100 protein-coding genes, 1 tRNA gene and 2 pseudogenes (1 of these 103 running past the window's edge) are annotated in these 113358 nt (G+C 69.2%); 78 read left to right on the top strand and 25 right to left on the bottom strand.

From position 1 onward, the window contains the following. The first annotated feature begins 2 nt into the window (after window positions 1–2). The 3 genes from pgl to FIU88_RS03570 all read left to right on the top strand — a co-directional run bounded on the left by pgl (window position 3) and on the right by FIU88_RS03570 (window position 2080). Window positions 3–668 (top strand): 6-phosphogluconolactonase, encoded by a 666-nt coding sequence (gene pgl / locus FIU88_RS03560; protein WP_016855746.1) that lies wholly within the window; start codon window positions 3–5, stop codon window positions 666–668. Window positions 669–697: 29 nt separating this feature from the next. After that, window positions 698–1360, top strand: a complete 663-nt coding sequence (locus FIU88_RS03565) for a bifunctional 4-hydroxy-2-oxoglutarate aldolase/2-dehydro-3-deoxy-phosphogluconate aldolase (RefSeq protein ID WP_026068526.1) — start codon at window positions 698–700, stop codon at window positions 1358–1360. Window positions 1361–1636: 276 nt separating this feature from the next. Then, the gene (locus FIU88_RS03570) at window positions 1637–2080 is read left to right on the top strand and encodes a hypothetical protein (protein WP_152478218.1); all 444 of its coding nucleotides are present in this window, start codon (window positions 1637–1639) and stop codon (window positions 2078–2080) included. 94 nt (window positions 2081–2174) lie between these two features. On the opposite strand, the gene FIU88_RS03575 is transcribed toward FIU88_RS03570, so the two are convergent. The 3 genes from FIU88_RS03575 to ptsP (FIU88_RS03585) are packed head-to-tail and all read right to left on the bottom strand — an operon-like array spanning window position 2175 to window position 7788. Beyond that, window positions 2175–3926 (bottom strand): PTS fructose-like transporter subunit IIB, encoded by a 1752-nt coding sequence (locus tag FIU88_RS03575; protein ID WP_152478219.1) that lies wholly within the window; start codon window positions 3924–3926, stop codon window positions 2175–2177. Beyond that, window positions 3923–4897 carry a 1-phosphofructokinase gene (gene pfkB / locus FIU88_RS03580; RefSeq protein WP_152478220.1) on the bottom strand — a complete coding sequence of 325 codons (975 nt, stop codon included), beginning with the start codon at window positions 4895–4897 and terminating at the stop codon, window positions 3923–3925. Before pfkB ends, FIU88_RS03575 begins: the two co-directional genes overlap by 4 nt. Beyond that, window positions 4897–7788 (bottom strand): phosphoenolpyruvate--protein phosphotransferase, encoded by a 2892-nt coding sequence (gene ptsP / locus FIU88_RS03585; protein ID WP_152478221.1) that lies wholly within the window; start codon window positions 7786–7788, stop codon window positions 4897–4899. Before ptsP (FIU88_RS03585) ends, pfkB begins: the two co-directional genes overlap by 1 nt. A gap of 215 nt (window positions 7789–8003) precedes the next feature. Here ptsP (FIU88_RS03585) and cra point away from each other — a divergent pair, with 215 nt between their 5' ends. The 10 genes from cra to FIU88_RS03635 all read left to right on the top strand — a co-directional run bounded on the left by cra (window position 8004) and on the right by FIU88_RS03635 (window position 19584). Next, window positions 8004–9017, top strand: coding sequence for a catabolite repressor/activator (gene cra, locus FIU88_RS03590; RefSeq protein WP_152478222.1), 1014 nt, complete (start codon window positions 8004–8006; stop codon window positions 9015–9017). A 36-nt stretch (window positions 9018–9053) separates the two neighbouring features. After that, the gene (locus tag FIU88_RS03595; RefSeq protein ID WP_152478223.1) at window positions 9054–10010 is read left to right on the top strand and encodes a sugar-binding transcriptional regulator; all 957 of its coding nucleotides are present in this window, start codon (window positions 9054–9056) and stop codon (window positions 10008–10010) included. Window positions 10011–10168: 158 nt separating this feature from the next. Further along, a complete protein-coding gene (locus tag FIU88_RS03600; RefSeq protein ID WP_152478224.1) occupies window positions 10169–11929 on the top strand; it encodes a cytosine permease in 1761 nt (586 codons plus the stop codon). Between the two features lie 241 nt (window positions 11930–12170). Continuing rightward, the gene (locus FIU88_RS03605; RefSeq protein ID WP_152478225.1) at window positions 12171–13481 is read left to right on the top strand and encodes a sugar ABC transporter substrate-binding protein; all 1311 of its coding nucleotides are present in this window, start codon (window positions 12171–12173) and stop codon (window positions 13479–13481) included. 65 nt (window positions 13482–13546) lie between these two features. Further along, window positions 13547–14437 (top strand): carbohydrate ABC transporter permease, encoded by an 891-nt coding sequence (locus FIU88_RS03610; protein WP_026068622.1) that lies wholly within the window; start codon window positions 13547–13549, stop codon window positions 14435–14437. Window positions 14438–14500: 63 nt separating this feature from the next. Beyond that, window positions 14501–15337, top strand: coding sequence for a carbohydrate ABC transporter permease (locus FIU88_RS03615; RefSeq protein ID WP_152480115.1), 837 nt, complete (start codon window positions 14501–14503; stop codon window positions 15335–15337). A 74-nt stretch (window positions 15338–15411) separates the two neighbouring features. Beyond that, window positions 15412–16557, top strand: a complete 1146-nt coding sequence (locus tag FIU88_RS03620) for an ABC transporter ATP-binding protein (RefSeq protein WP_152478226.1) — start codon at window positions 15412–15414, stop codon at window positions 16555–16557. A gap of 10 nt (window positions 16558–16567) precedes the next feature. Next, a complete protein-coding gene (locus tag FIU88_RS03625) occupies window positions 16568–17254 on the top strand; it encodes an HAD family phosphatase (protein ID WP_152478227.1) in 687 nt (228 codons plus the stop codon). Window positions 17255–17375: 121 nt separating this feature from the next. Continuing rightward, window positions 17376–18008 (top strand): nucleoside triphosphate hydrolase, encoded by a 633-nt coding sequence (locus FIU88_RS03630; protein WP_152478228.1) that lies wholly within the window; start codon window positions 17376–17378, stop codon window positions 18006–18008. A 100-nt stretch (window positions 18009–18108) separates the two neighbouring features. Further along, window positions 18109–19584 carry a mannitol dehydrogenase family protein gene (locus FIU88_RS03635; RefSeq protein ID WP_152478229.1) on the top strand — a complete coding sequence of 492 codons (1476 nt, stop codon included), beginning with the start codon at window positions 18109–18111 and terminating at the stop codon, window positions 19582–19584. Window positions 19585–19686: 102 nt separating this feature from the next. On the opposite strand, the gene FIU88_RS03640 is transcribed toward FIU88_RS03635, so the two are convergent. The 5 genes from FIU88_RS03640 to edd all read right to left on the bottom strand — a co-directional run bounded on the left by FIU88_RS03640 (window position 19687) and on the right by edd (window position 25560). After that, entirely contained in the window at window positions 19687–20643 is a 957-nt protein-coding gene (locus FIU88_RS03640) for a carbohydrate kinase (RefSeq protein ID WP_152478230.1), read from the bottom strand. A 30-nt stretch (window positions 20644–20673) separates the two neighbouring features. Beyond that, complete coding sequence (locus FIU88_RS03645) at window positions 20674–21546, bottom strand: aldo/keto reductase (RefSeq protein WP_152478231.1); 873 nt, start codon at window positions 21544–21546, stop codon at window positions 20674–20676. Next, complete coding sequence (locus FIU88_RS03650; protein WP_152478232.1) at window positions 21543–22532, bottom strand: D-hexose-6-phosphate mutarotase; 990 nt, start codon at window positions 22530–22532, stop codon at window positions 21543–21545. The genes FIU88_RS03645 and FIU88_RS03650 overlap by 4 nt, the downstream gene beginning before the upstream one ends. A gap of 63 nt (window positions 22533–22595) precedes the next feature. Next, window positions 22596–23564 carry a glucokinase gene (glk, locus tag FIU88_RS03655; RefSeq protein WP_016856503.1) on the bottom strand — a complete coding sequence of 323 codons (969 nt, stop codon included), beginning with the start codon at window positions 23562–23564 and terminating at the stop codon, window positions 22596–22598. A 109-nt stretch (window positions 23565–23673) separates the two neighbouring features. Continuing rightward, the gene (edd, locus tag FIU88_RS03660; RefSeq protein ID WP_016856502.1) at window positions 23674–25560 is read right to left on the bottom strand and encodes a phosphogluconate dehydratase; all 1887 of its coding nucleotides are present in this window, start codon (window positions 25558–25560) and stop codon (window positions 23674–23676) included. Window positions 25561–25798: 238 nt separating this feature from the next. Here edd and FIU88_RS03665 point away from each other — a divergent pair, with 238 nt between their 5' ends. The 12 genes from FIU88_RS03665 (at window position 25799) to lpxL (ending at window position 36655) form a co-directional block, all read left to right on the top strand. Continuing rightward, window positions 25799–26944, top strand: a complete 1146-nt coding sequence (locus tag FIU88_RS03665) for a GNAT family N-acetyltransferase (protein ID WP_152478233.1) — start codon at window positions 25799–25801, stop codon at window positions 26942–26944. A gap of 91 nt (window positions 26945–27035) precedes the next feature. Next, window positions 27036–27338, top strand: a complete 303-nt coding sequence (gene ftsB / locus FIU88_RS03670) for a cell division protein FtsB (RefSeq protein WP_016856500.1) — start codon at window positions 27036–27038, stop codon at window positions 27336–27338. Then, entirely contained in the window at window positions 27335–28063 is a 729-nt protein-coding gene (ispD, locus tag FIU88_RS03675; RefSeq protein ID WP_152478234.1) for a 2-C-methyl-D-erythritol 4-phosphate cytidylyltransferase, read from the top strand. The genes ftsB and ispD overlap by 4 nt, the downstream gene beginning before the upstream one ends. Further along, window positions 28063–28548 carry a 2-C-methyl-D-erythritol 2,4-cyclodiphosphate synthase gene (gene ispF, locus FIU88_RS03680; protein WP_026068619.1) on the top strand — a complete coding sequence of 162 codons (486 nt, stop codon included), beginning with the start codon at window positions 28063–28065 and terminating at the stop codon, window positions 28546–28548. The genes ispD and ispF overlap by 1 nt, the downstream gene beginning before the upstream one ends. Continuing rightward, window positions 28541–29683, top strand: coding sequence for a tRNA pseudouridine(13) synthase TruD (gene truD / locus FIU88_RS03685; protein ID WP_152478235.1), 1143 nt, complete (start codon window positions 28541–28543; stop codon window positions 29681–29683). The genes ispF and truD overlap by 8 nt, the downstream gene beginning before the upstream one ends. Then, window positions 29658–30404 carry a 5'/3'-nucleotidase SurE gene (gene surE / locus FIU88_RS03690; RefSeq protein WP_016856496.1) on the top strand — a complete coding sequence of 249 codons (747 nt, stop codon included), beginning with the start codon at window positions 29658–29660 and terminating at the stop codon, window positions 30402–30404. The genes truD and surE overlap by 26 nt, the downstream gene beginning before the upstream one ends. After that, window positions 30391–31083: a protein-L-isoaspartate(D-aspartate) O-methyltransferase gene (locus tag FIU88_RS03695; RefSeq protein ID WP_016856495.1), complete on the top strand. Its 693-nt coding sequence runs from the start codon at window positions 30391–30393 to the stop codon at window positions 31081–31083. The genes surE and FIU88_RS03695 overlap by 14 nt, the downstream gene beginning before the upstream one ends. 114 nt (window positions 31084–31197) lie before the next feature. Continuing rightward, window positions 31198–32175 carry a DUF368 domain-containing protein gene (locus FIU88_RS03700; protein ID WP_026068618.1) on the top strand — a complete coding sequence of 326 codons (978 nt, stop codon included), beginning with the start codon at window positions 31198–31200 and terminating at the stop codon, window positions 32173–32175. After that, entirely contained in the window at window positions 32168–33289 is a 1122-nt protein-coding gene (locus FIU88_RS03705) for a peptidoglycan DD-metalloendopeptidase family protein (protein ID WP_152478236.1), read from the top strand. Before FIU88_RS03700 ends, FIU88_RS03705 begins: the two co-directional genes overlap by 8 nt. A 129-nt stretch (window positions 33290–33418) precedes the next feature. After that, the gene (gene rpoS / locus FIU88_RS03710; RefSeq protein WP_026068617.1) at window positions 33419–34402 is read left to right on the top strand and encodes an RNA polymerase sigma factor RpoS; all 984 of its coding nucleotides are present in this window, start codon (window positions 33419–33421) and stop codon (window positions 34400–34402) included. Window positions 34403–34614: 212 nt separating this feature from the next. Beyond that, a complete protein-coding gene (gene alr, locus FIU88_RS03715; RefSeq protein WP_152478237.1) occupies window positions 34615–35715 on the top strand; it encodes an alanine racemase in 1101 nt (366 codons plus the stop codon). A gap of 19 nt (window positions 35716–35734) precedes the next feature. Next, the gene (gene lpxL, locus FIU88_RS03720; protein ID WP_016856491.1) at window positions 35735–36655 is read left to right on the top strand and encodes an LpxL/LpxP family Kdo(2)-lipid IV(A) lauroyl/palmitoleoyl acyltransferase; all 921 of its coding nucleotides are present in this window, start codon (window positions 35735–35737) and stop codon (window positions 36653–36655) included. On the opposite strand, the gene FIU88_RS03725 is transcribed toward lpxL, so the two are convergent. The 5 genes from FIU88_RS03725 to FIU88_RS03745 form a co-directional block, all read right to left on the bottom strand. After that, window positions 36649–37995 (bottom strand): DUF2254 domain-containing protein, encoded by a 1347-nt coding sequence (locus FIU88_RS03725; protein ID WP_152478238.1) that lies wholly within the window; start codon window positions 37993–37995, stop codon window positions 36649–36651. The genes lpxL and FIU88_RS03725 overlap by 7 nt on opposite strands. A 166-nt stretch (window positions 37996–38161) precedes the next feature. Next, window positions 38162–39823: an energy-dependent translational throttle protein EttA gene (gene ettA / locus FIU88_RS03730; RefSeq protein ID WP_016856489.1), complete on the bottom strand. Its 1662-nt coding sequence runs from the start codon at window positions 39821–39823 to the stop codon at window positions 38162–38164. 117 nt (window positions 39824–39940) lie between these two features. Further along, window positions 39941–40153 carry a PA3496 family putative envelope integrity protein gene (locus tag FIU88_RS03735; protein WP_152478239.1) on the bottom strand — a complete coding sequence of 71 codons (213 nt, stop codon included), beginning with the start codon at window positions 40151–40153 and terminating at the stop codon, window positions 39941–39943. A 206-nt stretch (window positions 40154–40359) separates the two neighbouring features. Continuing rightward, window positions 40360–40794: a PAS domain S-box protein gene (locus FIU88_RS03740; RefSeq protein WP_016856487.1), complete on the bottom strand. Its 435-nt coding sequence runs from the start codon at window positions 40792–40794 to the stop codon at window positions 40360–40362. A 103-nt stretch (window positions 40795–40897) separates the two neighbouring features. After that, the gene (locus FIU88_RS03745; RefSeq protein WP_152478240.1) at window positions 40898–42211 is read right to left on the bottom strand and encodes an MFS transporter; all 1314 of its coding nucleotides are present in this window, start codon (window positions 42209–42211) and stop codon (window positions 40898–40900) included. A 54-nt stretch (window positions 42212–42265) separates the two neighbouring features. Here FIU88_RS03745 and FIU88_RS03750 point away from each other — a divergent pair, with 54 nt between their 5' ends. Together FIU88_RS03750 and FIU88_RS03755 are read left to right on the top strand one after the other, a co-directional pair. Further along, window positions 42266–42535, top strand: a complete 270-nt coding sequence (locus tag FIU88_RS03750; RefSeq protein ID WP_152478241.1) for a SelT/SelW/SelH family protein — start codon at window positions 42266–42268, stop codon at window positions 42533–42535. Window positions 42536–42571: 36 nt separating this feature from the next. Next, window positions 42572–43462 carry a DMT family transporter gene (locus tag FIU88_RS03755; protein ID WP_152478242.1) on the top strand — a complete coding sequence of 297 codons (891 nt, stop codon included), beginning with the start codon at window positions 42572–42574 and terminating at the stop codon, window positions 43460–43462. Window positions 43463–43512: 50 nt separating this feature from the next. On the opposite strand, the gene FIU88_RS03760 is transcribed toward FIU88_RS03755, so the two are convergent. Next, window positions 43513–44187, bottom strand: coding sequence for an arylesterase (locus tag FIU88_RS03760; protein WP_172977653.1), 675 nt, complete (start codon window positions 44185–44187; stop codon window positions 43513–43515). A 10-nt stretch (window positions 44188–44197) separates the two neighbouring features. Between FIU88_RS03760 and FIU88_RS03765 the strand changes: the two genes are divergently transcribed. The 6 genes from FIU88_RS03765 to FIU88_RS03790 all read left to right on the top strand — a co-directional run bounded on the left by FIU88_RS03765 (window position 44198) and on the right by FIU88_RS03790 (window position 52981). Next, window positions 44198–44914: an ABC transporter ATP-binding protein gene (locus tag FIU88_RS03765; RefSeq protein ID WP_172977745.1), complete on the top strand. Its 717-nt coding sequence runs from the start codon at window positions 44198–44200 to the stop codon at window positions 44912–44914. Beyond that, complete coding sequence (locus tag FIU88_RS03770) at window positions 44911–47451, top strand: ABC transporter permease (RefSeq protein ID WP_152478244.1); 2541 nt, start codon at window positions 44911–44913, stop codon at window positions 47449–47451. The genes FIU88_RS03765 and FIU88_RS03770 overlap by 4 nt, the downstream gene beginning before the upstream one ends. Before the next feature lie 10 nt (window positions 47452–47461). After that, window positions 47462–48886, top strand: a complete 1425-nt coding sequence (locus FIU88_RS03775; protein WP_152478245.1) for a polyphosphate:AMP phosphotransferase — start codon at window positions 47462–47464, stop codon at window positions 48884–48886. Between the two features lie 35 nt (window positions 48887–48921). Next, window positions 48922–50382: a hypothetical protein gene (locus FIU88_RS03780; RefSeq protein ID WP_152478246.1), complete on the top strand. Its 1461-nt coding sequence runs from the start codon at window positions 48922–48924 to the stop codon at window positions 50380–50382. Window positions 50383–50529: 147 nt separating this feature from the next. Continuing rightward, window positions 50530–51795 carry a serine hydroxymethyltransferase gene (gene glyA, locus FIU88_RS03785; protein ID WP_016856611.1) on the top strand — a complete coding sequence of 422 codons (1266 nt, stop codon included), beginning with the start codon at window positions 50530–50532 and terminating at the stop codon, window positions 51793–51795. A gap of 187 nt (window positions 51796–51982) precedes the next feature. Continuing rightward, on the top strand, window positions 51983–52981 hold the full coding sequence (locus FIU88_RS03790) for a flagellar motor protein MotB (RefSeq protein ID WP_152478247.1): 999 nt from the start codon (window positions 51983–51985) through the stop codon (window positions 52979–52981). A gap of 11 nt (window positions 52982–52992) precedes the next feature. On the opposite strand, the gene FIU88_RS03795 is transcribed toward FIU88_RS03790, so the two are convergent. Further along, on the bottom strand, window positions 52993–53547 hold the full coding sequence (locus tag FIU88_RS03795; protein WP_152478248.1) for a FlgO family outer membrane protein: 555 nt from the start codon (window positions 53545–53547) through the stop codon (window positions 52993–52995). Between the two features lie 286 nt (window positions 53548–53833). Between FIU88_RS03795 and FIU88_RS03800 the strand changes: the two genes are divergently transcribed. Genes FIU88_RS03800 through FIU88_RS03810 form a run of 3 tightly spaced genes read left to right on the top strand, consistent with a single transcriptional unit; the run spans window position 53834 to window position 57795 of the window. Beyond that, window positions 53834–54703 (top strand): MBL fold metallo-hydrolase, encoded by an 870-nt coding sequence (locus FIU88_RS03800; RefSeq protein ID WP_152478249.1) that lies wholly within the window; start codon window positions 53834–53836, stop codon window positions 54701–54703. A 39-nt stretch (window positions 54704–54742) separates the two neighbouring features. Continuing rightward, entirely contained in the window at window positions 54743–56038 is a 1296-nt protein-coding gene (locus FIU88_RS03805; RefSeq protein WP_152478250.1) for an FAD/NAD(P)-binding oxidoreductase, read from the top strand. Then, window positions 56035–57795, top strand: a complete 1761-nt coding sequence (locus FIU88_RS03810; protein ID WP_152478251.1) for a SulP family inorganic anion transporter — start codon at window positions 56035–56037, stop codon at window positions 57793–57795. The genes FIU88_RS03805 and FIU88_RS03810 overlap by 4 nt, the downstream gene beginning before the upstream one ends. Before the next feature lie 37 nt (window positions 57796–57832). Here FIU88_RS03810 and dsbG read toward each other — a convergent pair whose 3' ends face one another. Next, window positions 57833–58597, bottom strand: coding sequence for a thiol:disulfide interchange protein DsbG (gene dsbG, locus FIU88_RS03815; RefSeq protein ID WP_152478252.1), 765 nt, complete (start codon window positions 58595–58597; stop codon window positions 57833–57835). A gap of 132 nt (window positions 58598–58729) precedes the next feature. Here dsbG and nrdR point away from each other — a divergent pair, with 132 nt between their 5' ends. The 14 genes from nrdR (at window position 58730) to FIU88_RS03885 (ending at window position 74874) form a co-directional block, all read left to right on the top strand. Then, entirely contained in the window at window positions 58730–59215 is a 486-nt protein-coding gene (gene nrdR, locus FIU88_RS03820; protein WP_152478253.1) for a transcriptional regulator NrdR, read from the top strand. Beyond that, on the top strand, window positions 59212–60342 hold the full coding sequence (ribD, locus tag FIU88_RS03825) for a bifunctional diaminohydroxyphosphoribosylaminopyrimidine deaminase/5-amino-6-(5-phosphoribosylamino)uracil reductase RibD (RefSeq protein ID WP_152478254.1): 1131 nt from the start codon (window positions 59212–59214) through the stop codon (window positions 60340–60342). Before nrdR ends, ribD begins: the two co-directional genes overlap by 4 nt. 190 nt (window positions 60343–60532) lie before the next feature. After that, window positions 60533–61699: a bifunctional 3,4-dihydroxy-2-butanone-4-phosphate synthase/GTP cyclohydrolase II gene (gene ribBA / locus FIU88_RS03830; RefSeq protein WP_152478255.1), complete on the top strand. Its 1167-nt coding sequence runs from the start codon at window positions 60533–60535 to the stop codon at window positions 61697–61699. An 85-nt stretch (window positions 61700–61784) separates the two neighbouring features. After that, the gene (gene ribE / locus FIU88_RS03835) at window positions 61785–62273 is read left to right on the top strand and encodes a 6,7-dimethyl-8-ribityllumazine synthase (protein ID WP_016856622.1); all 489 of its coding nucleotides are present in this window, start codon (window positions 61785–61787) and stop codon (window positions 62271–62273) included. Next, window positions 62273–62773: a transcription antitermination factor NusB gene (nusB, locus tag FIU88_RS03840; RefSeq protein ID WP_152478256.1), complete on the top strand. Its 501-nt coding sequence runs from the start codon at window positions 62273–62275 to the stop codon at window positions 62771–62773. Before ribE ends, nusB begins: the two co-directional genes overlap by 1 nt. Window positions 62774–62786: 13 nt before the next feature. Then, complete coding sequence (thiL, locus tag FIU88_RS03845) at window positions 62787–63740, top strand: thiamine-phosphate kinase (RefSeq protein WP_152478257.1); 954 nt, start codon at window positions 62787–62789, stop codon at window positions 63738–63740. Then, entirely contained in the window at window positions 63737–64210 is a 474-nt protein-coding gene (locus FIU88_RS03850; RefSeq protein WP_016856164.1) for a phosphatidylglycerophosphatase A, read from the top strand. Before thiL ends, FIU88_RS03850 begins: the two co-directional genes overlap by 4 nt. A gap of 50 nt (window positions 64211–64260) precedes the next feature. Continuing rightward, window positions 64261–65502, top strand: coding sequence for a DUF945 family protein (locus tag FIU88_RS03855; RefSeq protein ID WP_152478258.1), 1242 nt, complete (start codon window positions 64261–64263; stop codon window positions 65500–65502). Between the two features lie 78 nt (window positions 65503–65580). Then, the gene (gene lon, locus FIU88_RS03860) at window positions 65581–68010 is read left to right on the top strand and encodes an endopeptidase La (protein ID WP_016856162.1); all 2430 of its coding nucleotides are present in this window, start codon (window positions 65581–65583) and stop codon (window positions 68008–68010) included. Window positions 68011–68335: 325 nt separating this feature from the next. Then, window positions 68336–69340 (top strand): thiamine ABC transporter substrate binding subunit, encoded by a 1005-nt coding sequence (gene thiB, locus FIU88_RS03865; protein ID WP_152478259.1) that lies wholly within the window; start codon window positions 68336–68338, stop codon window positions 69338–69340. Beyond that, window positions 69337–71037 carry a thiamine/thiamine pyrophosphate ABC transporter permease gene (gene thiP, locus FIU88_RS03870; protein ID WP_152478260.1) on the top strand — a complete coding sequence of 567 codons (1701 nt, stop codon included), beginning with the start codon at window positions 69337–69339 and terminating at the stop codon, window positions 71035–71037. The genes thiB and thiP overlap by 4 nt, the downstream gene beginning before the upstream one ends. Continuing rightward, entirely contained in the window at window positions 71021–71677 is a 657-nt protein-coding gene (locus tag FIU88_RS03875) for an ATP-binding cassette domain-containing protein (RefSeq protein WP_152478261.1), read from the top strand. Before thiP ends, FIU88_RS03875 begins: the two co-directional genes overlap by 17 nt. 170 nt (window positions 71678–71847) lie before the next feature. Further along, window positions 71848–73692, top strand: a complete 1845-nt coding sequence (gene ilvD, locus FIU88_RS03880; protein WP_152478262.1) for a dihydroxy-acid dehydratase — start codon at window positions 71848–71850, stop codon at window positions 73690–73692. A 90-nt stretch (window positions 73693–73782) separates the two neighbouring features. Beyond that, the gene (locus tag FIU88_RS03885) at window positions 73783–74874 is read left to right on the top strand and encodes an oxidoreductase (protein ID WP_152478263.1); all 1092 of its coding nucleotides are present in this window, start codon (window positions 73783–73785) and stop codon (window positions 74872–74874) included. Between the two features lie 66 nt (window positions 74875–74940). Here the strand turns inward: FIU88_RS03885 and nudE are convergent, their stop codons facing one another. Next, on the bottom strand, window positions 74941–75528 hold the full coding sequence (gene nudE, locus FIU88_RS03890) for an ADP compounds hydrolase NudE (RefSeq protein ID WP_152478264.1): 588 nt from the start codon (window positions 75526–75528) through the stop codon (window positions 74941–74943). 402 nt (window positions 75529–75930) lie between these two features. Here nudE and yrfG point away from each other — a divergent pair, with 402 nt between their 5' ends. The 10 genes from yrfG to FIU88_RS03940 all read left to right on the top strand — a co-directional run bounded on the left by yrfG (window position 75931) and on the right by FIU88_RS03940 (window position 86893). Continuing rightward, window positions 75931–76608, top strand: coding sequence for a GMP/IMP nucleotidase (gene yrfG / locus FIU88_RS03895; RefSeq protein ID WP_152478265.1), 678 nt, complete (start codon window positions 75931–75933; stop codon window positions 76606–76608). Beyond that, a complete protein-coding gene (gene hslR / locus FIU88_RS03900) occupies window positions 76605–76985 on the top strand; it encodes a ribosome-associated heat shock protein Hsp15 (RefSeq protein WP_152478266.1) in 381 nt (126 codons plus the stop codon). Before yrfG ends, hslR begins: the two co-directional genes overlap by 4 nt. 135 nt (window positions 76986–77120) lie before the next feature. After that, the gene (gene hslO / locus FIU88_RS03905) at window positions 77121–77996 is read left to right on the top strand and encodes an Hsp33 family molecular chaperone HslO (RefSeq protein ID WP_016856153.1); all 876 of its coding nucleotides are present in this window, start codon (window positions 77121–77123) and stop codon (window positions 77994–77996) included. Between the two features lie 237 nt (window positions 77997–78233). Next, entirely contained in the window at window positions 78234–79781 is a 1548-nt protein-coding gene (locus tag FIU88_RS03910; RefSeq protein WP_152478267.1) for a phosphoenolpyruvate carboxykinase, read from the top strand. A 149-nt stretch (window positions 79782–79930) separates the two neighbouring features. Continuing rightward, window positions 79931–80437, top strand: coding sequence for a peptide-methionine (R)-S-oxide reductase MsrB (gene msrB / locus FIU88_RS03915; RefSeq protein ID WP_016856151.1), 507 nt, complete (start codon window positions 79931–79933; stop codon window positions 80435–80437). Between the two features lie 86 nt (window positions 80438–80523). After that, a complete protein-coding gene (locus FIU88_RS03920) occupies window positions 80524–82896 on the top strand; it encodes a Tex family protein (RefSeq protein ID WP_152478268.1) in 2373 nt (790 codons plus the stop codon). 136 nt (window positions 82897–83032) lie between these two features. Further along, window positions 83033–84655 carry a glutamate--cysteine ligase gene (gene gshA, locus FIU88_RS03925; RefSeq protein WP_253742703.1) on the top strand — a complete coding sequence of 541 codons (1623 nt, stop codon included), beginning with the start codon at window positions 83033–83035 and terminating at the stop codon, window positions 84653–84655. After that, window positions 84652–85203 (top strand): disulfide bond formation protein B, encoded by a 552-nt coding sequence (locus tag FIU88_RS03930; protein ID WP_152478270.1) that lies wholly within the window; start codon window positions 84652–84654, stop codon window positions 85201–85203. Before gshA ends, FIU88_RS03930 begins: the two co-directional genes overlap by 4 nt. Window positions 85204–85288: 85 nt before the next feature. Then, the gene (gene rsd, locus FIU88_RS03935; RefSeq protein ID WP_016856147.1) at window positions 85289–85780 is read left to right on the top strand and encodes a sigma D regulator; all 492 of its coding nucleotides are present in this window, start codon (window positions 85289–85291) and stop codon (window positions 85778–85780) included. 138 nt (window positions 85781–85918) lie between these two features. Then, window positions 85919–86893 carry a malate dehydrogenase gene (locus tag FIU88_RS03940; protein ID WP_016856146.1) on the top strand — a complete coding sequence of 325 codons (975 nt, stop codon included), beginning with the start codon at window positions 85919–85921 and terminating at the stop codon, window positions 86891–86893. Between the two features lie 126 nt (window positions 86894–87019). On the opposite strand, the gene FIU88_RS03945 is transcribed toward FIU88_RS03940, so the two are convergent. Continuing rightward, window positions 87020–87676 carry an HAD family phosphatase gene (locus tag FIU88_RS03945; protein WP_016856145.1) on the bottom strand — a complete coding sequence of 219 codons (657 nt, stop codon included), beginning with the start codon at window positions 87674–87676 and terminating at the stop codon, window positions 87020–87022. 165 nt (window positions 87677–87841) lie between these two features. Between FIU88_RS03945 and FIU88_RS03950 the strand changes: the two genes are divergently transcribed. Together FIU88_RS03950 and ptsP (FIU88_RS03955) are read left to right on the top strand one after the other, a co-directional pair. Then, a complete protein-coding gene (locus FIU88_RS03950) occupies window positions 87842–88336 on the top strand; it encodes an RNA pyrophosphohydrolase (protein ID WP_040478547.1) in 495 nt (164 codons plus the stop codon). 75 nt (window positions 88337–88411) lie between these two features. Continuing rightward, window positions 88412–90676, top strand: coding sequence for a phosphoenolpyruvate--protein phosphotransferase (ptsP, locus tag FIU88_RS03955; RefSeq protein ID WP_152480117.1), 2265 nt, complete (start codon window positions 88412–88414; stop codon window positions 90674–90676). Between the two features lie 8 nt (window positions 90677–90684). Here ptsP (FIU88_RS03955) and FIU88_RS03960 read toward each other — a convergent pair whose 3' ends face one another. Next, window positions 90685–91479: an NRDE family protein gene (locus FIU88_RS03960; RefSeq protein ID WP_152478271.1), complete on the bottom strand. Its 795-nt coding sequence runs from the start codon at window positions 91477–91479 to the stop codon at window positions 90685–90687. Between the two features lie 108 nt (window positions 91480–91587). Here FIU88_RS03960 and FIU88_RS03965 point away from each other — a divergent pair, with 108 nt between their 5' ends. From FIU88_RS03965 to FIU88_RS04000, 8 genes are all read left to right on the top strand, one after another. Next, window positions 91588–92742, top strand: a complete 1155-nt coding sequence (locus FIU88_RS03965; protein ID WP_172977654.1) for a response regulator — start codon at window positions 91588–91590, stop codon at window positions 92740–92742. Beyond that, window positions 92739–93533 carry a sulfite exporter TauE/SafE family protein gene (locus FIU88_RS03970; protein ID WP_016856139.1) on the top strand — a complete coding sequence of 265 codons (795 nt, stop codon included), beginning with the start codon at window positions 92739–92741 and terminating at the stop codon, window positions 93531–93533. The genes FIU88_RS03965 and FIU88_RS03970 overlap by 4 nt, the downstream gene beginning before the upstream one ends. A gap of 69 nt (window positions 93534–93602) precedes the next feature. Then, complete coding sequence (gene lgt, locus FIU88_RS03975) at window positions 93603–94403, top strand: prolipoprotein diacylglyceryl transferase (protein ID WP_152478273.1); 801 nt, start codon at window positions 93603–93605, stop codon at window positions 94401–94403. Window positions 94404–94481: 78 nt separating this feature from the next. Continuing rightward, on the top strand, window positions 94482–95309 hold the full coding sequence (locus FIU88_RS03980; RefSeq protein ID WP_152478274.1) for a thymidylate synthase: 828 nt from the start codon (window positions 94482–94484) through the stop codon (window positions 95307–95309). After that, window positions 95306–95845: a dihydrofolate reductase gene (locus FIU88_RS03985; protein WP_016856136.1), complete on the top strand. Its 540-nt coding sequence runs from the start codon at window positions 95306–95308 to the stop codon at window positions 95843–95845. Before FIU88_RS03980 ends, FIU88_RS03985 begins: the two co-directional genes overlap by 4 nt. A gap of 87 nt (window positions 95846–95932) precedes the next feature. Next, window positions 95933–96958, top strand: coding sequence for a ProQ/FINO family protein (locus FIU88_RS03990; protein WP_253742704.1), 1026 nt, complete (start codon window positions 95933–95935; stop codon window positions 96956–96958). A gap of 478 nt (window positions 96959–97436) precedes the next feature. Beyond that, window positions 97437–98543: a porin gene (locus FIU88_RS03995; RefSeq protein WP_152478275.1), complete on the top strand. Its 1107-nt coding sequence runs from the start codon at window positions 97437–97439 to the stop codon at window positions 98541–98543. Between the two features lie 100 nt (window positions 98544–98643). Further along, window positions 98644–99705 carry a hypothetical protein gene (locus tag FIU88_RS04000; RefSeq protein WP_152478276.1) on the top strand — a complete coding sequence of 354 codons (1062 nt, stop codon included), beginning with the start codon at window positions 98644–98646 and terminating at the stop codon, window positions 99703–99705. Between the two features lie 52 nt (window positions 99706–99757). Here FIU88_RS04000 and FIU88_RS04005 read toward each other — a convergent pair whose 3' ends face one another. Beyond that, window positions 99758–99976, bottom strand: coding sequence for a hypothetical protein (locus FIU88_RS04005; protein WP_016856131.1), 219 nt, complete (start codon window positions 99974–99976; stop codon window positions 99758–99760). 340 nt (window positions 99977–100316) lie between these two features. Between FIU88_RS04005 and FIU88_RS04010 the strand changes: the two genes are divergently transcribed. Together FIU88_RS04010 and FIU88_RS04015 are read left to right on the top strand one after the other, a co-directional pair. Continuing rightward, the gene (locus FIU88_RS04010) at window positions 100317–102323 is read left to right on the top strand and encodes a diguanylate cyclase (RefSeq protein WP_152478277.1); all 2007 of its coding nucleotides are present in this window, start codon (window positions 100317–100319) and stop codon (window positions 102321–102323) included. A gap of 137 nt (window positions 102324–102460) precedes the next feature. After that, entirely contained in the window at window positions 102461–103588 is a 1128-nt protein-coding gene (locus FIU88_RS04015; RefSeq protein WP_152478278.1) for an alkene reductase, read from the top strand. Window positions 103589–103724: 136 nt separating this feature from the next. Here FIU88_RS04015 and FIU88_RS04020 read toward each other — a convergent pair. Next, a tRNA-Arg gene (locus FIU88_RS04020) sits at window positions 103725–103801 on the bottom strand. 112 nt (window positions 103802–103913) lie between these two features. Between FIU88_RS04020 and FIU88_RS04025 the strand changes: the two genes are divergently transcribed. Next, window positions 103914–104711, top strand: coding sequence for a methyltransferase domain-containing protein (locus tag FIU88_RS04025; RefSeq protein ID WP_152478279.1), 798 nt, complete (start codon window positions 103914–103916; stop codon window positions 104709–104711). Then, window positions 104708–105724, top strand: coding sequence for a class I SAM-dependent methyltransferase (locus FIU88_RS04030; protein WP_152478280.1), 1017 nt, complete (start codon window positions 104708–104710; stop codon window positions 105722–105724). The genes FIU88_RS04025 and FIU88_RS04030 overlap by 4 nt, the downstream gene beginning before the upstream one ends. Window positions 105725–105811: 87 nt before the next feature. Here the strand turns inward: FIU88_RS04030 and FIU88_RS04035 are convergent, their stop codons facing one another. After that, on the bottom strand, window positions 105812–106249 hold the full coding sequence (locus FIU88_RS04035; protein ID WP_172977655.1) for a hypothetical protein: 438 nt from the start codon (window positions 106247–106249) through the stop codon (window positions 105812–105814). Window positions 106250–106544: 295 nt separating this feature from the next. Next, a pseudogene (locus FIU88_RS04040) lies at window positions 106545–106880 on the bottom strand (GreA/GreB family elongation factor); the annotation flags it as partial. 102 nt (window positions 106881–106982) lie between these two features. Between FIU88_RS04040 and gmtY the strand changes: the two are divergent. From gmtY to greB, 4 genes are read left to right on the top strand one after another with little or no spacing between them, the layout of a single operon-like run. After that, window positions 106983–108311: a gamma-mobile-trio recombinase GmtY gene (gene gmtY, locus FIU88_RS04045; protein ID WP_152478282.1), complete on the top strand. Its 1329-nt coding sequence runs from the start codon at window positions 106983–106985 to the stop codon at window positions 108309–108311. Continuing rightward, a complete protein-coding gene (locus FIU88_RS04050) occupies window positions 108298–111054 on the top strand; it encodes a VPA1269 family protein (protein ID WP_216647298.1) in 2757 nt (918 codons plus the stop codon). The genes gmtY and FIU88_RS04050 overlap by 14 nt, the downstream gene beginning before the upstream one ends. A gap of 1 nt (window position 111055) precedes the next feature. Next, window positions 111056–111658, top strand: coding sequence for a gamma-mobile-trio protein GmtX (gmtX, locus tag FIU88_RS04055; RefSeq protein ID WP_152478283.1), 603 nt, complete (start codon window positions 111056–111058; stop codon window positions 111656–111658). 7 nt (window positions 111659–111665) lie between these two features. Continuing rightward, entirely contained in the window at window positions 111666–112139 is a 474-nt protein-coding gene (gene greB, locus FIU88_RS04060; protein ID WP_152478284.1) for a transcription elongation factor GreB, read from the top strand. Window positions 112140–112287: 148 nt separating this feature from the next. Here greB and FIU88_RS04065 read toward each other — a convergent pair. Together FIU88_RS04065 and FIU88_RS04070 are read right to left on the bottom strand one after the other, a co-directional pair. Next, a pseudogene (locus FIU88_RS04065) lies at window positions 112288–112571 on the bottom strand (integrase core domain-containing protein); the annotation flags it as partial. A 16-nt stretch (window positions 112572–112587) separates the two neighbouring features. Next, a protein-coding gene (locus FIU88_RS04070; protein WP_152478285.1) for an IS110 family transposase crosses the window boundary here: on the bottom strand, window positions 112588–113358 show its 3' portion. It continues 309 nt past the right edge of the window; only the last 771 of its 1080 coding nucleotides appear in the window; its start codon lies off the right edge, out of view; the stop codon is at window positions 112588–112590.

Consider the following 113358-nt stretch of genomic DNA (forward strand, 5'->3'; position numbering starts at 1 on the left):
AGATGAGCCAATCCCGTGAGCAACTGGCCCGGCAGCTCGCCGAGGCCGTGGCCGAGGCCCTTCGGGCCGACCTGGCCGAGCGCGAGCGCGCCCTGCTGGTGGTGTCCGGCGGTTCCACCCCGGTGCCGTTCTTCGAGGCCCTGGCCGCCATGGACCTGCCCTGGTCCCGGGTCGACGTGACCCTGGCCGACGAGCGCTGGGTCGCGGAAGACGCCGACGACAGCAACGCCCGCCTGGTGCGGGCCCACCTGATGCAGGGGCCGGCCGCCGCGGCCACCTTCGTGCCGCTGACCAGCGCCGCCGCCACCCCCGAGGAGGGCGTGGCCGAGGTCGGCGAGCGCCTCGCGGCGCTGTCCTGGCCGGCCAGCGTGGTGATCCTGGGCATGGGCGGCGACGGCCACACCGCCTCGCTGTTCCCGGACAGCCAGGAGCTTGGCCTGGCGCTGTCCACCGCCGATTCGGTGGTGGCGGTGCGCACGCCGAGCCAGCCCCAGCCGCGCATCACCCTGAGCGCCGACCGGCTGCACCGCTGCCCGCGTCACTTCCTGCACATCACCGGCGAGGAGAAGCGCACGGTGCTGGGCCGTGCGCTGGCCGGCGACGACACCCGGGCGCTGCCGATCCGCGCCTTCCTGGCCGGCCCGCTCGGCATCTACTGGGCGCCCTGAGCCCCGGACCCCTTTCTGGAGCCATGACCATGACCATCGACAAGCAGCTGCCTTCCACCCGCACCACCGAGATCGACAGCATCTGCCTCAAGGCCGAGGTGATCCCGGTGCTCGCCATCCAGCGCGTGGAAGATGCCGTGCCGCTGGCCACCGCCCTGGTCGAAGGCGGCCTCAGCGTGCTCGAGGTGACCCTGCGCACCGACTGCGCGCTGGAGGCCACCCGCCGCATCAAGGAGGCGCTGCCCCAGGCCAGCGTCGGCATCGGCACCGTGCTGACCCCGGCGCAGTATCGCCAGGCCGAGCAGGTCGGCGCCGACTTCGTGGTGACCCCGGGCACCACCGAGGCGCTCTATCGCTACGGCGTGGAAAGCCCGGTGCCGATGCTGCCCGGCGTGGCCACCGTCTCCGAGCTGATGATCGGCTGGCAGTACGGCTATCGCCGCTTCAAGTTCTTCCCCGCCGAGGCCAGCGGCGGCGTCAAGGCGCTCAAGGCCTTCGCCGGCCCGATCCCCGAGGCGCGATTCTGCCCGACCGGTGGCATCAGCCTGGACAACGCCGGCGACTACCTGTCCCAGCCCAACGTGATGTGCGTGGGCGGCTCCTGGCTGACGCCGAAGTCGCTGGTCGAGGCCGAGGACTGGAACGCCATCCGCCGGCTGGCCCAGGAGGCCGCGGAGCGTTTCCACCACTGAGTCTTTCGGTCGACCCTATCGGGTTCTCTCTCGACAGCCACTGGCTGTCCTTGCGCCCCGGCCATCATGGCCGGGGCTTTTTTCGTGCACCACGGGCGATCAGGGCGGGGCGTGTCGCGTCCACGGCGGTGCGCGGCCCGCGCTCTCGGGGCATAGACGTTAGTCTAATGCGTGTGAAATCAGCGTGATGGAGAAGTTGGCCCGCCCCTTGCTTTGTCTGGGTGACGTCGCCCGCGTCGCGGCGCCCGTCCCTTCGACAACACGAGGAAGCGACCCATGAACGATATCGCCCCGCTTACCCTGCTCGCCCAGGATCGGCTGACGCTGGCCAGTGGCCTCGAGAGTCGGGACCTGCAGCGCTACCGCCGGCTCGCCCAGGCGCTGGCCAAGCGCCACGCCGACATCAGCCGCGTGGTGGCCGGCCTCGGCGCCGAGTGCGAGCAGCAGCTCGAGGCCCTGACCGAGGCCGCCGAGCGCATGGAGCTGACCGCCTGCGTCAGCCGCGACGAGGCGTCCGCGATTCCCGCGGTCGAGGCCATGGGCGTCGACCAGGCGCTGAAGGAGGCGCTGGACGCCGCCGACGAGGCCAGCCGCCTGTCGCGCCTGCTGCTGGACACCAACGCCACGCCGGAGCTCGAGACGGCCCTGCTGGCCTTCGCCCGCCACAAGCAGCAGGAATGCAGCCAGCTGCGCGAGTGCCTGGCGGTGCACGTGAAATAGCCCCCACACGACGCTCGCCCGAAGACGACAACGCCCCGGCAGGCCGTCATGGCCTGCCGGGGCGTTGTCGTGTCGGCCGTCGTCAGGCGAGGCGTCAGGCGCCGGCCTCGACCGCCACCGCCTGGCCGCCGCGCTTGAGCGCCGCGTAGCCGAGGCCGGTGATCAGCGAACCGATGATGATCGCCGCCAGGTACAGCAGCACCGGGGTGATGGCGTTGGGGATCAGCAGCACGAAGATGCCGCCGTGGGGGGCCATCAGCTTGGCGCCGAACAGCATCGACAGCGCGCCGGTCACCGCGCCGCCGACCATGCTGACCGGGATCACCCGCAGCGGGTCCTTGGCGGCGAAGGGAATGGCGCCCTCGCTGATGAAGCACAAGCCCAGCACGAACGACGCCTTGCCGGCCTCGCGCTCGGGCTCGGAGAACTTCGCCTTGGCGACGAAGCTCGAGAGGCCCATGCCGATCGCCGGCACCATGCCCGCGGCCATGATCGCCGCCATGGGCGCGTAGGTCTCGGAGGCCAGCAGGCCGACGCCGAAGGTGTAGGCGGCCTTGTTCACCGGTCCGCCCATGTCGAAGCACATCATGGCGCCCAAAAGCCCGCCCAGCAGCAGGGCATTGGTGGAGCCCATGTTCTCGAGGAAGGCGGTCAGCCCGGAGAGGATCGCCGCCACCGGCTCGCCGACGATGTAGATCATGGTCAGGCCGGTCACCAGGCTCGCCACCAGCGGGATGATCAGGATCGGCTTGAGCGACTCGACGCTGGCCGGCAGCCTGACGTAGCGGGTCACCGCCTTGGCCACGTAGCCGGCGAGGAAGCCGGCCAGGATGCCGCCGATGAAGCCGGCGCCGATCTCGGAGGCCAGCATGCCGCCGATCATGCCCGGGGCGATGCCGGGGCGGTCGGCGATGGAATAGGCGATATAGCCGGCCAGCACCGGCACCATCAGCGCGAAGGCCGTGCCGCCGCCGATCTGCATCAGCGCCGCGGGCAGGGTGCCTTCCTCCTGGAAGGCCTCGATGCCGAACACGAACGACAGCGCGATCAAGAGGCCGCCGGCGACCACCATCGGCAGCATGAAGGACACCCCGGTCAGCAGGTGCTTGTAGACGCCGCGCTCCTTGAGGCTCTTCCTGGCCTCGCCGCCTGCCGCCGGGGCGCTGCCGTCTTCCACCGCGGCCTCGGCCAGCGCCGCCTCGAGGGTCGGCTTCGGCTGCTTCAGCGCGCTGCCGGTGGAGGTGCGATAGATCCGCTTGCCGGCGAAGCGGGTCGGATCGACCTCGATGTCGCAGGCCAGGATCACCACCTCGGCGTCACGGATCTCCGCCTCGGTCAGCTGGTCCTGGGCGCCCACCGAGCCCTGGGTCTCGACGCGGATGGGATGGCCCAGCGCCCTGCCGGCCTCGGCCAGGGCCTCCGCCGCCATGAAGGTATGCGCGACCCCGGTGGGGCAGGCGGTGACGGCGACGATGGACCGACCGCCGGGCGCGCCGGCCTCGGGCGCCGGCGTGGCATGGGTCTCGGCGCCGGGCACGAAGGCCTCGGCCTCGCGCCGGGCGCGCTCGAGGAAGCCGCCCGGGTCGGGCAGCGCCTGGTCGATGGTGGCGCGGAACAGCGGCCTGCCCTTGAAGCGCTGCGGGTCCGGCACGTGGTCGGCGGCGACGATGACCAGGTCGGCGGCCGCGATGGCCTCGGCGGAGACCGGCCGGACCGGTTCAAGCTCGCCGTGCATCTCCACGGTGGTCTGCCAGCCCAGCCGCTCGGCGGCCTGCTCGAGGCGCCGGGCGGCGAGGAAGGTGGTGGCCATGCCGCTGGGGCAGGCGGTGATGAGGATAACGTTCATGCGAGGGCTCCCCCGGCGTCGTCGCCGCCAAGGCGGTGGACGCGCGTCTGTTGTTGGAGTGACGGGAAATCGGTGGCGCGGGCGTCGCCCACGCCGACATGGCGGACCGCCTCGGCGGACAGCGCGGTGGCCAGGCGCAGCGCCTCGTCGGGCGCGTGGCCCTCGAGCACGCCGTGCAGCAGCGCGGCCAGCAGGGTGTCGCCGGCGCACACGGTGCTGGCCACGGTCATGGCCGGCGGCAGCGCCTGCCAGGCGCCGCGGCGGCTGACCCACAGCACGCCCTCGGCGCCGGCGGAGAGCACCGCCTCCTCGATGCCGGCCTCGTGCAGGCGGCGGGCGGCCGCCAGGCGGGCGGCCTCGCTATCGAGGGGCATGCCGGCCCAGGCGGCGAGCTCCTGCTCGTTGGGCTTGACCGCGGTGGGACCGGCGGCGATGGCGGCCTCGAGGGCCGGGCCGCTGGTATCGACCCACACCGGCAGCCCGGCGCCGCGCAGCCGCGCGATCAGCTCGGCCAGCGCCTCGGGCGTGACGCCGGGCGGCAGGCTGCCGGCGATCACCACCGCCTCGGGGCGGCGGGCGTCATCGGCGGCCAGCGCCTCGAGCCGCTCGAGCAGCGCCTGCCAGGCCTCGGCGTCGATGGCCGGGCCCGGGCCGTTGACGTCGGTGACCCGGCCGTCGGCCTCGGCCAGCTTGGCGTTGATGCGGGTCTCGCCGGGCACGCGCAGGAAGGCGTCCTCGAGCCCCGCGGCCTCGAAGGCGCGCAGGAAGGGGCCGTCGTTGTCGGCGCCGAGGAAGCCCGAGACGCAGACGTCATGGCCGAGTGCCGCCAGCACCCGGGCCACGTTGACGCCCTTGCCGGCGGCCGCGAGATGGGTGGCGCTGGTGCGGTTGACCTCGCCGGGCGCCAGGCGCGCAAGCGATATCGACAGGTCCAGGGCCGGATTCAGGGTCAGGGTCAGCAGGCGAGCCATCAGCGGGCCTCCAGGGCGTCGCGGACCGCCTCGCCGGTGGCCTGAGCGAGCGCCAGCGCGGCCTGGGCGCGGGCCTCCTCGAGGTCGAACTCGCGCAGCCGCGCCTTGACCAGCGGCACCTGGCGGGCGCTGACCGAGAGCTCGTCGACGCCCAGGCCGACCAGCACCGGCACCGCGGTGGCATCACTGGCCAGCTCGCCGCACACCCCGACCCACTTGCCTTCGGCGTGGGCCGCGGCCACGGTCATCTCGATCAGCCTGAGCACCGACGGGTGCAGGCCGTCGGCCTGGGCCGAGAGCTCGGGATGGTCGCGGTCGATGGCCAGGGTGTACTGGGTCAGGTCGTTGGTGCCGACCGAGAAGAAGTCGACCTCGGCGGCGAGCGTCGGCGCCAGCAGGGCGCTGGAGGGCACCTCGATCATCACCCCGAGCTGGACGTCGTCGCTGCGCTCGCCGACCGGCAGCTCCTCGAGCAGCCGGTCGAGGATGGCGCGGGCGGCGCGGAACTCGGCCACGTCCTTGACCATCGGCAGCATGATGCGCAGCGGCCGGGCGTCGCGCTTCGGCTCGGCCGAGGGGGCGGCGGCCATCAGCAGCGCGCGGAGCTGGGTCTCGAGCACCTCGGGCCGGGTCAGCGCCAGGCGGATGCCGCGCAGGCCGAGGAAGGGGTTGCTCTCCTGGGGCACCGGCCAGTAGGGCAGCGGCTTGTCGCCGCCCACGTCCAGGGTGCGCGCCACCAGCGGGCGGCCGTCGAGGGCGTCGAGGGCCTCGCGGTATTCGCCGATCTGGGTCGCGAGGTCCGGCAGCGAGGCGTGGGCCATGAACACGAACTCGGTGCGCAGCAGGCCGACGCCCTCGGCGCCGCGCTCCACGGCATCGGCGGCGTGGGCGGTGTTGCCGAGGTTGGAGGCCACCTCGACGCGATGGCCGTCGCGGGTGCGGGCCGGCTCGAAGCGGGCCTCCCAGGCCTCGGCCTCGCGGCGGCGGCGCTCGGCCAGGCGCTGTTCGGCGGCCCGGCGGCGCTCGGCGGCGGGCGCCGGGGTCACCCGGCCGCGCTCGCCGTCGAGGATCAGCTCGGTACCGTTGGAAAGCGACAGGATGCGCTCGCCGGCGCCGACCACGGCGGGGATGCCCAGCGCCCGGGCCAGGATGGCGCTGTGGGCGGTGGCGCCGCCGCGGGCGGTCAGCAGGCCGCGCACGCGGCTGGTGTCGAGGCGCGCCACGTCGGACGGGCCGATGTCGTCGGTGACCAGGATGTAGGGATGATCCGGCGGCTCGGGCAGCTCGACCCGGCACAGGATGCCCAGCACCCGGCGGCCGACGTCGCGCAGGTCGGCGGCGCGTTCGGCGAGCAGCTTGTCGGCCAGGCGCTCCTGGGCCTGGGCGGCGGTGTCGATCGCCTCCCACCAGGCGGCCTCGGCGGAGGCGCCCTCGTCGATGCCCTCGCGGGCGGCCTGATGGAGTTCCGGGTCGCCGAGCATCTCCTCGTGCATCGACAGGATCTGCGAGACCTCGCCGCCGCGGGCGTGCTGGATCAGCGCCTCGAGCTGCTCGCCGCCCTCGCGGAGGGCCTCATTCAGCCGGCGGCGCTCGGCGGCCGGGTCGGCGGCGCGGGCCGGGTAGTCGAAGCTCGGCGTGGTCAGCACGAAGGCCGGGGCGATGGCGAGCCCCGGCGAGGCGGCCACCGCCGGGTGGGCGACGTCGTCGGCCAGCGGCGCCAGCGCCGGGGCGTTCTCCGGCGCCGTGGTCACCGGCTCGCGGTAGGCATCGAAGGGCTCGACGTGCTCGCCGAGGCCGTCCTCCACGGCCCGGCAGACCGCGTCCAGCGCGGCCTCGGCGGTGTCGCCCTCGGCGGTGAAGATCAGCTGCTGGCCGCGGCGGGCGCCGAGGTTGATGACCTTGGTCAGGCTGGCGGCCGAGACGGCCTCGCTGCCGCCCTCGGCCAGGCGCACGCGCACCGTGGTGCCCTGGGCGCGGGCGACCTGGACCAGCTGCTTGGCCGGGCGGGCGTGCAGGCCGTGGGCGTTGAGCACCGTGGCCAGGCGCTGGCGGGCGGCGGCGGACTCGCCGGCCAGCCGCGCCAGCAGGGCGTCGGCGTCGAGCCGGTGCAGGGTCTCGGGGGCATCGCTCTCGAGCAGCGCCAGGATGCGCTCGAGCAGGCCGCGGTGGGCCTGGCCCTGGGCCGCCAGGCAGAACACGCCCTGCACCGGGGCGCCGTCGGCCGTGAGCGGCTCGGCCGGGGTGGCCAGCGCCAGCGCCGGCACGCCGACGCCGCGGTCGCTGGCCACCAGCCACAGGCCGCGGCCCAGGGCGCGCGGGGCGGCCTCGGCCACGGCGGCGACGAAGGCGGCGTCGACGCACTCGGCCTGGCGCAGCCGGGCGGCGCCGGCCAGTGCCAGCTCGCGATGGTCGCGGGCGGGGAAGCCCAGGCACAGGGTGTCGGCGTCGAGCCGGGCCTCGACCACCGCCTTCGACAGCAGCTCGGCGATCTCGGCGGCCCGTTCGGCGCCGGCCAGGCGCTCGGCGATGCCGTCCTGGTCGAGCACGTGGGTCAGCTGGCGCAGGATGTCGAGGTGCTCGTCGCTCTGGGCGGCGATGGTCACCAGCACGTGGACGCGCTGGCCGTCGTGCCACTCGATGCCCTCGGGGAACTGCAGCACGCGCACGCCGGTGGCGCGCACGTGCTCGCGGCTCTCCGGGGTGCCGTGGGGAATGGCGATGGCGTTGCCGAGGAAGGTCGAGGACTGGGCCTCCCGGGCGTGGAGGCCGTCGCGATACGCGGGGGCGACCAGCCCGGCGGCGTGCAGCGATTCGGCGGCCTGATCCAGCGCGTCGCGCCAGTGCTCGGCCCGGCAGCCGAGCAGGACGTCATCCTGGCGTAGGGTCAACATCGATGTCTCCGGTGGTCGGGGGCGACGCCGGGCCATTCCATGGCTCCCGGGGCGCAGCGGTGGCTTGTGCGGGGAAGGTGAATCGTGTCACCTTCGATAGGGCGAATGCTGGAATGCTTGCTCCGGCTTGGCAAGTCTTAATGTCTACGACTTTGGCAGGGGATGGTGGCGCGGCGCTCCCGCGTAGAATGCCACGTCCAGTTCAGGGGGGATCCATGACGCTCGCGGAAATCGCTCGACTGGCCGGGGTGTCGCGCACCACGGCCAGCTATGTCATCAACGGCCAGGCCGAGAAGCGACGCATCAGCCAGGACACCGTCGATCGGGTGATGGCGGTGGTCGAACACCATCGCTACCGGGTCGATCCCCAGGCGGCGGCACTGCGCCGTGGCTCCAGCCGGACCCTGGGGCTGATCGTGCCCGACCTGGAGAACGTGACCTACGCGCGGCTGGCCAAGCGGCTGGAGCGCGGCGCCCGGGAGGCGGGCTACCAGCTGCTGATCGCCGGCTCCGACGATCGGCCGGAGGTCGAGCGCGACCTGGCGCTGGCGCTGCGGGCGCGGCGCTGCGAGGTGCTGATCACCGCCAGCAGCCTGCCCATGGACGATCCCTTCTACGCCGAGCTGCAGGCCGAGGGGCTGCCGGTGGTGGCCGTCGACCGCGGCTTCGATGCCGCGCGCTTCCCAAGCGTGGTCAGCAACGACGCCGAGGCCGCCGGGCGGCTCGCCGCCTCGGTGCTGTCGCCCGGGAGGTCGCGGGTGGTGTGGCTGGACGCGGTGCCCTGGCTGTCGATCACCGAGGAGCGGCGCAGCGGCTTCGAGCGGGCGCTGGCCGGGCGCGAGGCGATGGCCCTGATGCTGTCCGGCGAGCGCTACGATCGCGCCGAGGGCGCGCGGCTGATGCGTCGAGTCATCGACGAGCACGGGCTGCCGGACGCGCTGGTCACGGCGTCCTATTCGCTGTTCGACGGCGTGCTCGATACCCTGCTCGAGGCCGGCGGGCTGCCGGCCTCGCTGCGGCTGGCGACCTTCGGCGACAGCCGGCTGCTGGAGTTCCTGCCGGTGGCGGTCAATTCCGCCGAGCAGGATCACGACCGCATGGCCGAGACGACGCTGGAGTGTGCGCTGGCCGCGGCCCGGGGCGAGGGCGCCCCGGGGCGGCGGGCGGTGCCGCGGCGGATGCGCTGGCGGGCGGGGCACGATTGTGCCGACGCGCCAGGCTTGCGATGATTTGCCGCATCGCAGTCATCTGAGCAGAGCCCGCACGTGGACAAGTTCGAACAACGCCTGGACCAGGCCGCCCGTGCGGCCTGGCTCTCCTATGTCGGCGGACGCACCCAGGACGAGATCGCCGGCCAGCTCGGCGTGTCGCGTCCCGGCGTGCAGCGCCTGCTGGCCCTGGCGCGCCAGGAAGGGCTGATCAAGGTGCATGTCGACCACCCCATCGCCGGCTGCATGGCGCTCTCCGAGGCCCTGTGCGAGCGCTACGGGCTCGACTTCTGCGATGTGGTGCCCACCGCGACGGACACCGATGCCGACGCCAGCCCCCCCTACCTGGCGGTGGCGGCGGCCGACCGGCTGGCCAAGTACCTGGAGCGCAGCGATCCCCTGACCCTGTCGCTGGGCACCGGCCGTGCGGTGCGCGCCATGGTCGAGGCGCTCAGTCGCATCGACCGGCCCCAGCACCGCTTCGTGTCGCTGGTCGGCAACGTGGCCCGGGACGGCTCCTCCAACCGCTACGATGGCGTGATGGTGCTGGCGGACAAGACCGGCGGCGGCCGCTTCCTGCTGCCGGCGCCGGTGGTGGCCGACAGCGTGGAAGAGAAGCGGGCACTCTGCGGTCAGCGGCTCTATCAGTCGGTGGAGCGGGTCGCCCGGGAAGCCGAGGCGGCCTTCGTCGGCGTCGGGCGCATCGATCGCCGCGCCAACCTCTTCCAGGATCACTTCATCAGCGAGGCCGAGCTCGAAGAGCTGCTGGCCGGCGAGGCGGTGGGGGAGCTCCTGGGCTGGCCGCTGAGCCGCGACGGCCGGGTCATCGACTGCTCCATCACTCGCCGCATGACCAGCCTGCCCCTCGAGATCCTGCGCGACCGGCCGCTGGTGGCGGTGGCGGGGGGGCGCGCCAAGGGCACGGCGATCCTGGCCGCCCTGCGTGGCAGCTGGCTCCAGGGCCTGATCACCGACGAAGGCGCGGCGCGGGCCATCATCGAGGCGGGGCCGTAAGCGCCGCCTTCGGCCTCGATCCTCCCCGCTACGGCTAAAGTCTAAGGTCGCAATTTTGCGTTTTTGGTGCGCACAAATGATCATTTGCTTTTTGTATGATCAAATGTTCGCTGTTAGGGGCGCGTCTACGTGGCCCGAGTCATCATGAGGAGTTTTCTATGGCCACCACCGGGCCAGGCCTGGACCGGCACATCGCCCAGATGGACGATGAACAGCTGCCGGTTCCGCCGCACAAACTGCATCGTTGGCCGCACTTCGCCGGCCTTTACGCCGCCGAGCACGTCGCCGCCACCGAGTTCGTGATCGGTGCCACCTTCGTCGCCCTCGGCGCGGGCATCTGGGACATCCTGATCGGCCTGCTGGTCGGCAATGCCCTGGCCGTGCTCAGCTTCTGGCTGATCACCACCCCGATCGCCATCGAGACCCGCCTGAGCCTCTTCACCTACCTGCACCGCATCGCCGGCGACTCGATGGCCTGGCTCTACAACTGGGCCAACGTCATCATCTTCAGCGTCATCTCCGCGGCGATGATCACGGTCTCGGCCACGGCGGTACGCATCCTGTTCGACATTCCGGCCCAGGCGCAGCCCTATCCGACCGACCCCGCCTTCGTGGTGCTGGCGCTGGCGGTCGCCGCCATCGTGGTGCTGATCGCGGTCTACGGCTTCAATGCGCTGACCGAGTTCGCCAGCATCTGTGCGCCCTGGCTGATGGTGATGTTCACCGCCGGGGGCATGGTGCTGCTGCCGGAACTGGCCGAATCGGTCACCGGAACCACCACCCTGGGCGACTTCTCCACCTTCATCGAGGTCGCCGGCAGCACCGTCTTCACCGGCACCGATGTCGACGGCGAGCCGGGCATCGGCATCTGGGAGGTGATCGGTTTCGCCTGGGCGGCCAATACGTTCTCGCATTTCGGCCTGATCGACATGGCGCTGCTGCGCTATGCCAAGCGCAAGCGCTCCGGCCTCGCCACCAGCACCGGCATGATGTTCGGCCACTACGTCGCCTGGATCTCGGCCGGCCTGATGGGCGCGGCGACCGCGGCGGTGACCCAGACCAGCATCGCCGTGCTGGAGCCCGGCGAAGTCGCCTGGCATGCGCTGGGTGCCTCCGGCTTCGTGATCGTGGTGGTCGCCGGCTGGACCACGGCCAACTCCAACCTCTACCGGGCGGGCCTCGCGGCCCAGGCGGTGATGCCCCGCTTCTCGCGCAACAAGGCCACGCTGCTGGTGGGGCTCGGGGTCGCCGTGATCAGCTGCTTCCCGTTCATCTATCGCAGCATGCTGCCGCTCTTGACCTATGCGGGCCTGCTGCTGGTGCCGATCGGCGGCATCATCTTCGCCGAGCACCACCTCTTCCCCCGACTCGGCTTCAGCCGCTTCTGGGCGCGCTACAAGGGGCTCGCCCACAACGTGCCGGCGCTGGCGACCTGGGCGCTGTCACTGGCGTTCGCCTGCGTCCTGAACCTGAGCGACGTGATGCCCTTCTACTACCTGTTCGTGCCTACCTGGTGCGTGTCGATCGCCGCCTATACCCTGCTGGCCAAGCGCTTCGGTGCCGCCGAGGCCTATCCCGAGGCGGAGGCGAGCGAGCGTGACTTCCAGGCGCGGGTGGAGGCCTTCCATGCCCAGCAGGGGGCGCAGGAGCCCGCGGGCCCGACCCGGGACACCAGCACGCTCAGCCGGGTCATCAAGGCCGTCTGGATCCTGGGCCTGGTGGTGCCGAGCCTGCTGGCCGTCAAGGTGCTCTTCTTCAGCGCCGACCTGGCCGGCTACCAGGCGAACCGCGAGCTGTTCTACGACATCACCATCTGGTGCACCCTGGCCTATTTCGTGTTCGCCTACTGGGGGCTGAAGCGGGCCAAGGCCGTGCAGGAGGGGAGGGCCGCCTTCGTCACGCAGACCTCGAGCCGCTGAGCCGGCTCTGGCATGTCCCGCGGGCATCGCCCGGAGGATCCGAACGTCGCTGGCGCGGATGCCGAGATCGGCATCCGCGCCACTCTTTTCTCCCCGAGGTCCCATCTTGCCCCTAAAGTATAAGCATCATGGCTTTGCCTTTTCGGGGTTGCTATCCGATCATTTGATCGTCAGTTGATTGAAATGATCGATTCCTCGTGTGACCCGATAACAACACAACAACCTTTCCAAGGAGCAAGCCATGACGCTTACACGCGCACTCCCCCTGGCCGGCCTCACGGTCCTGGGCGCCACCGCCGCCCAGGCGGAGACCCTCACCGTGGCCACCGTCAACAACAACGACATGGTGATCATGCAGGGCCTCACCGAGGCCTTCGAGCAGGCGCATCCGGACATCGAGCTCGACTGGGTGGTCCTCGAGGAGAACGTGCTGCGCCAGCGCCTGACCACCGACATCGCCACCGGCGGCGGCCAGTTCGATGTCATGACCATCGGCACCTACGAGGTGCCGATCTGGGCCGAGCGTGGCTGGCTGGCGCCGCTCGACGACCTGCCCGCCGACTACCGGGTCGACGACCTGCTGCAGTCGGTGCGCGACGGCCTGAGCCAGGACGGCACCCTGCAGGCGCTGCCGTTCTACGCCGAGAGCTCGATGATGTACTACCGCAAGGACCTGTTCGAGGAGGCCGGCATCGAGATGCCCGAGCAGCCGACCTGGCCGCAGGTGCGCGAATGGGCCGGTCAGCTGCACGATGCCGACCAGGAGCGCTACGGCATCTGCCTGCGCGGCAAGCCGGGCTGGGGCGAGAACATGGCGCTGGCCACCACCATGGTCAACAGCTTCGGCGGGCGCTGGTTCGACATGGACTGGAACCCGCAGATCGACTCCCCGGCCTGGCAGGAAGCGATCGGCTTCTATGTCGACCTGCTCAACGACTTCGGCCCCCCGGGCGCCAGCTCCAACGGCTTCAACGAGAACCTGGCGCTGTTCTCCCGCGGCAACTGCGCGATGTGGGTCGACGCCACCTCGGCGGCGGGCAAGCTGTTCGACACCGACGAGTCCCAGGTCGCCGACGCGCTGGGCTTCGCCCCGGCGCCGGTCGCGAAGACGGAGAAGGGCTCGCACTGGCTGTGGTCCTGGGCCCTGGCGATCCCGGCCTCGTCCGAGTCCAAGGACGCGGCGCGGGAGTTCATCACCTGGGCGACCTCCGAGGCGTACGTGAACCTGGTCGGCGAGCGGGAGGGCTGGACCAGCGTGCCCCCGGGCACCCGCAAGTCCACCTACGAGAACCCGAACTACCAGGAGGCCGCGCCCTTCGCCGGCTTCGTGCTGGACGCCATCCAGGGCGCCGATCCCACCGACGCGACCCTGGAGTCGAGCCCCTACATCGGCGTGCAGTTCGTCGGCATTCCGGAGTTCCAGTCCATCGGTACCCAGGTCGGCCAGATGGTGGCCTCGGCCCTGACCGGCGAGACCTCCGTCGAGCAGGCCCTGCAGGCGGCGCAACGCGCCACCGAGCGCACCATGAAGCGCGCCGGCTACCTGGATTGATCCGTGTGCGCCGACCGGGAAGCCCCGGCCGGCGCCTTCTTCGCGACCCCTCACGGTGACCGAGTATGAACAAGACCAGAACGTCCGGGCGCACCATCGGCGGATTGAGAACCCTCTCGCTGCAGGCGCCCGCCGTCTCCCTGCTCTTCCTGTGGATGATCGTGCCGCTGGCGATGACCGTCTGGTTCTCGCTGCAGCGCTACAACCTGCTGATGCCGGGCATGACCGGCTTCGCCGGCCTCGAGAACTACGAGTACCTGTTCACCGATCCCGCCCTGTGGTCGGCGATGGGCACCACCCTGCTGATGGTGGGCTGGGTGCTGGTGATCACCGTGGTCGGCGGCACCCTGCTGGCGGTGCTCTTCCAGCAGGAGTTCTTCGGCCAGGGCATCGCCCGGGTGCTCGCCATCTCGCCCTTCTTCGTCATGCCCACGGTCAGCGCCCTGGTATGGAAGAACATGATGATGCACCCGGCCAACGGGGTGCTGTCCTGGGTGGCCGAGCTGTTCGGCCTGCCGGCGGTGGACTGGTTCTCGTCGCTGCCGCTGACCTCGATCATCATCATCGTGGCCTGGCAGTGGCTGCCGTTCGCGCTGCTGATCCTGCTCACCGCCATGCAGTCGCTGGACGAGGACCAGGTCGAGGCCGCCCGCATGGACGGCGCCGGGCCGATCGCGATCTTCTTCTTCATCACCCTGCCGCACCTCAAGCGGGCGATCAGCGTGGTGATCATGATCGAGATGATCTTCCTGCTGACCATCTTCGCCGAGATCTTCGTCACCACCTCCGGCGGCCCTGGGCTTGCCACCACCAACCTGGCCTACCTGATCTACATCCGCGCCCTGCTCGACTTCGACGTCGGCATGGCCTCCGCCGGTGGGGTGGTCGCGATCATCCTCGCCAACATCGTTGCCATCTTCCTGGTCCGCATGGTGGCCAAGAACCTGGAAAGCTGACGCAGGAGCGCGCCCATGACGACTGCAAGAACCCCATCCGTGTCCGGGGCCGCCGCCCCTGGCATGCAGCGGTCTCCCCTGAGCGAGGCCCTGCTTAACCGGCGCCTGTGGCTCGGCCTGCTGGGCTGGACCGTGGCCCTGCTGATCTTCTTCCCGATCTTCTGGATGGTGCTGACCGGCTTCAAGACCGAGGCCGAGGCCATCGCCGAGCCGAGCCTGATCTTCTCGCCGACGCTCGACAGCTACGCCGAGGTCCAGAGCCGCGCCGGCTATGCCAAGTTCGCCATCAACAGCGTGGTGGTGGCCTTCGGCTCGACCCTGCTGGCGCTCGTGATCGCCATCCCGGCGGCCTACTCGATGGCCTTCCTGCCCACCAGGCGCACCAAGGGCACCCTGTTGTGGATGCTGTCCACCAAGATGCTGCCGCCGGTCGGCGTGCTGGTGCCGATCTATCTGCTGTTCCGCGATGTCGGGCTCCTGGACACCCGCACCGGCCTGATCATCGTCTACACCCTGATGAACCTGCCGATCGTGGTCTGGATGCTCTACACCTTCTTCAAGGACATGCCCAAGGACATCCTCGAGGCGGGCCGCATGGATGGCGCCGGCACCGTGCAGGAAGTGCTCTACCTGCTGCTGCCGCTGACCCTGCCGGGCATCGCCTCTACGGGCCTCTTGTCGGTGATCCTGAGCTGGAACGAGGCCTTCTGGAGTCTCAACCTGACCTCGTCCCAGGCGGCGCCGCTGACGGCCTACATCGCCTCCTTCTCGAGCCCCGAGGGACTGTTCTGGGCCAAGCTCTCCGCGGCCTCGACCATGGCCATCGCGCCGATCCTGGTGTTCGGCTGGCTCACCCAGAAACAGATGGTGCGCGGCCTGACCTTCGGTGCGGTGAAATGACCGACGCCTTTGCATAACGACAAGAAATAGCTACTTCGCGGCGCCCCGACGCCGCCGGGTAAAGGAATCTCACTATGGCAACGCTTCAACTCAAGCAGATCACCAAGAGCTTCGACGACACCCACGTCATCAAGGGCGTCGATCTCGAGGTCAACGACCGGGAATTCGTGGTCTTCGTCGGCCCTTCCGGCTGCGGCAAGTCGACCCTGATGCGCATGATCGCCGGGCTCGAGAGTGCCACCAGCGGCGACATCCTCATCGACGGCAAGCGCATGAACGAGGTGGGCCCGGCCGATCGTGGCCTGGCCATGGTCTTCCAGAGCTATGCCCTCTACCCGCACATGACGGTCGAGGACAACATGGGCTTCAGCATGCGCCTGGCCGGCGTCTCGAAGGAGAAACGCCGCGAGAAGGTGCTCGAGGCGGCCAAGATCCTGCAGCTCGAACCGCTGCTGGATCGCAAGCCCAAGGCCCTCTCCGGCGGCCAGCGCCAGCGGGTGGCGATCGGCCGCGCCATCGTGCGCAACCCGAGCATCTTCCTGTTCGACGAGCCGCTCTCCAACCTCGATGCGGCCCTGCGCGTGCAGATGCGCATCGAGCTGGCCCGCCTCCACGAGGAACTCGATGCCACCATGATCTATGTCACCCACGACCAGATCGAGGCCATGACCATGGCCGACAAGATCGTGGTGCTGCAGGGCGGCGAGATCGAGCAGGTCGGCTCGCCGATGGAGCTCTACCACCACCCGCGCAACCGCTTCGTGGCCGGCTTCATCGGCTCGCCGAAGATGAACTTCCTGCCGGTCGAGGTGGTGGAGGCCGACGCCGAGGGCGTCAGCGTCAGGCTGCCGGGCGGGGGCATCACCAAGGTGCCGGCCGAGGGCAAGGACCTGCACCCCGGGACCGCCCTGGAGCTCGGCATCCGACCCGAGCATCTGGCGTTGGACGATCAGGGCCCGCTGGAGGGGGGCATCCAGGTGCTGGAGCGCCTGGGCGGCCAGACCTCGCTGTACGTGCAGATGGGCGAGGCGATGATCACCCTCATGGCCGACGGCGACGTGGCGCATCGGGTCCACGACAAGGTGCGCTTCGGCTTCGCCCCGGGGCGGGCGCATCTCTTCGACGAGCAGGGCCTGGCGCTGCCGAGCCTGAACCAGCACCCCCTGGCCGGCCTCAAGCGCCAGGACAACCGGGCGGCCTCCGATGCCGTCGGTCAGTGAGGACACGCCCATGCATCGGTTGATCTTCGACTGCGACGGCGTGCTGGTGGACAGCGAGGCGATCGCCGAGGCCACCCTGATCGACCTGCTGGGGGCCTGGCTGCCGGACCTGGCCGCCGAGGCCGAGCTGAAGGCGGCGCTCGGCATGACCACGGCGAACATCCTCGCGCACCTGGAGGCCCGCAGCGCCCATCGCCTGCCGCCCGACGCCACGGAACGGGTCGATGAGACCATCGAGGCGCGGCTGGGCCGGGAACTGACGGCCATCGACGGCGTCGCCGAGGCCCTCGCGGGGCTCACGCTGCCGCTGGCGGTGGTCTCCAACAGCCGACGCCAGCGGGTGCTGGCGTCCCTTGCCACCACCGGGCTCGAGGCGCGGCTGGACGGGGTGCCGATCTTCACCGCCGACCAGGTGGCGGCGCCCAAGCCGGACCCGGCGCTCTATCGCCTGGCGGCGGCCGAGCTCGCCTGCGCGCCGGGCCATTGCCTGGTGGTGGAGGACAGCGTGGCCGGCGTTACCGCGGCCCGTGCGGCCGGCATGACGGTGATCGGCTTCGTCGGCGCCAGCCATGTGCCGGCGGGGCAGGCCGAGCGGCTGCGCGCGGCCGGGGCCTGGCAGGTGCTCGATCACATGCGGGGCCTTCAGGCCCTGGTGCAGCAGTGGCGGGCCGCGCGCGCCCCCGCCGTCGGTTCCTGAGGGGCGTGGGACATGTCAGGCGTGAGGGCGTTCGTGAGCCGCCGGTGGTGCCACCGGCATCAAGCGTCGATGATGAAGACTGGATGAACCGACGTGACGAGCGAAGACCCGAATGACGACCATGATTCCCCCTATCCACGACATGGCCCAGCGGCTCCTCGAGGCGGCGAGCGGCAAGGCGCGTTTCATCGTGGCCCTGGCCGGGCCACCGGCGGCGGGCAAGTCCTTCCTCTCGGGCCGGCTGTGTGGCGAGCTCAACGAGCGACGGCCCGGCATCGCCGCGGTGGTGCCCATGGACGGCTATCACTACGACAACGCGGTGCTCGCCCCCGAGGGCCTGGTGCCGGTGAAGGGCGCCCCGGAGACCTTCGATATCGACGGCCTCCGGCACGACCTGGCGCGGATCCGGCGGGCCGACCGCACCGTGGCCGTGCCGGTCTTCGACCGGCCCCTGGACCTGGCGCGGGCCGGCGGCCGACTGATCACCCCCGAGCACCGGGTGATCATCGTCGAGGGCAACTACCTGCTGCTCGATCAGGGCGACTGGCCGGGGCTGCGGTCGCTGTTCGACCTGACGCTGTTCCTCGAGGTGCCCGACGAGGTGCTCGAGGCGCGGCTGATCGAGCGCTGGCTGGGCATGGGGCAGGACCAGGCGGGTGCCATCGAGCGCACCCGTCACAAGGACATGCTCAATGCCCGCCTGATCAAGGCCGCCTCGATGCCCGCCGACCTGCACTGGCGCACGATCGTGTGAGTCGGGTCGACCCCCATTTTTTCGTTGGCCGGGAAGCTTCCCGGCGCTTTACCCACCCCGCCCGATCCCGGCGGGAATGACGCTTCTCAGGAGCACCAGCATGACCCAACTCGACAATGCCCACCTGATGGACCTGGGCCCCGATGTCGCCACACCGAGTTACGACCGGCAGGCGGTCACCGCGGGCATCGTCCATATCGGGGTCGGTGGCTTCCATCGCGCCCACCAGGCCATGTACCTGGACGAGTTGATGAACCGGGGCGAGGCGCTGGACTGGGGCATCGTCGGGGTCGGCGTGATGCCCGGCGATCGTCGCATGCAGGAGATCCTGGCCGCGCAGGATCATCTCTACACCCTGGTGGTGAAGCACCCCGACGGGCGTCGCCAGGCGCGGGTGATCGGCGCCATGATCGACTACCTGTTCGCCCCGGCGGATCCGGAGGCGGTGATCGAGAAGATGGCCGACCCGGCGATCCGCATCGTCTCCCTGACCGTCACCGAGGGCGGCTACAACTTCCACCCGATCAGCGGCGAGTTCGACCTCGACAATCCCGACGTCCAGTATGACCTGGTGCCCGGGGCCGCGCCCAGGACCTCCTTCGGCCTGGTCATCGAGGCCCTGCGCCGCCGCCGCGAGCGGGGCCTCACGCCCTTCACGGTGATGTCCTGCGACAACATCCAGGGCAACGGCGACGTCGCCCGCAGGATGTTCACCGCCTTCGCTCATGCCCGGGATGCCGAGCTCGGCGCCTGGGTCGAGGCCGAGGTGCCGTTCCCGAACTCCATGGTCGATCGCATCACGCCGGTCACCACCCCCGAGGACATCGCCGAGCTCGGCAGCCGGTTCGGCGTCGAGGATGCCTGGCCGGTGGTCTGCGAGCCCTTCACCCAGTGGGTGCTGGAGGATCACTTCGTCGCCGGTCGTCCGGCCCTCGAGCGGGTCGGGGTCCAGCTGGTCGAGGACGTGGTGCCCTATGAGCTGATGAAGCTGCGGCTGCTCAACGCCAGCCACCAGGCGCTGGCCTACTTCGGCTACCTGGCCGGCTATCGCTACGCCCACGAGGCCAGCGCCGACCCGCTGTTCGAGGCCTTCCTGCTCGACTACATGACCCACGAGGCGACCCCCACCCTGTCGCCGCTGCCGGGGGTCGACCTGGAGGCCTATCGCCGCACCCTGATCTCGCGCTTCGCCAATCCCGAGGTGCGTGACACCCTGGCCAGGCTGTGCGCCGAGAGCTCGGATCGCATCCCGAAATGGATGGTGCCGCTGATTCGCCAGCAGCTCGAGACCGGCGGCGATATCCATCGCTGCGCGGCGGTGGTGGCGAGCTGGGCGCGCTACGACGAGGGCGTGGACGAGCAGGGCGAGCCGATCACCGTGGTCGACCGCTTGAAGGACGAGCTGATGGCGATCGCGGCACGCAACCACGAGCATCCCACCGCCTTCATCGAGAACGAGGAGCTGTTCGGCGATCTGGCCGAGAATGCGCGCTTCCGCGAGGCCTATCTCCGGGCCCTGGAGAGCCTGCATCGGCGCGGCGCCCGGGCCACCCTGGAGGCGCTGGTCGCGGCCTGAGGCGGCGCCGTCGCCGGGTAGCCCTCGGCGCCAAGGCGGCTCGCATACGCGAAGACGCCCGATGATGGCCGGCATCATCGGGCGTCGTCGTGTCGGGCGGGATCAGGCCTCGACGAGATCGGCCCGGGTCGGCAGCGCGACGTAGCTGCCCGGACGGGTCACGGCGTGGGCGCCGCAGCGGCAGGCGAAGGCCAGCGCGCCTTCCAGGCGCGCGGTGTCCTGATGCCAGCCCTCGGCGAAGCCGCCCTCGGCCAGCGCCGCCAGCAGCCCGCCGATAAAGGCGTCGCCGCCGGCGGTGGTGTCCACGGCCTGCACCGGCGGCGGGGTGACCGCCAGCGTGAGCCCCGCGCCCAGGGCGCGCACCGGCTCGCCGCCGTCGGTAATCACCGCCAGCTTGACGCCGGCCGCCAGACGCTCGGCCAGCCAGTCGTCCTCGGGGTGGTCGCCGCGCAGGTCGTCCACCTCCTCGCGGGACAGCTTGAGCAGGTCGGCGCTGTCGAGCAGCCGGGTGACCAGGGCGCTGTCGGCGCGGCCTTCGGCCCAGAGGTTATGGCGCAGATTGGCGTCGACGCTGATCAAACAGCCGGCCCGGGCCGCCATCTCGGCCATCGCCAGGGTGGTCTCGGCGATCTCCGGGTCGGTCAGGCTGTTGCTGCACAGGTGCAGGATCGCCGGTTCGGCGAACACGCCGGCCGGCAGGTGCTCCAGGCGGTAGAGCAGGTCGGCGGCGGGCGGCCGGTAGAAGTCGAAGGTGCGCTCGCCCGCGGCGTCGCGGGAGACGAAGGCCAGGGCGGTGCGCGCCTCGCGGGTGCGTGTCACGCCGGAGACGTCGACGCCCTGGGCGGACAGCTCGGCGGCCAGGAAGTCGCCGAAGTGGTCGTCGCCGAGCATGCCGAGGAAGCGGCTGGGCACGCCGAGGCGAGCGCAGGCCACGGCGACGTTGGCCGGCGCGCCGCCGGCGTAAGGGGTGAAGGTCTCCGTCGCGCCCTCGTCGGCCGCGCCCAGGCGGCTGGAGAGCATGTCGACGAGGGCTTCACCGAAGGCGATAACGGGCAGCATGGTGGGGGTCCTTGTGATGAAAGGGGCGGCTCAGGCCACCTCGTGGCCGCGGGCGGCCTCGAGCAGCGCGAACCAGGCCGGGCGCGACAGCTCGAGCGAGGCGTCCCGATGCAGTGTCTCGATGCGCTCGGGCCTGAGGCTGCCGATCACCGGCAGCGGTCGCCCGGGCAGGGCGCGCAGCCAGGCCAGGGCCAGCCCGGCGGGGCTGACGCCGAGGGCCTCGGCCTGGGAGTGCAGCAGCGCTGCCGCCGGGCCGTCCAGCGCCCGTCCGCCGCCCAGCGGCGACCAGGCCATGGGGGCCTGGCCGTCGCCGATCACGGCGTCGTAGAGGCCGTCGAACAGCGGCGCGCTATGGTCGAGCGACAGCTGCAGCTGGTGCGCCGACAGGCGCGCGTGCATGCCGGCCTGCAGCCGGCGCCAGGCCTCCGGCAGGAAGTTGGAGATGCCGGCGGCGCCGATCTTGCCGGCGGCGATGGCGTCGTCCAGGGCGCGGCCGGTGGCCTCGGCGTCCATCAGCGGGTCGGGGCGATGCAGCAGGAAGTGGTCCAGCCGCTCCACGCCCAGCCGCTCGAGGGAGGCGTCGATGGCTTGGGTCACGTAGGCCGGCGAGCTGTCGTAGTGCTTGACGGCGAACGCTGAGGCATCGCGCTCGGGCGTGACGATGTCGGTCTTGGTCACCACCCGCACCCGGCGGGCGAGCCCGGGGCGGGCGCGCAGCGCGTCGCCGAACAGCCGCTCGCCGGCGCGATCGCCGTAGATGTCGGCATGGTCGAACCAGTCCAGGCCCTGATCGAGGCGCGCCTCGATCCAGTCGGCCAGCCGTTCGGCGGCGTGCAGCTCCGTCGCCTGGTGCAGGTTCATCATGCCCAGCGCGAAGGGCACATCGAAGGTGGTGCCGCTCATGCCGAGGCCTCCAATGACAGGGTGGTGCCCAGCAGGTGCTGGGCGCCGGGCACCAGCCACACCGGGTCGAGCCGGGTGTTGGCCGATTCGACGCACAGGAAGCGACGGGCCGCGGCGGCGGGGGTGTCGGCCGGGCGCGCGTCGCCGGGATGCCAGACCACCGCGGAGTCGCTGCCCTGGCGGGCGATGCGCAGCCGGCGCTGGCCGTCGTCCAGGGTCAGCTCTGCGTTGGTGTGGTAGATGCGATCGAGGCCGCCGCGCACGCCGAGCTCGCCCTGCTGCTCGCGCTCGGCGAAGTCGGCGAGCTTGTCCAGGTAGCGGGCGCCGGCCAGCCCCTCGACGCGGCAGGCCTGGGCGTCATTCACCGCCAGGTAGCTGTGCAGGGCGCCGGTGATCTTCACCGGGGTCTCGCCGCGGTGTTCGGTGATCAGCTCGACGTGCAGGCGGTTGGCGTTGGCCTGGATGACCGCCCGCGGCACCAGCTGGGAGTGCAGGCGCTCCAGTGGCGAGAGGTGCAGCTCGACGCCTTCCTCGTGCTCGTCCACGGCGTCGAGGCGCCAGTCGGCCTTGCGCGCCGGGCCGTGCATCGGACCGGAGCGGTCCTCGGACTCGTCGGCGGTGTGCTCGTCGGCGAACCACGGCCAGCACAGCGGAATGCCGCCGCGGATGGCGCCGGGCAGCGCCTGGGGCGTGGGCGTGACCCACAGCCAGCCGCCGGCCACCAGGGCTTCCTCGCTCTGATCCGGGCTGGGAGTGCTGGTGCGCGTTCGCGTGTCTTCGGACGCGTTAGAGAGCGGCGACGGTGAAGCGCCCGCGGCTCGCGCGGCTTCGGGCGCGGGAAAATAGTGAAGCACCTGGGCGCCCTGAAGCGACACCACGAGTTCACCCCAGGCCTCATTGGCCAGCCAGACCTCGCGGCCGGCCCATTCGGCACGGCGCTGACCGTCGGTGGCGTCCAGCAGGGCGCGCAGGGATGCGGGAATCATGCAATCTCCTCCATCGGGCCGATCGACGCGGTGGCGCCGGTTGATTCGACCTCTTCCGTCGAGTTACTCGACCTCTTCGTTGTGCAGGGCCTCGGCGGCGCCCAGCAGGCCCGTCCAGGGAGCGGTGACCACCCGGACCGGGATGTCGGCGGTATAGACGCTCATGCGGCCCTTGGTGGCGAAGGCCTCGCGGAAGCGGCTCTGCGGCAGCCAGTCGAGCAGCCGCGGGAGGATGCCGCCGCACAGGTAGACCCCGCCCCGGGCGCCGAGGGTGAGCGCGGCGTCGCCGCTGACGTCGCCGAGGATCTTCAGAAAGCGCAGCAGGGTATCACGAGCCACGGCGTCGCCGCTCGCGGCCGCCTCGGTGACCTCGGCGGGCGAGGTGCAGGCCGGATTGGCGCCCTTCAGCGAGCAGTGCGCCAGGTAGAGGTCGAGCAGCCCCTGGCCGCACAGCAGCCGCTCCACGGAGATGCGGCCGTAGCGGTTGCGGAAGTGGCGCAGCAGGTTGTGTTCCCGCTCGTCGGTGGGGGCGAAGGTCACGTGGCCGCCCTCGGTGGGCAGCGGGATCCAGGCATGGCGGCCGGGGAAGACGCCGGCCACGCCGAGCCCGGTGCCCGGGCCGATCACCAGGCGTGCGGCATGGGGCACCGCCTCGCCGGGCTGGACCTCGACCAGTTCGTCCTCGGCCACGTGGGGCACGCCCAGGGCCTGGGCGGTGAAGTCGTTGATCGCCTTGAACAGCTCGAGCCCCAGCGCCTCCTGCACCTCGGCGCGGGAGAATGACCAGGGATTGTTGGTCATCTTGATCCGGTCGCTGTTGATCGGGCAGGCGAAGGCCAGGCAGGCCTCAAGCGGGGCGGCGTCGCCCACGGCGCCGACCCGTTCCAGGTAGTCGCGTATGGCCTCGACCAGGCCGGGATAGTCGGCGCAGGGCAGGCTCAGGATGTCGTGGGGCTCGAAGGCCCCCGGGGTCACCAGGGCGAAGCGGGCGTTGGTGCCCCCGATATCGCCGATCAGTGCGGGTCGGGTCATCGTCACATTCGTCTCTTGCAAACAGTGCGGGAGCGGGGCCTGGTTCCCCGCTCCCGATCTCTAGGGCCACGATCGTCCCCGGGATGCGCAGGGCAATCCGGGGGACGACTCAGGCGTCCTCGTCGTGGATCTGGCCGGCCTGGCGGGCCAGGTCGTCGGCCTCGAAGCCGCCGAACACCCCGGCGCCTTCCTCGCCGCGCATGGCCAGGTGGCGGAAGCCACCGAACAGCTCGCGGCCGAGGCCGACGTGGTAGTGCTCCAGCTCGACCACGCGCTGTTCGCGGTCGGCCCAGGTGGCGGCGTCGACCTTGGCTTCCAGGGTGCCGGCATTGGCGTCGAGGCGCACGATATCACCATCGCGCAGTTTCGACAGCGGTCCGCCGTCCAGCGCCTCGGGACTGATGTGGATGGCGGCCGGGACCTTGCCGGAGGCGCCGGACATGCGGCCGTCGGTGACCAGTGCCACCTTGTGGCCGCGGTCCTGCAGCACGCCGAGGAAGGGCGTCAGCTTGTGCAGCTCCGGCATGCCGTTGGCCTTGGGGCCCTGGAAGCGCACCACGGCGACCACGTCGCGGTCCAGCTCGCCGGCGTCGAAGGCCGCCTTGAGCTCGTTCTGGTCCTCGAAGATCCGCGCCGGGGCCTCGACCAGGCGATGCTCTTCCTGCACCGCGGAGACTTTGATCACGCCGCGGCCCAGGTTGCCGTCGAGCACGGTGAGGCCGCCGGTGGGGGCGAAGGGCTCTTTCACGCCGCGCAGCACCTCGGTGTCGAGGCTGGCCTCGGGGCCCTCGCGCCACACCAGCTTGCCGTCCTCCAGGAAGGGCTCCTGGGTGTAGGCGGTCATGTCGGTGCCGAAGGCGGTGGGAATGTCGCTGTGGATCAGGCCGGCGCCGATCAGCTCGCGGAACAGGTAGCTCATGCCGCCGGCGGCCTGGAAGTGGTTGATGTCCGCCTGGCCGTTCGGGTAGACCTTCATCAGGCTCGGCGTCACCGCCGAGAGGTCGGTGAAGTCGTCCCAGGTCAGGGTGATGCCGGCCGCCGCGGCCATGGCCACCAGGTGCATGGTGTGGTTGGTGGAGCCGCCGGAGGCCAGCAGGCCGACCACGGCGTTGACGATGGCGCGCTCGTCGATCTGCTGGTAGAAGGGACGATAGTCGCCGCCGGGCTCGGTGTTGCGGATCGCCTGCTCGGTGGCGAAGCGGGTCAGCGCCTCGCGCATCTCGGTGCCCGGGTTGACGAAGGAGGTGCCCGGCAGGTGCAGGCCCATCATCTCCATCATCAGCTGGTTGGAGTTGGCGGTGCCGTAGAAGGTGCAGGTGCCCGGGCTGTGGTAGGACTCGGACTCCGCCTCCAGCAGGTCGTCGCGGCTGGCCTTGCCCTCGGCGAACAGCTGGCGCACGCGGGCCTTCTCCTTGTTGGGCAGGCCGCTCGGCATCGGGCCGGCGGGCACGAACATGGCCGGCAGGTGGCCGAAGCGCGCCGCGGCGATGAACAGCCCCGGCACGATCTTGTCGCACACGCCCAGGTAGAGGGCGGCGTCGAACATGTTGTGCGAGAGCCCCACGGCGGTGGCCATGGCGATCACGTCGCGGGAGAACAGCGACAGCTCCATGCCCGGCTGGCCCTGGGTGACGCCGTCGCACATGGCCGGCACGCCGCCGGCGAACTGGGCGGTGGAGCCCATGTCGCGGGCCGCGGCCTTGATGGTCTCGGGGAAGGTCTCGAACGGCTGGTGGGCCGAGAGCATGTCGTTGTAGGCCGAGATGATGCCGAGGTTCGCCGCGTTCATCAGCTTCAGCGAATTCTTGTCCTGGCTGCCGCAGGCGGCGAAGCCGTGGGCCAGGTTGCCGCAGGACAGCTCGCCGCGGTGCACGCCGCGGCGATGCTGGTCGGCCATGCGCCGCTCATAGAGGGCACGGCGCTCGGCGCTGCGCTCGCGAATGCGCTGGGTGACCTGCTGGACGGTGGCGTTGAGTGGCGTGGAAGCGTGAGCCATGGGGCACCTCGGCAACGAAAGTGAAGGAAGTGTTTTCGTAAGTTTAACAAAAGTATCGCCCGAAAACCGGGGGCGAACCGGGTTATGCGGCTATAGTTGTAATTAATTTACCATGACAGGCGCGTCAAGGCCCCTCGTCGCTCAGGGCGGAACGGGGCGGTCTCCGTGTCCCGATCATGCTGCCATCTAGGGTAGGCCCTGCGCCGGCCGCCGTCAGCCGGCCCTCTCGGGAGAGTTCATGAGTCGATTGCGTGTCGTCGAACAGTCCGCCGTGGCCGCCGTGCCGGCCGCGGCCTGGAATGCCCTGGTGGGCGACGATCATCCGTTCCTGCGCCACGAGTTCCTGCATGCCCTGGAGGCCAGCGGGGCGGCGAGCGAGGCGAGCGGCTGGACGCCGCGCCACCTGACGCTGTGGCGCGACGAGGCGCTGGTCGGGCTGCTGCCGTACTACCACAAGCATCATTCCTACGGCGAGTACGTCTTCGACTGGGCCTGGGCCGACGCCTGGGAGCGGGCCGGCGGGCGCTACTATCCCAAGGGGCTCAGCGCCATTCCCTTCACCCCGGCGCCCGGGCCGCGGCTGGCGCTGGCCGATGACGTCGACCCGCGCGAGGCGCGTCGGCTGCTGGCCGAGCGCTGGGAGGGCTCGACGCTGTCGAGCTGGCACCTGCTGTTCGCCGAGCAAGACGAGGTCGCCGCCTGGCGCGAGGCGCGGCCCGAGCTGATCGCCCGGGCCGGGGTGCAGTTCCAGTGGCAGGATCGGGGCTACGGCGACTTCGACGGCTTCCTCGCCGCGCTGACCTCCAAGCGGCGCAAGGCCATTCGCCGCGAGCGGCGCCGGGTCGCCGAGCAGGGGCTGACCCTGCAGCGGCTGGAGGGCGAGGCGATCGGCGAGGCCGACCTGGCGCACTTCTATCGCTGCTATCAGATCACCTATCTCGAGCGCGGCCAGCGGGGCTATCTCAACCGCGACTTCTTCACCCGGCTGCGCCGCGACCTGCCCGAGGCATTGGTGCTGGTCCAGGCGCGCCTCGAGGGGCGGCCGGTGGCCGCGGCGCTGTGTCTGCAGGGGAGCCGCACGCTCTACGGCCGCTACTGGGGCAGCGAGATCGAGGCCGACGGCCTGCACTTCGAGGCCTGCTACTACCAGGGCCTCGAGCACTGCCTGGCCCGAGGCCTGACCCGCTTCGATCCCGGCACCCAGGGCGAGCACAAGCTGGCCCGTGGCTTCGCGCCGCGGCGGCTGACCTCGCTGCACCATGTCGCCGATCCGCGGCTGCGCGCCGGGGTGGGGCGCTTCTGCGTCGAGGAGGCCGAGCACCTGGCGGCCTACGTCGCGGCCGCCGAGCGGGCGCTGCCGTTCCGTCTCGACGATGGCGGCTGACGCGGGTCGGATGCCGGGGCTTTGATGGATGAGGCGACCCGGGGAAGATGGCATACTACGCCCTCGAATTCCCTGGTGACGGACCCTCTTCATGCTCAAGTGGCTGGCCATCGTGCTCATCGCCCTCCAGGCGCTGTTGCAGTATCGCCTGTGGCTCGGCGAGGGCGGACTGCGCGAGCTGGCCGAGGTGCGCCAGCGAGTGGACCGCCTGGAGGCCGAGAATGCGCCGCTGCGGGCGCGCAACGAGCGCCTCGCCGCCGAGGTGGTGGACCTCAAGAACGGCCTCGACGCCATCGAGGAGCGGGCGCGCAGCGACATCGGCATGGTGCGCCGCGACGAGCAGTTCTTCTGGGTGCCCGATGCCGGCGAGAACGGCGAAGGGACGGCACGATGAGCGAGCGACTCTGGCTGGTGGTGCCCGCCGCGGGCCGCGGCCGACGCATGGGCGCCGCGCTGCCCAAGCAGTATCTGCCGCTGGCCGGGCGCACGGTGCTGGCCCGCACCCTGGCGCGGCTCCACGAGGCCTTCCCCGAGGCGCGGCTGTGCCTGTGCCTGGACCCCGACGACGAACGCTTCGACCCGGCCGCGGTGCCCTTCGCCGACTGGCGGCGGGTGCCCGGCGGCGCCGAGCGCGTCGACTCGGTGACCCACGCCCTGGCCGCCATCGCCGACGAGGCCGGCGCGGCCGACCCGGTGCTGGTGCACGACGTGGCCCGGCCCTGCGTGCGGGTCGACGACCTGCGCCGGCTGGCGGCCGCGGTGGCCGAGGACGCCGTGGGCGGGCTGCTGGCCGCGCCGGTGGCCGACACCATGAAGCGCGACGACGGCGACGGCCGGGTCGGCGGCACCGAGCCCCGGGACGGCCTGTGGCACGCCCTGACGCCCCAGGGCTTCGGCTACGGGCTGCTGCGCCGGGCCTTGCAGGAGGCCGCCGACCGGGGCGTCGCCGTCACCGACGAGGCCTCGGCGGTGGAAGCGCTGGGCCTCTCGCCGCGCCTGGTGAGCGGGCGCCGCGACAATCTCAAGATCACTCATCCGGAGGATCTGGCGCTGGCCGAGGCGATCCTCGCCGCCCAGGAAGCGCCCGATCCCTCCGCCGACAGGAACGACACCGCATGATGCGAATCGGCCACGGCTTCGACGTCCACCGCTTCGGCGAGGGCGACCACCTGCGGATCGGCGGCGTCGCCATTCCCTTCGACCGCGGCTTCGTCGCCCACTCCGACGGCGACGTGCTGCTGCATGCGATCTGCGATGCCCTGCTCGGCGCCTGCGCGCTGGGCGACATCGGCCGCCACTTCCCCGACACCGATCCGGCCTGGGCCGGCGCCGACAGCCGCGAGCTGCTGCGTCGGGTGGTGGCGCAGGTGCATGCGGCGGGCTACCGGGTCGGCAACCTGGACGCCACGGTGATGGCCCAGGCGCCGAAGCTCTCGCCCCACGTCGAGGCCATGGCCGAGGCCATCGCCGCCGACCTGGCGGTGGCGCGCGGGGCGGTCAACGTCAAGGCGACCACCACCGAGCGGCTGGGCTTCACCGGCCGCGGCGAGGGCATCGCCGCCGAGGCGGTGGTGCTGCTGATGCAGGAGCGCGACGATGTCTGAGGCGACGTCCGATCGGCCGCAGGCCCCGATCGCCTGGCCGCCGAGCTGGCCGCGGGTGCTGGACGCGCGCTTCGGCGCCCCGCGCCCCGGCGGCTACCGCGCCACGCCGGAGGACTTCCGGGTCGAGGAGCAGCTCGGCTTCGAACCGGAGGGGCAGGGCGAGCACCTGTGGCTGTGGATCGAGAAGCGCGACCTGACCACCGCGATGGTCGCCCGCCGCCTGGCCAAGGCCTGCGAGGTCACCCAGCGCGACGTCGGCTACGCCGGCATGAAGGATCGTCACGCGGTGACGCGCCAGTGGTTCTCGGTGCACCTGCCCGGCCGCGAGGCGCCGGACGATCTCGGGGCGCGGCTCGCCGACCTTCCGCTGACGCTGCTCGAGGCGACCCGCCATCCGCGCAAGCTCAAGCGCGGCGTGCACGCCGCCAACCGCTTCCGGCTGCGCGTCACCGGCGAGGCGCTGGAGGACCCGCATCTCGCCGAGCGCTGGGCCTGGCTGTGCCACCACGGCGCCGCCAACTACTTCGGACCGCAGCGCTTCGGCCCCGACGGGCGCAATCTCCATCGCGCGGCCAGCGTGCTGGCCCGGGGCTGGCGCAAGCGCGACGACCGCGAGGGCATGCTGCTCTCCGCGGCGCGCAGCTACCTGTTCAACGAGCTGCTGGCCGCGCGCATCGCCGAGGGCAGCTGGGCGACGCCGCTGCCGGGCGAGGCGGTGATCCTCGACGGCACGTCGAGCCAGTTCGTGGCCGAGACGGTCGACGACTCGCTGCTCGAGCGCGCCGAGCGGCTCGACCTGCACCCGAGCGGCGTGCTCTGGGGGCAGGGCCGCTCGGTGGCCCAGGGCGAGGCCCAGTCGCGCGAGCTGGCGCTGGCCGAGGCGCATCCCGCGCTGTGCGACGGCCTGGTGCGCGCCGGGGTGAAGACCGCCCGCCGGCCGCTGCGCCTGCGCCTGGCCGCACCTCGGCTGGCGCCCGGCGAGGGCGAGGCCTGGTTCTCCTTCACGCTGCCCCGCGGCGCCTTCGCCACCGCCGTGCTGCGCGAGCTGATCGCCCACCCGACCCTGAGTTACCACACGCCCCGGCCGGGGCCCGAGCAAGGAGCCGCGGATGCGTCGACTGCTGCTGTCCAATGATGACGGGGTGCATGCCCCGGGCCTGCGCGCCCTGCATGACGCCCTGGCCCCCCATGCGCGGCTGCGCGTGGTGGCCCCCGACCGCGACAAGAGCGGTGCCAGCAATTCCCTGACCCTGACCCGCCCGCTGGCGCTGTCGACCCTCGACAACGGCTTCTACAGCGTCGATGGCACCCCGGCGGACTGCGTCTACCTGGGCGTCAACGGGGTCTGGGAGGAGCGTCCGGACCTGGTGATCTCGGGCATCAACCACGGCGGCAACCTGGGCGACGACGTGCTCTATTCGGGCACCGTGGCCGCCGCCATGGAGGGCCGCAACCTGGGCATGTCGGCGATCGCCATGTCGCTGGTCGGCCATCGCTACTTCGAGACCGCCGGCCGGGTGGCGGCGAGCCTGGTCGGCGCCGCCGACCGGCTCTCGCTGCCGCCGCGCAGCCTGCTCAACGTCAACGTGCCGGACCTGCCCTGGGAGGAGATCCGCGGCCTCAAGGTGACGCGCCAGGGCTACCGGGGGCCGGCCGCCGAGCCGCTGGAGGTGCTCGACCCGCGCGGGCGCAAGCGCTACTGGATCGCCGCCGCGGGCGAGAGCGCCGACGACGGGGAAGATACCGATTTCGCCGCCGTGGAGGCCGGCTTCGTGTCCATCACGCCGCTGCAGCTGGACCTGACCCGGCATGCGGCGCGCGACGACGTTCAGGAATGGCTGGATGCACTCACCTGATTCCCGCCGTCGGCTGCGACCGGAGCTGGTGAAGGGCGTCGGCATGACCTCCCAGCGTACCCGCGACCGCATGGTCGAGCGTCTGGCCCGGCAGGGCATCGCCGACCGGCGGGTGCTGGAGACCATGGCCGAGGAGCCGCGCCACCTGTTCCTCGACGAGGCGCTGTCCCATCGCGCCTACGAGGACACCTCGCTGCCCATCGGCCACGGCCAGACGCTGTCGCAGCCGTGGATCGTGGCGCGCATGACCGAGCTGGTGCGCGAGGAGGCGCCCGAGCGGGTGCTGGAGATCGGCACCGGCTCCGGCTACCAGACCCTGGTGCTGGCGCGGCAGGTGGCGGAACTCTGGTCGGTGGAGCGGATCAATGCCCTGCATCGTCGCGCCGGCGAGCGGCTGCGGCTGCTCGGCGTGCACAACGCGCACCTGCGCCTGGCCGACGGCGGCCACGGCTGGCCCGAGGCCGCGCCCTTCGAGGTCATCCTGCTGACCGCCTGTGCCGGCTCGCTGCCCGAGCCGCTGCTGGCCCAGCTGGCCGACGGCGGGGTGATGATCGCGCCGCTGGCCGAGCGCGACGGCCGCCAGTGGCTGGTGCGGGTGCGCCGCCAGGGCGACCGGTTCGAGAAGGAGCGCCTGGAACCGGTGCGCTTCGTGCCGCTGCTGGAGGGCGTGATCCGTTAGGCGGTCCTGGAAACCGGTGCCAGGGAGGGTGCCGCAACGGCGAAAGCGCTGATCTATGCCATGGGGCGCCCGGAGGCGTCGTCATACACCAGTGTTTTCTCAGGGAGTAAGTTCTTGAAGCGTCAACTAGGCCTCTTGCTGCGGGGCGCCGGCATGGGAGCCGCCGATGCGGTGCCCGGCGTCTCCGGCGGCACCATCGCCTTCATCACCGGCATCTACGAGGAGCTGCTGCTGACCGTGCGTCGCTTCGGGCCCAGCGCCGTCGGCGCCTGGCGCCGGGGCGGCATGGCCGGGCTGGTCACTCACCTCAATCTCGGTTTCCTGCTGCCGCTGATGGCCGGCATCGTGGCCAGCCTGATCAGCGTCGCTCACCTGGTGGTGTGGCTGATGGAGGATCATCCGCTGCCGCTCAACGGCTTCTTCTTCGGCCTGGTGGCGGCCTCCGCGCTGGTGGTCGGCCGGCATCCCGCCGACTGGCGATTCTGGCACCTGCTGCCGCTGGCCATCGGGCTGCTGCTGGCCCAGCTGCTGCCGGCGCTGATGCCGCTGATCGGGCGGCTGGGCAGCCCCGAGCTGATGCTGGTGGCCGGCGGCGCCATCGCCATCAGCGCCATGTTGCTGCCCGGGGTCTCGGGCAGTTTCCTGCTGCTGACCATGGGCCTCTATGGCAAGGTGATGGATGCGATCCGCGATTTCGACCTGGGGGCGATCCTGCTGTTCGGCGGCGGCTGCCTGATCGGGCTGTTCGCCTTCTCGCGGCTGCTGTGCTGGTTGCTGGTGCGCTTTCACACCGCCACCCTGCAGCTGCTGGTGGGGTTCATCCTCGGCTCGCTGCCGGTGCTGTGGCCCTGGCGCGAGCTGGTGAGCTACCAGCTCGGGCCGGACGGCCAGATGATCCCCCTGGACTACCGCTATCTGACGCCGTCGGCGTTCACCGAGGTCACCGGCGATCCCGCCCATCTGGCGGCGGTGGTGGCGCTGATGCTGGCCGGTGCTGCCCTGGTGTGGAGCATCGGCAGGACCCAGAATGGCGACCAGAGCGCTGCCCTGGGCGGCCGACACGAGGACAAGGAGGAAGGTTCCGATGCATAAGGTTTTGCTGATTTCAGGGCTGGCCCTGACCCTGGCGGGCTGCGCCGCCTCCCAGGAGGCCCCGTCGCCGGTGCAGGTCCAGGACCTGTCGTCCAGCCGCTCGGCCGAGCGCCCGGCCAGCTACACCGTCGAGGCCGGCGATACCCTCTACGGCATCGCCTGGCGCCACGATATGGACTACCGCGACCTGGCGCGGCTCAATCGCATCGAGCCGCCCTACAACATCCAGCCGGGCCAGCAGCTGACGCTGGGCGGCGGAGCCGGCGCCGGCTCCGATGGTCGCGGCGGCGACGCCGGCTCGGCGGTGAGCGCCGGGGCGGCCGGCGGCGCCGTGGCGACCGGTCTCGGCGGCGCGAGCCAGGATGACGGGGCGCTGGACTGGCTGCTGCCCGACGGCGGCAGCGAGCGCAGCGGCGACGAGGCGCAGGCCGAGGCCGCCTCCGACGGCGGCCAGGCGAGCGACGGCGAGGGCGCCCAGGGGCCTGGGCCGGTCTACGATCCCGAGAGCCCGGGCGCCGACGGCACCCTGAGCGAGAGCGACCAGGCCGAGCGCCGCAGCCGCGAGGAGCGCGAGCAGGCGGGGACGGAAGGCGAGGCCGCGGCCCAGACGGCTTCCGACGCCGGGTCGGGACAGGCCGCCGAGAGCGAGTCCGACGCCCAGCCGCAGGCCGATGCCGGCACCCGGGTGGCCGGCGAACCGGAGGCCGAATCCCGCGAGTCACGCAGCTATACGCCGGTGGATGACGTGCCCTGGCAGTGGCCCGCCAGCGGTGATGTGATCGGGACGTTCGGCGAGGGCGGCACCATCACCGCCGGCATTGATATCGACGGACAAAAGGGGCAACCTGTCAAGGCGGCCGGGCCGGGCATCGTGGTCTACGCGGGCAGCGGCGTACGCGGGTACGGCAACCTGATCCTGCTCAAGCACAACGATGAATTCCTGAGTGCCTACGCCCACAACGACAGCCTGAGGGTGAAGGAAAACGACGTTGTCGAGACCGGCGAGGTGATCGCCACCATGGGCGACAGCGACGCCGAGGATGTCAGGCTGCACTTCGAGGTGCGCAAGGACGGCCAGCCTCAGGATCCGCTGGAGTATCTGCCGAAGCGTTGAGCTCAAGCGTTGAAGGAAAGGGTCGGCAAGCCGCTCGAGTCAGCAAAGCAACACCATACAATGACAACCTCTGACATCGATCGTTTCGAGCATGACACGGTGCTCGATACAACCATGGGGTAACAATCGATGAGCATGCTTGAACGGGACCTGAACGAGGTGGACATGGAATCGGCCGAAGAAGCCGGTGAGCAGGAGGTCGAGCTCGAGACCGCCGCGCCCGAAGATGCGGACGCGGCCTTCGAGAAGGCGCTGAGCCGTGAGGACCGCCACTATCATCACAGCCTCGATGCCACCCAGATCTACCTCAACGAGATCGGCTTCTCGCCGCTGCTGACGCCGGAGGAGGAGGTCTTCTACGGCCGCCTCGCCCGCAAGGGCGATCCCGCCGGCCGGTCGCGGATGATCGAGTCCAACCTGCGCCTGGTGGTCAAGATCGCCAGGCGCTACCTGAACCGCGGCCTGACCCTGCTCGACCTGATCGAGGAGGGCAACCTGGGGCTGATCCGTGCGGTCGAGAAGTTCGACCCCGAGCGCGGCTTCCGTTTCTCCACCTACGCCACCTGGTGGATTCGCCAGACCATCGAGCGGGCGCTGATGAACCAGACCCGCACGATTCGCCTGCCGATCCACGTGGTCAAGGAGCTCAACATCTACCTGCGGGCGGCCCGCGAGCTGACCCAGAAGCTCGACCACGAGGCCACCGCCGAGGAGATCGCCGAGCATCTCGACAAGCCGGTGGAAACCGTCAAGAAGATGATGGGGCTCAACGAGCGGGTCTCCTCGGTCGACTACCCCGTGGGGGCGGAGAGCGACAAGCCGCTGATCGAGACCCTGACCGACGACAACGAGCTGGGGCCGGAATCGACCCTGGTGGACGGCGACGTCAAGCAGCACGTCGACGACTGGCTGGCCGAGCTCACCGACAAGCAGTGCGAGGTGGTGGTGCGCCGCTTCGGCCTGCGCGGTCACGAGGCCTCGACCCTCGAGCAGGTCGGCGAGGAGATCGGCCTGACCCGGGAGCGGGTCCGCCAGATCCAGGTCGAGGCGTTGAAGAAGCTGCGCCGCATGCTCGACAAGCAGGGGCTCGATCTCGACGCGATATTCGAGTGACGCTGCCTTCCTGAAGCGATGATTCTCCAGCGAAAGCCAGGGCCCTGCCCTGGCTTTCTGCTTTTCATCACCCGCCTGGTTGAAAAACCTGCCTCCATATGAAAAAGCAGTAATAAATATGGTGGGATAAAAATATTTTAGTCGTCAGGGCCGTGAAAATGGCGCCGGTTTGCAAAATAATGGGAGTTTTGCCCCTTCCGGAGACTCCCCGCATGGCCCGACCGCTGCGCGCCGACATCGACCTGGGCGCCCTGCGCCACAACTACCGCCTGGCCCGCGAGCTGGCGCCCCACAGCCAGGCCGTGGCGGTGCTCAAGGCCGATGCCTACGGCCACGGGGCGGTGGCCTGCGCGCGGGCCCTGGAAGGGCTGGCGCCGGCCTTCGCCGTGGCCTGCATCGAGGAAGCCGAGACCCTGCGCGAGGCCGGCATCACGGCGCCGGTGGTGCTGCTGGAGGGCATCTTCGAGGCCGGCGAGCTCGAACGCGTCGAGGCCCTGGGCCTGTGGGTGGCGGTGCACAGCGAGTGGCAGCTGGACGCGCTGCTGGCGCATCGCCCGGCGCGGCCGATTCCGGTGTGGCTGAAGGTGGACTCCGGCATGCACCGGCTGGGCTTCACCCCCGAGCGGGCCGAGGCGGCCTGGCGGCGGCTCAGCGAGGCGCCGGCGTGCGTCACCGACCTGCACCTGATGAGCCACTTCGCCACCGCCGACGCCGTCGATACCGCCTACTTCCGCCGCCAGTCGGCGCTGCTGGCCGCCCTGGCCGAGCGGCTCGGCGCGCCCACCTGCCTGGCCAATTCCCCGGCGACCCTGGCGCGCCCCGAGGTCCACGGCGCCTGGAATCGCCCCGGCGTGATGCTCTACGGCAGCGATCCGCTGGAGGCCCCCACCGAGGCCAGCCGGCGGCTCGAGGCGGTGATGACGCTGCGTTCCGAGATCATCGCCGTGCGCGAGCTGGAGGCGGGCGAGCCGGTGGGCTACGGCGGCCGCTGGACGGCGTCTCGGCCCTCGCGCATCGGGGTCGTGGCCTGCGGCTACGGCGACGGCTACGATCGCCACGCCGTGGACGGCACGCCGGTGCTGGTCGACGGGCAGCGCGCCGCCATCGCCGGCAAGGTCTCCATGGACATGCTGATCGTCGACCTGACCGCGCTGCCCGAGGCCGATATCGGCAGCGAGGTGGTGCTGTGGGGGCGGGCGTCGAACGGCGAGGTGCTGTCCGTGGACGAGGTGGCCCGCCACTGCGACACCATCAGCTATACGCTGCTCACCGGGGTGCTGCCCCGGGTGCCGAGGCGCTATCATGGGGGCTGAACCCGAGCAAGAGCGCCCCATGTCCAAGGACGAGACCGAGACACCGACCTCCTTCGCCCATCCCCGCTACTGGCCGACCTGGCTGTCCATCGGTGCCATGCGCGTCGCCGCCTGGCTGCCGTGGCGGCTCAAGCTGTGGATCGGCCGGGCCATCGGCCTGGCCGCCTGGCGCTTCGCCGGGCGGCGGCGACACATCACCGAGACCAACATCCGGCTGTGCTTCCCCGAGCTGGACGAGGAACAGCGCGCCCGGCTGGTGCGCGAGGCCTTCATCGCCAACGGCATCGGCATCCTGGAGACGGCCACCGGCTGGTGCCGCGATCCCGAGCACCTGCGCCACCGCGTGACCTTCAAGGGCCAGGAGCACATGGCGCGCGCCCAGGCCCAGGGCAAGGGCGTGCTGATCATCGGCATCCACTTCTCGACCCTGGACATGGGCGGGGCCCTGCATTCGCTGTTCTTCCCCGCGGACGTGGTCTATCGGCCCCACGACAACCCACTGTTCGAGCGCTTCATGACCCGCGCCCGCTCGCGCATCTTCGGTCGCGCCATCGACCGCCACGACCTGCGCGGCGTGGTGCGCCGGCTCAAGGCCGGCCACAACGTCTGGTACTCGCCGGACCAGGACTTCGGCCGCGACGCCAGCGTCTTCGCCCCCTTCTTCGGCGTCGAGGCGGCGACCATCAAGCTGACCGCCAAGATCGCCCGCATGACCGGGGCGCCGGTCATGCCGCTGGTGTTCCACCGCAATCCCGATGATCGCACCTATACCCTGGAGTACCTGCCGGCGCTCGACGGCTTCCCCAGCGGCGACGAGGTGGCCGATGCCACCCAGGTCAACGCCGTCATCGAGGCCGCCATCCGCCGTCATCCCGAGCAGTACCTGTGGCTGCATCGGCGCTTCAAGACCCGCCCCAAGGGCGAGCCGAAGCTCTACTGAGCCTCGCCGCCCTCCGGCGGTATCGACGGCAGCTCGCGGGGCAGCGCCAGCCGGTGCCGTCCCCGGGTCAGCCGCTCGCCGACGAAGGCCCGGTCCATGGGATGGCGGGAAACCCTATCGAGCCGCGCCACGACGCGCTCGGCCATGGCCTGCAGGGCGGTGAGCCGGGTGCCGTCGGCCTCGAGTGACAGCGCCTTCAGCGCCTTGAGCAGCCCCAGCAGCACGCTCTGATCGTCGCCGCCGTAGTGCAGCAGCGGCACGAACAGCCGATGCAGCAGGCCGTCGACGTCCTCCAGCGGCCAGCTCACCCGCAGCCGTTGCTGCGCGTCGAGCAGGGCGTTGGGCGGCTGCCAGGCCAGATGATGGCGCAGCAGATCGGTCAGGCGATGCAGGCACAGCCGTGCCGTGCCCGGATCGTTGATGCCCGGCGACAGGGCCTTGAGCGCCACCTCCATCAGCTGCGTCATGCCGTGCACGTAGTGCTCGTTCACCGACTCGCCGTCCAGCCGCACCAGGCACTCCTGCAGCGCTGCCTCCCAGGCCGCGTCCGGCGCCTCCTCGGCCTCCAGCACCGCCAGCGGGGCGCCCTCGATCAGGTAGTCGCCGAAGCGAAAGCTCAGGTGCAGCCGGCCGTTTGCCCGTGCCGCCAGATTCGCCATGGCGGCGAGATCGGCGCCCTGGACATAGCCCTCCCGGTGCATCCGGATCTCGTGGCAGGGGGCTCGCGGCAGCGGTCGCGCGTCCATGAAGCGCCAGCGCTCGCCCCGCTGACGCGCCTGCTGGCGATGCATGGCCCGCAGCGTGGCGTCGTGCAGATCGCGGATCACCGCGTCGATCTGCACCGACTGCGAGGCGTTGTGGATGAAATAGACGAACAGCCCCAGGCAATGCACGACCAGGACGCAGGCCAGATAGACGGCGGGCGCCATCCAGCCCCGGGCGTCGTCCGGCGCCATCAGCAGCAGGAGCAGCAGCAGGATGGTGCCGAGATAGTGGCCCAGCACCCGCTGATGGCGGCGTTCGCCGATCAGTCCGAACACCAGCTTGTGGGAGAAATGGCCACCGGCCTGGGACAGGATCGACATGACCATGGAGAAGCTGAACACCATCAGCGAGACCATGCCGCCGAGCAGCGCGGTCAAGAGCCCGCGGGCGCCGTCGGGCAGCGGCGGCATCCAGGCCTCGAGGCCGTCGGGAAAGCCGACGTCGAGGGTGGTGCTGAGCAGGATCGCGAGGCCCAGCAGGCCGTAGCTCGCGGCGGCCAGGGTCGGCAGGTAGGCGATGCTGCTGGCGAAGCGCCGGAACAGCTGAACGGGGTGCAGCAGAAGCCTCGGTGACATGGCCGATCCTCGCGCGGCCAGGATGACGGCATTCGCGGCGCCGCGCTCCGCCTTGTCTTCTTATGGCGGCTTCGGCCGCCGCTGTCCAGCCCCGGGGCCAACGCAAAAACCCCACGACCTCGCGGCCGTGGGGTTGTCGTCCCGCTGCCGGCGCCAGGCGGTCGGCTTAGGCATCAATCCTTTTGTACTTCATGCGATGCGGGGTCTCGTCGCCGACGCGCTTCTTGTGATCCGCCTCGTACTCGGTGTAGTTGCCCTCGAAGAACTCCACGTGCGACTCGCCCTCGAAGGCGAGGATGTGCGTGGCGATGCGGTCGAGGAACCAGCGGTCGTGGGAGATCACCAGGGCGCAGCCGGGGAAGGCCAGCAGGGCCTCTTCCAGGGCACGCAGGGTCTCGATGTCCAGGTCGTTGGACGGCTCATCGAGCAGCAGCACGTTGGCGCCCTGCTTCAGCGTCTGGGCCAGCTGCAGGCGACCGCGCTCACCGCCGGACAGGTCCGACAGGCGCTTCTGCTGGTCGTTGCCCTTGAAGTTGAAGCGGCCGACGTAGGCCCGCGAGGACACCTCGTAGCCGTTGATGTTGAGGATGTCCTGGCCGTCGGACACCGCTTCCCAGACCGTCTGCTTGTTGTCGAGGGCGTCGCGCAGCTGCTCGACGTAGGCGATGTCGACGGTCTCGCCCTTGACCACCTCGCCGGTGTCCGGCTGCTCGGTGCCGTTGATCAGCTTGAACAGGGTCGACTTGCCGGCGCCGTTGCCGCCGACGATGCCGACGATGGCGCCGGGCGGAATCGCGAAGTCCAGGTTCTCGTACAGCAGCTTGTCATCGAAGGCCTTGGACACGCCGTGGAACTCGATGACCTTGTCGCCCAGGCGCGGACCGGGCGGAATGTAGATCTCGTTGGTCTCGTTGCGCTGCTGGAAGTCGCCGGACTGCATTTCCTCGAAGCGGTTGAGACGCGCCTTGCTCTTGGCCTGGCGGCCCTTGGCGTTGGAGCGCACCCACTCGAGCTCGTGCTTGATGGCCTTCTGGCGCGAGGCTTCCTGCTTGGCTTCCTGCTCCAGGCGCTGCTCCTTGGCCTCGAGCCACTGGGAGTAGTTGCCCTCGAAGGGGATGCCCTCGCCGCGGTCGAGCTCGAGGATCCAGCCGGCCACATTGTCGAGGAAGTAGCGGTCGTGGGTGATCGCCACCACGGTGCCGCTGTAGTCGTGCAGGAAGCGCTCGAGCCAGGCCACGGACTCGGCGTCCAGGTGGTTGGTCGGCTCGTCGAGCAGCAGCATGTCGGGGCTGGAGAGCAGCAGGCGGCACAGCGCCACGCGGCGGCGCTCGCCACCGGAGAGATGGCCCACCTGGGCCTCCCAGGGCGGCAGGCGCAGGGCCTCGGCGGCCACCTCGAGCTTGCGCTCCAGGTTATGGGCGTCGGCGGCCTCGATGATGTTCTCGAGGCGGGCCTGCTCCGCGGCCAGGGCGTCGAAGTCGGCGTCCGGCTCGGCGTAGGCGGCATACACGCCGTCGAGTTTCTCCTGGGCTTCCTTGATGGCGCCCAGCGCTTCTTCCACGGTCTCGCGGACGTTCTTCTCGTCGTCGAGCTCCGGCTCCTGGGGCAGGTAGCCGACGTTGATGCCCGACATCGGGCGGGCCTCACCCTCGAATTCGGTGTCGACGCCGGCCATGATGCGCAGCAGGGTCGACTTGCCCGCGCCGTTGAGGCCGAGCACGCCGATCTTGGCGCCGGGGAAGAAGGACAGCGAGATGTCCTTGAGAATCTGTTTCTTGGGCGGAACGACCTTGCCCACCCGATTCATGGTGTAGACGTATTGCGCCATGGAATCTCACTAATGGTTGGAAAAGCGGGTTGTGGAGTGCGGGTTGGAGGTTTTGAGTGCGGACTCCGCTGGCCCACGATGATAGAGCCCGCACCCCGGAAAGGCCAGCCGGCCGCCTCACTCCTCCTCGTCGAGATCCCAGTCGTCGTCGATGCTGCGCCTCAGGCGCCGCTCCTCCAGCAGCGCCTCCAGACGGCGCCTGGCCTGCAGCTGCTCGGCGCGGCTGGCCGGCCGGGTGCGGCGGTAGTCGTCATCGTTGACGGCCTCGTCGTGGTCGTCGTCATAGGCGTCGTCGTGAAGGGGTGCTTCGTGATGGCTGTTGTGGCGCATGCGAGGTCCTCCCATGGCCGGCCGCGCGGGGCGGCGAAACGGATCCGACACCCCGCGTTGCGCGAGGCCCCAGGGCGCCGTCGTCGGGCACCTGAGGGCTGTATAAGACGGGACGGGATTCGATGCAAGCCCCCGTGCGACACGGCGTGTCGCACGGGGCGTGGCGAGGCAAGGCGGCGTTCGGCGGGGCGGCGGAGGCCGAGGGATCAGGACAGGCCGTGTTCTTCCTTGAGGCGAGCCAGCTCCTGCTGGGCCTCGACGCGCGCGGTGACGTCCTTCTGCACGCCGATGAAGTAGGTCAGCTCGTCCTGCTCGTCGAACACCGGGGTGATCGACAGCTCGTTGTGGAACAGGGTGCCGTCCTTGCGGTAGTTGCGCAGCACCTCGCGGCAGGGACGCCCCTCGGCCAGGGCCTGGCGAATCTCCGCCAGGGCCGCCTGGTCGCGATCGTCGTTCTGCAGGAAGCGGCAGTCGCGATACAGGATCTCGTCGGCGCGGTAGCCGGTCAGGCGCTCGAAGCCCTGGTTGACGTAGATCAGGATGTTCTCGTCGCCTTCCCGCTCGGCGACGACGATGCCGTCCTCGGAGGCATCGACCATGCGTTCGAGCAGGTCCGGGCTGATCAGGGAGGGGCGTTTCATCGAGGCGTTCCTGTCACGGGGTCTTGGTGGAGCATGCAGCCTGCATGCCCCTTTTGCGGAATATCATGGCCAGCCGCCGGCCGGATTTCAACGTCGGGTGCGCTCATTCGACCTCCGGCAGGCGCTGGGCACTGGCCGCGGCGGCCAGCGCCGTGGCGGCCAGCGCCAGCAGCAGGGCGCCGCTGCCCAGCCACTGGGCCAGCGCCCCGGCGAGGGCGCCGACGATCAGCATCAGCACGCCGGTCAGGGTGTTGGAGAGCGCGACATAGAGGGCGCGATCCTCGGCGCCGGCCAGGTCGACGACGTAGGTCTTGCGCCCCAGCCGGGCCCCGGCGTGGACGATCACCAGCAGTGCGTAGAGCCCGGCATAGGGCCAGACGCTGGCGGTCCAGGACAGCGGCAGCCAGGCCAGCAGCGCGCCGGCCGCGCAGCACAGGGCGGTGCCGAGGGCGGCGAGGCGCATGACCCGGCGGCTGGAGTCGTCGGCGCGCTTGCCCCACAGCGGGCTCGCCACCATGCCGGCGAGGCCGGAGACGATCACCAGCACGCCCAGGTCGCCGAGCTCGGCGCCGCTCTGGCGCTGGCCGAGCAGGGCCACGTAGGGCAGCGCCAGGGCGCTCGACAGCAGCAGCGCCCGGGACAGGTTGAAGTAACGGAAGGTGCGGTCCTGACGCAGCAGCCGCAGGCCCTCGCGCAGCGTCGAGGCGATGCTGTCGCCGCCTTCCGAGGCCCCGGGCACCTCGTGGATACGCGCGGCGCACAGCGCATTCACGCCCCAGCCCAGGGCGGCCACCCCCAGCAGCGCGGCCAGGGCGAGCTCGCCGGGGCGGTCGCTGAAGATCATCAGCACCAGGCCGGCGGCCAGGGTGGCGGCGCCGGCCAGGCTACCGCTCCAGCCCATCAGGGTGCCGCGGCGCCGCTTGGCGATGGTCTTGCCCAGCACGTCCTTGGTGGCGATCGACGACAGGCCCCTGGCCAGCGACAGCAGCACCAGCACGGCGAGCACCAGGGCGCCGCCGAGCCCGCCCTGGCCGAACAAGGCCAGCAGGGCCAGGGCGGCCGCGGCCAGCGCCTGGAGCAGGGCGCCGGCCACCCACACGCCCTTGCGCTCGGGGCGGCCGCGGATGAAGCCGGCCACGAACACCTGGGGCAGCAGGGCGCCGGCCTCCCGGATCGGCACCAGCAGCCCGACCATCCAGACCGGTGCGCCGATGGCGCCGAGCAGCCAGGGCAGCACCAGCCGGGCGCTGGCCAGCTCGTCGGCCAGCTTGTTGCCCAGCGATGCCATCAGATGAAGGAAGAAGTTGCGCGGCTGCTCCTGGCAGGCCTCGTCGGGGATGTCCTTGCACATCCGGCTGTCCTCGTCGCCGGTCAGCCGCTCGTAGAGGCGGGTCTGGCTGATCTCGGGGGCGGCCATGGGAGCTCCTCGCTGGTAGGATGAAGCGCTTATTGTTGCGACAGGAAGGGCATCGTGTCACGTATTCGCATTCACTACTGCACCCAGTGCCAATGGCTGCTGCGCAGCGCCTGGTACGCCCAGGAGCTGCTCTCCACCTTCGGCGAGGACCTCGAGGAGGTCAGCCTGGTGCCGTCCCACGGCGGCTACTTCGAGATCTTCTGCGACGACGAGAGCCTGTGGGAGCGCAAGCGCGACGGCGGCTTCCCCGACAGCAAGACGCTGAAGCAGCGCGTGCGCGACCGCCTCGATCCGACGCGGGAGCTGGGACACATCGATCGCTGAGCCGGCCGCCGGCTCGATACCTGGCAGGGAGAGCTTATGACAACGGATCGTCGCGCCATGCTCTACGGGCTGGGCGCCGTGGCGCTGTGGTCCACGGTGGCCACCGCCTTCAAGGTGGCGCTGGAGCGGATGACGCCGCTGGAGCTGATGTGGCTCGCGGCGCTGGTGTCCTGGGCGCTGATCGGCGCGCTGGTGGTGCGCCGGGGCCTGCTCGGCGAGGCGCTGAAGCGCGGCTGGCGCACCGCGGCCTGGGCGGGGCTGATGAATCCGGTGGCCTACTACCTGGTGCTGTTCGCCGCCTATGACCGCCTGCCGGGGCAGGAGGCGATGGCACTGAACTACACCTGGGCGCTGGCCATGGCGCTGCTGGCGGTGCCGATCCTCGGCCAGCGCCTGACCCTGATGGATGCGCTGTCCGGGCTGGTGGCCTACGCCGGGGTGTGGGTGATCGCCACCCGCGGCGCGGTGTTCGACGTGGCCTTCGCCGACCCGCTGGGCGTGGGCCTGGCGCTGGTCTCGACGCTGATCTGGGCGCTCTACTGGCTGCTCAACGTGCGCGACCGGCGCCCGCCGCTGGTGGCCCAGTGGCAGAACTTCAGCGTCGGGGTGCCGGTGCTGACCGGGCTGCTGCTGTTCGGGCCGGGGCTCCAGTGGCACGGCCTCGATGGGCTCGCCGCCGGGGTCTACGTGGGCCTGTTCGAGATGGGCATCGCCTTCGTGCTGTGGCAGCTGGCGGTGGGCACGGTGTCGCGCACCGCCAAGGTCTCCAACCTGATCTTCCTGTCGCCGCCGGTGTCGCTGATGCTGCTCTACCTGGTCGTCGGCGAGCCGATCCTGCCCTCGACCCTGGTCGGCCTGGTGCTGATCCTCGGCGGACTGGCCCTGCAGCAGTGGCAGAAGGCGCCGGCTGCGCCGTCAGGTGATTGACCGAACTTGCGCCGATGCGATGAGCGCCGGCGCCGGAACCGCTCATCGCTTCAATGATCGCGCGCCGCCAGCGCCACGCCTTCCTCTTCCAGCAGCGGCGCCAGCGCCGGCCAGACGTTGTCGAGCAGGGCGGGCTGGGCGTCCGCCGTGGGGTGAATGCCGTCGTCCTGCATCAGCGAGTCGTCCAGCGCCACGCCCTCCAGCAGGAAGGGGACCAGCGGCACGTCATAGCGCTCGGCGAGAGCGTCGTAGACCCCGGTGAAGGCGTCGCGATAGGCCGGCCCGTAGTTGGGCGGAATGTCGATGCCGAGCAGCAGCACCTCGGCGTCGGCGGCCCGGCTCTGCTCGATCATGCCGGCCAGGTTGGCGCGCATCTGCCGCGGCGGCAGGCCGCGCAGGCCGTCGTTGCCGCCCAGCTCCAGCACCACCAGGTCGGGGGTGTGCTCCTCGAGCAGTGCCGGCAGCCGGGTCGCGCCGCCGCCGCTGGTCTCGCCGCTGATGCTGGCGTTGATCACCCGGGCCTTTCCCTCCAGCCGCTGGGCCAGCAAACTGACCCAACCGGCCTCGCGCTCGATGCCGTAGGCGGCGCTCAGGCTGTCGCCCATCACCAGCACCCGCGGGCGCTCGGCGGCCGCCGCCGGGGCGGCCACCAGCACCAGCAGCGTCCAGAGCAGGCATGCCGTCAGGACGCCTCGGGCTCGACCAACAGGGATGCGCTTTCTCATGACCGACCTCATGTCCGACTCCTCGTCAGCAAACCTTCATCCTATGCTACGCGCCGCCCATCTGACCAAGCGGGTGGAGAGCGGCGAACGCTCGCTGACCATTCTGAGTGATCTTGCCCTCGAGGTGTTCCCCGGCGAGACGCTGGCCATCCTCGGCCAGAGCGGGGCGGGCAAGTCGACCCTGCTCGGCCTGCTGGCCGGGCTCGATGCGCCGAGCGGCGGCGAGCTCGAGCTGTTCGGCGAGCCCCTCGGCGAGCTCGACGAGGACGGCCGCGCCGGGCTCCGCGCCGGGCGGGTCGGCTTCGTGTTCCAGAACTTCCAGCTGCTGCCGACCCTGACCGCGCTGGAGAACGTGCTGCTGCCGCTGGAGCTGGCCCCGGACGGCGACGCCGAGGCCCGTGCCCGCGACTGGCTCGGCCGGGTGGGGCTCGGCGAGCGCCTCGACCACCTGCCCAAGCAGCTCTCCGGCGGCGAGCAGCAGCGCGTGGCCCTGGCCCGCGCCTTCGTCACCGGCGCCGAGCTGGTGTTCGCCGACGAGCCCACCGGCAACCTCGACCCCGCCACCGGCGAGCACATCATCGACAGCCTGTTCGCCCTCAATCGGGAGGCCGGCACCACCCTGGTGCTGGTCACCCATGATCTGGCCCTGGCGCGGCGCTGCGATCGCTGCCTCAGGCTCGCCGACGGGCGACTCGAGGCGATCGCGCGCGAGGAGGCCGAGGCATGATGCGCCACGCCATCGGCCTGTCGTGGAAGGGGCTCAGGCGCGACCTGCGCGCCGGCGACGTGCGTGCGCTGTTCCTGGCGCTGACCCTGGCGGTGGCCGCCGCCACCATGATCGGCTTCTTCCTCGACCGCCTGGAGCGCGGCCTGACCCGCCAGGCCGGCCAGCTGCTGGGCGGCGACGTGGTGCTCGAGCAGTCGCGACCCTTCGACCCCGAGCTGCGCCGCGCCTTCGAGGACGCCGGCCTCTCGCTCTCCGATCAGGTCGACATGGTGTCGATGGTCAGCGCCGGCGAGGCCTTCCAGCCGGTGGGCGTGAAGGCGGTGGACGACGCCTATCCCCACTACGGCGAGTCCGTGGTCGACCGCGGCGACGGCCCCGAGGCGCTGCCCCGCGGGCCCGAGCGCGGCGGCGCCTGGGTCGCCCCGCGCCTGGCGCAGCTGCTCGAGCTCGAGCTCGGCGACACCCTGCGCCTGGGCCAGGCCGAGCTTGCGGTGAGCGGGGTGATCGAGCGCGAGGCCGATCCCTCGGCCGGCTTCTCCAGCTTCAACCCGCGGCTGATGGTGCACGTCGACGATCTCGAGGCCACCGGGCTGATCCAGCCCGGCTCGCGCATCGAGTACGAGCTGCTGGCCGCCGGCCCGCCCGAGGCCGTGGAGGCGATCACGCCTCGGCTCGAGCGGCTGCGCGGCGAGGGCGTGGAGGTGCAGGACGTGCGTCGCGACCGGCCGCGCCTCGGCAGCGCGCTGTCCCGGGCCGACCGTTACCTGAGCCTGGCCGGGCTCGCCGCGGTGCTGCTGGCCGGCGTGGCGGTGGCCATGGCCACCCGGCGCTACGTGGAGCGCCATCTGGACACCGCGGCCCTGCTGCGCTGCTTCGGCGCCCGCCAGGCCGAGCTGGTGCGGCTGTTCGCCCTGCAGCTCTTGTGGCTGGCGCTGGCGGCCTCGGCGCTGGGCGCGCTGCTGGGGCTGGCCGGCCAGGCGCTGCTGCTGGCCCTGCTCGGCCGGCTGCTGGCGGTGGAGCTGCCGCCGCCGGGGCTGATGCCGCTGGCGCTCGGCGTGCTGACCGCGCTGGCGGTGCTGGCCGGCTTCGCCGGGCCGACCCTGTTGCGCCTGCGGCGGGTCAGCGCGCTCAAGGTGCTGCGCCGCGAGCTGGACCCGCTGCCGGCCTCCGCCTGGTGGGTGGTGGGCGCGGCGGCGCTGGTGTTCGGCGCGCTGCTGTGGCTCTACTCCGGCGATCCCGGCCTGGCGCTGGCGCTGCTGCTCGGCGGCGGCCTGGCGCTGGCGGTGCTGTGGGGCCTGGGCGGTCTGCTGCTCGGCGGCGTGCTGGCGCTGTGCTCGCGGCTGCCGGCGCGGGGCGGGGCCGGATACCTGCAGGCGCTGCGCCTGGGCGGGCGCCAGCTGGCGAGGCGCCGTGCCGCCAGCCTCGGCCAGCTGCTGGCGTTCTCGGTGGCGCTGTTCGCCATGGCGATGATCGCCCTGGTGCGCGGCGACCTGCTCGACGCCTGGCGCGAGCAGCTGCCCGAGAACACCCCCAACCAGTTCGCCATCAACATCCAGCCCGGCGAGCGCGACGCCTTCGCCGCGGCCCTGAACGAGGGCGCCGAGTCGCGCAGCGATCTCTATCCCATGGTGCGTGGCCGGCTCACGGCCATCGACGGCGCCCCGCCCCGCGAGGCGGTGCCGGCGGAGGCGCGCGGCGCCAACTCGCTGCGCCGCGAGCTCAACCTGACCTGGCGTGCCGACCCGCCGGAGGGCAACCGGCTGGTGGCGGGGGAGTGGTTCGACGCCGAGGCGGCGTCCGGCGGCGAGGACGCCTCGCCGGTGCCGATCTCGCTGGAGAGCGGGCTGGCCGGCCGGCTGGGGCTCGAGCTCGGCGACGTGCTGACCTTCACCGTCGGCAGCGCCACCATCGACGGCGAGATCACCAGCCTGCGCGACCTGGACTGGGACAGCTTCCGGCCCAACTTCTACGTGATCTTCCCGCCGGGCGTGCTCGAGCGCTTCGGCCACAGCTACATCACCGCCTTCCACCTGGCGCCCGAGGAGCGCGCGCTGCCGGGCCGGCTGGTGCGCGACTTCCCCGGCGTCACCCTGCTCGACGTGGAGGCGATCCTCGAGCGGGTCCGCGAGGTGCTGTCGCAGGTCACCCGGGCCGTGGAGCTGGTGCTGGTGCTGGTGCTGCTGGCCGGGGTCAGCGTGCTGCACGCCGCCCTGGCCGCCAGCCTGCCGGTGCGCGCCCACGAGGCCGGGCTGCTGCGGGTGTTCGGCGCCGGCGACCGGCTGCTGCGGCGGGTGCAGGGCGCCGAGTTCGCGCTGCTGGGGCTGGCCAGCGGCCTGCTGGCCGCGGCGCTGACCGAGCTGGCCGCGGCCGGGCTCTACGGCGGCTGGCTCGACCTGGCGCCGCGCTGGCATCCGGCGCTGTGGCTGGCGCTGCCGCTGGGCGGGGCGCTGCTGGTCGGCGCCATCGGCCAGTGGCTGTCGCGGGGCATCCGGCGACGGGCGCCCGCCGAGAGTCTGGGGCTGCTGGGCGAGGCATGAGGATGACGCAATGAAGGAATCGCTGCGCTATGCGCTGCTCGAGGCCCAGCTGGAGCTGGCCCGGCAGGCCTCGCGCTCGGTGGTGCTGGTGGTCACCGGCCACGCCGCCGCCGGCAAGACGGCGCTGATCAACGAGCTCAACCATCGGCTGGAGAACCGCCTGACCGAGGTGCACGCCCTGGCGCCGAGCAGCGAGGAGCGCGAGCGTCCCTACTGGTGGCGCTACTGGCGGCGCCTGCCGGCCCGCGGGCGGGTCGGCGTGTTCGTGCACGGCTGGTACGGCGATGCGCTGTTCGCCCGCACCGAGCAGCGCCTGGGCGAGGGCGCCTTCCGCGACCGGCTGGCCGAGATCCGCGCCTTCGAGGCCGAGCTGGCGGCCGAGAACGTGGCGATCGTCAAGCTGTGGCTGGACATCGACCGCGACGTCCAGGGCCGCCACCTGAGGGCGCTGTGGCACGACCCCGAGCGGGCCTGGCAGGTCAAGGATCATGACTGGCAGCGCCATCTCCAGTACGACGCCCTGGACCGGCTGGGCCATGCGATGCGCGAGGCCACCGAGGCCGATCACGCGCCCTGGCACCGCCTGGCCGGCGGCCCCGGCGAGACGCCGATCAAGGCCCTGGCCCACCGGCTGGTGGCGGCCATGGCCGGGCCGCTGCCGGAGGTCGAGCCGCCGGGCTTCCGGCCCACCAAGGGCATCGGGGCGCCGCCGCGGCTCTCGGACCTTGCCGCCGCGTCGCGGGAGGCCATCGACAAGGCCACCTACCGGGAGCGCCTCGCCGAGGCCCAGGCCCGGCTGGCCGGCAACGCCCGCGAGGTCCAGCGGCGGCGGATCCCCGTGGTGCTGGCCTTCGAGGGCCAGGACGCCGCCGGCAAGGGCGGCTGCATCCATCGCCTGACCTCGGCGCTCGACGCCCGCCAGTACCGCGTCCATCGCATCGCCGCGCCCAGCGACGAGGAGCGCGCCCATCCCTGGGCCTGGCGCTTCTGGCGCCGGCTGCCGCTGGACGGCAGGGTGGCGATCTTCGATCGCTCCTGGTACGGCCGGGTGCTGGTGGAGCGCGTCGAGGGTCTGGCCGAGCCGGCCGCCTGGCGCCGCGGCTATGACGAGATCCGCCGCTTCGAGCGTCAGCTGCTGGCCCACGGTGCGGTGCTCGGCAAGCTGTTCCTGGCGGTCGACAAGGACGAGCAGCTGCGCCGCTTCCGTTCGCGCGCCGAGACGCCCCACAAGCGCCACAAGCTCACCGAGGAGGACTGGCGCAATCGCGAGCGCTGGGACGACTACCGGCGGGCGATCGACGACATGTTTGTGCATACTCATGACGTCGACGGGGGCTGGGCCCTGATCGACGCCAATGACAAGCGCCGCGCCCGACTGGCGGTGCTGGACCACGTCAACCGCCTGCTCGAGGCGCGTCTCGCCGAACCGCGCTGACGCCCCCAGGCGCGATCACCAGGGAGGTGACCCCCATGCGCAAGCCCTTGCTACGTAACGCCTTGATGCGCAAGTCCCTGATACGTCAGGCCCCGTCGCGAGCCGCCGCGCTCGCCGCCGTGCTCGCCGCGCTGCCGTGCGGCCTGGCCCAGGCCGATGCCGAGCGCCTCGAGGCCGACCTGCAGGAGCGCTTCGCCGCCGCCGGCGAGTTCTCGGTGGGCGAGGTCTCCGACAGCCTGCTCGGCGGCGAGACCCGCGCCGAGGACCTGAGCCTCGTCGACGCCGACGGCTCGCGGCTGGACGTCGCCCGTTACGTGGTCGAGGGCGACTACGAGGCCCCCGAGGCGATCGTCATGGAGGGGCTGCGGCTCGAGCGCGGTGGCCGCGACGCGGGCGTGCTCACCGCCGACCGGCTGCGCCTCGACGGCCCCGGCGGGCCGCTGCCCTGGGCCGAGGGCCGGCTGGGCGATGCGGCCTTCGAGGCCGACGCATTGAGCGCCGAAGGGCTGCGCCTGGCGTTCGCGTCGGCGGCGATCACCTCCGCCGACGGCAAGAAGACCCTGAGCCCGCAGGCGCCGACGAGCGGCTGGCTGTCGGCGCAGCGGCTCGAGGCCGAGGGGCTCACGGCCACCGGCGTCGGCCGCCTGGAGATGAGCGGCATCGAGGGCCACGCCGAGGGGCTGGAGGATATCGGGGCGGGAGACCTCACCCTGGCCTCGCTGAGCCTCGAGGGCCTGAGCCACCCGCCGGGCGATCCCGAGGCGACGACGCTGGATCGCCTCGAGCTGAACGACCTGTCGATCGTCGCCGATCATCTGGTGGCCGATCTGGCGCGGCTGAACGTCGACGGCGACATGCACGACGGCGAGGGCAGCGCCCGGCTCGAGGCCCTCGAGCTGGACCTGGCGCGGATGATCGAGCTGGCCCCGGCCGAGGAGCGCACCCCGCTGCGCCTGGCCAGCAACGTGCTCACCGGCGGCAGCGGGCAGCTGCGCCTGGACGCCGAGTTCGACGGCGGCTGGGAGGCGCTGGGCCAGAAGAGCCTGCTCTCCGGCGACGGCACGATCACCGCCGCCGACGCCTTCCGCTGGACGTTCGACAGCGAGCTGCCGGTGCGCCTGCCCGACGGCGTGGAGCCGGCCGCCTATCTGGCCGAGATGACCGACCTGAGCGGGGTCACCCTGCTCGGCGGACGCATCGAGACTACCCTCGTCGAGCTGGGGCTGTTCGGGCGCATGCCGGCGGTGATGGCCGCCAGCCGCGGCGTCAGCGAGGCCGAGTTCCTCGAACAGGCGCGCACCCAGGCCAAGGGCTTCGGCACCATGCTCGGGCCCGAATTCGGCCGGCTGCTGGACGGCCTGGTGGACATGATGGAGGGCCGGGCCAGCGAGCTCGAGGTGGCGCTGACCCTGCCGCCGGAGAGCGACGCCGACGTGCTCGCCGCCGACCCGCTGGGCCTGCCGAGCAAGCTCTCGATGTCGGTGGAGACGCGCTGAGCCGCGCGGCGAGGGAGCCTTCAGAAATTCTGAAGCGCGCATGAGAAATCATGGGGCGCCGCATGACGGGGTTTCATGTGAAAGCCGCCATACCCTGGGGTATGATGGCGGCCTTCGATTTCCCCGTTGATGCGAGGTTTCCCGCCGATGTTCAGCCGTGACATGCAGATTGCCGGTTTCGATGATGCCCTGTTCGATGCGATGCAGAAGGAAAGCACGCGTCAGGAAGCGCACATCGAGCTGATCGCTTCCGAGAACTATGCCAGCCCCCGCGTCATGGAGGCCCAGGGCAGCCAGCTGACCAACAAGTATGCGGAAGGCTATCCCGGCAAGCGCTACTACGGCGGCTGCGAGTACGTCGACGTGGTCGAGCAGCTGGCCATCGATTACGCCAAGGAACTGTTCGGCGCCACCTACGCCAACGTCCAGCCGCACTCCGGCTCCCAGGCCAACGGCGCCGTCTTCCAGGCGCTGGTCACCCCGGGCGACACCGTGCTGGGCATGAGCCTGGACGCCGGCGGTCACCTGACCCACGGCGCCAAGCCGAACTTCTCCGGCAAGCACTACAACGCCGTGCAGTACGGCATCGACGAGAACGGCCGCATCGACTACGAGCAGGTCGCCGAGCTGGCGCGCGAGCACCAGCCGAAGATGATCATCGCCGGCTTCTCCGCCTACTCCCAGATCATCGACTGGGCCAAGTTCCGCGAGATCGCCGACGAGGTGGGCGCCTACCTGCTGGTCGACATGGCCCACATCGCCGGCCTGGTGGCCGCCGGGGTCTACCCGAGCCCGATGTCCCACGCCCACGTGGTCACCACCACCACCCACAAGACCCTGCGTGGCCCGCGTGGTGGCCTGATCCTGTCCGCCGAGGGCAACGCCGACATCGAGAAGAAGCTGCAGTCCGCGGTCTTCCCGGGCATCCAGGGCGGCCCGCTGGAGCACGTCATCGCCGCCAAGGCGATCTGCTTCAAGGAAGCCATGGCGCCCGAGTTCAAGACCTACCAGCAGCAGGTGCTGAAGAACGCCAAGGCCATGGCCGGCGTGTTCATCGAGCGCGGCTTCGACATCGTCTCCGGCGGCACCGAGGATCACCTGTTCCTGCTGTCCCTGGTCAAGCAGGGCGTGACCGGCAAGGACGCGGACGCCGCCCTGGGCCGCGCCCACATCACCGTCAACAAGAACGCCGTGCCGAACGACCCGCAGAGCCCGTTCGTGACCTCCGGCCTGCGCATCGGCACCCCGGCGGTGACCACCCGCGGCTTCGGCGAGTCCGAGTGCGGCGAGCTGGCCGGCTGGATCTGCGACATCCTCGACGTGCTGGCCAAGGGCGAGGACACCTCCGCCATCGAGGCCGAGGTCAAGGGCAAGGTCGAGGCCGTCTGCGGCCGTCTGCCGGTCTACCGCTGATCGGCGCCTGACCCAGGCCTGACGCGCAAGCGTGCGCCCCGCCCCGGTTCGTCCGGGGCGGGGCGCGCCGCTTTCTGGCTACCGTTTCACGGCAATAGGCGGCCGCGATCCCCGCCTGTTCGACGCTTCGGCGGGGCAGGGCAGGCGTTAGGCTTGGCGTTCCGCCACGTCATTGCCGAGTCGAGCCATGCAGCATCCCCGCGGCCTGTCCCGCCACGAGTCCCTCCTGCCGGATCATCACCACGACGAGAGCGGTCACGGCTGGATGGTCAGCTACATCGACGTGATGACCCTGCTGGTCGCGCTGTTCGTGCTGATGATCGCGCTGACGCATCGCTCCGACGACACCGCGCCGGACGCGGATGGCACGGTGATCGCCGAGGCGGCCTCGCCCGGCAGCCCGTCGCGTCGCCTCGGCGTGCCGCTGCCGGCGGAACTGGGCCAGGCGCTGGCGGAACCGGCGGCGCCAGCGAGGCGGATGGGCCCCGCGCCGTCGGCGGTCTCGGTGGCCCTGGGCGTGGCCGGCTTGCCGTCGCGGGTGGTCGCGTCGACACCGCCCGCGCTGCTGGCCCGTCCCCCGGTCGATGCCGTCGAGGCCGAGCCGGTGCCGACGCTGCCGATGCTGGCGTTGCCCGAGGGCCTCGACCGCGAGGCGCCGCTGGCCGACTACATGGTGATCCTCACCGACCGGCTGCCCGAGGGCGTGGCGCCGGCCCCGGAGGCCGCCGAGACCCTGACCCTCGCCGCCCGCGAGGTCGCCGAGGCGGTGGCCGCCGCGCCCTACCTGCCGGACCTCGATGGGGTGGAGGTGTCGCGGGTGCCTGAGGGCGTGCGACTGCGGGTCGAGGACCGGCTGCTGTTTCCCTCCGCCCAGGCCGAGCTCACCGACGAGGGGCGGGCGCTGGTCGCCGAGCGCCTGCGCGAGGTGGTGGCCCGCCAGCCCGGCGAGGTCGAGGTCCAGGGCCACACCGACAGCCGGCCGATCCAGACGCCGCGCTTTCCCTCCAACTGGTCGCTGTCCAGCGCCCGGGCCATCGCCATCGTCGAGGCGCTGATCGAGGACGGCGTCGATCCCTCGCGGCTGCGCGCGGTGGGGCTGGCCGACACCCGTCCGCTGGCCTCCGACGACACCGCCGAGGGCCGCGCCCGCAACCGGCGGGTCGAGGTGGTCATCCAGGCACGCTAGGGGCCGGGCCCCTACCAGCCGTCGAGCATGGCGCGCAGGTCGTTGGTCAGCGGCAGGCTGAGCTGGGTGGCGGCCAGGGCATTGCCGTCGCCGATGCGCACGATCCGCAGGGTCAGGTAGAGCCGCTCGTCGCCCACGGCATAGGTGCCCACCAGCAGCGAACGGGCGCCCTGGTCGATGCCGAGGCGCTGCGCCAGGCGCGACAGCATCAGCTCGCCGGTGTGCTCCTCGATGTAGAGCCGGCCGCGCAGGCGGACCTCGCGTACCCGCAGGCCGGACCGCGTGAGCTCGGCGGCAACGATCTCGCTGGCCAGTCGTCCCAGGGTCGAGGAGCGGTTCAGATCGTCGACGTCGACCACGGTGGTGGGAATCAGCGGGCCGTACTCGGCCAGGACCGGGGTGGCCTCGACCATGGTGTGGGTCGCCGTTTCCAGTACCTCGTCCAGCCGCTCCGGCGGCGTCGGCGGTGCCGACAGGGTGGCGCAGGCGCTGAGGGCGAGGGCCAGGCCGAGTGCGATGAGGGGACGAAACAGGGGGCGGAGCAGCGAGGTGACGGATGCGAGCATGTGGGGGCATTTCCTTGAGCGTGACCTGACGGGCCCGTGACGGGCCGGGGAGGCGTGGCCTCCTGTCCGCTATCGGCCGCACCGTCGATGACTTGAGCCAAGGCGAGGGGGCACGGCTCGGTTCGGCATCCGGCTATGGCGCAGTGCTATCTGTCGCTGCGCTATATATGAAAAATGAATATAACGTTAGAACAAAATATATTGTTATGCTGCGGCTATCGCCAACCGGCATCGGGACGCGCCGCGTCCGTCGCTCTTCACCCTCTGCTGCCAACGGAGGCACCCCATGTCCCAGCAGCCCATCGTCACGGCCTTCTTCGACGAGCCCACCAACACCTTCAGCTATGTGGTCCGCGACCCGGACTCCACGGCCTGCGCCATCCTCGATTCGGTGCTCGACTTCGACTACGCCGCCGGCCACACCGACGTGCGTTCGGCCGATGCCATCATCGACTTCATCGAGCGCGAGGGGCTGAGCGTCGAGTGGGTGCTCGAGACCCACGTCCACGCCGACCACCTCTCGGCGGCGCCCTATCTGCACCGGAAGCTCGGCGGCCGCACCGGCATCGGCGCGCGCATCGTCGAGGTGCAGGAGATCTTCGGCAAGGCCTTCAACGCCGGCACCGAGTTCGCCCGCGACGGCAGCCAGTTCGACCGCCTGTTCGAGGAGGGCGACACCTTCGCCATCGGCGGCCTCGAGAGCCGGGTGCTGCATACGCCGGGCCACACGCCGGCCTGCCTGACCTACGTGATCGGCGACGCGGCCTTCGTCGGCGATACCCTGTTCATGCCCGACTACGGCACCGCGCGCTGCGACTTCCCCGGCGGCGATGCCCGCACCCTGTATCGCTCGATCCAGAAGGTGCTGTCGCTGCCCGCCGAGACGCGGCTGTTCCTGTGCCACGACTACAAGGCGCCGGATCGCGAGGCGTTCCAGCACGAGACCAGCGTGGCCGAGCAGCGTGCGCACAATATCCACGTCCACGAGGGCGTCGGCGAGGACGACTTCGTGACCATGCGCACCGAGCGCGACGCCACCCTGGGCATGCCGCGGCTGATCATCCCCTCGGTGCAGGTCAACATGCGCGCCGGCGAGATGCCGCCGGCCGAGGACAACGGCCAGGTCTACTTCAAGGTGCCGCTCAACCGTTTCTGAGCCGCCGCCCGCCCCCGATCACGCCACCCGGAGCCCGCCATGCCTCACCCAACCCCGGAATCCCCGTCACGCCGCCACGATGTCGTCATCATCGGCGGCGGCGCGGCGGGCATCGCCGTCACCGCCAGCCTCTTGAAGCGTCGCGGTGACCTGGATATCGCCATCGTCGAACCCGCCGAGAGGCACAGCTACCAGCCCGGCTGGACGCTGGTCGGCGGCGGCGTCTTCTCCGCCGATATCACCCGCCGCCCGATGGACGACGTCATCCCGAGCAGGGCGACCCGCTACGCCACCCGGGGCGAGCGCGTCGACCCCGAAGCCGCCGAGGTCGCCCTGGCCGACGGCCGGCGGCTCGGCTATGCCCGGCTGGTGGTGGCGCCGGGGCTGGTGCTCGACTGGGGCGCCATCGAGGGCCTGGAGGAGACGCTCGGCGAGAACGGCGTGACCTCCAACTACCGCTTCGACCTGGCGCCCTACACCTGGTCGCTGGTGCAGTCGCTCGAACGTGGCCGGGCGCTGTTCACCCAGCCGCCGATGCCGATCAAGTGCGCCGGCGCGCCGCAGAAGGCGATGTATCTCGCCTGCGATCACTGGCGGCGCCAGGGGCGGCTGGACGACATCGAGGTGCGCTTCTGCAACGCCGGCGGCGTGCTGTTCGGTGTGCCCGACTACGTGCCGGCGCTTGAGCGCTACATCGCCGGCTACGGCATCGAGGCGGCCTGCGGCGAACGCCTGGTGGCGGTGGACGGCCCCTCGCGTACGGCGCGCTTCGCGGTCGGCGGCGAAGACGGCGAGCATGAGGAGGAGCGCGGCTTCGACATGCTGCACGCGGTGCCGCCGCAGAAGGCGCCGGGCTTCGTCGCCGAGTCCGGGCTCGCCAACGGCGGCGGCTGGCTGGACCTGGACGCCGAGACGCTCCAGCACGTGCGCTACCCGGCGGTGTTCGGCCTCGGTGACGTCAGCGGCACGCCCAACGCCAAGACCGCCGCGGCGGTGCGCAAGCAGGCCCCGGTGGTGGCCGAGAACCTGCTCGCCTCGCTCGACGAGACCCCGCTTACGGCGGCCTACACCGGCTACGGCTCCTGCCCGCTGACCGTGGAGCGCGGGCGCATCGTGCTGGCCGAGTTCGGCTACGGCGGCACGCTGCAGCCGACCTTCCCGCGCTGGGTCAACGACGGCACCCAGGCCACTCGCCGCGCCTGGTGGCTCAAGGCCAAACAGCTGCCCTGGCTGTACTGGAACCTGATGCTCAAGGGCCACGAATGGCTGGCGGCGCCGGCCCGGCGGGAGCCGAGGATGGAATCCGGCGACGCCCGGGGCGCCAGCGGCCGATGATCCCGTCACGCTGGATTCCGCTGCTCGGCTGGCTGCACGGCTACCGGCGCGACACCCTGGTCCGGGACCTGCTGGCGGCGGTGATCGTCACCCTGATGCTGGTGCCCCAGGCCCTGGCCTATGCGCTGCTGGCCGGCCTGCCGCCGGAGGTGGGGCTCTATGCCAGCATGCTGCCGCTGGTGCTCTACGCGATCTTCGGCACCAGCGCCACCCTGGCGGTGGGGCCGGTGGCGGTGGCCTCGCTGATGACCGCCTCGGCGCTGTCCGCCATCGCCACGCCGGGCAGCGCCGAGTACGTGGGCGCCGCCCTGGTGCTGGCGGCGCTCTCCGGGGCGATGCTGGTGGCCATGGGACTGCTGCGGCTGGGCTTTCTCGCCAACTTCCTGAGCCATCCGGTGATCTCGGGCTTCGTCACCGCCTCGGGGATCCTGATCGCCGCCAGCCAGCTGCGCCACATCCTGGGCGTGGAAGCGTCCGGCCATAACCTCGTGGCGCTGGGTTCGGCGCTGGTCGCCGCGCTGGGCGAGGTCAATCCGGCCACCCTGGCGATCGGCATCGGCGTCTGGGGCTTTCTGGTGCTGTGCCGGCGCTATCTCAAGGGCGGGCTCGCGCGCCTGGGGGTGTCGACCACCGCGGCGGAACTGGCGGCCAAGGCCGCGCCGGTCTCGGCGGTGATCGTCACCACCCTGCTGGCCTGGGCGCTGGGGCTCGGCGAGCGCGGCGTGGCGCTGGTCGGCGAGGTGCCGGGCGGGCTGCCGCCGCTGGCGCTGCCGACCCTCGAGCAGGGGCTATGGTCGAACCTGGCCCCCGCGGCGCTGCTGATCAGCCTGGTGGGCTTCGTGGAGTCGGTGTCGGTGGCGCAGACCCTGGCCGCCAAGCGCCGCCAGCGCATCGACCCGAACCGCGAGCTGATCGCCCTGGGGCTCGCCAACCTCGGCGCCGGGACCAGCGGCGGTGCGCCGGTGTCCGGCGGCTTCTCGCGCTCGGTGGTCAACTTCGAGGCCGGGGCCGCCACGCCGCTGGCCGGCGCCTTCACGGCGCTGGGCATCGCCGTGGCGACCCTGACGCTGACCGCGCCGCTGGCCTTCCTGCCCAAGGCGACGCTCGCCGCCACCATCATCGTCGCCGTGGGCACCCTGATCGATCTGCCCGCCATCCGCCGCACCTGGGCCTACTCCCGGGCCGACGGCGTGGCCATGCTGGCGACCCTGACGCTGACCCTGGTGCACGGCGTGGAGAGCGGCATCCTGGCCGGCGTGGCGCTGTCGCTGGGGCTGCATCTGTACCGCACCAGCCGCCCGCACAGCGCCGTGGTGGGGCGGGTGCCCGGCAGCGAGCACTTCCGCAACGTGCAGCGCTACGACGAGGTGGAGACCGACGAGCGCCTGGCCATCCTGCGCGTCGACGAGAGCCTCTACTTCGCCAACGCCCGCTATCTGGAGGACACGGTGATGGCGCTGGCGGCCCGCCAGCCGGGCCTCGAGCACATGGTGCTGGCCTGCCAGGCGGTCAATGGCATCGACGCCTCGGCGCTGGAGAGCCTGGAGGCGATCAACCGGCGGCTGAAGGACGCCGGGGTGGCGCTGCACCTGGCCGAGGTCAAGGGGCCGGTGATGGATCGCCTGGCGGCCACCGACTTCTGCCACGAGCTCGGCGGCCGGGTGTTCCTGAGCACCTTCGACGCCTGGCAGGCGCTGCATGAAGGCGCGGCCGCGGCGAACGCGGCGCCCGGCCGGATGACGGAAAGGGAGACATGACGGCAAGCCTTCACGGCGTGATCGGGGGCCGTCGCGATCAGGGGCGCGGACCGAGGATCTCGGCCAGCGTGTCCTCCTGCGGCATGCCCTGGGCGGTCTCCAGCCGGCCGCCGCCCTGCGGGCCGTCCTGTCGATAGACGATGCCCGGGGTGGCGACCAGGCCGAGGTCGTCCATCAGGTTGTGGTTCTCCTGCAGCGCCAGCTCCAGCCGGCGGGGCAGGGCGTCGCGGATCGCGACCGTATCGCCGCGCTGGTGGTCGGCCAGCGCCGCGGCGGGGTCGTCGGCGGCCAGCAGCGAGACCGCCTTGCGCGGGCTGTCGGCGGCGAGGATGCCGACCATCACGTGGCGCAGCTGGACCCTGCCGGCCTCCACCCAGGGGCGAGCGGCCTGCCAGAACTGGCGGCAGTAGGGGCAGTTGGGATCGGTGAACACATAGACGATGCGTTCGGCGTCGTCGCGGCCGTCGGCGATCCAGGCGCTCCGCTCGAGCTCGCCCCAGGTCTCGGCGTCCTGTGGCGCGCGCACCAGGCGGTCCAGCGGCGCCCGGGAGAGGTTCTCGCCCTCGGCGTCCACCAGGTTGCCGATCACCGCGTGCTCGCCGCCCTCGGTGACGAACACCGTCATCGGCTGGCCGCCGGCGCTGGCGGCGTAGCCGGTCAGCCCGTCGGGCGCCTCGAAGCGGCCGTGTATCGTGAGGCCCTCGGCCTCGAGGGCCTGGAGCGGGGCGGGGAGCTCGTCGGCGGACGCGACGAGGGGCAGCAGCAGGGCGACCGGCAGCAGGCGGCGGGGCAGGGCGCGCATGGCGTTCCTCCGTGTATGGGTGGCCCTCTGCTGACAGCGAGACGGCCCCGGGGTTCGCTGGGCGTCGCGGGGCCAAAACCGTTACAATGTGGCGACATCCTTCATCGTCCCCGACCTCCCGGAACCCTGCTTATGCACTGTCCCTTCTGCGGCGCCTCCGATACCCGCGTGACCGATTCCCGACTGGTCGTCGACGGCGATCAGGTGCGGCGGCGGCGCCAGTGCGCGGCCTGCGGCGAGCGCTTCACCACCTACGAGACCGCCGAGCTGGTGATGCCGCGGGTGATCAAGGGGGACGGGTCCCGGGAGCTGTTCGACGAGGTCAAGCTGCGCGCCGGGATGCTGCGCGCCCTGGAGAAGCGCCCGGTGAGCGCCGAGTCGATCGAGGCCGCGGTGGAGCGCATCCGCCAGACCCTGCGCGCCCGCGGCGAGCGCGAGATCCACGCCCGGGACGTCGGCGAGGAGGTCATGCACGCCCTGAAGCGCCTCGACCAGGTGGCCTACATCCGCTTCGCCTCGGTCTATCGCCGCTTCCAGGACATCGACGAGTTCCGCGCCGAGATCGATCGCCTGGCCCAGGAGCCGAGCTTCCAGCCCGACGGGTCCGGTGAATCATGAGCGCCGTGGCCCGTTCCCCCGAGAGCTGGATGGCCCGTGCCCTGGTGCTCGCCCGGCGCGGCCTCTATACCACCGATCCCAATCCGCGGGTGGGCTGCGTGCTGGTGAAGGACGGCCGTCGGGTCGGCGAGGGCTGGCACCAGCGCGCCGGCGAGCCCCACGCCGAGGTTCACGCCCTGCATGACGCCGGCGAGGCCGCCCGCGGCGCCACCGCCTACGTCACCCTGGAACCGTGCTCCCACCATGGCCGCACCGGGCCCTGCGCCGAGGCGCTGGTCCAGGCCGGCGTGGCGAAGGTGGTGATGGCCATGCGCGATCCCAATCCGCTGGTGGCCGGCAACGGCATCTCCATGCTGGAGGCGGCCGGCATCGAGGTCGAGGTCGGCCTGCTCGAGGCTCAGGCGCGGGCGCTCAACCCCGGCTTCGTCTCGCGGATGTCGCGGGGCCGTCCCTTCGTGCGGCTGAAGATGGCGATGAGTCTCGACGGCCGCACCGCCATGCGCTCCGGCGAGTCCCAGTGGATCACCGGGCCCCGGGCGCGCTGTCAGGTGCAACGGCTGCGGGCCCGCTCCAGCGCGGTGATCACCGGCGTCGAGTCGGTGATCTTCGACAACTCCCGGCTGACCCTGCGCGCCGAACAGCTCGAGCTGCCCGACGCCGAGGCGATCGCCGCCCGCCAGCCGCTGCGCGTGGTGGTCGATTCCCGCCTGCGCCTGCCCGAGGCGGCGGCCTGCCTGCGCGAGCCGGGCCGCACCCTGGTGGCCACCGTCGAGGACCACGACGCCGAGCGGCGGGGCCGGCTCGAGGCCGCCGGTGCCGAGGTGCTGGCGCTGCCGGCGGGGGAGGACGGGCGCGTCGATCTGGCGGCCCTGCTGGGGCATCTCGCCGAGCGCGAGGCGGTCAACGAGGCGCTGCTCGAGACCGGCGCGACCCTGGCCGGCGCCATGCTCGACGCCGGACTGGTCGACGAGATGCAGCTGTTCGTCGCCCCGACCCTGCTCGGCGGCGAGGCGCGCCCGCTGTTCGCGCTGCCGGGGCTCGAGACCATGGCCGAACAGAAGCCGCTGGAGATCCTCGACATCCGCGCCGTGGGCCGCGACTGGCGCATCACCGCGCGCCCCGCCTGAGCCCGGCGCCGCCCGCGACGTGCCGTTCCGAGTACGCCGCCCGACCGCCCGATGGGCGTCGTCGGGCGAGCCACTACTAGCGCCGGCGGTCACGCCACGGTACCCTGACGCGGTTTCGAGCGGACGACGCCCGACGGCGACTTCGGTGTCGTCGCATCGCGACGACCGCAGCAGAGTCAATGGAGATTCCATGGAGCACTCCTCCTCCGGGGGCCTGGCCCCCATCGCCGAACTGATCGAGGACATCCGCCAGGGGCGGATGGTGATCCTGATGGACGATGAGGATCGCGAGAACGAGGGCGATATCATCATGGCCGCCGAGAAGGTGGAGGCCGAGCACATCAACTTCATGGCGCGCCATGCCCGCGGGCTGATCTGCCTGCCGATGACCCGCGAGCGCTGCGAGCGCCTGCAGCTGCCGCTGATGGTGCGCGACAACGGCTCCGGCTTCGGCACCAAGTTCACGCTCTCCATCGAGGCCGCCGAGGGCGTCAGCACCGGAATCTCCGCCGCCGACCGCGCGCGCACCGTCCAGGCGGCGGTGGCCCGCGACGCCGAGCCGAACGACATCGTCCAGCCCGGCCACATCTTCCCGCTGATGGCCGAGCCCGGCGGCGTGCTGCGTCGCGCCGGCCACACCGAGGCCGCCTGCGACCTGTCGGCCCTGGCCGGGCTGGATCCCAGCGGCGTGATCTGCGAGGTGATGAGCGAGGACGGCAGCATGGCGCGCCGCCCCGAGCTCGAGACCTTCGCCCGCGAGCACGGGCTGAAGATGGGCACCATCGCCGACCTGATCCACTACCGCATCCACAACGAGCAGACCGTCGAGTCGCTGGAGTCGATGCCGGTACAGACCCCCCACGGCGAGCTGACGCTGCACGTGTTCCGCGATCGCATCCAGGGCGCCCATCACCTGGCGCTGGTCAAGGGGCGCCCGGCGCCCGAGTCGCTGACCACGGTGCGCGTGCACCTGTCCAACGTGATGCGCGACCTGCTGCTGCTGCAGAAGGGCGAGCACGACAGCTGGACCGCCCACGAGGCGATCGCCGAGGTCGCCCGCGCCGAGCACGGCGTCTTCGTGCTGCTCGACGACGGCCGCCCGCAGCAGGATCTTCACGACCTGCTCGAGGTCTTCCTGGAGCGTCGCCGGGCGCCGCGCACCACCGACTCCGACGGTGCCGGCAACTACCTTACCATCGGCACCGGGTCGCAGATCCTGCGTGAGCTGGGCGTGGGCCGCATGCGCCTGCTCAGCTCGCCGTGGAAGTTCTCGGCGCTCTCCGGCTTCGACCTGGAAGTGATCGAGCGCCTCGAGCCCGGCCAGGCGCCGACCGCCGAGGGTGACGACGGCGCCTGACGCCCTCATCCGACATCTCGCCGGGGCGCCGTTCGTCGCGCGCCCCGGCGATTCCGTTTTCATCGGGTTCAGCAGGAAAGAGACCATGCAACCGATTTCCCAAGTCGAAGGCAGCTTCGTCAACGTCGATGGCCGCTACGTGATCGTGGTGGGCCGCTTCAATCATCATGTGGTGGACAGCCTGGTCGAGGGTGCCGTCGACAGCCTGACGCGCCACGGCGTCGACGAAGAGAACATCGACATCGTCCACACCCCGGGCGCCTGGGAGCTGCCGCTGGCCATCAAGCGCGTGCTCCAGGTGGTCCGCCCCGAGGCGGTGATCGCCCTGGGCGCGGTGATCCGCGGCGGCACGCCGCACTTCGAGCACGTGGCCGGCGAGTGCAACTCGGCCATGAACCGCCTGCAGCTGGAGTTCGACACTCCGGTGGCCAACGGCGTGCTGACCGTCAACTCCATCGAGCAGGCCATCGAGCGTGCCGGCACCAAGGCCGGCAACAAGGGCACCGAGGCGGCCATGGCGGCCATGGAGATGGTCTCGCTGCTGCGCCGCTTCGGTGAAGGGGAGAACGCCTGATGAGCGAACAGCGTCGCGAGCCGTCCAAGGCACAGCTGGCCCGTCATGCGGCCCGTGAACTGGCCGTTCAGGGGCTCTACCAGTGGCAGCTGACCGAGAAGCCGATCGCCGCCGTCGAGGCCGAGTTCCGCAGCCAGATCGCCGACGAGGATCTGGAGGATCACGAGAACTGGCTCAAGGTGATGGGCATCGCCGACCTGGCGCTGTTCCACCAGCTGCTGCACGAGGTGGCGCGTAACCGCCGCGAGCTCGACGCCACCATCGCGCCGCTGCTCGACCGTCGCCTCGAGGACCTCGACCTGATCGAACTGGCGATCCTGCGCCTGGGCGCCTACGAGCTCGCCAAGCGTCCCGAGGTGCCGTACCGCGCGGTGATCAACGAGGGCGTCGAGCTGGCCAAGTCCTTCGGCGCCACCGAGGGGCACAAGTACGTCAACGGCATCCTCGACAAGCTCGCCGCCAAGCTGCGCGGCGCCGAGGTCTCCGCGCGTCGTCGCTGAAGGCCTCGATCCGATGTCCAGCGAATTCGAGCTGATCGCCCGTCATCTCGCGCCGACGCCCGCGGCCAGCGCCGCCGGCGTCAGCCTCGGGGTCGGCGACGACTGCGCGCTGCTCGCGCCCACGCCGGGCATGCGGCTGGCGGTGAGCGTCGACACCTCGGTGGCCGACGTGCACTTTCCCGCCGATGCCCCGCCCAGGGCCATCGGCCATCGGGCGCTGGCGGTCAGCCTCAGCGACCTGGCCGCCATGGGTGCCCGGGCGCGCTGGTGCCTGATGTCGCTGACCCTGCCCGAGGCCGATGACGCCTGGGTCGCGGACTTCGCGGCCGGCTTTCATGCCCTGTGCGACGCCAGCGGCGTGGCGCTGGCCGGCGGCGACGTCACCCGCGGCGAGCTGGCGGTGGGCGTGACGGTGATGGGCGAGGTGCCCGAGCGCGAGGCGTTGACCCGCGCCGGCGCCCGGCCCGGCGAGGTGGTCGCGGTGACCGGCGCCCTCGGCGCCGGCGCCGGCGGCCTGGCCCGCTGGCAGGCCGGCGAGCGCGCTTGCGACGACGCCCTGCTGCGCCGCTACCTGCGCCCGGAGCCGCGGCTCGCCGCCGGCCTGGCGCTGCGCGAGCTGGCCTCCGCCGCGATCGACGTCTCGGACGGCCTGCTGGCCGATCTCGGTCATCTGTGCGCGGCCTCCGGCGTGGGCGCCGCGCTGACGCCCGAGGCGCTGCCGCTGGCCGAGGGCCTGGCGGCGGCGCTCGGCGACGACGATGCCATGGACGCGGCCCTTCGCGGCGGCGACGACTACGAACTGCTGGTGACGCTGCCCGAGGCGCACCTCGAGCCGGCTCGGGCGCGGCTGGCGGCCGAGGGCCTGGCACTGACCGCGATCGGCCGGGTGCGCGAGGCCCCCGGCATCACCGGCGCGGCGCCGCACGGCGCCGCGGGCTGGCAGCACTTCTCAGGAGACACGCCATGAACCGCGCCCCCCAGAGCGTCTGGCACCGGCCGGTCCACTTCCTCGCCTTCGGGTTCGGCAGCGGCGCCGTGCCCTTCGCCCCGGGCACCGTCGGCACCGTGGCGGCCATTCCCTTCTACTGGCTGATGTCCGAGTTGCCGCTCGGCTGGTACCTGTTCGTGGTGGCCATCACCTTCGTGTGGGGCATCTGGCTGTGCGAGAAGACCTCCCGCGACCTCGGTGTCCACGACCACTCGGGCATCGTCTGGGACGAGTTCGTCGGCTACTGGCTGACCATGATGGCGGTGCCCTTCTCCTGGGAGGCCGCCCTGTGGGGCTTCGTGGTCTTCCGGGTGTTCGACGTCTTCAAGCCCTGGCCGATTCGCTGGGCCGACCGCCGCGTGGCCGGCGGCTTCGGCATCATGATCGACGACGTCCTCGCCAGCGCCTATGCCTGGTGTACCATGCACCTGTGGTTCTGGCTCCACTGAGGTCGACGCCTCGGCCCGGGGCAGGGCGTCTCGTCGACAAGGAGTGAGCGATGCGCAAGGAGCGCCTGATCGTGCCGGTGCTGGCGGTGCTGGCCCTGGCCTGGGCCGTGGCCCAGACCCTCGCCGGCCTGCTGTTCGAGCGCGAGCTGGCGCGGGTCGTCGCCGAGCTTCGCCAGGGCGGCGAGCTGAGCGTGCGGCGCAGCGACGTCGAGCGCGGCTGGTTGACCTCCCACGGCGTGATCCACCTGGCGCCGCTGTTCGGCAACGCCTGGCACCTCGACCTCGTCTATCGCGCCCGGCATGGCGTGCTGGAGACTCGCCTGGACGGCACCCTGCGGCCCCATGCGCCCGAGATCGAGCCCGACCACGGCGCGGTGCGCGCCACGCCGCCGCGCTGGGACGCCCACTTCCGCCCCTATTCCTCGACCCTCGATGCCACCCTGGAACTCGCCCCGGTGGTCTTCCGCCAGCAGGATCGCACCCTGACCCTGCAGGGCGGCCGGGTCGCCGTGCACGGCGACGTCGGCGACTGGCGGCTGCGCGCGCGGCTGGCGGAGCTGCACCTCGATGACGGCGAGAGCCGCCTCAGCGCCGGCCCGCTGGTGCTGGAGAGCCGCTTCTCCTACACCCGAGACGTCTTCCACTTCAACCAGCACGATCATCTGCGGATCCAGAACCTGGCCTGGCGCTCGCCGGAGCTGGCCTTCGACGCCGAGCAGCTCGGCCTGACGGCGCGCACCGTGCTGGACGCCGAGGAGCTGCGGCTCAAGGCCCGGCTCGACGTCGGCGAGGTGCTCTCCGGCGACGAGGTGCTGCTGACCGGCGAGCTGGCCGGCGAGCTGTCGCGCCTCGACGCCGACGCCCTGCGCGCGCTGGCGGCCCGGCTTCACCACGAGGCGCTCCGCGGGCACGCCGCGGCGGATGCCCCTTCCCTGAGCGAGACGCTGCCCCCGGCGCTGCGCGCGCTGCTGGCGGACTCGCCGCGGCTGGATATCCTCGAGGCCGACCTGGAGAGCCCCATGCTGGGGCTGTCGCTGGACGGCGAGGGCGTGCTGGTCTTCGATGCCCGCGATCTCGACGCCCTCGAGCCGCTGGCGCTGGACACCGAGGCGGAGCGCGCGGCCTGGCGCGAGCGGCTCGACGGCGACTTCCTGTGGCAGCCGCTGCCGCCGGTGATCGCGCTGGGGCTGGGGCTGCCGCTGGACACCCGGGAACTGCAGATCGACGTGGTCGGCGGCAAGGTGAGAATCAACGGCCGGCCGCTGCCGCCGGTGCTCGAACGTTGGCGATGACTTGAAGTTCGGCCTCGTCGCCCGCATTGCGGAAGCATCACGGGTCGAGAAGTCCCGTCCCTTCAGGATGAGGTACGCATGAGCGAAGACGATCAGCGCTACGAACAGGACGGCCTGGAATGGGTCCAGGCCGACACGGATGGCGAGCTGGACCTCGACGAGGGCGCCGGCCACGCGGTGGTGCCGGCCAGCGATACCCTGCCCGAGCGGCTCTATCTGCTGCCGATCCACAACCGCCCCTTCTTCCCCGCCCAGGTCCAGCCGCTGGTGATCAACCGCGAGCGCTGGGAGGACACCATCGGCCGGGTCGGCAACACGCCGCACCACATGGTCGGCCTGGCCTTCGTCGGCGAGGCCGGCGTCGAGGACCTGAGCCCCGGCGACTTCCCCGAGATGGGCACCGCGGTCAAGGTGCACAAGCTGCAGGGCGAGGACTCGCAGCTGCAGTTCATCGCCCAGGGCATGCGCCGCTTCCGCATCCAGCGCTGGCTGTCCAAGGAGCCGCCCTATCTGGTCGAGGTCAGCTATCCCCGCGAGCCGGTGGACGCCGAGGACGAGGAGACTCGCGCCTACGCCATGGCGCTGATCAACGGCATCAAGGAGCTGCTGCCGATCAACCCGCTCTACGGCGAGGAGCTCAAGCACTACCTCAACCGCTTCAGCCCCCACGAGCCGGGGCCGCTGACCGACTTCGCCGCCGCCATCACCTCGGCCAAGGGGCCGGAGCTGCAGGACGTGCTGGAGTCGCTGCCGGTGATGGAGCGCATGCAGAAGGTGCTGCCGCTGCTGCGCAAGGAGATCGACGTCGCCCGGCTGCAGAGCGAGATCAGCGAGCAGGTCAACGCCCAGATGCAGGAGCGTCAGCGCGAGTTCTTCCTGCGCGAGCAGCTCAAGATCATTCAGCGCGAGCTGGGCATCTCCAAGGACGACCGCGAGAACGACGTCGACACCTTCCGCGCCCGCCTCGAGGACAAGGCGGTGCCGGAGCGCGTGCAGGAGCGCATCGACGACGAGCTCGACAAGCTCTCGGTGCTGGAGACCGGCTCGCCGGAGTACGGCACCACCCGCCACTACCTGGACTGGCTGACCTCGCTGCCCTGGGGCCTGACCAGCGACGACCAGCTCGACCTGGGCCACGCCCGCGAGGTGCTGAACCGCGACCACGACGGCCTTTCGGACGTGAAGGAGCGCATCGTCGAGTTCCTCGCCGAGGGCACCTTCAAGGGTGACGTCGGCGGCTCCATCCTGCTGCTGGTGGGCCCGCCGGGTGTCGGCAAGACCTCCGTGGGGCGCTCCATCGCCGAGGCGCTGGGTCGCGAGTTCTATCGCTTCTCGGTGGGCGGCATGCGCGACGAGGCCGAGATCAAGGGCCACCGCCGCACCTACGTCGGCGCCATGCCCGGCAAGCTGGTGCAGGCGATCAAGGAGGTCGGCGTCGAGAACCCGGTGATCATGCTCGACGAGATCGACAAGCTCGGCCAGTCCTTCCAGGGCGACCCGGCCTCGGCGCTGCTCGAGGTGCTCGACCCGGAGCAGAACGTCGACTTCCTCGACCACTACCTGGACGTGCGGCTGGACCTGTCCAAGGTGCTGTTCGTGTGCACCGCCAATACCCTGGACTCGATCCCGGCGGCGCTGCTTGACCGCATGGAGCAGATTCGCCTCTCCGGCTACATCGCCCAGGAGAAGATGGCCATCGCCAAGCATCACCTGTGGCCCAAGCTGCTCGAGCGCGATCGCATCCCCAAGAAGCGCCTCAATCTCACCGACGCCGCGCTGCGCCAGGTGATCGAGGGCTACGCCCGCGAGGCCGGGGTGCGCCAGCTCGAGAAACAGCTGCACCGCATCGTGCGCAAGTCGGCGGTCAAGCTGCTCGAGGATGACCAGCAGACGGTCAAGGTCTCGGTGAAGAACCTCGAGGAGTTCCTCGGCGCGCCGACCTTCCGCAAGGAGAAGGTGATGAAGGGCGAGGGCGTGGTCACCGGCCTGGCCTGGACCGCCATGGGCGGCGCGACCCTGTCGGTGGAGGCCGGCAAGGTGCACGCCCTGGACCGCGGCTTCAAGCTCACCGGCCAGCTTGGCGACGTGATGAAGGAGTCCGCCAACATCGCCTACAGCTACGCGCTGGGCCATCTCGGCGAGTACGGCGCCGACCCGGACTTCTTCGACTCCGCCTTCGTGCACCTGCACGTGCCGGAGGGCGCCACGCCCAAGGACGGCCCCTCGGCCGGCGTGACCATGACCACCGCGCTGCTGTCGCTGGCCAAGCACCGGCCCATCGACCGGCCGCTGGCGATGACCGGCGAGCTGACCCTGACCGGCCACGTGCTGCCGGTGGGCGGCATCCGCGAGAAGGTGATCGCCGCCCGCCGCAGCGAGATCTTCGAGGTGATCCTGCCCGAGGCCAACCGCCGCGACTACGAGGAGCTGCCGGACTACCTCAAGGAGGACGTCACGGTGCACTTCGCGGGGCACTATCGGGATGTGGCCAAGGTCGTGTTCGGATAACAAGGCGCTGAGGTCGAGCCACAAGGGGCGCCGGGGACAGGTTGCAGCGGGGGTTTTTGCCATGGGTGAGGCGGATCCCGCCGAACGGGCTGGCCATGGATGGCCAGCACCGGCCCTGCAAGCGGAGCAGGATGCGAGAGCGCCGCAGGGCAAAAGTTAGCGCCCAGGGAAGGGTTCATAGCGCCCCGCGGAGACCTGTCGCCGGACAAGCCCCGGATAACCCCATCCCTCCGTAACGCGCTCGCCGATGGCATAATGGCGGGCGCGTTTTCGTGTCCGACTCCCCACTTCTCGTTTCCTCCTTCTCGAACAAACAGGAATGTCCATGGCTCCCAAGGTTCAGGCCGTCGGTGCGTCGCTGGCCGCGCTGCTGGCCGTCGGCGTCGCTCAGGCCGACGAGACCCTCACCGTCTACACCTACGACTCCTTCGTCTCCGAGTGGGGACCGGGGCCCGGCATCGAGGAGGCCTTCGAGGCCCGCTGCGGCTGCGATCTCGCGTTCGTCGCGCTGCCCGGCGGCGTCGACATCCTCCAGCGGCTGCGTCTCGAGGGGCAGGACACCGCCGCCGACGTGGTGCTGGGGCTCGACATGAACCTGATGGCCGAGGCCCGCGCGCTGGACCTGCTGGCGCCCCACGGCGTCGACGCCGGCGCCCTCGACCTGCCCCTCGACTGGAGCGACGACACCTTCCTGCCCTACGATTGGGGCCACTTCGCCTTCGTCTACGACACCGAGCAGCTCGAGACGCCGCCCGGGAGCTTCGAGGCACTGCTCGACGCCCCGGACGACGTCAAGGTGATCCTCCAGGACCCGCGCACCAGCGTCACCGGCCAGGGGCTCTTGCTGTGGATCAGGAAGGTCTACGGCGAGCGGGCGCCCGAGATCTGGGCGCGCCTCAACGAGCGCGTGCTGACCGTCACCAACGGCTGGAGCCAGGCCTACTTCTCGCTGTTCATGAACGGCGAGGCGCCGATGGTGCTGTCGTATGCCACTTCGCCGGCCTACCACATGGCCGTCGAGGGCACCGATCGCTACCAGGCCGCCGAGTTCGACGACGGCCACTACCTGCAGGTGGAGACCGCGGCCCGGTTGGCGACCAGCGAGCATCCCGCGCTCGCCCGCGAGTTCCTGGCCTTCATGCTGACGCCGGACTTCCAGCGCCATATTCCGCTGGGCAACGTCATGCATCCGGCCATCGACCTCGGCGACGAGCTGCCCGAGGTCTATGAGCGGCTGATCGCCCCCGAGAGCCTGACCTTCACGCCTGAGGCGGTGAAGGCGCATCGCCGCGAGTGGATCCGCGAGTGGCGCAACGCCGCCGCCCGATGAGCCCGACCACGCGCTGGGCCACGCATTCGCGCTGGCCCCTGGCAGCCGGCATCGCGGCGCTCGTCGCGGTGGCGGGGCTCGGGCTCGGCAGCCTCGGCGCGCTGCTGTGGCAGGCCCGGGAGCTGCATCCGGCGATGCTGTGGCAGGAGCCGTGGCTCGCCGCCGTGCTGCGCTTCACCCTGTGGCAGGCGAGCCTGTCCACGCTGCTGTCGATCGGCCTGGCGATTCCCGTGGCCCTGGCGCTGGCCCGGCGGCCGCGCTTCCTCGGCCGTCGCCTGCTGCTGCGGGCCATGGAGCTGTCGCTGGTGATCCCGAGCCTGATCGCGCTGTTCGGGCTGGTCGCCGTGCACGGCCGGCGTGGCTGGCTGGCGCCGCTGCGCGATGGGCTCGGCGGGGTGCCCGACGACTATCTCTACGGCCTCTCCGGCATCGTGCTGGCCCATGTCTTCTACAACCTGCCACTGGCCGCGCGGCTGATGCTGCAGGCCCTGGAGGAGGCGCCGGCGGCCCAGTGGCGCCTGGCCGGCCAGCTGGGGCTGTCTCGCGGCGCGCTGTGGCGGGCGCTGGAGTGGCCGCGGCTGGCGCCGCTGCTGCCGCGGCTCGCGGCGCTGGTGTTCACGCTGTGCTTCACCAGCTTCGCCATCGTCATGACCCTGGGCGGCGGGCCGGCCTCCTCGACCCTGGAAGTGGCGCTCTACCAGGCCATGAAGTTCGACCACGACCTGGCCCTGGCCGCGCTGCTGGCGCTGACTCAGCTGGCGATCTGCCTGACGCTGTGGCTGCTCGCGCTGTCCCGCGGCGGCACCCCGTCGCTGGCGGTGGGGGCGCGCCCGGGCCGGCCCGCCGGGCGCTGGTGGCGCCGCGATGCCCGGGGGCTCTCGCGGCTCACCGATGCGATGTGGCTCACCGGGCTGGCCGCGCTGCTGCTGCCGCCGCTGGCGGCGGTGCTGGTGGCCGGGGTGATCGGCCTGCCGGAGATGCCGCGCGGCGCAAGCCTGTGGCCCGCGGCGCTGCGTAGCCTCTCGATGGCGCTCGGCGCCGGGCTCGGTGCGCTGGCGCTGGCCGTGGCGCTGCTGGCCGGGCGCCAGTGGCTGCGCGACCGACAACGGCCGCTTCTCGCCGCGCTGATGGAGGGCGGCGGCCAGCTGATCCTGGTGATCCCGGCGCTGGTGTTCGGCACCGGCCTGTTCCTGCTGCTGCGCCCGCGGCTCGGCAGCGGCTGGGAGGGCTACGCCCTGGTGGTGCTGGTCAATGCCTTCATGGCGCTGCCCTTCGCCATGCAGGTGGTCCGCGGCGCGCTGCCGGGGCTCTCGGCGCCGGAGCGGCGGCTGGCCGACCAGCTCGGGGTGCGTGGCGTCGCGCGGCTGCGCTGGCTGCAGTGGCCGCGGCTGCGCCGCCCGCTGGCCCTGGCGCTGGCCTACGCGATGACGCTGTCGCTCGGCGACTTCAGCGTGATCGCGCTGTTCGGCAGCCCCGCGGCGCCGACCCTGCCGATGCTGCTGTTCCAGCAGCTGGGCGGCTACCGCTGGCAGGGCGCGGCGGCCACCGCGCTGCTGCTGCTGGCCCTGGTGGCGCTGGTGTTCGCCGCGCTCGACCGTCTGACCCGGCGCACGCCACGCTATCCCTGGCGCGATGCCCGATGCCGTCCCCCACAACAGGCCTCGCCGCAAGGAGGCGCCGATGCTCGACTGCCATGACCTGACCTTCCACTACAGGCGCTGCGATCCCGGCGAGACGCCGGACTTCCGCTTCGCCTTCCGGCTCGCGCCGGGAGAATGCCTGTCGGTGGAGGGGCCGTCGGGGGCCGGCAAGAGCACGCTGCTGGCGCTGCTGGCCGGCTTCCTCGAGCCCGGCGGCGGGCGGCTCGACTGGGCGGGGGAGGACCTGCTGGCGCGGCCGCCCTGGGAGCGCGGCATCACCACCGTCTTCCAGGAGCACAACCTGTTCGATCACCTGCCGGTGTGGCTCAACGTGGGCCTCGGCCTGGCGCCGGACATGAGGGTCACCGGCGAGCAGAAGACGCGCATCCGCGAGGGGCTGGCCGAGGTCGGGCTCGAGGGCCTCCACGACCGGCTGCCCGACGAGCTCTCCGGCGGCCAGCGCCAGCGGGTGGCGCTGCTGCGCGCGCTGCTGCGGGGCGCGCCGCTGCTGCTGCTCGACGAGCCCTTCACCGGGCTCGACGACGCCACCCGGCGCGGGCTGTGGGAGCTGGTGCGCCGCCAGAAGGCGGCCGGCGTGGCGGTGCTGCTGGTCAGCCACGACCGCGACGACATCGAGGCCCTGGCCGACCGCCGCTGCCGGCTCGAGGACGGGCGGCTGGTGGCGATCGGCGACTAGCCCTCAAGGGCCGGCAGGGAGGGGCGTGGCGCTGGCCTGTCGCCCGGGGGCATGACAGAATCGCCATACTGGACACCAAGACCGCCCGGGACCTCGCCGACGCGTCGCGCGAGCCCATCGCGCTCGTGCGCGCGAGGCCACGGACGGCAGCAGCATATCAAGAGGACACCATGCCCGAGTATCGCTCCCGCACCACCACCGCCGGCCGCAACATGGCCGGTGCCCGCGCCCTGTGGCGCGCCACCGGCATGAAGGATGACGACTTCCACAAGCCGATCATCGCGGTGGCCAACTCCTTCACCCAGTTCGTGCCCGGCCACGTCCACCTCAAGGACATGGGCCAGCTGGTGGCTCGCGAGATCGAGAAGGCCGGCGGGGTGGCCAAGGAGTTCAACACCATCGCCGTGGACGACGGCATCGCCATGGGCCACGACGGCATGCTCTATTCGCTGCCGAGCCGGGACATCATCGCCGACAGCGTCGAATACATGGTCAACGGCCACTGCGCCGACGCCCTGGTGTGCATCTCCAACTGCGACAAGATCACCCCCGGGATGCTGATGGCCGCCATGCGCCTCAACATCCCGGTGATCTTCGTCTCCGGCGGCCCCATGGAGGCCGGCAAGACCAAGCTCCTGGACCACGGCCTCGACCTGGTCGACGCCATGGTCATGGCCGCCGACGACTCGGTGGACGACGAGACCCTGAGCGAGATCGAGCGCAGCGCCTGCCCGACCTGCGGCAGCTGCTCCGGCATGTTCACCGCCAATTCCATGAACTGCCTGACCGAGGCATTGGGCCTGGCGCTGCCGGGCAACGGCACCCTGCTGGCCACCCACGGCGACCGCCGCCGGCTGTTCGAGACCGCAGGCCATCGCATCGTCGAGCTGGCCAAGCGCTACTACGAGAATGAGGAGGCGCACCTGCTGCCGCGCGCCATCGGTTCCAAGGCGGCGTTCAAGAACGCCATGACCCTGGACATCGCCATGGGCGGTTCCACCAACACCATCCTCCACCTGCTGGCCGCGGCCCAGGAGGCGGAGATCGATTTCGACATGGACGACATCGATCGTTTGTCCCGCGAGGTGCCACAGCTGTGCAAGGTGGCGCCCAACACCCAGAAGTACCACATCGAGGACGTGCACCGCGCCGGCGGCATCATGGCGATCCTCGGCGAGCTGGACCGCGCCGGCGTGCTGGATACCCGGGTGCCCACCGTCTACGGCGACAGCCTGGCCGAGGCCCTCGAGCAGTGGGACATCATGCGCTCGCCGAGCGCCGAGACGGTGGAGTTCTACAAGGCCGGCCCCGGCGGCATCCCGACCCAGACCGCGTTCTCCCAGAGCGCGCGCTGGCCGAGCCTCGACGGCGACCGCGCCACCGGTTGTATCCGCGACTACGAACACGCCTTCTCCAAGGAGGGCGGCCTGGCCGTGCTCAAGGGCAACATCGCCCTCGACGGCTGCGTGGTGAAGTCCGCCGGCGTCGACGAGTCGATCCTGGTCTTCGAGGGCCCGGCCCACGTGGTCGAATCCCAGGACCAGGCGGTGGAGCACATCCTCGACGGCAAGGTGGTCGAGGGCGAGGTGGTGGTGATCCGCTACGAGGGGCCGAAGGGCGGCCCGGGCATGCAGGAGATGCTCTACCCGACCTCGTACCTGAAGTCGAAGGGCCTGGGCAAGGGCTGCGCGCTGCTGACCGACGGCCGCTTCTCCGGTGGCACCTCGGGCCTGTCGATCGGCCATGCCTCCCCGGAGGCCGCCGCCGGCGGCGCCATCGGCCTGGTCCGGAGCGGTGACATCATCCGCATCGACATCCCCAACCGCAGCATCGACGTGAAGCTCTCCGACGAGCAGCTCGCCGAGCGTCGCCGCGCCGAGGAAGCCCGCGGCCGCGACGCCTGGAAGCCGAGCATCCAGCGCGTGCGCAAGGTCTCGGCGGCGCTCAAGGCCTATGCGCTGCTGGCCACCTCCGCCGACAAGGGCGCGGTGCGCGATCTGTCCAAGCTCGACTGAGCCTCCGGCCCCGGCAACGGCCGGGGCCTCTTTTCCTACACGCTCGACTATCGCCAAGATAACGACTCGATCCAGCAGGGAAGCCTCGCAATGAAGACCCAGACCCTCAACGTCGGCCTGATCGGTTTCGGCATGGCCGGTCGCACCTTCCACGCGCCGCTGATCCAGACCGCGCCGGGCCTCGAGCTCTCCGCCGTGGTCTCCAGCGACGCGGAGCGCGTCCAGGCGATCTATCCCGAGGTCACGGTGCACGCCAAGGCGGCGGCGCTGTTCGCCGACCCGGAGATCGATCTGGTGGTGATCGCCACGCCCAACGAGACCCACTTCCCGCTGGCCAAGGCGGCGCTGGCCAAGGGCAAGCACGTGGTGCTCGACAAGCCCTTTGCCGTGTCGCTGGCCGAGGCGCGCCAGCTCAAGACCCTGGCCGACGGCGCCGAGCGCCTGCTCAGCGTGTTCCACAACCGGCGCTGGGACAGCGACTTCCTGACCCTCAAGGGGCTGCTCGACGAGGAGCGCCTGGGCCGGGTGGTCGAGGTGGAATCGCGCTTCGACCGCTTCCGCCCGACGGTGCCCGACCGCTGGCGCGAGCAGCATCGCCCCGGCAGCGGCATCTGGTTCGACCTGGGGCCGCACCTGCTCGATCAGGTCCGGGCGCTGTTCGGCATGCCCCGCGCGATCCTGCTGGAGCTCGCCACGCTGCGTGACGGCGCCGAGATCGACGACGACTTCCAGGCGGTGCTGGAGTACGACCACCTGCGCGTCACGCTCAAGGCCAGCACCCTGGTGGCCGAGCCCACGCCGCGCTGGCGGGTCAACGGCACCCGCGGCAGCTTCGTCAAGTACGGCCTCGACCCGCAGGAGGGCTGGCTCAAGGCCGGCGAGATCCCGCAGCCGGCCTGGGGCGTCGACCCCTCGCCGGGGCGGCTGACGCTGAACGAAGGGGAGGGCGATGAGGTCGCGCTGGTGCATCACGAGGTCGAGGCCGTGCCGGGCGACTACCGCGCCTACTACGACGCCATCGCCCGCACCCTGCTGCGCGGCACGCCGCCGCCGGTGAGCGTCGACGAGGCGCTGGACGTGATGAGCCTGCTCGAGGCGGGGCTGGACAGCTATCGCCAGGGGCGCTGGGTCAAGCTCAAGGAAGGCGGCAGCCTGCCGCGCCGGCTGCACGCCAAGGGCTGAGACGCTCGCCGCTTCCTCACTCGCCGCTTCCTCGTACGCCGGGGAAGCGGCGCTTCTCTATCGGGCCTACCAGATCGAGGGGCGAGTGCTCTCGGTACGCATCCTGTCCCGGGCGATGTAGAGGGCCGCGATGGCGCGGGCCTCGTGGAAGTCCTCCCGGGCGAGCAGCGCGCCGATCTCGTCGATGGCGTGGGTCTCGACGATCAGCGGCTCCGGCTCGTCGCCGGGCAGGCGCTTCGGATAGAGATCGGTGGCCAGCATCACCTGCATGCGGTGACGCATGTAGTTCGGTGCCAGGGTCAGCTCCACCAGCGGCTCCAGGCGGTGGGCGCCGAAGCCGCATTCCTCCATCAGCTCGCGATTGGCCGCGGTGACCAGGTCCTCGCCCGGATCCACCAGCCCCTTGGGCAGGGTCAGGGCATAGTCCTCGACGCCGGCGGCGTACTCGCGGATCAGCAGCACGTGCTCGGGATCGGGCATGGCCACGATCATCACCGCGCCGACGCCGCGCCCGGTGCCGCCCAGCCGCTCGAAGGTGCGCTCGGCGCCGTTGGAAAAGCGCAGCTCCATCTCCTCGACGTTGAACAGCCGGCTGCGGGCGACGCTGCGCCGGGCCAGGACGTGCGGCTTGTGGGGGGCATGGTCGTCGGTCATGGGATCTCCGGTCGTTCGGCGGGGCCATTGCAGTGGAACATGATGAGAGACGCCGTGGACAGGTCGAAGCGAGGGTCCTACGCCAGGGGTGAGAAGCAATGCTTCGAACGGGCTGGCCATGGATGGCCAGCACCGGCCCTGCCAGCGGCGCAGGAAGCTTAAGCGCCGCAGGGCGTCGGTAGCGCCCATGGAAGGGTTTACAGCGCCCTCGCGAAGGCCTGTCGACGGACCAGCCTCATCATCCACTAAATTGATAGCGACAATCGGGGCGATAGCCCGGGTCGGTCGGGCGCTGGAATGCGTCCTCGGCATCGTTTGGGTACACTACCACGTCTTTCCCCCGGCGGACGTCACCGCGTCGTCGCCGACCCGCCCGACAGGCGTCCATCCCTAAGGAGTCCCATGATCGACTGGCGCGCCATCGATACCGTCCTTCTCGACATGGACGGCACCCTGCTGGACCTGCACTTCGACAGCCACTTCTGGCTGGAGCACCTGCCGCGCCGCTACGTGGAGCTTCACCGGCTCGACGAGGCGAGTCAGGAGGCGATCCGCGCGCGCATCCTGCGCGAGCAGGGCACGCTCAACTGGTACAGCCTGGCCTACTGGAGCCGCGAGCTGGACGTCGACATCCTGGCGCTCAAGCGCGAGGTTCAGCACCTGATCGGCCTGCGCAGCGACGCCCTGGACTTCCTGCGCTGGCTGAAGCGCGCCCATCCACGCGTGGTGCTGGCCACCAACGCCGACCGCGAGAGCCTGGCGCTGAAGCTGCCGCTGACCGGGCTGGAGGACTACCTGGACGCCATCGTCTCCTCCGCCGATCTCGGCGTGCCCAAGGAGGCCCAGGAGTTCTGGTTCTCGCTGCAGGAGGTCGAGCCCTTCGACCCGGCCCGCACGCTGTTCATCGACGACAACGCGGCGGTGCTGGAGAGCGCCCGCGAGTACGGCATCCGCCACCTGCTGGGCATCAAGCAGCCCGACAGCCGGCGGCCCGAGAAGGCACTCGAGGAGTTCATCGCCCTCGACCGCTTCGCCGCCATCCTGCCCCAGGAGCGGCCCGGCGACGAGGAGGGCGCATGAGCGGCGTGCGTCTCGACAAGTGGTTGTGGGCGGCGCGCTTCTTCAAGACCCGGGCGCTGGCCAAGAAGGCCATCGAGGGCGGCAAGGTGCATTACAACGGCGGCCGCGCCAAGACCAGCAAGGCCGTGGAAGTCGGCGCCCTGATCCGCGTGCCCCAGGGCTGGGACACCTGGGAGGTCGAGGTGATGGCGCTGTCCGAGCAGCGTCGCGGCGCCCCGGAGGCGCGCGAGCTCTATCGCGAGACCGCCGAGAGCGAGGCGCGGCGGACCAAGGAAGCCGAGAGCCGTCGCCAGGCCAACCAGGCCATGCAGCACCCGCTCAAGCGCCCCGACAAGAAGCAGCGACGCGAGATCAAGCGCTTCATGCGCGGCGACTGAGCCGAGCGGCGCCAGACACCGGTGTCGCCGGCGCGGGAAGACGCGCGGGGCGCACCTTCCGCGCCCCGGGGCCATCGTCTTCCCTATCCTATATCCATCCCGACTTCCCGATTTCATTACGATCAGGCAAGCATCATGAGTGATCAGATTCAGCGTTTCCTCTTCGAGGAGACCAATGTCCGCGGCGAGATCGTCACCCTCCAGGAGGCGCACGCCGAGGTCATGGAGCGCCACGAGTATCCCCCGGCGGTGACCCGCCAGCTGGGCGAGCTGCTGGCCGCGGTGGCCCTGCTTACCGAGACCGTCAAGCTCGACGGCACCATGAGCATCGAGGTCCGCGGCGACGGCCCGCTGTCGCTGCTGATGGCCGAGTCCAACCCCGGCGGCGAGCTGCGCGCCATCGCCCGGCTCGACGAGGACGCGGCGATCCCCGCCGAGGACGCGAGCTTCACCGAGCTGGTCGGCCAGGGCAAGGTGACCATCACCCTGGACCCGCGCGAGGGCCATCGCTATCAGGGCATCGTGGCGCTGACCCGCGACAGCCTGGCCGGCTGCCTGGAGGACTACTTCGCCCAGTCCGAGCAGCTGCCCACCCGCCTGTGGCTGGCCGACGACGGCCAGCGTGCCGCCGGCCTGCTGCTGCAGCGCCTGCCCGACGAGGCGCAGAACCAGGACGACGACGCCTGGGAGCGCACCGTGCACCTGGCCTCGACCCTGTCCGACGCCGAGCTGCTCGGGGTCGAACAGCGCGAGCTGCTGCACCGTCTCTATCACGAGGAGACCGTGCGGGTCTTCGAGCCCAAGGCGCTGCGCTTCGCCTGCACCTGCTCCCGCGAGCGCATCGCCGGCGCCCTGCTGTCGCTGGGCAGCGCCGAGCTGCGCGACATCCTCGCCGAGCAGGGCGGCATCGCCACCCAGTGCCACTTCTGCCACACCCGCTACGAGTTCACCCTCGCCGAGGTGGAGGCGATGCTCGAGGACCCCGAGGGCCCGCCCCCGACCGTCCACTGAGCCGGCGCCGGCGCGTCGCCAGGGTCGTCGGCGCGCTAGTAAAATTACGAGAAAGTCGTTGATCTGGCGGCATTTCCTGCCACTCGACTTGTTTGTCATACTCCCCGGACTCATCCGCGTTCCGGTCGTCGCCTCACAAGACGGTCAACCGCAAGCGGCCTCCGGGGATGGGACGAGACCGCATCGCGGACGCCCGGCAAACGAGAGAGAAGGGCCTCGAGGCCCAGGAATCGCCACATGACAACGACACGACACGCCACGACCCACCTCAACCTGTCCAGCGCCGAGCTGATCGAGCGGGCGCTGGCCAATGGCGAGGGCCGCCTGTCCGCCCAGGGCGCGCTGGTGGTCAATACCGGGGCGCGTACCGGCCGCTCACCCGGGGACCGCTTCATCGTCGACGAGCCCACCACCCGGGACGCCATCGACTGGGGCAGCGTCAACCGACCCTTCGACGCCGAGCGTTTCGAGGCCCTGTGGGCGCGTGTCGAGGCGTTTCTCGACGGCGACGAGCACTACGTCTCCGAGCTGCATGTGGGCAGCGATCCGGCCCACTATCAGCCGGTGCGGGTCACCACCCGGACCGCCTGGCACAACCTCTTCGGCCGCACCCTGTTCGTGCGCCCCGAGGTCTTCAATCCCTCGTCCAAGACCGAGTGGCGCATCCTCAATGCGCCGGACTTCGCGTGCGACCCGGCCCGCGACGGCACCCGTTCCGATGGCTGCGTGATTCTCGACTTCGCCGGCCGGCGGGTGCTGATCGCCGGCATGCGCTATGCCGGCGAGATGAAGAAGGCAATGTTCTCGGTGCAGAACTTCCTGCTGCCCGAGGCCGACGTGCTGCCCATGCACTGCAGCGCCAACGTCGGCGAGAACGGCGAGACCACGCTGTTCTTCGGCCTCTCCGGCACCGGCAAGACGACCCTCTCCGCCGACCCGTCGCGCTACCTGATCGGCGACGACGAGCACGGCTGGGGGCCGGGCACCGTGTTCAACATCGAGGGCGGCTGCTACGCCAAGTGCATCGACCTCTCGGCGAAGAACGAGCCGGTGATCTGGAACGCCATTCGCTTCGGCACCGTGCTGGAGAACGTGGTGCTCGACGAGCAGCGCGTGCCGGACTACACCGACGATCGCCTGACCCAGAACTCCCGCGCCGCCTATCCCCTCGAGCACATCGACAAGCGTGTCGCCGAGAACCGCGCCGGCGAGCCCAATGCCATCGTCTTTCTGACCTGCGACATGAGCGGCGTGCTGCCGCCGGTCTCGGTGCTCTCCAAGGAAGCGGCGGCCTATCACTTCCTGTCCGGCTACACCGCCAAGGTGGGCTCCACCGAGATGGGCGCCTCCGAGGGCCTGGAGGCGACCTTCTCGACCTGCTTCGGCGCGCCGTTCTTCCCGCGGCCGGCCCGGGTCTATGCCGACCTGCTGGTCAAGCGCGTGGCCGAACGGGACGCCCAGGTCTATCTGGTCAACACCGGCTGGACCGGCGGCGCCTACGGGGAAGGCGGCGAGCGCTTCTCGATTCCCACCACCCGGGCCATCGTCGAGGCGATCCAGAGCGGGGCGCTGCGCGGCGCCGAGACGCGCCGGCTCGAGGGGCTCAATCTCGAGGTGCCCACTGACGTGCCCGGCGTCGACGCCACGCTGCTCGACCCGCGCGAGACCTGGGCCGACAAGGCCGCCTACGATCGCAAGCGCGATGAACTGGCCGCCAAGTTCGTGGACAACTTCAAGAAGTTCGAGGGCGTGAGCCCGGCGATCGTCGAGGCCGGTCCGGCCTGATCGTTCGATGAACCGGCGCCTCGGCGCCGGGTCCCAGAGGGAGGCGCCATCCGGCGGCTCCCTCCTTTTTTGGCCGGGAGTCCGCCGTGAAGGTAAGGATGTGGTGGCGGGGCCGACCAAGGGCCATCTCGTATCAACGGAGGCGCATCATGAAACGACGCAATTTCCTGGGGCTGCTGGGGATCGGCGGCCTGGCCGGCGTGCTGCCTGGCCTGGCCCTGGCGCGGCCCAAGCTCGACCTCGAGCCTGCTTCCGGCCTCGAGACGCTCGAGCTCAGCGAGGCCGAATGGCGCGAGCGGCTGTCCGAGGCGCGCTTCGAGATCCTGCGCGAGGCCGGCACCGAACCAGCGTTCTCGAGCCCGCTGGACAAGGAGACCCGCGAGGGCGAGTACCGCTGTGCCGGCTGCGATCTGACGCTCTTCACCAGCGACATGAAGTACGACTCCGGCACCGGCTGGCCGAGCTTCTTCACCCACGTGGAGGGGCATCTGCTGACGGAGCTGGATCTGGTCCTGCTGATCCCGCGCACCGAATACCACTGCGCCCGCTGCGGCGGCCATCAGGGCCACGTGTTCGAGGACGGCCCCGAGCCCAGCGGGCTGCGCTGGTGCAACAACGGCCTGGCGCTGCGCTTCGTGCCCGCCTCGGGCGCCTGAGCGAAGCGCGAGCCGCTGCGCCTCCCGGCGCCGCCGGGGGTGTGGTACCTTGTCGCGATCGTCTGTCCCGGATTGCCAAGGATTACATGGACGCACAAGCCAAGATCATCGATCGTCTCGCCGAGGAGCTCGGCGTTCGCGGGCCCCAGGTGTCGGCCACCGTGGAACTGCTCGACGGCGGGGCCACCGTGCCCTTCATCGCCCGCTACCGCAAGGAAGTCACCGGCGGGCTGGATGACACCCAGCTGCGCCAGCTGCACGAGCGGCTGGGCTACCTGCGCGAGCTGGAGGAGCGCCGCGAGGCGGTGCTGGCCAGCATCGACGAGCAGGGCAAGCTGACGCCCGAGCTCTCCGCCAGCCTCCGCGCCGCCGACACCAAGCAGCGCCTGGAAGACCTCTACCTGCCGTATCGCAAGAAGCGTCGCACCAAGGCGCAGCTCGCCCGCGAGGCCGGCCTCGAGCCGCTGGCGGACGCGCTGCTGGCCGACCCCTCGCGCGACCCCGAGGCCGAGGCCGCGAACTACCTGCGTGCCGCCGACGGCGACATTCCCGCCATCGAGGACGCCAAGGCCGCCCTGGACGGCGCCAAGCAGATCCTGATGGAGCGCTTCGCCGAGGAGGCCGAGCTGGTCGGCCGGCTGCGCGAGCGGCTGTGGAGCGACGGCGAGCTCTCCTCGTGGCTGATCGCCGGCAAGGAGCAGGAGGGCGCCAAGTTCTCCGACTACTTCGAGCACGACGAGCCGCTGGCCAAGGCGCCCTCGCACCGGGCGCTGGCGATGTTCCGCGGCCGCAACGAGGGCGTGCTGGCGCTGACCCTGCGCCTGCCCGGCGAGGAGGAGGCCGCCGTGCATCCGGCCCAGGTGGCGATCGCGAAGCACTTCGAGATCGCCGATCAGGGCCGTCCCGCCGATCGCTGGCTGGCCGAGGTGGTGCGCTGGACCTGGCGGGTCAAGCTCTACACCCATCTCGAGACCGAGCTGATGGGCCGGCTGCGCGAGCGCGCCGAGCTCGAGGCCATCGAGGTGTTCGCTGCCAACCTCAAGGACCTGCTGCTGGCCGCGCCGGCGGGCCAGAAGGCCACGCTTGCCATCGACCCGGGCCTGCGCACCGGCTGCAAGGTGGCGGTGGTCGACGCCACCGGCCGCTTCCTCGAGCACGCCACGATCTTCCCCCATGCCCCGCGCAACCAGTGGGACGAGTCGCTGGCCGTGCTGGCGCGGCTGGTGAACAAGCACGACGTGGCCCTGGTGGCGGTGGGCAACGGCACCGCCAGCCGCGAGACCGACAGGCTGGCCGGCGATCTGGTCAAGGCGCTGGCCGACAAGCGGCGGCTGTCCAAGGTCATGGTCAGCGAGGCCGGCGCCTCGGTGTACTCGGCCTCGGAATACGCCGCCCGGGAGCTGCCCGAGCTCGACGTGACCATCCGCGGCGCGGTCTCCATCGCCCGCCGGCTGCAGGATCCGCTGGCCGAGCTGGTCAAGATCGAGCCCAAGTCGATCGGCGTCGGCCAGTACCAGCACGACGTCTCCCAGGTGCAGCTCTCGCGCAGCCTGGAGGCGGTGATCGAGGACTGCGTGAACGCCGTGGGCGTCGATCTGAATACCGCCTCCAGCGCGCTGCTGTCGCGGGTCGCCGGCCTCAATGCCGGGCTGGCCGAGAACATCGTCGCCCGCCGCGACGCCGAGGGCGCCTTCGCCAGCCGCAAGCAGCTGCTCGACGTCAGCCGCCTGGGGCCCAAGACCTTCGAGCAGTGTGCCGGCTTCCTGCGCATCATGGGCGGCGACAATCCGCTGGACGCCAGCGCCGTGCACCCCGAGGCCTATCCGCTGGTCGAGCGCATCGCCCAACGGAGCCGGCGCGAGCTGGGCGGGCTGATCGGCGACAGCGCCACCCTCAAGGCCTTGAAGCCCGCCGACTTCGCCGACGAGCGCTTCGGCGTGCCCACCGTCAGCGATATCCTCAAGGAGCTCGACAAGCCGGGCCGCGACCCGCGCCCCGAGTTCAAGGCGGCCGAGTTCCGCGAGGGCGTCGAGACGCTCAAGGACCTGGAGCCCGGCATGGTGCTCGAGGGCAGCGTCACCAACGTCACCCACTTCGGCGCCTTCGTCGACATCGGCGTGCATCAGGACGGCCTGGTGCACATCTCGGCGCTGTCCGACACCTTCGTCGAGGACCCGCGCTCGGTGGTCAAGGCCGGCGACATCGTCAAGGTCAAGGTGATGAGCGTGGATCTCGAGCGCGCCCGCGTCGGGCTCTCCATGCGCCTCGACGACCAGCCCGGCGAGGACGGCCAGCCGACCAAGCGTGGCGGCGAGCGCCAGGGCCGAAAGGCCCCGCGCAAGGGCGGCGGCGGTCGCGGCCAGGGGCAGGGCGGCAAGGGGCAGCAGGGTGGCGGCCAGAACGACGGCCAGCTCGGTGCCCTGGGCGCGGCGATGCTCAAGGCCAGGAAGGATAAGTAGGCCGGGCGGTCGATTAGCCGGCTTACCTTGAATCGCCGAGTTTCGGCACCATAATCTGAGGTCTTTGCGGGTGCCGAGGCGCCCGAAACGTCCACCGGGATGCCGGCACCGGCGTCCCCGACACGGGGTGATCACCTTGTCCGAACCGCTTTCCCCCCACATCGAGCGCCTCGGCCGGCTGGCCGACCAGGGGCGTTTCGGTCGTCTGCGCCGCGGCATCGAGAAGGAAGGGCTGCGCGTCGACGCCGCGGGGCGCATCGCCCAGAGCCCGCATCCCCGGGCGCTGGGCTCCAAGCTCACCCATCCGCACATCACCACCGACTACTCCGAGGCGCTGCTGGAGTACATCACGCCGGTCTACAGCCGCCCGGAAGACGCCCTGGATTTCCTCGCCGACCTGCACCGCTTCAGCTATCGCCAGCTGGACGAGGAGCGGATCTGGCCGGCCAGCATGCCGGCCCGGCTCGACGGCAACGACAGCGTGCCGATCGCCGACTACGGCGACTCCAACGTGGGGCGCATGAAGCACGTCTATCGCCGTGGCCTGGACGTGCGCTACGGGCGGATCATGCAGGCGATCGCCGGGGTGCACTACAACGTCTCGCTGCCCGACGACCTGTTCACGCTGCTGCGCGAGCTGGACGGCGAGGGCGAGACGGCGATGCAGGACTATCGCTCGGCGCGCTATTTCGCGCTGATCCGCAACTTCCGCCGCCACAGCTGGCTGCTGCTGTACCTGTTCGGCGCCTCGCCGGCGGTCGACCGCAGCTTCCTGCCCGACGGCCGGGTGCCGGAGGGGCTCGAGGCCCACGGCGACGAGACGCTGGTCTCGCGCCATGCGACCAGCCTGCGCATGTCCGACCTGGGCTACCAGAACAAGGTGCAGGAGCAGCTCAAGATCTGCTTCAACTCGCTGTCGAACTACGTCAACACCCTGCGCCACGCCATCTTCACGCCCTGGCCCGACTACGAGGCCCGCGGCGTGCGGGTGGACGATGAGTGGTACCAGCTCAACGCCAACATCCTGCAGATCGAGAACGAGTACTACAGCGACATCCGGCCCAAGCGAGTGGCGCGTCACGACGAGACGCCCAGTCAGGCGCTGGAGGCTCGCGGCGTGGAGTACATCGAGGTGCGCTGCCTGGACCTCAATCCCTTCGATCCGCTGGGCATCGACGCCCACCAGAGTCGCTTCATCGACGTCTTCCTGCTGTGGTGCCTGCTCACCGACAGCCCCTGGATCTCCGACGAGGAGTGCGAGCACCTGGACTTCAACCGCCGCCTGGTGGTGTCCCGCGGGCGCGACCCGGAGCTGCGCCTCGACCACCACGGCGCCAAGCGCTCGATCGCCGACTGGGGCGGAGAGATCTTTGAAGGGCTCGGCGAGATCGCCGCGCTGCTGGATCGCCTCGAGGAGGGCACGCCCCACGCCGACGCCCTGGCGGCGCTGGCGCCGCGGCTCGAGGATCCGTCGCTGACGCCGTCCGGCCGCCTGCTCGAACGCCTGGAGAGCAGCGGCGAGGAGTTTGTCGAGGCAATCCTGGCGCTGGCCGGCGAGCAGGGCGAGCGCCTGCGCGAGGAACCCATCGAGCGCGCCCGCGGGGCGCTGTTCGACCAGCTGATGGAGACCTCCCATCACCAGCAGGGCGACATCGAGGCCGCCGACGTCGAGTCCTTCGCCGACTTCCTGGCCGACTACTTCGCCCGGGCGCGGGAGTCGCGCGCCTTCAGCCCGCTGCGTTCGGGAGAACGGACATGATCGAGATGCTGCGCGAGGCGCGCGTGCGCGGCTGGAGCCTGGCCGGCCTGGCCTTCTGCGTGCTGATGATGGCGGTGGCCCTTGGGCTGGAGCATGTCGGCGGGCTCGAGCCCTGTCCGCTGTGCATCTTCCAGCGGGTGGCGGTGATCGCCGCCGGCGTGGTGTTCGCCGTGGCGGCGCTGCACGATCCCAAGGGCCGGCTCGGGGCGGCGCTCTACGGGCTGCTCTCGCTGCTGGCGGTGGGCACCGGCATCGGCCTGGCCGGCCGCCACCTGTGGCTGCAGTCGCTGCCTGCCGACCAGGTGCCGACCTGCGGCCCCGGCCTCGACTACATGATGGAAGTGCTGCCGCTGCAGCAGGTGGTGACCATGGTGCTCAGCGCCTCCGGCGAGTGCGCCGAGATCAGCGCGCGCTTCCTCGGACTGTCGCTGCCGGGCTGGACGCTGATCGGCTTCGTGGTGCTGGCGCTGGCGCCGCTGGGCCTGATGTGGCGGGCCCTGCAGTCCCATCACGGCTATCGTTGGTCGGAGGAGGCGAAGCAGGATTGACAGCGCCCGCCCCAGGGAGGACTCTGAGTCTCCAGACCGGGCGGTTGGGTGTCCGCGGTCGGTTCCATCGAGCGAGGGAAGCACCATGCTGGAAGACTGCAAGAGCGCGCAGGAGCGCTGGGGGGGCGTTCACAGGTTGATCGATCGCTGGCTTGGCGAGCGGCGCACGCTGCTGGCGAACTTCGACGAGCTCAAGGCGGCCTGTGATGCCGACCCGGAGGAGGTCACCAAGCCGCGCATCGATGCCTTCAGCGAGCTGCTGATGGACTACATCAGCGCCGGGCACTTCGAGATCTACCCCCAGCTCAAGGCCGAGGCCGAGGCCTTCGAGGACGGCGGCGCCCTCGACCTTGCCGAGCGCCTGCTCGAACGCCTCGAGATGTCCACCGAGCTGGTGCTGGCCTTCGACGAGGACTACGCCACGCCGGTGCGCTGCCAGCACTACCTGACGCGGCTGCCGGCCTGGCTGGACCGCCTGTCCAAGGGCCTGGGTGAGCGCTTCTCGCTGGAAGACCGCCTGATCGCCCGGCTCCACGCCGCCCATGCCCCCGAGGCGAGGGCGTCCAGCGGCGCCTGATGCCTGCCTGCTGCGCGTGCGTCGCACGTCGAATTGAGTTTTGTGCAGCGCAGGCATACCATTTCCCTCGGTTTTGATCCTGGCCGGGCCGCCCAGGCGCCCCGGCCGATCCTCACGGCGACAACCGAAGGAGCCACGATGAAAGACCCCGTCCGTATTGCCATTACCGGCGCTGCCGGCCAGATCAGCTACTCCCTGGCGTTCCGCATCGCCTCCGGCGACATGCTCGGCAAGGACCAACCGGTCATCCTGCAGCTGCTCGAGATCACGCCGGCCATGGATGCGCTCAACGGTGTGGTGATGGAGCTCAACGACTGCGCCTTCCCGCTGGTGCAGGACATCGTCGCCTCCGACGACCCCAACGTCGCCTTCAAGGATGCCGATTTCGCCCTGCTGGTCGGCGCCCGTCCGCGCGGTCCGGGCATGGAGCGCAAGGACCTGCTGGAAGCCAACGCCGCGATCTTCTCCGCCCAGGGCAAGGCCCTGAACGACGTCGCCAGCCGCGACGTGCGCGTGCTGGTGGTGGGCAACCCGGCCAACACCAACGCCCTGATCGCGTCCTGCAACGCGCCGGACCTCGATGCCGGCCAGTTCACCGCGATGATGCGTCTGGACCACAACCGCGCCCTGACCCAGCTGGCCCAGAAGACCGGCAAGCACAGCACCGACGTCGATTCGATGATCGTGTGGGGCAACCACAGTGCCACCCAGTATCCGGACCTGGCCCACTGCAAGGTCGATGGCAAGCCGGCCCTCGAACTGGTCGAGCGCGACTGGTACGAGAACGACTTCATCCCCACCGTGCAGCAGCGCGGCGCGGCCATCATCAAGGCCCGCGGTGCTTCCTCCGCCGCGTCCGCGGCGTCCGCGGCCATCGACCACATGCGTGACTGGGCGCTGGGCAGCGACGGCATCGTCAGCATGGGCATCCCGGCCGACGGCAGCTACGGCATCGAGCCGGGCATCATGTATTCCTACCCGGTGGTCTGCAAGGACGGCAAGTACGAGATCGTGCAGGACCTGGCGGTCGACGACTTCAGCCGCGAGCGCATGACCGCCACCGAGAACGAGCTGCGCGAAGAGCGCGCCGCGGTGGAGCACCTGCTGGGCTGAGCGCCGAGCGACAAGCGCCGAGTGACAAGAAAACCCGAAGGCCATGGCCTTCGGGTTTTTCTTTTGCTTCCAGCCGTTTCACGCCGTCGCCTTGCCGTCTGCGGTTCCCGGCGACGCCGGGCCGGCTCAGTCGCGCAGGCTGATGATCCGCCAGTCGCGCCGCTCGGCGGCCTCGCGCAGCGAGGCGTCCGGGTCCACGGCCACCGGGTGGTCGACGAGCTCCAGCAGCGGCAGGTCGTTGTGGGAGTCGCTGTAGAACCAGGCGCCGTGCAGCGAGAGCTCGCGCTGCTCGAGCCACTGCTCCAGGCGCGTCACCTTGCCTTCGCGGAAGCTGGGCACGCCGCTGACGCGGCCGGTGTAGCGGCCGTCGACCATTTCCGGCTCCACGGCGATCAGGTCGTCGACGCCCAGGCGCTCGGCGATCGGGCCGGTGATGAAGCGGTTGGTGGCGGTGACGATCAGCAGGGTGTCGCCGCTGGCCCGGTGGCGCGCGATCAGCTCCTCGCCGCGGGGCAGGATGTGCGGCTCGATCTTGCTGGCCATGAACTGCTGGTGCCACGCCGCCAGCTGCGCCGGGGAGTTCTCGGCCAGCGGCTTGAGCGCCACCGCCAGGAACTCGCCCATGTCCAGGGTGCCGGCCTCGTAGTCGGCCATGAAGCGGTCGTTGGCCTCCTTGTAGGCCACCGGGTCCACGGCGCCCTGCTCGAGCAGGAATTCTCCCCAGGCGTGGTCGCTGTCGATGGAGAGCAGGGTGTTGTCCAGGTCGAAGATGGCGAGGCTCACGGCTTTCCTCTTGTCGGTCGGGTCGCATCGTTGTCGGGGGCACGTCGAGCTGGCGATTATGGCAGAAGCGCCGGCCCCCTACGAGCGTGGCCCCATTGGCGTATTGATACGTTTCACGGCCTTGTGGAAGAATGCAGTGAAGACTGGATTCATAAGGTGAAGTCCGTGATCGACGCAGATGGCTTTCGCCCCAACGTTGGCATCATCCTCGCCAACGACGCAGGGCAACTGCTATGGGCGCGTCGCGTAGGGCAGAACGCCTGGCAGTTTCCCCAGGGAGGCATCAAGGCGAACGAAACACCCCAACAGGCACTGTTTCGCGAACTTTACGAGGAGGTCGGCCTGACCGCCGACGACGTCGAGGTGCTTGCCTGTACTCGAGGCTGGTTGCGCTACCGCCTACCGCGCCGCATGGTGAGAACCCGTTCCCGGCCGGTATGCATCGGCCAGAAGCAGAAGTGGTTCCTGCTCAGGATCCGCTGTGGCGAGACCCGTATCAGCATGGATGGCGGTGCGGCCAAGCCGGAATTCGATGGCTGGCGCTGGGTCAGCTACTGGTATCCGCTGGGCCAGGTGGTGCCCTTCAAGCGCGAGGTCTACCGGCGCGCGCTGCGCGAGCTGTCGCCGCGCGCCCAGCGCCTCGCCCTGGGGCATGGCTGACGCCACGACACGCGCCGGGGACGGCCCCGGCAATACCCTCAGCGAGGCATAACGACAATGGACAGCAAGACGCCGATGCTCGAGGTGCTGCGCCGCATCATCCTGGAGGTCAACGGGGCTCGCAATCTGGAGGCCGCCCTGTCGACCATGGTGCGGCGCATCCGCAAGGCCATGCGCACCGACGTATGCTCCTTCTACCTCTTCGACACCCAGCTCGACCGCCTGGTGCTGATGGAGACCATCGGCCTGCGGACCCAGGCCGTGGGCCACGTGAGCCTGCCGATCGGGGAGGGGCTGGTCGGGCTGGTGGCCCAGCGGGAAGAGCCCCTCAATCTGGAAGATGCCCGCGCCCATCCCTTCTTCCGCTATTTCGAGACCACCGGCGAGGAACGCTATTCCAGCTTCCTCGGCGTGCCGATCATCCACCAGCGCCGCATGCTCGGCGTGCTGGTGGTGCAGCAGTCCGACAAGCGCCGCTTCGACGAGGCCGACGAGGCCTTCCTGGTCACCATGGCTGCCCAGCTGGCCGGGGTGCTGGCCCATGCGCTGGCCACCGGCAGCCTGACCCGGCCGTCGCTGCCCGGTGGTCAGGCCACCTTCACCGGGGTCGCCGCCTCGCCGGGCATGGCCATCGGCGAGGCGGTGGTGATCGCGCCGCCGGCCGATCTCGACAGCGTGCCCGACCTCATCCCCACCGACGAGGAATACGAGATCGCGCGCCTCAAGGAGGCGATCGGCCGGGTCCGTGACGAGATCCGTGCGGCGGGCGAGCGCCTGGCCAATCGCATCTCCGCCCAGGAGCTGGCGCTGTTCGACGTCTATCAGCAGATGCTGGGCGAGGAGGCGCTGTTCCAGGAGGTGGTCAAGCGCATCCGCGAGGGGCAGTGGGCCCCCGGGGCGCTGGCCGACGTGGTGCGTCGCCATGTGCAGTACCTGGAGCGAGTGAACGACGACTACCTGCGCGAGCGCGCGGCCGACGTGCGCGACCTGGGGCGTCGGGTGCTGGCCCACCTTCAGGAAAACACCTCCGCGACGCCCGATGTGTATCCCGAGCGCACCGTGCTGGTCAGCGACGAGATCAGCGTGGCCATGCTCGGCGAGGTGCCGCGGGACAAGCTGGCGGGCATCGTCTCGGTGCGCGGCTCCAGCACCGCCCACGTGGCGATCGTGGCGCGCGCCATGGGCATTCCCACCGTGCTGGGCATGGTCGATCTGCCGCTGCCGCGGCTCAACGGCGCCCGGCTGGTGCTCGATGGGCACCGCGGGCGGCTGTTCGTGCGCCCGAGCCCCGATATCGAGAGCCACTACGAGGGGCTGATCGAGGAGGAGCGGGCGCTCTCCGAGCTGCTAGAGAACGAGCAGGACCTGCCCAGTCGCACCCCGGACGGTCACGACGTGCCGCTGCTGGTCAATACCGGCCTGGCGGTGGATGCCATGGCGTCGCTCAAGTCGCGCATCGCCGGGGTGGGGCTGTATCGCACCGAAGTGCCGTTCATGATCACCGAGCGCTTCCCCGGCGAGCAGGAGCAGACCAAACTCTACCGCGAGCAGCTCGAGGGCTTCGCGCCGCTGCCGGTGGTGATGCGCACCCTGGACATCGGCGGCGACAAGGACCTGCCGTACTTTCCCATCGAGGAGGCCAACCCCTTCCTCGGCTGGCGCGGCATCCGTGTCACCCTCGATCACCCCGAGGTGCTGATGGTCCAGCTGCGGGCCATGCTCCGCGCCTCCCAGGGCCTCGACAACCTGCAGATCCTGCTGCCGATGATCACCAATGTCGACGAGGTCGATGATGCGTTGAAGCTGCTGGACCGGGCCATTCGCGAGCTCGGCGAGGACGGCGTCCAGGTGGTCAGGCCGCGGGTCGGGGCGATGCTGGAGGTGCCGGCGACCCTCTATCAGCTCGATGCGCTGGCCGAGCGGGTGGACTTCTTCTCGGTCGGCAGCAACGACCTGACCCAGTACCTGCTGGCGGTGGATCGCAACAATCCACGGGTGGCGGAGCTCTACGATGCCTGCCATCCGGCGGTGCTGTCGGCCATGGCGCGACTGGCGCGGGAGGCGTCGGCGCTGGAGGTGCCGATCTCGGTGTGCGGCGAGCTGGCCGCGGACCCGGCCGGTGCCCTGCTGCTGATGGGCATGGGCTTCGATGCCCTGTCGATGAACGCGCCGAGCCTGCCCAAGGTGCGCGCCGCCATCCGCCGCGTCAGTCAGACGTCGGCGCAGGCGCTGGTCGAGGAAGTGCTGGCCGAGGCCTCGCCGCTGGGCGTACGGCGCTGCCTGGAAGCGCGTATGAACGAGTGGCAACTCGCTCACCTGCTGCCGCCCAAGGACGCCTGACGCCGGCCTCAGCCTCTGCAGGCCTCGGACAGCGGTGGCGTGTCGAGCGTCATTTGCGTGTCGCCGAGCGTGACGCCGCCGGGGCCGAAGCGTCGCTCACCGAGGGTCAGCCGACCGTCGGCTCGCCACTCCAGCCAGCTGGTGGCCCGGGTGCCATAGTCCGGGCCGACGATGAACGCCGCCGAGAGGCGGCGTTCGAGTTCCTGCCCCACGCCGGTGTCCGGCAGCCGCGCCTCCTCGGCCTCGCGCGAGTCGGCGAGAGGCGTCAGCGCATCCTCCGGCCAGCGGCCATCTTCCAGGCTGTGTTCGAGTCCGCGGCGGGCGGCCAGCAGCTTCGGCCAGGGGGTATCCCGCTCGGCGTTGGAGAGGCCATGCAGGCCGGTGGTCAGGCGTTCGAGCCGCACCTTGTCGCGCCCCCGGTGCAGATACCACAGCCGCCGGCCGTCGCCGGTCAGCAGGTTGAAGCCGGCGTAGCGCCGGGCGCCGCCGTCGGCGAGCGCGGTCAGCCAGCCCTCGAGGTCATTGCACTCGAGCGCCGAGCGCACCAGGTCGCCTCGGCTGGGGGCGTCGTCGGGCGCGTCGAGGAGGGGATCGCGCACGTTGGTCACCGCGGCGAAGCGGCCGCGCCGGTGCACGGCGAGCCAGCCGCCTCCGGCCTCGAGGTCGCGGCCGCCGACGATGCCAGGAGCGTCGTCCCAGGCGGCCAGCGGCGCAGTGGGACGGGCGTGGAACTCGTCACGATTGGCCACCAGGCGCAGCGCGACGGAGGCATCGGGATGGTGGGCGAGGGCGATCAGGCACATGGCCGCCAGCCTAACCCGGAGGCCGGCGTGCGGAAAGCCCCGTCATGACAGGGCCCGTTCGGCATCGTACACTCTGCTGACGACAATCGACGCGGTACAGGGATGACGATGAGTGTCGAGACAGACAAGGAGCGGGCCTGGTACTGCCTGGTCACCCCCATACTATGGCCGCTGCTGACGCTGCAGGTGGTGATGGTGGGGCTGTGGCTGGCGGTCGGCCTGAGCGGCCGCTGGCTGGTCCTCTCGCCGGCGCCCTGGGGCGATACCTTCTGGTGGCTGCTGGTGCTGCTGGTCGGCAGTGGCCTCAACGTGACGGCCTTCCTGATGCTGCTGCGCCAGCGCCTGCGCGGTGAGGAAGCGAGGGTCGATGCGGCCTTCGCCAGGATCGGTGAGCGCCTGACGGTCGGCGGCGGCGACGATGCCGTCGGCGCTGGGCGTGTCGCCGACCCCGACCTGCCGCTGCATCGACGCCTCGAGAGCGTGGCCGAAGGCTGCGATGCCCTGATCGAGCGCTGGCAGGCCGAGCTCGAGGCCGTGCGCGGCGTGGAGCGCCGGCTCAGCGATGACCTGCAGGCCCAGCAGGGGCGCCTGGCCCGGCTCGAGACCGGGCGCGTGCGTGCCCAGCAGGAATCGCGGCTCAAGTCCGGCTATCTCAGCCATCTTCAGCAGATGCTCAACCCGCTGATGGCCTCCGTGTCGGAGGTGCTGAAGGGGGAGCGCTTCCAGCGCGCCGACGATGAGGCGGAGCGAGAGGCCCTGGAGGGGCTGCGCGAGCGACTGTCGGAGACCGCGGTGCTGCTCGAGAACCTCGGCGACCCCGACCCCCGCGAGGCGGGGGCGCCGATGCCGCCACCTCCGGCGGCCGCCCGGGTGCTGGTCGTCGATGACGGTCCGGTCAACCTGATGCTGGCGCGCAAGGTGCTGGAGGGGCAGGGGCTGGACGTGGTCACCGCCACCAGCGGCCGTGAGGCGCTCGACAACCTCGAAGCGGCGCCCGTCGACCTGGTGTTCCTGGATATCTACATGGCCGACATGGACGGCGTGGCGACCTGTCGCGCCTGGCGGGCCCGCGAGGCCGAGCGGGGCGACGGGGCACGCAGCGTGCTGGTGGCGCTGACCGCCAACGCCGGCGAGGCGGACCGGCAGCGTTTCCGCGAGGCCGGCATGGACGACTACCTGGCCAAGCCCTATCGGCCCCAGGATCTGCTGGATCGGGTCGATCACTGGCTGCCCGGGCGGCTGGCGCGGGAGGAGGAGGCATGAGTGCGCTGCTGATCTGGGCGGGCTATGTGCTGCTGGGCGGCCTGGCCGGCACCCTGGCGGGGCTGTTCGGCATCGGCGGCGGGCTGGTCATCGTGCCGGCGCTGGTGTTCGCCTTCGAGCTGCAGGGCGTGGCGCCCGAGGTGATCATGCATCTGGCCGTGGGCACCTCGCTGTCGACCATCGTGGTGACCGGGTCTTCGTCGGCCTGGGGGCACTATCGACGCGGCAGCGTCCACCGCGGCTGGTTCCTGGCGCTGCTGCCGGGGCTGGTGCTGGGCGCGATCGCCGGGGTGTTCGTCGCCGGCAGCCTGTCCGGCGGCGCCCTGGGCACGCTGTTCGGCGTCTTCCTGATGGCGGTGGCCGCGAAGATGGCGCTGGGACGCGGCCCGCGCCCCGGGCAGCTGCAGCCCGGCCGCGGCGCGATGGCGCTGGCCGGGGTGGTGATCGGCGGCGTGTCGGCGCTGTTCGGCATCGGCGGCGGCACCCTGAGCGTGCCCTGGCTGACCCGCTGCGGCGCCCCCATGACCCGCGCCGTCGGCACCTCCTCGGCCTGTGGCCTGCCGATCGCCGCCTTCGGGGCGGCGACCTTCATCGTGGTCGGCTGGGGCCAGCCCGAGCTGCCCGCGGGGGCCATGGGCTACGTGATGCTGCCGGCCCTTCTCGGCATCGTGATCGCCAGCGTGCCCTTCGCCCGGGTCGGCGTGAAGCTGGCGCATCGCCTGCCCGCGCGTCTGCTGCGCCTGGCCTTCGCCGGCCTGCTGGTGCTGGTCGGCCTCAAGTTCCTGCTATGATCGCGGCCGCGGCGCCGCCGCGGCCGGTCTCCTGATCGTCATTCCTTCCCCGCATCGTTCGAGGCTTTCATGCTGCGCTACCCCGATATCGATCCCGTGGCCATTTCGCTCGGGCCGCTCCAGGTTCACTGGTACGGCCTGATGTACGTCATCGGCTTCCTCGCCGCCTGGTGGCTGGGGCGCCGCCGCGCGCCTCGCATCGGCCTGAACGGCGACGACGTGGGCGACCTGATCTTCTGTGCCGCGCTGGGCGTGGTGCTCGGTGGGCGGCTGGGCTATGCGCTGTTCTACGGCCTCGACCAGTGGCTGGCCGACCCGCTGTGGATCCTGCGCGTCTGGGACGGCGGCATGAGCTTCCATGGCGGCCTGATCGGCGTGCTGCTGGCCTCGCTCTACTTCGCCCGCAAGAAGCAACTGGCGTTCTTCACCCTCACCGACTTCGTCGCGCCGCTGGTGCCGATCGGCCTGGGCGCGGGGCGCATCGGCAACTTCATCAACCACGAGCTGCCGGGCCGGGTCACCGAGCTGCCCTGGGGGCTGGTGTTCCCCGGTCAGGGGCCGGAGCCGCGTCATCCGTCGTCGCTGTATGAGGCGGTGCTGGAGGGGGCGGTGCTGTTCGCGGTGCTGTGGTGGGTCTCGGCCACGCCGCGGCGTCGCGGCCTGGTCTCGGGGCTGTTCCTGACCCTCTACGGCGTGTTCCGCTTCGGCGTGGAGTTCGTGCGCCGCCCGGACCCGCAGCTCGGCTTCATCGCCTTCGACTGGCTGACCATGGGCATGCTGCTGTCGCTGCCGATGATCATCGCCGGGGCGGCACTGATGGCCTGGTCCCGCGGCCGGCCGGTGGATGCCAGGGTCGACGCCGAGTCGTGACCACAGCGGGGCGGTGGCCGCTATGGGCGGCCACCGCCCGGGCATGTAGAATGTGTGGCCCATTTTCAGCCGTCGACCATGCCCGTGACCGCCAACGCCCTTCCCGCCCTCGAACAGCCCTATCTGGACCTGATGCGCGCCGTGCTCGATCACGGCGTGGAGCGTGACGACCGCACCGGCGTCGGCACCCGCTCGCTGTTCGGCCACCAGATGCGCTTCGATCTGTCCCGCGGCTTCCCGCTCGTCACCACCAAGAAGCTGCACCTGCGCTCGATCATCCACGAGCTCTTGTGGTTCCTGGCCGGCGATACCAACATCGCCTACCTCAAGGACAACGGGGTGCGCATCTGGGACGAGTGGGCCGACGAAAACGGCGAACTGGGCCCGGTCTATGGCTACCAGTGGCGCAGCTGGCCGGACCCGCGCGGCGGCCACGTCGACCAGATCGCCCACCTGCTCGAGCAGCTGCGGACCAACCCGCGCTCGCGGCGGCTGATCGTCTCGGCCTGGAATCCGGCGCTGGTCGACGAGATGGCGCTGCCGCCGTGCCACTGCCTGTTTCAGTTCTACGTGGCCGACGGCAGGCTCTCCTGCCAGCTCTACCAGCGCAGCGCCGACATCTTCCTGGGCGTGCCCTTCAACATCGCCAGCTATGCGCTGCTGACGCAGATGATCGCCCGGGTCGCGGGCCTCGAGCCCGGCGACTTCGTGCATACCCTGGGCGACGCCCATCTCTACCTGAATCACCTCGACCAGGCCCGGGAGCAGCTGTCGCGTGACCCGCGCCCGGCGCCGCGACTGGTGCTCGACCCGAGCGTGACCGATCTGTTCGACTTCCGCTTCGAGCACATCGCCATCGAGGACTACGATCCGCATCCCCACATCAAGGCAGAGGTGGCCGTATGAACGACGATACGCTCGTCCCGGTGGCGATGATCGCCGCGCTGTCCGCGAACCGCGTCATCGGCGTGGACAACCAGCTGCCCTGGTACCTGCCCGAGGACCTGAAGTTCTTCAAGCGCATGACCCAGGCCAAGCCGCTGGTCATGGGCCGCAAGACGTTCGAGTCCATTGGCCGGCCGCTGCCCGGGCGGCTCAACATCGTCGTCACCCGCGATCCCGCCTTCCAGCCCGAGGGTGTGCGTGTCTGCCACGACCTGGACGCGGCGCTGGCGCTGGCCGACCGGCAGGCCACCATCGACGGCGTCGACGAGATCATGGTGATGGGGGGCGGTCAGATCTACGCCCAGGCGCTGCCGAAGGCGAGCCGGCTCTACCTGACCGAGGTGGGCGTCGAGGTGGAGGGCGATGCCCGCTTCCCCGAGCTGGACGCGGCCGAGTGGGAAGAGCGCCAGCGCGTGCCGGGGCAGCCCGCAGAAGGGCAGCCGGCCTATGACTTCGTGCAATACCAGCGCCGGGGTTTGCCAGACTCCCCGGAGTGACACAGACTGACGACTGGCGCCGCCGGCCTGCGGGTCGATCGCGCGAAGGATGTTGTCTTCCCCCGGGCATGCATGGAGGATCCGGAGTTGATCGATGAACGCCCCCGTCGTCTGCTGACGGCCCTGGAATCTCGCCTCGACGCCCTGCTCGAGGCGCGCGCCGAGGATCGGGTGCAGCATCAGGCCCTGCAGACCCGGCTGGCCGAGCTGGAGCAGGGCCGTCAGGCCCTGGAGGCGCGCAACGCCGAGCTGCAGGCGAGAGCCGAGGCGGCTCAGACGCAGCGCGATGAGCTGGAAGGCCGTCTCAAGGCGGTCGAGGCGATGCTGGTCGAGTCCGAGGAGGCGAGGCTGGAGCTGGCCGAGGAAAATCGCGAGCTCGACGAGCAGAGCCGCGAGCTCGAGGCTCACGGCCGGCGGCTTCAGGCTCGGCTCGACGAGAAGGGGGCGGAACCTTCCGAGACGCCGCATCGTCAGGCCAGGGGGCTCTCCGCCCTGATGAATCATCATCGTGCCGCGACGCCCGCCGCCGACAAGGCTGAGGAGGCCGATGAGCAGAATGCGGCCCCTGCGCCGCCGGCCGGTGAGCCTGCCGAGCCGGAGGCGCCATCGCCCCAGGCGCTGCTGGCGCAGTGGTATCAGCGCTACGGCGATGCCTTCTTCAAGGGCCATACCCGGCCGCTCAAGGTCGGCATTCACGAGGACCTCAGCGCCCTCGAGCCCTGGCCCGTGAAGCTGGTGCGCCGTGCGCTGGCCTGCTACGTGAACCTGCCGCGCTATCTCAAGTCGGTGCGCGAGGGCGCCGAGCGCATCGACCTCGAGGGTGCGCCTGCCGGCAGCGTCGATCGCGGTGCCGCCGATCATGCCCACAGGAAGCTGGAGAAGCTCCAGGCCGAGCGTCAGCGCAAGCCGGCCAGGCCCCGCAAGAAGCCGCACAAGTCGCGCAATGATCCGCCTTCATCCCCTGCCTCGACGGGCGACGCCCAAGCGTCCGATCCCGCGACGCCTCCCCCTTCCCGAGCCGCCGCCGTGGAGCCTTCTCCTCCGGACGAGCCCGCCGACGATCGGCTTCACCGCAAGCTCGGTGAGCTGATGGCCCGCCACAACGCGCGTTGAACTCATCCCCGCCAGCGTTGACGCTGGCGGGGCATTGCGTCGTTTGTCTGACTTGAAACCGTCATATCGCCGCGGCATGATGAGTTCGCTCATCGCTACCGAACACTGTTTTAGGACAGGTTGAATCGTGGCGTGATGCACCGACGTCATGTCTGGTCTGACGAAGGTGGCGGCGGTGGGGCGTCATGAGGCGCCTTGGCCGCGATCGTGGTGGGAACGGGCGGCGATCGGGTGATGTAACGAAGGAAAACAGTGTTTTTTTCTTGTTGCGCTCCCGTAAATCCCGGTATAGAGTTCCTTCTGCGAGCATTGGACTATAACAAGGTTTCGCCGTGGTCAGGCTCGCTGCTGCCGCTCCCCCGAGAGGGACCGAGCACCAACGAGAACCGGCAACAAGACCGGCAAACCCGCCGCAAAGACTCGAAAAGAGCGCGCGGACATCGATCGAAACAGCAAGCTAGTCAAAAGGATTATCGCAATGAAAAAGACACTGTTAGCGACTGCCATCGCCGGTGCCATGGCCGCCTCCGGCGCCCAGGCCGCCACCGTCTACAACCAGGACGGCACCAAGCTCGACATCTACGGCAACATCCAGCTTGCCTACACCGACATCGACAATGCGGATGGCGAAAGCGAAGACGGCATCGGTGATAACGGCACCACCTTCGGCTTCGCCGCCGAGCACGTCATCTACGACGGCCTGACCGGCTACCTGAAGCTCGAGTTCGACGACATCAAAGCCGACGAAATGGCTACCGCCACTGATGACGACGATGCCGGCGATACCGCCTATATCGGCCTGAAGGGCAACTTCGGTGACGTGCGTCTCGGCTCCTACGACCAGCTGATCGACGACTGGATCCAGGATCCGCTGACCAACAACGAGTACTTCGACGCCTCCGACTCCACCGGTAGCCGTCATGGCCATGGTGATGGCAGCGACCAGCAGACCGACAAGATCACCTACACCTCGCCGTCCTTCGGTGGCCTGCAGTTCGCCGTCGGTACCCAGTACAAGGGTGATACCGATTCCTTCGACAGCCGTGCCGACCAGGGCAGCAGCAACGCCTCCTTCTTCGGTGGCGCCAAGTACACCGTGGGCGCCTTCTCCATCGCCGCGGTCTACGACAACCTGGACAACGTCGTTTACACCGACGCGAACGGCGACGTCGACAGTGTTGGCGACCAGTACGGCATCACCGCCCAGTACACCATCGACACCCTGCGCCTGGCCGTGAAGGCGGAGCGCTTCGTCTCCGACGCCGACTCCGATTCAGACGCTGTGGACGGTGACTTCTATGCGCAGGACACCAACTTCTACGGCGTCAGCGCCCGCTACGGTTACGGCATGGGCGACGTCTACGCCGCCTACCAGTACGTCGACGTGGGCGCCAATGATTTCGCCGACGAGGTCGAGCAGTCCGTCGAGGACGAGCAGGATCGCGACGAGACCTACAACGAGGTCATCCTGGGCGCCACCTACAACATCTCCGACGCCATGTACACCTGGGCCGAAGTGGCCATGTACGATCAGGAAAACGACGAAGACGACGGCTTCGGCGTGGGCGTGACCTACCTGTTCTAATCCCGCTGGCAGGGGTATCCTGCTGCAGGGTTGATATCGAAAGCCGATCCCCCGGGATCGGCTTTTTTATTGAGGGCAACAAGCGAGCAAGCGAGGTGTTATGAAACGGCCGATCGTGACCGCGAGCCTGCTGGCACTGGGCGTGACACTCTCCGCCGCCCCGGTGCTGGCCAGCGAGATGGAAGAGCGCTTCCGCGAGGAAGGCAAGGGCATGGACCTGACGGGCTTCTTCAATGCCGAGACCGATGCGCACAGCCGCAGCTTCAAGTTCGGTGGCGTCAACGAGCATGCCTTCACGGTGGACGAGGCGGGGCGTTACCGGTTCACCAGTCGGGTAACGTCCGGCTACTCCGATGACTACCGCATCGCTGCGGTGCTCGAGAACGAGCGCGGTGAGGTGATCGCCCGCAGCGAGGCGCTGGGCCAGAACGGCGGCCTGGAGATGCGCCAGCAGCTGGCGCCGGGCGACTATGTGCTGCGCGTGGAGGGGCAGCGCTTCGGCACGCGCGGCAGGGCCGGCGATGGCTTTTCCGTGCATGTGGCCGGGCTGGACGACCAGGGTCGCGTCATCGAGGACAGCGTCAGCGACGGCGAGGGTATCTTCTTCACCGGCCAGAACCGCCAGGGCGGCGATTCCGTCTTCGTGCGCGGCGACGATGCCGTGGCGACCCTCGGCGGCGGCGCCGCGACCTCTCAGGCGGCAACGACCGGCGATTCGGCGTCCGCTGCGGCCGGATCCGCTTCGGCCGGGTCTGCCGTGGCCGGTGCCGCTTCCGGCAGCGTCGACTCGGCGGCAAGCGACACCCGTCAGGCCCGGGAGGCCGAGCCTGCGCAGCGCGCCGGCTTCGAGACCATCGTGACCGACGTGAAGATCCGTGCCCGCGGCGAGGTGCTGACCTTCAACGTGGCCGAGCAGGGCAGCATCGCCATCACCACCTCGACCTTCCCCACCGGCTACGAGGACACCTACCGGATCGAGCTGGAAGTGCTCGACGCCTCGGGCAGCGTGGTGGCCGAGGGCGCCGGTCAGGGCTTCGACGGCGATGTCGACATGACCACCGAGCTGGCCCCGGGGCGCTATCGCATCCGGGTGCAGGGTCAGAAATTCGGTAACGCGCGTGAAGGCGTCAACAACTACGAGCTTCGCGTCGAGAAGCGCTGAGCATCGAACAGAGGGGCGCCGCTCGGCGCCCCGTTCGCTGTCGGCCGGTACGTCAGCTGTCCGTCTCCTCCTCCATCATCATGTGGATCAGCTCCTGGAGCTCCTTCACCTGCTGCTCCAGCGCCTCGACACGATCCTCGGCGGCGGCTTCATCGGCCCGCTGGTTGATCTCGTTCATCTTCTCCTGAAGCACCTCGGAATCCATGGCGTGGGCGGCACCGCCCATCATCAGCATGGTCAGGAAGCCTGCGATCATCATCTTGATGTTCATGGGACACCTCTAGGTTCAGTGGAGTAGGGCACCGGACCCGTCGCCGGGTCTTGCCTGATTAGTGGCACCGCCATCGCCTTCCTTACAGGGTGGTCGAGCCTGATAGTGCCGATACCCGCCGAGCGCCGAACCGAGGTGGGTCGCCAGGCCTCTTCCGCATCGGGCCGGTCGATGCTGTCTCGCCCCGGTTGTTCCGCCTTCCTTCCCGCCTTTCTTACGGCGTCGCCGGCCAACAGCGGGTGCAGGAGGATCGGTGCCCCAAGGCGTCGACAAAAGGGGAGGTCAGAAAACTCCGCGTGGTCTGATAGAGTGGCAGTGGCCCGTCATATGGAGATGATTCGTGCCGTATCCATTCTCGTCCTACCGGCGTCACGCCCAGTCGCTCAAGGGGCGCCTGATGCTGGGGCTGTTGGCTACCTGGATCGTGGTGATGGCCCTGCTGCTCCTGTTCGGCTGGCGAACGGGCGATGACTTGCTGGAGTCCTCCAACAACACGCATCTGCGCTATGAGGCACGGCTGATCGCCGACGACCTGACGAACCAGGCGCAGTCGCGCCTCGGTGCCCTGGAGCGTCTGGGCGCCGAGCTCGATGACGAACAGGGCGCGGCCACCGTCCAGGATCAGCTGCATGGCAACGCTGCCCTGCTGGAGTGGTTCGATCGGCTCGTCGTCATGGGGGGCGACGGCCGCGTGATGGCGGTATGGCCGGAAATGACAGGCACGCAAGGCGTCGACCTGTCATACCGCGACTACTTCCGGCAGGTGCGTGATTTCCGTCAGCCCTACGTCAGCGAACCCTTCGTATCGTTCATGAGCGAAATCCCGATGGTCATGTTCACGGTGCCGCGGCTGGATGCGCAGGGGCGCTTCATGGGGGTGGTCGGGGGTGCCATCCATCTGAACGGCGATCGCCTCTTCCGGCGCCTGGATCGCCTGAGACTGGGCGACCAGGGCTATGCCAGCGTGATGAGTGTTGGCGGCACCTATCTCTATCACCCTGAGGACGACCAGGTGCTGCGCACGGTGCCGGAGGATGAACGGAGCGACGCGCGGTCCCTGGCCCTGCTCGGCTGGGAGGGCGAGGTGCGTGAGCCCTTGCCCGATCACGGCATCGGCTACCGGGCCTATCGCCAGATCTGGCCGGCCAACTGGATCGTCAGCGTGACGCTGCCCCGCGATCAGGTCATGGCGCCGCTGGCGGGCTGGTTGCAGCGCCTGGGGTGGTGGTTCGTGCCGGTCGCCTGCCTGCTGCTGCCGATGATCGGCTGGGTGCTGTGGCTGACGCTTAGGCCGCTCATGCGCCTCGAGCGGCAGATCGAGCAGGTCGGCCGTGGGCTGCGCAAGCGGGTGACGCTGAAGACCCGGATGCACGAGCTTCAGCAGGTGGCGGACACGTTCAACCGCGTCGAGGTGGAGCGCAGTCAGGCGCTGATCAGCCTGCAGCAGCGACAGGCCTTCCTCGACGCGGTGCTGGCCAGCTCGCCCGTCGGCATGTTCGTGACCGACACGGCGGGCAACATGACGTACATGAATCCGGTGCTGATCGAGCTGACCGGCTTCTCGCGGGTCGATGATGCCAGGAGGGAGTGGGCGGCATACGTTCATCCCGATGACCGGGATACCCTGCTGGAGCTCTGGCGGTATCACATGGCGAGTGGCGAGGGCCTCAAGCAGCAGTTCCGCTATTGCCGGCAGGGTGGTGAGCTGCTGTGGCTCGAGGTGCATGCGGGGCCGGTGGCCGACGGGGGCGAGGCGCTGGGCTTCGTCGGCACGGTGAAGGACATCACCGCGCGGCGCGAGGAGGAGGCGATGCGCCAGTGGGAGGCCGAACACGATCCGCTGACGGGGCTGCTCAATCGTCGCGGCTTCGAGCGCCGCCTCGAGGAGGCGCTGGTCGACTGGCGCAAGACGGGCACGCCGTCCTCGCTGATCCTGTTCGATCTGGATCATTTCAAGCCGATCAACGACGAGGGGGGGCATGCCCTCGGCGACGTGATGCTGAGGCGTATTGCCCGGGTGATCGACCGGGAGGTGCGCGGCAGCGATCACGTGGCGCGCCAGGGCGGCGACGAGTTCGCGGTGCTGCTGCCCAGCTGTACGCCGCAGCACGCCGAGAAGATCGCCCGGGCCCTGGTCGATGCCGTGGGACGCGTCGACGTTCAACACGAAGGCCGAACGTATCGGGTCACGCTGAGCCTGGGACTGACCAGCTTGCGTGAGGGCGACCAGCGCATCGCCGCCGTGATCGAACGCGCCGATGCCGCCAGCTATCGTGCCAAGCGGGCAGGTCGCAATCGCGCCGTGGTCTGCCATGAGGCATCGGATGACGGTTCGTTACTGAAGTAAAAATAAGCGTGTGAAGGGGTTGTGCGATCGGCTCGTCGTCTCCATATCCCTGGCAAATCGCGACGCGCGCCAAGGGGTGTCCGGAGGCTCCCGGCGTCGCGATGCCGCTCAACCGATGCTGTGCAAGGAGACGCGACATGTCCGTCGATACCCTGTTGACCCCGTTTCGCCTCGGCGAACTGACGCTGCCCAACCGAATTCTCATGGCGCCGTTGACTCGCGCCCGCACGCCGGACAGCGTGCCCGGCGAGGCGCAGCAGGCCTACTATGGCCAGCGGGCCGGTGCCGGCATGATCATCAGCGAGGCGACCAACATCTCGCCCACCGCGCGCGGCTACGTCTATACGCCGGGCATCTGGACCGACGAGCAGGAGGCCGGCTGGAAGGGCGTCGTCCAGGCGGTCCACGCCAAGGGCGGGCGCATCGCGCTGCAGCTGTGGCACGTCGGCCGCGTCTCTCATGAATGGGTGCAGCCGGACGGTCAGGCCCCGGTGGCGCCCAGCGCGATGGACGCGGAAGGCGCGCAGTGCTTCGTCGAGTTCCCGGACGGCAGCGCCGGCCGCCATCCCACCAGCAAGCCCCGTGCGCTCGAGACCGACGAGCTGCCGGGCATCGTCGAGGACTATCGCCAGGCGGCCAAGCGCGCCGATCGCGCCGGCTTCGACATGGTCGAGGTGCACGCGGCCAACGCCTACCTGCTCAACCAGTTCCTGGCCACCGGCACCAACCATCGCACCGACCGCTACGGCGGCTCGCTCGAGAACCGGGCGCGCTTCCCGCTGGAGGTCATCGATGCCGTCGCCGAGGAGGTCGGGCCGCAGCGTGTCGGCGTGCGGCTGACGCCCTTCATCGAACTGTTCGGCCTCACCGATGACGAGTCCGAGGCCATGGCGCACTATCTGGCCGAGCAGCTGTCCGCCCGCGGCATCGCCTACCTGCATCTCAACGAGCCCGACTGGGCCGGCGGCGAGATCCAGTTCACCGACGACTTCCGCCGCAGCATGCGCGAGCGCTTCGCCGGCAGCCTGATCTTCTGCGGCCACTACGACGCCGAGCGTGCCGAGCGCCTGATCGAGGCGGGCATCGCCGATGCCGTGGCCATCGGCCGGCCCTATATCGCCAACCCCGATCTGGTCGAGCGCATCCGCACCGGGGCGGCCTGGAACGAGCCGAATCCGGAGACCTTCTATGGCGGCGGGGCCGAGGGCTATACCGACTATCCGTTCCTCGACAACGGCCACGACCGTCTGGGCAGCGAGGGCTGAGTCGCCCTGTCGGCCGTCGGCGCTGCGGCGTCGGCGGTCGGGACCATCGGCGTGGCTGTCGACAAGCGCGCGGCTTCACCCGCGAGCAGGTGTCGATAGCAGGGGGCATCGAGAGATAAGGCAGGGGGGAAAGGCGTGGCGCCCCCATCAGGATTCGAACCTGAGACCTTCCCCTTAGGAGGGGGACGCTCTATCCAGCTGAGCTATAGGGGCGAAACGAGCGCTAGTATAAGCGCCTGAGCTGGCAAGATAAACCCGTCACGGCGGTGCCGTGGCGGCGCCTTCCCGGGTAGAATGCCGTCATCACCGATGCGGATGAAGTGGCATGCCCGAGCCGTCCTCCTTTCTTTCCCCGGCGGGAGACCGCCACTTCGATGGCCTGGCCGACAAGTTCGCCGCCAGCCTCTACGGGGGCCTGCGCGGCGAGCTGCGCCTGGCGCTGCTCGACCGCCTGCTGCCCGAGATGCTCGACCTGCACGGCCAGCCGGCGCTGGAGGTCGGCGGCGGGCTCGGTCAACTGGCCGGCTGGCTCGTCGAGCGCGGCCATGCCGTCACCCTGTGCGAGCCCGCCGACGAGATGCGCGAGCGCGCTCGGCAGGCGCTGGCCGACCATCCCGTGCGTTTCATGGAGGCACCGCTGCAGTCGCTGCCCGAGGCGGCTCCCGGCCCCTGGCCGCTGATCACCTGCCACGCGGTGCTCGAATGGCTGGGCGATCCGCGGGCGGCGCTGGCCACCCTGGCCGGCCTGCTGGCCCCCGGCGGCCAGCTGTCGCTGATGGTCTTCAATCGCGATGCGCTCAGGCTCTCCAACGTGGTCAAGGGCAACCTCGAGAAGGCCCTGGCCGATCGGCTGGAGGGCAAGGGCCAGCGCAAGCGCCTGACGCCGATCTCGCCGCTGACCCATGACCAGATCGTGGCCTGGGCCGCCGAGATGGGGCTCGAGGTGCGCGCCACGGCCGGCGTGCGCGTCTTCCATGACTACCTTCGCCAGCCGCCCCAGACCGAGGCCGAGCGCCGCGATCTGCTGGCGCTGGAGTGGCAGTACTGCCGCGTCGATCCCCACTGGCGGCTGGGCCGCTACCTGCTCTACACCCTGATTCGCCCCGAGGAGCCCGTGCGATGAATGCCGAGACCCCCGTCTGCCAGCTGCTGCAGCGCCAGGACGCCGACTATCGCGGCTGGCTGTGGGTGGCGCCGCCCCGCGATGCCTGGCTGGAGGGCGGCGAGGGCGTGCTGCTGGCCGCCGACCAGGCGGTGCTGACGGCCTGGCGCCGGCGCGGCCGGCCGGCGCTCTCGCCCTTCGACGACGATACCCCGGCGCCGCCCGGCGTGGTGCTGTTCTGGCCCAAGGCCCACGCCCTGGGCGAATGGTGGCTGCTGTGGCTGTGCGCGCGGCTGCCGGCCGGCACGCCGCTGCAGGTGGTGGGCGAGAATCAGGGCGGCATCAAGCGGGTGCTCAAGGTGCTGGCGGCGCTGGGCCTCGGGTGCCGCAAGGTCGACAGCGCGCGGCGCTGCACCCTGTTCGCCTCGAGCCTCGACCGCCTCGCCCTCGACCCCGACGCGGCCTGGACCTCGTTCGAGGCGGAGCTCGGCCGCGAACGCCTGACCCTGGCCAGCCATCCGGGCGTGTTCGGTCACGGTAAGCTGGACGACGGCACCCGGTTGCTGCTCGAGCGGCTGCCCGAGGCGTTGCCGGCGACGGGGGAGGTGCTGGACCTGGGTTGCGGCGACGGCATCCTCGCCGCCTGGCTGGCGCACCGCGGCCATGGCGTGACCGCCGTCGACGTCAACGGCTTCGCCGTCGAGGCCACCCGGCGCACCCTGGCCGCCAATGGCCTCGACGGCGAGGTGCTGGCCGGCGATGTCTTCGACGGCCTCGGCGCCCGACGCTTCGACGCCATCGTCAGCAACCCGCCCTTCCATCAGGAGCGGGCCATCGACTACGGCCCCGCGGGGCGGCTGATCACCGAGGCGCCGAAGCACCTGCGCCCGGGCGGGCGGCTGGTGCTGGTGGCCAACGCCTTCCTGCCGTATCCCGAGTTGCTGGAGCGGGCCTTCGGCGGCTTCGAGGTGCTGGCCGACGATCGACGTTTCCGAGTCTATTCGGCCCGCGTCCAGGCCGGGCGAACGCCATGAGCGACGCGGTCACGAACGATGCGACCCAGGCCCGTCGGGCGTCCCCGGCGGGCCTGGGTCGAGCGGGCCCGATGGCCGAGTGAGGGCTTACTGGGCGGTGGTCTGGCCGCCGTGGCTGTTCATGTCCGTGGAGCCACCCATGCCGGTGGAGCCCCCCATCTCGCCGGTGCCGCTCATGTTCCCGGCACCGCTCATGTCACCCGAGCCGGACATGTTGCCGGAACCGCCCATGCCGCCGGTGCCCATGTCGGCCGAGCCGCCCATCTCGCCGGTGCCGCTCATGCCGCCCTCGGCGTCGCCGGGCAGCGTCTGACGCGCGGCCTCGAACTCTTCGCGGCTGAGGGAGCCGTCGCCGTTGGTGTCGGCGCTCTCGAGGTCGATGCCGTCCACGACGAGGGCCTCCTCGGCGCTCAGGATATCGTCGCCGTTGAGGTCCAGCCGGTCGAAGGACGGCGGGTTGGCGATGGCGGCACCGGCGCCGAGCAGGGCGAGGGGAAGCAGGGTCGTCTTCAGCAGCGTCTTCATGGGATTCCTCCTGGGATGCGTGCTTGGCGTACCACGAGCCGATGGGCTCGTCTGCCTTCTCTCAAGCCAGCGCCATGCCATCGGCATGATATTTCCCGCCATAACAGTCACTTGGCTCGATCTGTGCCGGCACGTGGCGAGCCTGCATGGTCCCGTGGTGACCGTAAGCGTTGGCCCCCGGCGACGGTCTGTCGTTCATTCTTCGTTCAGGTGACTGATATCAAAGGTTTTATTGCTGTCGCCATCGCGCGTATCGCCGCGACATCGCTCACCGGTGACGCGGGAGGGAGGCCGCTCAGGGCCGGCGGTAGTCGATCTCGGTGATGATATAGGTGGTCTCGCCGCCCGGTGCGGTCACCGTCACCTCGTCGTCCAGCGGGCGCCCGAGCAGGGCCTTGGCCAGCGGCGCGTCGACGCTGATCCAGTGCTTGCCGGTGTCGGTCTCGTCGTGGCCGACGATGCGCAGGCGCATCTCCTCGCCGTGTTCGTCTTCCAGGGTGACGAAGGCGCCGAAGAATACCCGGTCGGTGTCCTCGGGCAGCCGGTCCACCACCTGCAGTTCGTCGAGGCGCTTGGTCAGGTAGCGGATCCGGGCGATCACCCGGTTCAGCTCCTTCTTGTTGTAGGTGTAAAAGAACCCCTTCCTTCGAATACTATTTCCAAGGTGTTTTTTATTGACGACTGAAGGTTTTTGGTCTAGACATGAAAACAACCCCTAAAAAAGTACTATCTGATGCCCTTCGCACATAAGGTCCAAGTCCGCTACGTGGATGTGGCTAGCGGTAATGTTTACTTGTTGCCGGCTGTTTATACTGAAAGTGGAGTGATTGCATCCCACCTCAGATACTTGGCCTGGTTCAGTTACAAAAGTGAATCTTGGAAAGAAAGGTCAGTTTTTTCACTTCGGCTTTTGATTTCTTATATAAATTCGTTGAGTGGCGAGATTAGAGCCATTGACTTATTGAAATCATTCACCCGTTCTTTAGTAACAGGGACTATTGATTATGAAAGCTGTAACGACCCTATGGGGTTGTTCTGGCCCCCGCGTTCAACATTCGATGTGAACAATATTTTGTTTCATATAACACACTATACGGATTATTTGGCCAGGCAGCCTGAATATGAGGCCGCTCGTATAAATCCATTTTTAAAAGCAACGGGTTATGAAGAAAGGTTAAATTGGTGCGCATACTATAATAGAAATGCCAATGTTTTTCTCAATCACTTAAAGAAAAGAGCGGACGCCTATTTGGAAGTTGGGCGAACGAGAGCCGTGGCAGGGTATCGCGATCCTAAAATAGATAACGATAAGGTGGTTAAATTTCCTGATGACATGGTGGATGTTCTTTTGCAGGAAGGGTTTAGCAACTCTGGGGGAGTGAACTACAAATATCAACTAATGACCATGTTAATGAACTATGGGGGGTTGAGGAAGAGTGAGTTATTTCACCTTTACGTTTCAGATATCACTGTGCACCCTGAGCGAAGGGACGAGGCACTGGTTAGGGTGTATCACCCAGAGTATGGGAAGTCACCACTGCCGGATTATAAAAATAGAAGAGAATATCTTCTTGCAGAGACGCAATATAAGCCAAGAAATTCTTACCCGCTAAGCGAGCGGCTTCATGCAGGGTGGAAAGGTGCTCTTCTTACAAGCAGTGCTGGTTTTTTTGAGGTGATTTTTAATCCACCTAGCATGGCGAAAACCTTTTTAGCAGTTTGGGTGAAGTATCTAAAATACCAAAGAATGGAGCCTGCTGCCAGCTTCCACCCATTTGCATTTACTAAAAAAGATGGCGGGCCTGAAACCTTAAAAAATTTCCAGCGCGCTCACAAGAGAGCCGTAGAAAAGATTGGCTTGGTATGTAAAAAAGAGTTCGGCACGACCGAGCATGGACACAGGCATGCATATGGTTATAGAGCTAGAAAATTTGGTTTGAGTCGGGTTGAAATACAAAAATCCATGCATCATAGAAGCCCTGATTCTTGCCTGGTTTATATTAAGCCAACCAATGAAGATATAAGAGAAATAATGCGAGGTGTTGCTGATGAAGATGCGTAAGCTTAAGATGCTTAATGTGGATGAGGATGTTCTTAAGCTACCTAAAGCGAATTTTTCTCTGCACGAAATGAAGCTTCTTTGCAAGAAGCATGGGATTAGCAACTCTTCTGAGTACAAGAAGCGATATAAGGAAGTCCCGGGATTGGTTGCTCATCCGGAGAGGATGTTTCCGGATGAGTGGGTTAGCTATAATGATTTTTTTGACATCCCAGAATTCTATACCTACGAAGAAGTTGTTTATAAGATTAAAGGGAAGGGGATAAGGTCTCAGTCAGAATATAAGAAGTATGTCAAAGACCTCGGCGACCCCAGATTTCCATTTGACCCACAAGGCGCGTATGCAGAAAGCTGGAAAAACTGGTACAAGTTCTTGGGGAAAGAAGAACCATTCAATGTAGAGTTTATCCTGCCGGAATTTAAGCAGTGGCGCGTAAAGATAGATGAGTTTATGAGGCAGGCGCTGGGGGGAAGCTCGAAAAAATCCTATCTATGTAGGTTTGTGAGAGTTTATATTGAGAGGCATGATGGAAGTAAAAGTCCTCAGGAGTTTCTAACAAAGCAAAAAGTAAATATAAAACCATTTAGAGATGAGCTGGAAAAGTTCTCAACAGACAATATGAGAAGAAATGTCATACTGTCAGTAAATGAATTTTTTGATTATATCATCGGGTCTGATTTGACTGTGGAGGATGAAGAGACTGGAGAAGTGTTCAGGCTGATGGATGCCCGAAATCCATTTGAGTTTATGTTGACCGACTCTTATGTGTCTTCGCCTGGAAGAAGCGAGTCAACCAAACCTTGTCTTCAGTATCACTTTGTCAGGAAGGCCCAGTCATGGATTATTCCAGAGTCAGCTAGAAGTTTTCGTGACCTTGCACATCTTCATGAGTTCGATTCGGACTGGGTGAAAGTAGAAAGACATATTATTGACAAAGATGACCCAGACTGCGTTTACAAGAAAGCAGGGCCTTTCTGGTATCTATGGGTTCCGACAGACTGGGTGCACACCTTTGCTTTGACAAAGGTTCCTCTTCGAGGAAGGCAGATCGCTTATAATGATTCGGGTGAGGCTGACGAATATATACCTGTAATTAAGGATGCTGGAGGAGTGGCGTGGGTAAAGAATCATGCCGAAATGGCAGGGATGACTAAGTCGCAGTCTTTTGTTAAGCGCTATCCCGATGACCAGATTGGGATGTTTGTTACAACTAATAAGACATCGTCCAATAATGGCGGTTACTCCATACCATGGATGCCGGAAGATCTTGCATACTGGTTGATTAAGTTGAGAGAGTGGCAGGCTAAATATAATCCTGTCGCTTTTCCTACCAGCTGGTCGCGGTGCAAGAGAACCAACTTAAATGAAATTCAGTTGAAGTCAAAAGGTGTCAACTGTTTTTTATTTAGGGCTTTTGAAGATGTTGAGCCAAAAAATGTCGGCACGGCTTTGACGGGCAGGTTGGCAGCTGCCATTTATCATATACAACCATCGCATCTTAGGCTTTCAGAGCTGAGTGGGCTGCCTAATAATATATCTTGTTATAAGTCTCCATACACCCCTCATTCCATGCGGGTGAGCTTGATTACAGCTTATGTTATGGAAATGGGGATGCCGGTTGAAGTTGTCATGAAGGTCGTGGGGCACTCTTCGATCGTCATGTCGATATATTATTGCAAAATATCCCATGGGGAAATAAGGCGGCGATTGGAGGAAGGCGAGAAGATTGCGCTTCAAGCCGAGGTGGAAGCAATACAAAAAACAATTGAGTCCAATAAAATTGAGTCGGTAAAGAATCAGTTGGTTTCTAATAATGAAGACCTTCTGATGTCGCTAACCAATAGTGTGCCTGCAGGAAATTTTGTATTCAGAGACTATGGTATTTGTCCATTTGCTGCCTCACGCTGCGATGATGGAGGAGATCAGGTCGGCGCTACAAGAGTACGGGCTCCGGTGCCCATGGGGTATTTGGGAATGCAGAACTGTCTTAGGTGCAGGCATTTCATCACAGGACCGGTTTTTCTGGGTGGCTTAATGTCGGTTGGGAACGAGATTTTGTTCGTTTCGAATAAGCAGTCTGAAAAATGTATGCGGCTCCAAGAAGAAATCTCCACAATCACAGAAAGGTTGGAGAAGATAGATCGAGATGAGTATATTGCAAATGCAAAGGGCATGAGTTTTGATCAGGCTGAGAGAGTTTCGCTTGAGGCAGAACAAAGAAAGCTGGAGTCAGAGTATGAGAGTGCAGCAAAGAAAATGGACATGTTCCTGTGCGATTTGCAGTCCTGCTATAAGTTAATCAGGATGTGCGTGTCAGCTGTCAATGGTGTCTCTTCTGATGCAGAGGATGGTATTTCTCTGATTAAGATGCCCGATTCCGAAATGGAGATAGAAATGGAGGAGGTCTCTTACTTTCAGCAACTGCATGAGATTTGCGAGAATGCAACAATCTACCATTCGGCTGATGCAGCCGTTGCAATAGCGCCGAGGTCTCAATTGTTGGACCGAATGTCGGTTTTTAATGAGTTGCAGCCGAGCCTTTTTATGTTGACGGATGAGCAGCAGCTTAAAGTTGGTAACCAGGTAGTCGGTTTTTTGAGGTCACGGCTGAAAACCTGGGAAAGAGTTGGCCAGGTCGTTGACTGTTCAGTGAGGCTAGACGAGCTGATGGAGGAGGAGAGAATTGATAGGTCGGAGCTTTCTCTGATTCTAAAGCCTCAGCTATTAAACGAGACGGGCTGCTAATATGAAAAATGAAGATCTTTTGTTGAAGCTAAAAGAAGACGCTACGCCTAGAACCAAGAAGACGCTTGATGCAATATATGAAGTGTGTAGTGAGCAAATGGAGAGAGGTGTTAGTGATTTCTCTATAGTAACTATATCTAGGCTGGGTGCCAAGCGAGGAGTTCCGAAGCCACAAAGCATTAGGAACAAGTCTGGAGAAAAATATCGCGCCCTCATAGAATCCTTTTCTGATATGGCCGGCGGCAATGTTAAGCGTCCCTCGCCAAGCGCTGATGACTGGGTAGAGGAGATTGCGAGTGCTAAACATAAGCTTCTTGTTAGATCGCTTCTTTCCGATCTAAAAAATGCTAAAAACAAGCTCAATGAAATTATTCCTCCGGGTAGTAGAATAGACGTATACGATCATAGGTCACAGCAAGCGGGCGAGGAAGAGAAGCTCTCCCAGCAGGAGAGAAGAGCGCTGGAATATCTGATATCCAATGAGTTTGTTGGTAAGTGGAATTTTCGCGCTACTGAGTTTGGTGAGGTTGTGGATGATGGTGGTCAGGTGGTATTCAAAGCTGCTACAATCGATGCTATTAAAAAGGCTCTAAATAACTTGTAGGTCAGCTATGAAGAATCCACTTGTAACAAGAGAGGGCTATGAAAGCCTGAAAGAAGAGCTTGACTATCTTTGGAGGGTGGAGAGGAGAGAGGTTACAGCTAAGGTGACATGGGCGGCCGGTCTAGGCGATAGGTCGGAGAATGCAGATTATCAGTATAACAAGAAGCGACTTAGAGAAATTGACAGGAGGGTCAGGTATCTACGGAAAAGACTGGATGAGCTTAAGGTGGTTGATTATCATCCGGATCAAGCGGGTAAGATTTATTTTGGCGCCCACGTGGTGCTTGTTGATGACGATGGCAGGGAGATGAAGTTTCGGATTGTAGGTGTTGACGAGATCTATGGAAAACAGGGGTATGTTTCAATTAATTCGCCTGCGGCTAGAGCCTGTTTAGGTAAAGAAATCGATGATGAAGTGGAGATCGTAACTCCGGATGGGCGGAAGCTATGGTATGTTGAAAGCTTTTCTTATAACAGATGATCATTTTAAGGCTTTTATCTGCGAGTCCTTGTGAATACTGACACCTATGACTTCCACTACGACTCCGACCTCATCGGCGGCTCGCTGATGGTCCGCGAAAGCCGCATCGTGGCGGAGTGTTCTGGTCAAGTCGTAGCGGACACTTTTATTAAGCTGCTTCCGCGATTTTCTCGATCTCCCTCGGCGCGTGGTAGCCAAGGGTCGAGTGGAGCCGGCAGCTGTTGTACTCCATCTCGATATAGGTCACGACGTCGCGCCTCGCTGACAGGCGGGTCCAGTACCGTTGCCCCTCCAGCCATTCGCTTTTAGAGAGCCGAAGAAGCGCTCCATGATCGCATTGTCCCAACAGTTCCCCTTGCGGCTCATGGAGGACAGGAACCCGTGCTTAACCAGTCGTTCACGATACGCACGGGAGGCGTACTGGCTGCCGCGGACGCCCTTCTAAGTGTCAAGTAGCGATTTGCGTCTGATTGATCTCGCGGTAACGGTGGCGCAGCACGTAGTACAGCTCTCGGGCGATGTAGCGTTTCAGACAGCGAATAGCTTCCAGCTTGGAGTGCCCCTCCGTCACTCGCCGGGAGACATACGCCTGGGTTGTCGCATCCAGGCGCAGCCGCCCGATGGCGATGATATGCAGAGCACTATTGGCGGCTCTGTCGCCGCCCCGATTAAGGCGGTGGCGCTGTGTCTTGCCTGAAGAAGCGGGTATCGGGCTAACACCACATAGCGCCGCAAAACTGGCTTCTGAACCAATACGATCCGGATTGTCGCCCGCCGTGATCAACAACTGTGCAGCTGATTCATAGCCTACCGCCGTTCGCGACACCAGCTCTGGTGCCAGCTCATCGACGATGGCCTTGATCATGACATTCAGATCGGCCACCTCGTCATGCAGCTCCAGGTAGCGCCGGGCAAGAGATTTCAAAGCGATGCGGTAGGCCACTGTGACGTCCCGATAGCCACTTAAGTCGGGGCGCCATGCGGCCAACGTCCGAATCAACTGCATCCGCGTCATATTCCTCAACTGATCGCGCAGCTCCTCTGGCGCGGAGATCACCTGGGTCTGGATCATCTGAAGCGCCACACGGCGAGCTGCCACGGCGGTCTTCCGGCAGACCTTCAGCACACGCAAGGCCTCGATCATGCCATCACGGGTCTTTGGGGTGACCGTACGAATGCCCGCGTAAGCCGCATGGGCAGCGTTCTCCGCATCGATGGT

Source organism: Halomonas sp. THAF12 (genome assembly GCF_009363675.1).
GTDB lineage: Bacteria > Pseudomonadota > Gammaproteobacteria > Pseudomonadales > Halomonadaceae > Halomonas > Halomonas smyrnensis.

Excerpts from the sequence above, each read along its gene's own strand:
- pgl (WP_016855746.1), top strand. The coding sequence starts at position 3 with ATGAGCCAATCCCGTGAGCAACTGGCCCGGCAGCTCGCCGAGGCCGTG.
- FIU88_RS03565 (WP_026068526.1), top strand. The coding sequence starts at position 698 with ATGACCATCGACAAGCAGCTGCCTTCCACCCGCACCACCGAGATCGAC.
- FIU88_RS03570 (WP_152478218.1), top strand. The coding sequence starts at position 1,637 with ATGAACGATATCGCCCCGCTTACCCTGCTCGCCCAGGATCGGCTGACG.
- FIU88_RS03575 (WP_152478219.1), bottom strand. The coding sequence starts at position 3,926 with ATGAACGTTATCCTCATCACCGCCTGCCCCAGCGGCATGGCCACCACC.
- pfkB (WP_152478220.1), bottom strand. The coding sequence starts at position 4,897 with ATGGCTCGCCTGCTGACCCTGACCCTGAATCCGGCCCTGGACCTGTCG.
- ptsP (WP_152478221.1), bottom strand. The coding sequence starts at position 7,788 with ATGTTGACCCTACGCCAGGATGACGTCCTGCTCGGCTGCCGGGCCGAG.
- cra (WP_152478222.1), top strand. The coding sequence starts at position 8,004 with ATGACGCTCGCGGAAATCGCTCGACTGGCCGGGGTGTCGCGCACCACG.
- FIU88_RS03600 (WP_152478224.1), top strand. The coding sequence starts at position 10,169 with ATGGCCACCACCGGGCCAGGCCTGGACCGGCACATCGCCCAGATGGAC.
- FIU88_RS03605 (WP_152478225.1), top strand. The coding sequence starts at position 12,171 with ATGACGCTTACACGCGCACTCCCCCTGGCCGGCCTCACGGTCCTGGGC.
- FIU88_RS03610 (WP_026068622.1), top strand. The coding sequence starts at position 13,547 with ATGAACAAGACCAGAACGTCCGGGCGCACCATCGGCGGATTGAGAACC.
- FIU88_RS03615 (WP_152480115.1), top strand. The coding sequence starts at position 14,501 with ATGCAGCGGTCTCCCCTGAGCGAGGCCCTGCTTAACCGGCGCCTGTGG.
- FIU88_RS03620 (WP_152478226.1), top strand. The coding sequence starts at position 15,412 with ATGGCAACGCTTCAACTCAAGCAGATCACCAAGAGCTTCGACGACACC.
- FIU88_RS03625 (WP_152478227.1), top strand. The coding sequence starts at position 16,568 with ATGCATCGGTTGATCTTCGACTGCGACGGCGTGCTGGTGGACAGCGAG.
- FIU88_RS03630 (WP_152478228.1), top strand. The coding sequence starts at position 17,376 with ATGATTCCCCCTATCCACGACATGGCCCAGCGGCTCCTCGAGGCGGCG.
- FIU88_RS03635 (WP_152478229.1), top strand. The coding sequence starts at position 18,109 with ATGACCCAACTCGACAATGCCCACCTGATGGACCTGGGCCCCGATGTC.
- FIU88_RS03640 (WP_152478230.1), bottom strand. The coding sequence starts at position 20,643 with ATGCTGCCCGTTATCGCCTTCGGTGAAGCCCTCGTCGACATGCTCTCC.
- FIU88_RS03645 (WP_152478231.1), bottom strand. The coding sequence starts at position 21,546 with ATGAGCGGCACCACCTTCGATGTGCCCTTCGCGCTGGGCATGATGAAC.
- FIU88_RS03650 (WP_152478232.1), bottom strand. The coding sequence starts at position 22,532 with ATGATTCCCGCATCCCTGCGCGCCCTGCTGGACGCCACCGACGGTCAG.
- glk (WP_016856503.1), bottom strand. The coding sequence starts at position 23,564 with ATGACCCGACCCGCACTGATCGGCGATATCGGGGGCACCAACGCCCGC.
- edd (WP_016856502.1), bottom strand. The coding sequence starts at position 25,560 with ATGGCTCACGCTTCCACGCCACTCAACGCCACCGTCCAGCAGGTCACC.
- FIU88_RS03665 (WP_152478233.1), top strand. The coding sequence starts at position 25,799 with ATGAGTCGATTGCGTGTCGTCGAACAGTCCGCCGTGGCCGCCGTGCCG.
- ftsB (WP_016856500.1), top strand. The coding sequence starts at position 27,036 with ATGCTCAAGTGGCTGGCCATCGTGCTCATCGCCCTCCAGGCGCTGTTG.
- ispD (WP_152478234.1), top strand. The coding sequence starts at position 27,335 with ATGAGCGAGCGACTCTGGCTGGTGGTGCCCGCCGCGGGCCGCGGCCGA.
- ispF (WP_026068619.1), top strand. The coding sequence starts at position 28,063 with ATGCGAATCGGCCACGGCTTCGACGTCCACCGCTTCGGCGAGGGCGAC.
- truD (WP_152478235.1), top strand. The coding sequence starts at position 28,541 with ATGTCTGAGGCGACGTCCGATCGGCCGCAGGCCCCGATCGCCTGGCCG.
- surE (WP_016856496.1), top strand. The coding sequence starts at position 29,658 with ATGCGTCGACTGCTGCTGTCCAATGATGACGGGGTGCATGCCCCGGGC.
- FIU88_RS03695 (WP_016856495.1), top strand. The coding sequence starts at position 30,391 with ATGCACTCACCTGATTCCCGCCGTCGGCTGCGACCGGAGCTGGTGAAG.
- FIU88_RS03705 (WP_152478236.1), top strand. The coding sequence starts at position 32,168 with ATGCATAAGGTTTTGCTGATTTCAGGGCTGGCCCTGACCCTGGCGGGC.
- rpoS (WP_026068617.1), top strand. The coding sequence starts at position 33,419 with ATGAGCATGCTTGAACGGGACCTGAACGAGGTGGACATGGAATCGGCC.
- alr (WP_152478237.1), top strand. The coding sequence starts at position 34,615 with ATGGCCCGACCGCTGCGCGCCGACATCGACCTGGGCGCCCTGCGCCAC.
- lpxL (WP_016856491.1), top strand. The coding sequence starts at position 35,735 with ATGTCCAAGGACGAGACCGAGACACCGACCTCCTTCGCCCATCCCCGC.
- FIU88_RS03725 (WP_152478238.1), bottom strand. The coding sequence starts at position 37,995 with ATGTCACCGAGGCTTCTGCTGCACCCCGTTCAGCTGTTCCGGCGCTTC.
- ettA (WP_016856489.1), bottom strand. The coding sequence starts at position 39,823 with ATGGCGCAATACGTCTACACCATGAATCGGGTGGGCAAGGTCGTTCCG.
- FIU88_RS03735 (WP_152478239.1), bottom strand. The coding sequence starts at position 40,153 with ATGCGCCACAACAGCCATCACGAAGCACCCCTTCACGACGACGCCTAT.
- FIU88_RS03740 (WP_016856487.1), bottom strand. The coding sequence starts at position 40,794 with ATGAAACGCCCCTCCCTGATCAGCCCGGACCTGCTCGAACGCATGGTC.
- FIU88_RS03745 (WP_152478240.1), bottom strand. The coding sequence starts at position 42,211 with ATGGCCGCCCCCGAGATCAGCCAGACCCGCCTCTACGAGCGGCTGACC.
- FIU88_RS03755 (WP_152478242.1), top strand. The coding sequence starts at position 42,572 with ATGACAACGGATCGTCGCGCCATGCTCTACGGGCTGGGCGCCGTGGCG.
- FIU88_RS03760 (WP_172977653.1), bottom strand. The coding sequence starts at position 44,187 with ATGAGAAAGCGCATCCCTGTTGGTCGAGCCCGAGGCGTCCTGACGGCA.
- FIU88_RS03765 (WP_172977745.1), top strand. The coding sequence starts at position 44,198 with ATGTCCGACTCCTCGTCAGCAAACCTTCATCCTATGCTACGCGCCGCC.
- FIU88_RS03770 (WP_152478244.1), top strand. The coding sequence starts at position 44,911 with ATGATGCGCCACGCCATCGGCCTGTCGTGGAAGGGGCTCAGGCGCGAC.
- FIU88_RS03775 (WP_152478245.1), top strand. The coding sequence starts at position 47,462 with ATGAAGGAATCGCTGCGCTATGCGCTGCTCGAGGCCCAGCTGGAGCTG.
- FIU88_RS03780 (WP_152478246.1), top strand. The coding sequence starts at position 48,922 with ATGCGCAAGCCCTTGCTACGTAACGCCTTGATGCGCAAGTCCCTGATA.
- glyA (WP_016856611.1), top strand. The coding sequence starts at position 50,530 with ATGTTCAGCCGTGACATGCAGATTGCCGGTTTCGATGATGCCCTGTTC.
- FIU88_RS03790 (WP_152478247.1), top strand. The coding sequence starts at position 51,983 with ATGCAGCATCCCCGCGGCCTGTCCCGCCACGAGTCCCTCCTGCCGGAT.
- FIU88_RS03795 (WP_152478248.1), bottom strand. The coding sequence starts at position 53,547 with ATGCTCGCATCCGTCACCTCGCTGCTCCGCCCCCTGTTTCGTCCCCTC.
- FIU88_RS03800 (WP_152478249.1), top strand. The coding sequence starts at position 53,834 with ATGTCCCAGCAGCCCATCGTCACGGCCTTCTTCGACGAGCCCACCAAC.
- FIU88_RS03805 (WP_152478250.1), top strand. The coding sequence starts at position 54,743 with ATGCCTCACCCAACCCCGGAATCCCCGTCACGCCGCCACGATGTCGTC.
- FIU88_RS03810 (WP_152478251.1), top strand. The coding sequence starts at position 56,035 with ATGATCCCGTCACGCTGGATTCCGCTGCTCGGCTGGCTGCACGGCTAC.
- dsbG (WP_152478252.1), bottom strand. The coding sequence starts at position 58,597 with ATGCGCGCCCTGCCCCGCCGCCTGCTGCCGGTCGCCCTGCTGCTGCCC.
- nrdR (WP_152478253.1), top strand. The coding sequence starts at position 58,730 with ATGCACTGTCCCTTCTGCGGCGCCTCCGATACCCGCGTGACCGATTCC.
- ribD (WP_152478254.1), top strand. The coding sequence starts at position 59,212 with ATGAGCGCCGTGGCCCGTTCCCCCGAGAGCTGGATGGCCCGTGCCCTG.
- ribBA (WP_152478255.1), top strand. The coding sequence starts at position 60,533 with ATGGAGCACTCCTCCTCCGGGGGCCTGGCCCCCATCGCCGAACTGATC.
- ribE (WP_016856622.1), top strand. The coding sequence starts at position 61,785 with ATGCAACCGATTTCCCAAGTCGAAGGCAGCTTCGTCAACGTCGATGGC.
- nusB (WP_152478256.1), top strand. The coding sequence starts at position 62,273 with ATGAGCGAACAGCGTCGCGAGCCGTCCAAGGCACAGCTGGCCCGTCAT.
- thiL (WP_152478257.1), top strand. The coding sequence starts at position 62,787 with ATGTCCAGCGAATTCGAGCTGATCGCCCGTCATCTCGCGCCGACGCCC.
- FIU88_RS03850 (WP_016856164.1), top strand. The coding sequence starts at position 63,737 with ATGAACCGCGCCCCCCAGAGCGTCTGGCACCGGCCGGTCCACTTCCTC.
- FIU88_RS03855 (WP_152478258.1), top strand. The coding sequence starts at position 64,261 with ATGCGCAAGGAGCGCCTGATCGTGCCGGTGCTGGCGGTGCTGGCCCTG.
- lon (WP_016856162.1), top strand. The coding sequence starts at position 65,581 with ATGAGCGAAGACGATCAGCGCTACGAACAGGACGGCCTGGAATGGGTC.
- thiB (WP_152478259.1), top strand. The coding sequence starts at position 68,336 with ATGGCTCCCAAGGTTCAGGCCGTCGGTGCGTCGCTGGCCGCGCTGCTG.
- thiP (WP_152478260.1), top strand. The coding sequence starts at position 69,337 with ATGAGCCCGACCACGCGCTGGGCCACGCATTCGCGCTGGCCCCTGGCA.
- FIU88_RS03875 (WP_152478261.1), top strand. The coding sequence starts at position 71,021 with ATGCTCGACTGCCATGACCTGACCTTCCACTACAGGCGCTGCGATCCC.
- ilvD (WP_152478262.1), top strand. The coding sequence starts at position 71,848 with ATGCCCGAGTATCGCTCCCGCACCACCACCGCCGGCCGCAACATGGCC.
- FIU88_RS03885 (WP_152478263.1), top strand. The coding sequence starts at position 73,783 with ATGAAGACCCAGACCCTCAACGTCGGCCTGATCGGTTTCGGCATGGCC.
- nudE (WP_152478264.1), bottom strand. The coding sequence starts at position 75,528 with ATGACCGACGACCATGCCCCCCACAAGCCGCACGTCCTGGCCCGGCGC.
- yrfG (WP_152478265.1), top strand. The coding sequence starts at position 75,931 with ATGATCGACTGGCGCGCCATCGATACCGTCCTTCTCGACATGGACGGC.
- hslR (WP_152478266.1), top strand. The coding sequence starts at position 76,605 with ATGAGCGGCGTGCGTCTCGACAAGTGGTTGTGGGCGGCGCGCTTCTTC.
- hslO (WP_016856153.1), top strand. The coding sequence starts at position 77,121 with ATGAGTGATCAGATTCAGCGTTTCCTCTTCGAGGAGACCAATGTCCGC.
- FIU88_RS03910 (WP_152478267.1), top strand. The coding sequence starts at position 78,234 with ATGACAACGACACGACACGCCACGACCCACCTCAACCTGTCCAGCGCC.
- msrB (WP_016856151.1), top strand. The coding sequence starts at position 79,931 with ATGAAACGACGCAATTTCCTGGGGCTGCTGGGGATCGGCGGCCTGGCC.
- FIU88_RS03920 (WP_152478268.1), top strand. The coding sequence starts at position 80,524 with ATGGACGCACAAGCCAAGATCATCGATCGTCTCGCCGAGGAGCTCGGC.
- FIU88_RS03930 (WP_152478270.1), top strand. The coding sequence starts at position 84,652 with ATGATCGAGATGCTGCGCGAGGCGCGCGTGCGCGGCTGGAGCCTGGCC.
- rsd (WP_016856147.1), top strand. The coding sequence starts at position 85,289 with ATGCTGGAAGACTGCAAGAGCGCGCAGGAGCGCTGGGGGGGCGTTCAC.
- FIU88_RS03940 (WP_016856146.1), top strand. The coding sequence starts at position 85,919 with ATGAAAGACCCCGTCCGTATTGCCATTACCGGCGCTGCCGGCCAGATC.
- ptsP (WP_152480117.1), top strand. The coding sequence starts at position 88,412 with ATGCTCGAGGTGCTGCGCCGCATCATCCTGGAGGTCAACGGGGCTCGC.
- FIU88_RS03960 (WP_152478271.1), bottom strand. The coding sequence starts at position 91,479 with ATGTGCCTGATCGCCCTCGCCCACCATCCCGATGCCTCCGTCGCGCTG.
- FIU88_RS03965 (WP_172977654.1), top strand. The coding sequence starts at position 91,588 with ATGAGTGTCGAGACAGACAAGGAGCGGGCCTGGTACTGCCTGGTCACC.
- FIU88_RS03970 (WP_016856139.1), top strand. The coding sequence starts at position 92,739 with ATGAGTGCGCTGCTGATCTGGGCGGGCTATGTGCTGCTGGGCGGCCTG.
- lgt (WP_152478273.1), top strand. The coding sequence starts at position 93,603 with ATGCTGCGCTACCCCGATATCGATCCCGTGGCCATTTCGCTCGGGCCG.
- FIU88_RS03980 (WP_152478274.1), top strand. The coding sequence starts at position 94,482 with ATGCCCGTGACCGCCAACGCCCTTCCCGCCCTCGAACAGCCCTATCTG.
- FIU88_RS03985 (WP_016856136.1), top strand. The coding sequence starts at position 95,306 with ATGAACGACGATACGCTCGTCCCGGTGGCGATGATCGCCGCGCTGTCC.
- FIU88_RS03995 (WP_152478275.1), top strand. The coding sequence starts at position 97,437 with ATGAAAAAGACACTGTTAGCGACTGCCATCGCCGGTGCCATGGCCGCC.
- FIU88_RS04000 (WP_152478276.1), top strand. The coding sequence starts at position 98,644 with ATGAAACGGCCGATCGTGACCGCGAGCCTGCTGGCACTGGGCGTGACA.
- FIU88_RS04005 (WP_016856131.1), bottom strand. The coding sequence starts at position 99,976 with ATGAACATCAAGATGATGATCGCAGGCTTCCTGACCATGCTGATGATG.
- FIU88_RS04015 (WP_152478278.1), top strand. The coding sequence starts at position 102,461 with ATGTCCGTCGATACCCTGTTGACCCCGTTTCGCCTCGGCGAACTGACG.
- FIU88_RS04025 (WP_152478279.1), top strand. The coding sequence starts at position 103,914 with ATGCCCGAGCCGTCCTCCTTTCTTTCCCCGGCGGGAGACCGCCACTTC.
- FIU88_RS04030 (WP_152478280.1), top strand. The coding sequence starts at position 104,708 with ATGAATGCCGAGACCCCCGTCTGCCAGCTGCTGCAGCGCCAGGACGCC.
- FIU88_RS04035 (WP_172977655.1), bottom strand. The coding sequence starts at position 106,249 with ATGAAGACGCTGCTGAAGACGACCCTGCTTCCCCTCGCCCTGCTCGGC.
- gmtY (WP_152478282.1), top strand. The coding sequence starts at position 106,983 with ATGCCCTTCGCACATAAGGTCCAAGTCCGCTACGTGGATGTGGCTAGC.
- FIU88_RS04050 (WP_216647298.1), top strand. The coding sequence starts at position 108,298 with ATGAAGATGCGTAAGCTTAAGATGCTTAATGTGGATGAGGATGTTCTT.
- gmtX (WP_152478283.1), top strand. The coding sequence starts at position 111,056 with ATGAAAAATGAAGATCTTTTGTTGAAGCTAAAAGAAGACGCTACGCCT.
- greB (WP_152478284.1), top strand. The coding sequence starts at position 111,666 with ATGAAGAATCCACTTGTAACAAGAGAGGGCTATGAAAGCCTGAAAGAA.